The organism is Aeromicrobium sp. HA, assembly GCF_027171405.1.
GTDB lineage: Bacteria > Actinomycetota > Actinomycetes > Propionibacteriales > Nocardioidaceae > Aeromicrobium > Aeromicrobium tamlense.
Window position 1 is genome coordinate 115,343 of record NZ_CP114372.1, and the last position, 108,799, is coordinate 224,141.

Genomic DNA, 108,799 nt, shown 5'->3' on the forward strand with positions numbered 1-108,799 from the left:
ATGCTGGTGAAGAACCCGCGCCGATACTTCGAGTGATCCTCCCACTCGAGAGCGCAGGGCCCCGGTGCGAACCACCGGGGCCCTGCTGCGTCGAGGGAGTCCGGAGTCACGTCCTCACGATGGGGGTCCGTGCGGCGCCGGCTGTTAGGCTCGACAGGTGGACGCGCCGTTCGAGCGCAGTCCGGCCCGACGACGTTGCGCGGAGAATCGCGCCCCTGGCAAGCGGGCACCTCCACTGATTGAGACCCCTTGACCCAGATCGACCGCGGCGTTTCGCTGCCCACCTTCGACGACCTCTCCCTCCCCGACGGCCTCGTGCGCAAGCTCGCGCAGCAGGAGATCGTCAACCCCAGCCCCATCCAGCAGGCCGTCATCCCGGCCGCCCTCGAGGGCCGCAACGTCCTCGGCCGTGCCCGCACCGGCTCGGGCAAGACGCTCGCGTTCGGCCTGCCCGTGCTGGCCCGCCTCGCCGGCGGCACCAGCCGCCCCAAGGCGCCGCGCGCGCTGATCCTGCTGCCCACCCGCGAGCTCGCGATCCAGGTGCACACCGCCCTGCTGCCGCTCGCGCAGAAGATGGGTCTCAAGCACACCACCGTCTACGGCGGCGTGCCGATCAACAAGCAGATCAACACCCTCAAGGGCTCGATCGACCTCGTCATCGCGACGCCCGGCCGCCTCACCGACCTGCTCGACCGTCGCTGCCTCACGCTCGACGGCATCGAGATCACGGTGCTCGACGAGGCCGACCACCTGTGCGACCTCGGCTTCTTCAAGCCGATCGACGCCCTGCTCTCGCGCACCCCGAAGCACAGCCAGCGGCTGCTGCTGTCGGCCACGCTCGACGGCGACGTCGACAAGCTCGTCCGCCGCCACCTGCCCGACCACGCGCTGTTCGAGGTCGACCAGGTCGAGGAAAAGGTCGAGACGATGGAGCACCACGTGCTCGTCACCGAGCCGACCGAGAAGACCCGCACGGCCTACGAGCTGCTGAGCGCCAACCCGCGCAGCATCGTCTTCACCCGCACCCGCCGCGGCGCCACGCGCCTGGCGAAGCAGCTGACCCAGAAGGGCGTCACGGCCGTCGACATGCACGGCGACCTCTCGCAGCGTCACCGCGAGCGCAACCTCGCGCAGTTCACGCGCGGCGACGCCACCGTGATCGTCGCGACCGACGTGGCCGCCCGCGGCATCCACGTCGACGGCATCGGCCTGGTCGTCCACTACGACGCCCCCGCCGAGCACAAGGCGTACCTGCACCGCTCGGGCCGCACGGCGCGCGCCGGCGAGTCGGGCTCGGTCGTCACGATGACCACCCCCGACGCGCTCAAGGACGTCATGGTCCTGCAGCGCAAGGCCGGCGTCACCGCCCGCCACCACCAGGCCGGGTCGGCCCCCTCGCCGATGACTGCGGAGTCGCTCGCGACCTCGGGCACCGAGGCGCCCGAGCTGCCCGCCGACAACCGCTCGCGCGGCGGCTCGGCTCCGGCCCGCGGCGGTCGTGGCGGCCAGGGCCGTGGTGGCCAGAGTCGTGGTGGCCAGGGCGGTCGCCCGCAGGGCAACCGGAACCGCAACCGCCGCAGCGGCTCGCGCCCCCCGGCTCGCAGCAACTGACCGCCGCCTCCCGAGATGTGCTCCAATCTCCACCTTTCAGACCCGTTGAAAGGTCGAAAAAGGAGCACATCTCGGGACGCGCGGTGACCCTCAGACGGGGGCGACCTCCGCGAGGTGGCGCTCCAGCACGTCGTTGACGGCCTCGGGGTTCTCGAGGGCGTGCACGTGCCCGGTGTTCTCCATGACGACCAGCTCGGCATGGGGGACCCCGGCGACGATCTGCTCGGACTTCTCCGGCGGGTAGGTCGCGTCCTCGGTGCCGGCGACCACGACGAGCGGCACCCGGATCTTGCCGAGCTCGTCCAGCACGCCCGGTCGGTGCGCGATGTTCCACGCGGCGTCGGCGTACTCGGGTCCGCGGCTCAGCAGCAGCTCGCGGACGCCCTTCAGCACCTCGGCGCGGGACGGATCGGTCAGCGTGGTGGTGCCCATCATGAACTGCAGGACGCCCTCGAGCACCGGCTCCATGCCGTGCGCGGCGAGCACCTCGATCAGCGCGTCCATCTGGTCGGCCTGCTCCTCGACGTCGGCCGACGTGCCCATGACGACGACCGATCGGACGAGGTCGCCGTGGCGGGCGGCCAGCCGCAGGCCGATGAACCCGCCCATGGAGTTGCCGACGAACACGACGGGCTCGAGGTCGAGCGCCTCGATGAGCGCCACGACGTCGGCCGTGTGGGTGTCGTAGTCGAGCTGCTCCCGCGGTGCGCGAGCGCTGCGACCCTGGCCGCGGTGGTCGTAGCGGACCACGCGGTACCGGTCGGAGAACCGGTCGGCCTGGGCCTGGAACATCCGCGCGTCGAAGAACATCGAGGCGCTCATCAGCAGGGCCGGCGCATCGCGCGGCCCCTCGTCCTCGTAGTAGAGCGTGGTGCCGTTGACGTCGATCGTGGGCATGGGGGACTCCCGTCGTAACTGAAGGTGAACTCACCTTAGCGACATGTGGGCTGGATCACACTCACCTCTTGACAGGCTCGGGGACCCTCGCGCATGGTGGGTCCACCAACTATGTGCACTACCTGTGCATATACCTTGGATCGGCCCGTCATCGGGGGGCAAGCCGATGTGTTTGGACGAGCTCGTCCCAGCGGTTCGATCCAGACCGTCGAAGGAGACGAGCATGAAACTGTCCAGACTGATCGCGATGGCGTTCGCCGGCGCGGCCCTCACCGCAGGCACGGCGATCCGGCCGGTCGTCGCGGCCGAGAACCCGTACGAGCGCGGGCCGGCCCCGACCAACAGCAGCATCGAGGCGACCCGCGGTCCGTACGCCGTGAGCACCAAGACGATCTCGTCGCTGTCCGCGCGTGGCTTCGGGGGAGGCACGATCTACTACCCGACGTCCACGGCCGACGGCACGTTCGGCGTGGTGGCGATCTCGCCCGGCTACACGGCGGCGCAGTCGACGATCCAGTGGCTCGGCCCGCGCATCGCGTCGCAGGGCTTCGTGGTCATCACGATCGACACCAACACGCGACTCGACCAGCCGGGCTCGCGCGGCACGCAGCTGCTCGCGGCGCTCGACCAGACGATCGCCGACACCACGGTGCGCTCGCGCATCGACGCTTCGCGCCAGGCCGTGGTCGGTCACTCGATGGGCGGCGGCGGCACGCTCGAGGCCGCCAAGTCCCGGCGCTCGATCGAGGCCACGGTCGGCCTGACGCCCTGGAACCTCGACAAGACGTGGCCCGAGGTCGAGGCGGCGTCGCTGGAGATCGGTGCCCAGAACGACACGGTCGCGCCCCCCGGCTCGCACGCGATCCCGTTCTACAACTCGCTGACGAACGCCGAGCGGCGCGCGTACCTGGAGCTGCGTGGCGCCAGCCACTTCGCCCCGAACACCAGCAACACGACGATCGCGAAGTACACGATCGCCTGGCTCAAGCGGTACGTCGACGACGACACCCGCTACGAGCAGTTCATCAGCCCGGGCCCGAGCCCGTCGCTGACCAACGGGATCTCGGACTACCGGATCCAGTGAGCACGGGGCGTCGGGGCCGGACTGGGGGGACGGCCCCGACGCCACTCAATTTTTAGAACGCGCTCAACCGTTCTCCTCTCGCGAACGGTTCGACGCGTTCCAGAAGTGCGCCGGGGCGGTGGGTAGGGTGGCGCGATGCCCACCCGCCTCGCCACCGACGCCGATCTGCCGACCCTCGCCTCCGTCCTCGGCGAGGCTTTCGCCGACTACCCGTGGACCCGCTGGACCCTCCCGGGTGACGGGCGGCTCGCGCGGCTGACCGAGATCCAGGGCGTGTACCTCGCCCACGCGGCCGCCCACGGCGGACGCGTCTGGACGACGCCGGAACTCGACGCCGTGGCCGTGCTCATCCCGACTTCGCTGCCGGACCCGTCACCCGAGGTCGGGGAGCGGATCGTCGCCCTGCACGGCGACGGCTGGCAGCGTCTCGTCGACCACGAGGTCGCGATCGGTCCACGGCGTCCCGAGGCGGACTGGCTGCTCGCCACCGTCGGCGTCGACCCGGCGCAGCAGGGCCGCGGACTGGGCACGACGGTCCTCGAGGCGGCGCTGGCCGACCTCGGCGATGCCCGCGTCCTGCTGGAGACCTCATCGGAGGCGAACGTGCGTCTCTACGAGCGACTCGGGTTCCGCGTCGTCGAGCAGGTCGAGAGCGCCGGCCCCGACGTCTGGATCATGCTCCGCTGACGCCTTCAGGAGTTCCGCAGCATGTCGATCAGCTCGGACTTCCTCTTGCCGGAGTAGCCGGTGAGGCCGATCTCCTTGGCGCGCTGGCGCAGGTCGGCGACGGTCCAGTCCTCGTAGGCGGGTGACGACCCACCGCGCTTGCCGACGGTCTTCTTGCCGTCGCGGGCCGCGGCGTTCGAGATGCGCGCCGCCTTCGACTTCGAGGCGCCGTCGTCGCGCAGCTCCTCGTACAGGTCGGGGTTCTTGATGCTCGACGGGGTCTTCTTCTTCGGTGCCATGGGATCTCCTCTCGATCCCACGACACCACGACCCGCGGCTCCCCGCGACCGGACGGTCAGTGCTCGAGCAGGGCGCGGGCGAGCGCGCCCACTTGCTCGTGCTCGATGAGGAAGCCGTCATGGCCGTGCGGCGAGTGCACCACGGCGAGCGGCTCGGCGGTGGGGATGAGGTCGGCCAGCTCCTGCTGCTGGTACGGCGGGTAGAGCCGGTCGGAGTCGATCGCGGCGACGACCGTGCGCGCCGTGACCCGGCCGAGCGCGGACTCGAGACCGCCGCGGCCGCGGCCCACGTCGTGGCTGTTCATCGCATCGCCGAGCGCGATGTACGACCACGCGTCGAAGCGCTTCACCAGCTTGTCGCCGTGGTGCTGCAGGTAGGACTGCACCGCGAACCGCCCGTCGGACTGCACCTCGCGACCGAACCGCTCGGCCAGCTCGGCCTCGCTGCGGTAGGTCGTGTGCGCGATGCGGCGGGCCAGCTCGAGACCGGCCTCGGGCCCGGCGGCCCGGATGATGTCCGCCTGCGTCGAGGTCCAGGCGATCTGCTCGGCCGAGGCGTAGGCCGACGAGGCGAGCAGGAACAGCCGCTCGACGCGCTCGGGGTGCGTGACCGCCCACTCGACCGCGCGCATGCCGCCGGCGGACCCGCCGATCACCGCGTGCCAGCGGTCGATGCCGAGGTGCTCGGTGAGCATCAGCTCGGCCGCGACCTGGTCGCGGACGGTGATCGCGGGGAACCGGTTGCCCCACACGCGTCCGTCGGGTCCGGGCGAGGCCGGACCCGTGGTGCCCTTGCAGCCGCCGAGGATGTTGGCGGCCACGACGAAGAAGCGGTCGGTGTCGATGCCGAGTCCGGGGCCGACGACCTGGTTCCACCACCCGTCGGGTCCGGCGACGATCGAGTCGCCGGTGAGGGCGTGGAGGACGAGGACCGCGTTGTCGCCGGTGAACTCGCCCCACGTGTCGTACGCGACCTCCAGACGCGGGAGGACCTCACCCCCTTCGAGGGTGAGGTCTCCCAGCGGCTGGATCGTGGTCACTTGGCGGCTCGGAACCCGGCGTCCAGGTCGGCGAGGATGTCGTCGATGCCCTCGAGGCCGACGGCCAGGCGGACCAGACCGGGGGTGACGCCGGTGGCGGCGTGCTCCTCGGGCGTGCCCTGCGAGTGCGTGGTGCTGGCCGGGTGGATGGCCAGCGAGCGCACGTCGCCGATGTTGGCCACGTGGCTGAACAGCTCGAGGGCGTCGATGAAGCGACGGCCGGCGTCGACGCCGCCGGGCAGCTCGAACGTCAGCACCGCGCCGGAGCCACGGGGCGTGTACTTGTCGGCGAGCCCCTTGTAGGGGTTGCCGTCGAGCGAGGCCCAGGTGACCTTCGCGACGTCCTCGCGCGCCTGGAGCCACTCGGCCACCTTGCGGGTGTTCTCGATGTGGCGCTCCACGCGCAGGCTCAGGGTCTCGATGCCCTGGGCGATGAGGAAGGCGTTGAACGGCGAGACGGCCGGGCCGACGTTGCGCAGGTACTGCACGCGCAGCTTGGCGATGAACGCCGCCGGGCCGAGGGCCTCGGTGAAGACGAGACCGTGGTAGCTCGCGTCGGGCGTGTTGAAGCCCGGGTACTTGTCGCCGTGGGCGGCGTAGTCGAACGTGCCGCCGTCGATGACGACGCCGGCGATCGCGGTGCCGTGGCCGCCGATGTACTTCGTGGCCGAGTGGATCACCGTGTCGGCGCCGTGCTTGAGCGGGTTCAGCAGGTACGGCGTGGCGACGGTGTTGTCGACGATGAACGGGACGCCGACCTCCTTCGCGACGGCGCTGATGGCCTCGAGGTCGAGGATGTCGCCCTTGGGGTTGCCGATGGTCTCGCCGAAGAACGCCTTCGTGTTCTCGCGGGCGGCCGCGCGCCAGGCCTCGGGGTTGTTGTTGTCCTCGACGAAGCTGACCTCGATGCCGAGCTTCGGGAACGTGTGGCGCAGCAGCGAGTCGGTGCCGCCGTAGAGGCTGGCGGACGCGACGATGTGGTCGCCGGCCTCGGCCACGTTGGTGAGCGCGCCGGTGGTGGCGGCCTGGCCCGAGGCCACGAGCAGCGCGCCGACGCCGCCCTCGAGGGCCGCGAGGCGCTGCTCGACGACGTCCTGCGTCGGGTTCATGATGCGGGTGTAGATGTTGCCGGGCTCCGCGAGGCCGAACAGGTCGGCGGCGTGCTGCGTGTCGCGGAACTGGTACGAGGTGGTCTGGTAGATCGGCAGTGCGCGCGCACCCGTGGCGGGGTCGGGCGTCTGGCCGGCGTGGATCTGCTTGGTCTCGAACGACCAGTGCTCGCTCATGGATGCTCCTTCGACGTCGGGTGTCAGCCCGAGCCTGTCACCGTTCGGCGGGTCCTTCCGGGAGTCTCACCATGCGAGAGCGGGTCTCAGGACATGTCGAACGGCTGCGCGGTGGACTCGAGCACCGAGAGCCACAGGTCGCCGTCGGGGTTCACGTTCTGCGTGTTCTTCACGACCACCGAGATCGGCACGTGCGCGAACCGGTGGCGCGGACGCCCGATCACCATGTCGGTGCGGCCGGCCATCGCCGCGTGCACGGCGGCCTGCGCGAGGCGCGTGCAGTAGACCGAGTCGGCGGGGTCGGCCGGCACCGAGCGGATCATGTAGCCGGGGTCGAAGTAGCGCAGGGTCAGCGGCTCGTCGTGGTCCTTGAAGTCGCGCGCGATCTGGGCGCGCAGGAAGCCGGCGAAGTCGCCGAGCACGGTGTTGCCGCTCGCGTCGGTGCGGCGGCTGGCGGGGATCAGGTCCTGCCCGGCGCCCTCGGCCAGCACGATCACGGCGCTGCCGCGCTCCTTCACGCGCTTGCGCAGCGTGGCGAGCAGGCCGTTCTCGCCCTGGAGGTTGAACGGCACCTCGGGGATCAGCACGAAGTCAGCGTCGTGGTTGGCCAGCGCGGCGTAGCAGGCGATGAAGCCGGCGGCGCGGCCCATGACCTTGACGACGCCGACGCCGCCGATGGCCGCCTCGACCTCGACGCGCGCGCCCTTGATCGACTCGGCCGCCTTCGCGTAGGCGGTCTGGAAGCCGAAGCTCGTGCCGATGAGCGGGATGTCGTTGTCGATCGTCTTCGGCACGCCGACCACCGCGATCGGCAGGTTGCGCTCGAGCGCCTCCTCGGCGATGGCGTGCGCGCCACGCATCGAGCCGTCGCCTCCGATGACGAAGAGGATGTCGATCTCGCGGTGCACGAGATTGTCGACGATCTGCGGGACGCTCTGGCCGCCTCGGGAGGAGCCCAGCACCGTGCCGCCGCGGTCGGTGATCGTCTCGACGAACGAGGGGGTCAGGGTGATCGGGTCGGGCGACTTGCCGGGAACGAGGCCCGCGTAGCCGTTCTTGAACCCGGTGATGTCGGTGACGCCGTAGTGCTCGAACAGCTCCAGCACGATGGCGCGGATGACGTCGTTGAGGCCGGGGCACAGGCCGCCGCACGTCACGATGCCGACCTTCGTCTTCTTCGGGTCGAAGAAGAGCTTGCGGCGCGGACCGCCGGGCTCGAACGAGGGGACCTCGTCGAGCGGGATGCCGCCGCGGGCCTGCAGCAGCGAGATCGTGTCGTCGATGAGGACCCGGTCGGTCTCGGCGACGTAGTAGGCGTTCGTGCTCCGGGCCGCGACGTAGTCGGCCAGCGGCGAGTCGTACGTGCACTCGCCGAGGGTGCGGACCTGCAGTTCCTCGAGCGTCACCACGGTGACAGGCTATCGGAGCCGAGGATCTGCGATCGGCACGCGGATGTCCACCCGGTCGTTAAACTCGGGACGTGGACACGCAGGCCGGTTCCCGATCCGGACGCGGGCGCCGCCGCCCGATGCGGGCGGTGCACACCGCGGCGGTCCTGCACGACAGCCCCACGCCCCTGGCCCGCATGGTCGGTCGCGGCGCGCGGATGACCGTGAAGCCCCTGCTGAGGATGGCTCCGGTCGACGTCCGCACCATCCGACGCATCCAGCGGTTCTCCGAGGTCGTGAACCGCGGCGCGTCCGAGGACATCGCCGTCGAGGTGTGTGAGATCGGCGGCGTCCCGGGCGAGGTGATGACGCCCGGCGACGGGCCCACCACGGGACTGCACCTGCTCTACCTGCACGGAGGCGGCTTCTTCACCGGCAGCGTCCACTCCTACCGCTCGATGCTCGAGGAGATCGTGCGGGCCACCGGCGGCACCATCTACGCGATCGACTACCGCCAGCTGCCCGATGCCGGGATCGCCGAGTCGGTGCAGGACGCGATCGCCGCCTACGCCGGCGTGCTCGACCGGGCGCCCGACGCCTCGAAGGTGGTCGTCGCGGGCGACTCCGCCGGCGGCTACCTGACGATGAAGGTCGCCGAGCTGGCCACGCGCCGGGGCCTGCCCGCACCGGCCGCGCTCATCGCGTTCTCGCCGCTGCTCAGCCTCGAGCCCGACCGCCAGGACAAGAACGTCATGCGCGTCGACAAGGTGCGGGAGGCCGTGCTGCCGATCGCGCGCGTCGCGGCGCTGCGTCGGCTCTGGCTGCCCGAGGACGGCGCCGCGATCGAGGGCTTCGCCGATCCGCTCCACGCGAGCGCCTACATCCACTCGCCCACGCAGCTGGTGGCCGTCGAGGACGAGTTCCTGCGACCCGAGGTCGAGGCGCTCGCGCTGCTGCTCGACGACAAGGGCGTCGAGGTCGACGTGCACCTGTGGCGCGGGCAGCTGCACGCCTTCCCGATCATGGCCGGGCACCTGCCCGACGCCGACCTCGCGATCGAGCTCGCCGCCGAGTTCGCCCTCACGCACATCGGCGAGCCCCCGGCCGTCGAGGTCGAGGACCTCGACGCCCAGCCCGAGACCCTCGAGGGCGAGATGGCCTGACGGTTTCCCCGGTTAACCGGGGAAACTGTCACTTCGCGAGGTTCGCGAACCTCGCGAAGTGACAGGAAACCTCCGTCAGTGAGTGGCGGTCAGCCGACCACCTTCACCTTGATCACGTGCAGCTTGCCGTTCTGCGTGTAGCCGAGGTTCCACGAGCGGGTGCGGCTCGTCGTCATCGACATCTTCACGCCGAGGGCCCAGCGGTCCTTCCCGGCCTTCTTGAACGGGACCGAGCCGCGGTGCGGCTTGCCGGGCGCCGGCGTCGCGTAGACGTAGCGGGCCTTCGAGCCGCGGACGACGATCGTGTAGGTCTCGCCGTGGCGGACCTGGTAGACGCCGTTCTTCAGCTTCGCGCCCTCGATCTTGTAGCCCGCGAGGCGGTACGCGACGCGCTTCGTGCGGACGTTGCCCGCGACGTCGGTGGCCTTGGCGGTGACGACGACCCGGCTGCCGCTGCGCTTCGTGGTGATCTTGCAGGTCTTCACGCTCGAGAGCGAGTCCTTCGCCGAGCAGGTCGGCTTCGGTGCGTCGAAGTAGCTGCGACCGGACTTCACGCCGCGGATGCCGACGCGGGGCTTGCTGCGGTCGATCTTCACCGCGGCGGTGACGGTGGCGATGCCGCCGTCGGCCGTGTGGATCGTGCGGGTGACGGTGCTGGAGCCCTGACGCGAGACCTTGACCGGCTTCGGGCACGCGGTGGTCAGCTCGGCGCCCTTGGCGTCGCAGCCGAACGAGATCGTGACCGGGTGGCGGTACCAGCCGCCGCTCGACTTCTGCGACGAGATGACGCGAGCCGTGAGCGCGGGGTTGCTGCGCGAGGTCGAGCCCGACGAGGCGGTGAACTCGGTGCTGCCGGCGTACGCGGCGGAGACGGCGTGCGAGCCGTCGGTCGGTACGGTGTGCGCGAGCTTCGCGGTGCCGTGGTCGAGGGCGGCGGCGCCGACCTTCCTGCCGTCGACGAAGAACGTGACCTCGCCGGTGGGCGTGCCCGCGCCGGGAGCGACGGGCGCGACCGTGGCGGACAGCTCACGCGGCTTCACCGAGACCTTCGTGGTCGTGCCGGCGGCCGAGACGGTGACCGTATCGCTGTCGCTGCTGCTGCCGTACTGGTAGTTCGCCTCGGGCCACCAGGTCGCGTCGACCTGGTGCGTGCCGACGCCGAGATCGAGCGCCGTGGACGCGCGGCCGGCCTCGTCGTAGGCGACGTGGTCGACGATGTCGCCGTCCACACGGAACTGGACGACGCCGCCGGCGTCGCCGAGGGAGCCCTCGGTGCCCAGCTGCGCGGTGGCCGTCGTGCCCTGGCCGGTCACCGGGTTCGCCGGCTCGAACGAGAGGTCGAGCGAGGTCTCGAAGGCGTCGACCTGGACGTCCTGCTCGACCGGATCGGCCGCGAGGAAGCCGGTGGCGGCCGCCTGGTCGGCGACGATCGTGCAGGTGCCGGCGCGGTGGAACGTCACGGTCGAGCCCTCGATCGTGCACTCGTCCCGCGTCGAGGACGAGAAGGTCACGGGGTTGCCGGACTCGCCACCGGTCGCGGTGACCTCGTACGTGTCACCGGGGTGCACGGTCTCCGGTGCGGTGGACGTGAAGGTGATGGTCTGCTCGGCGTCCGGCGGCGTGACCGGGCCGGAGCAGGCCTCGCCGAGGCGCAGCGTCAGCGCGGTGGGCACCGACGGCCGCATGCCGTTCGCCGCAAGGGCGAGGTCGGGGGTCATCAGGAAGTGGCCGCGGAACTCCCCGTACAGGAAGTGCGTCAGTGGCACGACGGTGCTGTCGGGGCGGACGTAGACGGTGGAGAGAGTCTTCGTCGCGGGGTCGATCGACCAGACCGCGGTCTGCCGGCGGTTCACCGAGGGCGAGCCGGCGGCTACGGGAGCACCCAGCACACCAAACGCCCACTCGTACCGGCCGCCCATCGGAGCCGCGGAGTAGTTGTCGTCGACTCCCAGCACCTGGGAGCCGTCCTGCAGGGAGAGATCCTGCTGCGTCCCGGCGGGAATGGAGAAGCGGTGGGCCGACTCCGGGTCGGTGGAGACCGCTGCGGCACCGGCGACACCCTGCCCGTCGTACGCGCCCGCACAGCCGACGATCGTGTCGCCGGAGATGAGCTGCAGTCGGCCGCTGTAGGTCTCGGGGGCCGCGTGGGCCGTGGCGGGGAGGAGGGCCACCGCGGCGGCGAGGCCGACGGCCGCGCTGGTCGCGATGGAGGTGACGCGTCGATACATGGGGTTCGCTCTCGCATGGGGACACGGAGCGCTCCACCCCGCGTGAGCGACACTAGGTTTCACGTCCGTCACACACGGGCTTTTGCTTCACAACCGTCACAAGTGACTAGGTGAGCGGTTCGCTCGGGTCCGCAAAAACCAACAGGCTTGACTGTAAATGCACGGTCCAGCATGCTGGGCCGGTGACCGAGAGCCCGACGAGGACGCCCCAGCCCGAGCGCACGCGGCTCATGCGGCAGCGCCTCCTCGAGGCCACGATCGACTCGCTCGTGGAGGTCGGCTGGGCCGGAACCTCCACCACCGTGGTCAGCCAGCGCGCGGGCGTCAGCCGCGGCGCTCAGCTGCACCACTTCCCCAGCAAGCAGGACCTGGTGGTCGCGGCCGTGGAGTACCTCGCCGAGCGTCGCCGCGAGGAGCTCGCGGTCGACATCGACGCCCTGCCCGAGGAGGGCCGCACGCGCGCGGTGCTGGACCTGCTCGTGAGCCAGTACACGTCGCCGGTCTTCCTCGCCGCGCTGGAGCTCTGGGTGGCGGCGCGCACCGACTCCGACCTGCTGGCCAAGGTCGCCCCGTTCGAGCGCCGCGTGGGCCGCGAGATCCACGCCCACGCCGTGACCCTCCTCGAGGTGGACGAGTCGCGCGGACGCAACCGCCAGCTCGTGCAGGCCACCCTCGACCTGCTGCGCGGCCTCGGCCTCGCGGCCACCCTCACCGACGACTCCGCACGCCGGGCCTCGATCCTCGACGCCTGGGCCGACACCCTCGACCGGGAGCTGGAACGATGAACAAGCTGGACGCCGTCCTCGACGACCTCGCCGCCGAGTCGGCCCAGCTGGACGGCTGGGTCGCCGGACTGACCCCCGACCAGTGGGGCACCGTCACCACCCCGGAGGGCTGGACCGTCGCCCACCAGGTCGCGCACCTGCACTGGACCGACGTCACCTCCACGTACGCCATCAGCGACAAGGAGGCGTTCGACGCGCTGATCGTGGCGGCGCTGGAGAACCCCGAGGGCTACGTCGACGAGGCGACCGACGAGCTCGCGCAGGAGCCGCCCGAGTCGCTGCTGCCGGCGTGGCGCCAAGGTCGCACGAACCTCGTGGAGGCGCTCCAGTCCGTGCCCGAGGGCAACAGGATCCCGTGGTTCGGTCCGCCGATGAGCCCCGTGTCGATGGCGACCGCCCGCTTGATGGAGACCTGGGCGCACGGGCACGACGTCGCCGAGGCGCTCGACATCTCGGTGCCGCGCACCGACCGCGCCAAGCACGTGTGCCACATCGGCGTGCGCACCTTCGGGTTCACGCACCAGGTGCGTGGCGAGGAGGTGCCTGCCGTCGAGGTGCGCGTCGAGCTGACCGCCCCGTCGGGCGAGCTGTGGACGTGGGGTCCCGAGGACGCCGCCGAGCGCGTCATCGGTGACGGCTGGGACTTCGCGCTGCTCGCCACGCGCCGCCGCCACCGCTCCGACGTCGACGTCACCGCCACCGGCCCCGCCGCCGACCACTGGCTCGACATCGTCCAGGCCTTCGCCGGCCTCCCCGGCAACGACCCCAAGCCGCTCGCCGACCGCTGACGGTTTCCCCGGTTAACCGGGGAAACTGTCACTTAACGGGGTTCGCAAACCCCGTTAAGTGACAGGAAACCTCGTTCAGTCGAGGGGCGAGACGCGCAGGAGGGCCTTCGTGGTGCGGCGGTCGGCCATGTCGGCGTAGGCCTGCGCGACGTCGGCGAGGTCGTACTGCCGGTCGAAGACCACGCCCGGGCGCAGGGTGCCGGCGAGGACCTCGGGCAGGAGCTCGTCCAGCAGGGCGCGGGCCGGGGCGCCGCCGGCGCGCAGGCCGAGATTCTTCGCGAACAGCTGGCGCGGGTGGAAGTCGTCGCCGTGCGGGATGCCGACCATGCCGATCTGGCCGCCGACGCGGGCGGCGTCGATCGCGGTCGCGAGGCTCTCGGACGTGCCCACGCACTCGAGGACGTGCGCCGGTCCGCCGTCGCGCGAGCGCAGCTGCCACACGGCCTCCTCGCCGCGGACCTCGATCACGTCGTCCGCGCCGAGCAGCCGCGCGAGGCGCTGGCGGTCGGGGTTCCGCGACAGGATCGTCACGTGCCGCGCGCCCTCGCGACGGCAGGCGGCGACCGCGCACAGGCCCACTGCCCCGTCGCCGATCACGACCGCGTCGGCGCCGGGTACGACACCCGCACATCGCGCCGCGTGCACACCGGTCGCCATCACGTCGGTGAGCGCCAGCAGGTGGGGGAGCAGCTCCTCGGTCACCGGAGCGTCCACGCGCACGAGCGTCCCGTCGGCGAGCGGCACCCGCACGAGCTCGCCCTGGCCCCCGTCGAGAGGCCGGCCCGCGTCGTCGAAAGCACCCCAGTACCCGCCGTGCGCGCAGTTCGAGGTGAACCCCTCGCGGCACGCCGAGCACGTGTTGTCGCCGAACGTGAACGCCGAGAGCACGAAGTCGCCCGGCACCAGCGCCACGGCGGATCCGGCGGACACGACCCGCCCGACGAACTCGTGGCCCATGCGGCGAGGCTCGTCGAAGGAGTTGTCGCCGCGGAACCACCAGAGGTCCGAGCCGCACACGGCGGCCGCGACGACCTCGACGACGGCGTCGGTGGGCTCGAGGACGACGGGTCGGGCCGCTGCTCGAGGCCGACCCGGCCGGGTGCTGTCAGGACGGTGGCGCGCACCGTGAACCCTGTTTCGTCTGCTATGGTCCGATGTATACAAAAAAGTATCAGATGGAGGTCGAGTCAATGCGCGTGTTCTCAGGTCCCGAGGAGCTCCAGGCGGCGGTCGGTGAGGAGATCGGCGTCAGCGAGTGGCTCGAGATCACGCAGGAGCGCGTGAACCTCTTCGCCGACGCGACCGGGGACCACCAGTGGATCCACACCGATCCCGAGGCCGCGGCCGAGGGCCCGTTCGGCACGACGATCGCGCACGGCTACCTGACGCTCAGCCTCATGGTCCCGTTCATGCTCGAGGTCTACCGCGTCGAGAACCGCAAGCACGCGGTCAACTACGGCCTCAACAAGGTCCGCTTCACCTCGCCCGTCCCCGTGGGCTCGCGCCTGCGCGGCCGCCTCACGCTGGCGAACGCCGAGGAGGTCAAGGGCGGCGGGCTCCAGCTGACCTGGGCCGCAACGATCGAGCGCGAGGGCGAGGACCGTCCGGCCTGCATCGCCGAGAACATCACCCGCGTCTACTTCTGAGCGTGGGCACCCCCGCGGCCCCGCGCTCGACCTGGCAGCTGCTGGCCGACCGCCGGTTCGGCCCCTTCGTGCTGGGCAAGGGTCTGGCGTTCACCGGCGTGTGGATCCACCACGTCGTCACGGCGGTGCTGGCGTGGCAGCTCACCCACTCGGCGGTGTGGGTGGCCGCCGTCAGCGTCGTCCACTTCATCCCGCAGGTCGTCCTGGCCCCGGTGATCGGGCCGCTGTCCGACCGCTCGAGCCGAGGCCGCCTCGTGGCCTACGGCCGCCTGTTCTGCATCGCCGGCACCGGAGGCCTCGGCCTGTGTCTCTCGCTCGTGGGCGCCGAGGGCACCGGGATCGCGGGCGTCCTGATCTTCTCGCTGATCGCGGGCATCGGCTTCGCCGTGAGCGGCCCGGCCATGCAGGCGATGGTGTCCGACCTCGTCCACCCGAACGAGGTGGGCCGCGCGGTCGCGATCGACTCCGTCCCCACGATGTTCGGCCGCGCCGCGGGCCCGGCAATCGGCGCCCTCCTGGCGGCGGCGTTCGGGCCGGCGGCCGCCCTGGGCGTGGCGGCCAGCGGCCACGTGGTCTTCGGCGTCATCTCGGTCCTCATCGCGCGCGGCGACAAGCCCATCGCCGCGACGAGCGAGGGCGGCAGCTTCCGCGCCGGCCTGGGCTACATCCGCCGCAACCCCGTGGTCGCGATGCTGCTGCTCGGCGTCACCGCGGTCGGCCTCGGCGCCGATCCCGTGGTGACCTTGGCGCCCGCGATCGCCCACGACCTCGACGCCCCTGAGGCCTTCGTCGGCTACATCGGGTCGGCGTTCGGCGTCGGCGCGCTCATCGGCAGCGGCGTCTCGACGGTCTTCAACGGCGGCCTGCGGGTGCAGCGCGCCCCCGCCATCGGCCTCACCGGTCTCGCGCTGGGCTCGCTCGCCGTGCCGTTCCTCGACTCGCCGACGGCGGTCTGCGTGGCGTTCTTCCTCGCCGGCATCGGCTTCACCGTGGCGTTCTCCGGCTGCACGGCGATGCTGCACCACGTCGTCCCCACACACATGCGCGGTCGCGTGATGTCGCTGTGGGTCATCGCGTTCATGGGCTCGCGCCCGCTCGCGTCGGTGCTCAACGGCATCGTCGCGGACACCCTCGGCCCCGATTGGGCGATGGTGATGATGGCCGTGATCGTCGGCGCCGTCGCGATCGCGTCGCTGCCGGTGGTGCTGCGCCGCCTCACCCGCGACTGAGGGGTCAGCGAGGACGCGACCAGCCGAGCCGCTGCGTGAGCAGGTGCTCGGTGCTGCCGCGGTGCTCGTCGGAGAGCTTGATGAGCGCCTCGTTGTCGCGCGCCTTGACCGCCTCGATGATCTTGTCGTGGTCCTCGTGCACGCGCAGGCGCGAGTCGGCCTGCTGGATGTAGAGGGAGCGGTAGAAGCTCGACATGTACCAGAGCCGGCGGATCTCCTCGCGGACCAGCTTGAGCGGGCTCGGCTCGAAGATGAGGAAGTGGAAGTCGAAGTTCGTCGACTGCCACTCGTCGGGGTCGGTGTTCGCGCTGAGGGTCTTGAGGTGGTCGTTGAGCCGCTTGAGCTCGTCGACGTCGACGGCCGCGAGGTCGACCGTGCGGACGACCTCGGTCTCCAGCAGGCGACGCATCAGGTAGATCTCGGCGAGGTCCTCGCCGCTGAACCGCGCGACGGTGAAGCCCGTGTTGGGCTTGTAGTCCAGGACGCCCTCGGCCTGCAGGGTCGACAGCGCCTCGCGCACGGGGATGCGGCTGACGTTGAGCTGCGCCGCGATCTCGCCCTGGTGCACCTTCTGTCCGGGCAGGAGAGTGCCGGAGATGATCATCTGCCGGATCTCGGTCAGGCAGCGCTGCACTCCCGTCGCGGTCGGGGTGGTCTTCGCCATCGGAACGGCCTCTCAGCAGGTGGGTCGGTCGGTGGTCAGTGCATTCCGAAGCGTATACATGGGTTCGGGACACCTTCCAGGAGTCAAGGATATACATTCTTGCATGTCATTACGCATTCATGGTTGAATGCGGAACGTGTGGTCCAAGCCACACCCCGAGACGTGACGGAAGGACGTCCCCCGTGCCCCATCCTGTTGCCGAAGCTCCCGCCACGGCCGCCAACACCCGCGGCCTCGACGCGCTGTTCGACCCGCGCGGCGTGGCCATCCTGGGCGCCTCGTCCGATCCGACGAAGATCGGCGGCCGTCCGCTGCGCTTCATCAAGGAGTCCGGCTACACGGGCGGCATCTACCCGATCAACCCGAAGTCCGACGAGGTGCAGGGCGTCAAGGCCTACGCCTCGATCGAGGACGTCGACGGCGTCGTCGACCTCGCCGTGATCGCCCTGCCCGCGAAGCACGTCCTGTCCTCGGTGGAGTCCTGCGGCAAGCAGGGCGTCAAGGTCGTCACGATCTTCAGCGCCGGCTTCGCCGAGATGGGCGCCGAGGGCCTCGCCCTCCAGGGCCAGGTGCTCGAGATCGCCGGCCGCTACGGCATGCGCGTGCTCGGCCCCAACTGCATCGGCAGCATGAACGCCGCCAACGGCGCCGTCGGCACCTTCGCCGCCTCCGTGGGCGTGCCGTTCGTCGTCGAGCCGCTGGCCAAGGTCGCGCTCGTCAGCCAGAGCGGCGCGATCGCCAGCGAGTGGGTCGTCAACGGCAAGCAGACCGGCCTGAACTTCGACCCGTGGCTGTCCACCGGCAACGAGGCCGACATCCAGCTGGCCGACGTGCTCGCGCACCTGGCCGCCGACGACTCGGTCGAGATCATCGCCGCCTACCTCGAGGGCTGCCGCGACGGCGAGCGCCTGCGCCAGGCCCTCGCGGTCGCGCAGGAGAACGGCAAGCCGGTCGTCGTGCTCAAGGTCGGCCGCTCCGAGGTCGGCGCCACCGCCGCCGCCTCGCACACCGCGTCCCTCGTCGGCTCGGACCAGGTCTTCGACGCGCTGTTCGACCAGTACGGCGTCATCCGGGTCGACTCCATGGCCGAGCTGTTCGACGTCTGCTACGCCCTCTCGGTGGGCAAGCTGCCGCAGGGCGACCGCCTCGGCATCCTCACCGGCTCGGGCGGCATCGGCATCATCGCCGCCGACGAGGCCGCCGAGCAGGGCCTCCAGGTGCCCACGCCGTCGCAGGCGCTGCAGGACGAGCTCAAGGCGATCTGGCCCCCGGCCGGCGTCGGCAACCCGGTCGACCTCACCGCGCAGCTGATGAACGACGAGAACCTGCTGCCGTCGTTCGTCGACGCGTGCCTCAAGGACGGCGCGTTCGACTCGATCGTCATGGGCCTGACCTACATGGGCCTGCTCGAGCCGTGGACCGACCTCGTCGTCCGTGCGCTGAAGCTGGCCCGCGAGGCGCACCCCGAGGCGCCGATCTTCGCCACCACGCTCTCGACCCCCGAGGTCAAGCGCGCCGTGGAGGAGCTGAACATCCCCGTCTTCGACGACATCACCAAGGCCGTGCAGATCATGGGCCGCGTCACGGACTACGCGCTGCGGCGCCAGCGCTTCGAGAAGTCGCGTGCCGCCGAGGCCACGCAGGCCCCGGCAGCGTCCGTCCCCGCGCTGCCCGAGGTCTTCACCGAGGTCACCGCCAAGGCGTTCATCTCCGAGGCCGGCGTGCCCGTGGCCCCCGAGGTCGTCGTGTCGTCGGCCGCCGAGGCCGCCGCGGCGCAGGAGCGCGTCGGCGGTCCCGTGGTGCTCAAGGTGGTCTCGCCCGACATCGCGCACAAGACCGAGGTCGGCGGCGTCGTCCTCGGCGTGGCCACCCCCGAGGAGGCCGCGGAGGCGCACGACCGGATCCTCGAGTCGGCCCGCCGCCACGAGCCCGACGCCCGCATCGACGGCGTGCTCGTCGCGCCGATGATCACCGACGGCATCGAGACGATCCTGGGCGTCGTCGACGACCCCACGTTCGGCCCGGTCGTCATGTTCGGGCTCGGCGGCATCTTCGTCGAGGTCCTCAAGGACGTCACCTACCGACTCGCCCCGTTCGGTCTGGAGACCGCACACGAGATGATCCGCGAGATCCGCGGCTCGGCGATGCTCGACGGCGTGCGGGGCGCGGCCCCGGCCGACGTCGACGCGCTGGCGGGCGCACTCGTCGCCCTCTCGAACGTGGCCGCGGAACACCGCAGCCGCTTCGACAGCATCGAGGTCAACCCCTTCCTCGTGCGTCCGCAGGGCCACGGCGCTGCAGCCCTCGACGCCCTCATCACCGAGCGCGTCACCCCCTGATCGCCATCCGGCGACACCTTGATCCCCCCACCCATCACAGGAGAAACACGATGAAGAAACTCAGCTTCGCAGCCCTCGCCGGCGTGCTGGCGGTGTCGATGGCCGCGTGCGGCGACTCGGCCTCCAGCGGTGACGCCGAGGACTACCCGGCCGGTGACATCACCATGGTCGTCGCGTACGCCGCCGGTGGCCCGACCGACCTCGCCGGTCGCGCCGTCGCCAAGCAGTTCGAGAAGGACCTGGGGGTCTCGGTCGTCGTGGAGAACCTCGAGGGTGCCTCCGGCGCCGTCGGCTCGGCGAAGGTCATCAACAGCAAGCCGGACGGCCTGACGCTCGGCACGACCACCGCGTCGGCCATCAGCCGCGTCCCCACCATCGAGAAGGTCGGCTTCGAGGCCGGCGACGGCACCCCGATCGGCGTCGTCACCGAGTCGCCGGGCGTCTTCTTCGTCAAGGAGGACTCGCCCTACAAGACGTTCGACGACCTCCTCGCCGACGCCAAGAAGCGTCCGGGCAAGATCACCGTCGGCGCCGCCGGCGCCCAGACCCCGCAGGCCGTCGAGCTGCTGCGCATGGGCACCGAGTACGACACCGAGTTCAAGCTCGTGCCGTTTCAGGGCGACGCCCCGGCCCTGACCGGTCTGCTCGGCGACAACGTCGACGTCATCATCCCGTCGTACAACGAGCAGGTCCGCGCCCAGCACGAGGCCGGCAAGATCCGCCCGCTCGCGGTCATGGGTCCCGACCGCAAGGAGTACCTCGGCGACACGCCCACGCTGGCCGAGTCGGGCTTCGACAAGCTGACCTACGGCATCTCGTCCTTCATCGTCATCGCGCCGAAGGACACGCCGGAGGAGATCGTCACGAAGCTCGAGGACTCCCTCGAGACCGCGCTGGAGGATCCCGCGACCCGCAAGGCCGCCGGCGAGCTCAACGTCCCCGCCGAGTTCATCGGCTCGGAGGAGCTCCAGCAGAAGATCGACGACGAGGTCAAGGACCTGACGCCGGTCCTGAAGCAGCTCTTCGGCTGATCAGCCGTGGTGGGTCCGGACCGTCCGCGGTCCGGGCCCACCGTTCCCGATTCCACCTGACAGGACCTCGACATGACCGACATGACCGAAGAGCAGGCCGCGGTGCCCGAGAGCCCTCCCGCGACCACGCGCGGCACCGGCTGGCTCGCTTCCAAGGTGCCGCTGGTGGTCGCCATCGCGATCGCGGTGGTCTTCCACCTGCAGACCAGCGAGATGGAGGTCGGCACGCTCACCGAGCCCGGCCCCGGCTACTGGCCCCGCGTGCTGATCGTCAGCATCATCGTCGTCTCGCTGCTCGGCTTCGTGATGGACATGACCGACGGCATCGAGACCTTCGAGCTGGGCGCCACGGCGCGCGTGCTCGGGGGCTTCGTGACGCTCGTCGTCTTCACGCTGATGTTCGAGCAGACCGGCTCGATCCTGGCGGGCTTCGTCTTCCTCATGCTCTGGCTCAAGGGCCTCAACGGCGAGAGCTGGCGCATGTCGCTGGCGATCGCCGTCGTCGCGCCGCTGGCCAGCTACCTGCTCTTCGTCACCGCGCTCGGCGTCCGCCTGCCCGAGGACATCGTCGCCAGCCTGTGGGGAGGTCGCTGACCCATGGACTCGCTGACCAACCTCATGTCGGGCTTCGGGGTCGTCTTCACCCCGGAGAACCTGCTCTTCGTCTTCCTCGGCGTCACGATCGGCACGATCATCGGCGTGCTGCCGGGTCTCGGTCCGACCGCCACGATCGCACTGCTGCTGCCGATCACGTACTCGATCACGCCCGAGGCCGCGATCATGATGCTCGCGGGCGTCTACTACGGCTCGATGTACGGCGGCACGATCACCTCGGTCCTGCTGCGCATCCCGGGCGAGGCCGCGAGCGCGATCACCGCGCTCGACGGCTACGAGATGACCAAGCAGGGACGCGGCGGACCAGCCCTCGGCATCGCCGCGATCGGCTCCTTCATCGGCGGCACGATCGCCATCATCGGTCTGGCGCTCATCGCCCCGGCCGTCGCCGCCGCCGCGCTGCGCTTCGGACCGCCCGAGTACGCGGCCATCACGATCCTCGGCCTGGTGCTGGTGACCTACCTCGGCACCAAGTCCACGGTGAAGAGCGTCATCGCCGCGCTGTTCGGCCTGCTGCTCGCCGCCGTCGGCCCCGACCCGATCCAGGGCACGTCGCGCTTCAGCTTCGACATGCCCGAGCTGATCTCCGGCCTCGACCTCGTCGCCATCGCGATGGGCATGTTCGGCATCGGCGAGATCATGTACAACCTCGAGAAGCGCCTCACCAGTTCGGGCACGATCGGCACGATCGACCGCATCCTGCCGACCAAGCAGGACTGGAAGGACTCGCGCGGACCGATCGCCCGCGGCACGATCCTGGGCTTCCCGATCGGCATCCTGCCCGGCGGTGGCGGCGTCATGAGCTCGCTGGCCTCGTACGCGGTGGAGAAGAAGGTCGCGAAGGACCCGAGCCGGTTCGGCAAGGGCGCCATCGAGGGCGTCGCCGGTCCCGAGACCGCGAACAACTCCTCGTCGATCTCGGCGTTCATCCCGCTGCTGACGCTGGGCCTGCCGTCCAACGCCGTCCTCGCCCTGATCCTCGGCGCGCTGATGATGCAGGACATCACGCCCGGCCCCGGCATGATCGACGAGCACCCCGAGCTGTTCTGGGGCGTCATCGCCTCGATGTTCATCGGCAACCTGATCCTGCTGGCGCTCAACCTGCCGTTCGTCGGCCTGTTCGTGCAGCTGCTGCGCGTGCGCATCGGCATCATCGGCGGCGTCGCGCTGCTGATCACGCTCATCGGCGTCTACACGATCAGCTACACGCAGTTCGACATGTGGGTCATGATCATCGCCGGCTTCGTCGGCTACCTCATGCGCAAGACCGGCTTCGAGCCCGCGCCGCTGGTGCTGGCGTTCGTGCTCGGCAGCGTCATGGAGATCGCGTTCCGCCAGTCGCTGCTGATGTCGGACGGCTCGCTGTCGATCTTCGTCACCCGCCCGATCTCGGGCACCATCATCGCCGTCGTCGCACTCGTCATCGTGACCTCGGTCGTCGGCGCCATCCGCCGTCGCCGCGGTCAGGGCAACGGGATCATCGACATGACCAAGCAGCTCGCGGAGGACTGACCCATGGACCTGAACTTCACCCCCGAACAGCAGGCGTTCCGCCGCGAGCTGCAGGACTGGTTCGCCGCGAACGGCCCGAAGGGTCGCCTCGACAGCCCGTACTCCGAGCCCGGCCTCAGCCAGCACCTGGAGTGGGAGAAGGCGCTCTTCGATGCCGGCTACGCCGCGCCGGGCTGGCCGAAGGAGGTCGGCGGCATGGGCGCCGACGCCTGGGACCAGCTGATCTACGACGAGGAGTACGCGCGATTCCGGCTGCCGGAGCGCCTCAACAAGATGGGCCTCGTGCACGGCGGTCCCACCGTCGAGGCGCACGGCACCGACGAGCAGAAGCAGCGCTTCCTGCCCGGCATCCTCAACTGCGAGGACATCTGGTGCCAGGGCTTCTCCGAGCCCGGCGCCGGCAGCGACCTGGCCGCCATCCGCACCACGGGCCGCATCAACGGCGACACGATGGTGGTCGACGGCCAGAAGATCTGGACCTCGCAGGGCATCATCGCCACCACGATGTTCGCGCTCGTGCGCACCGATCCCACCGCGAAGGGCCACAAGGGCCTGACGTTCGTCATCATCGACCTGCGCTCGCCGGGCGTGGAGATCCGCCCGCTGGGCCAGCTGCACGGCAACCCGGGCTTCGCCGAGGTGTTCTTCGAGAACGTCGAGGTGCCGGTGGAGAACGTGATCGGCGAGGTCGGCGACGGCTGGCGCGTGGCCGGCACGTCGCTCCAGCTCGAGCGCGGCACGGGCCGCGGCACGCACACGCGCCTCGAGCAGGCGCTGGTCGACCTCGCCCGCGACACGGGCGAGCGCGGCTCCGAGGGCCAGGTCGAGGAGCTCGGCCGGCTCGCGGCGTGGACCTTCGCCTACGAGCAGGCCACGTACGCGGCGACGCACGAGATCGCCACGGGCCGCACCGGCCCGGACGTCTCCAGCATCCAGAAGATGCTCTACACCCAGATCCACACGGCGGTCCACGAGCAGCACCTCGCGGTGCTCGGCGCGGACGCCGAGGTCATGACCGACCACGGTCCCGACGGCGAGATGTTCGGCATGCGTCGCAACTACTGGCACGGGCGGGGCGCCGAGATCTACGCCGGGTCCAACGAGATCCAGCGCAACATCATCTCCGAGCGGATGCTCGGACTGCCGAAGGAGCCGCGCGGATGAAGATCGCATTCGAACCCGAGCAGCAGGACCTCGCGACGTCGTTCGACCAGGCTGTGGCGGCCGAGGTCGATGTCGAGGCGCTGCGGGCGCTGTGGACCACCGAGACCGGTCGGTCGGAGAAGCTCCGCGCGACGATCGCGCAGCTCGGCCTGACCACGATCCTCGTTCCGGAGGAGTTCGAGGGCTATGGCGGCACGCTCGTCGACCTCGCCCTCGTGCTGGAGCGCGTCGGCTACCACGCGGTGCCGGACGCGCTGGTCGAGTCACTCGTCACCGCGCCGGTCGCGCTGACCGTCGCGGGCTCGCCCGAGCAGCAGGCGGCCTGGCTGCCGAGGCTGGCCGACGGCTCGGCCACGGCGACGGTCGCGCTGCGTGGACTGGCCTCGGTGCCGGACGCGCACGTCAGCGACGTGCTGATCTTCCGCGACGGCGACGAGCTCAAGCTGGTCGAGACGTCCGCGTGCGAGCTGACGCCGCTGCGTTCGATGGACCCGTCTCGCCGGCAGTTCGCGGTGACCTTGCCCGAGGGCGCGGCCCAGGTGCTGCCCGGTGGTCGCGTCGAGACCGTCCTCGCCCACGAGGCCGCGGCGTCGGCGAGCGTCCTCATCGGTCTCAGCCGCCGGATGCTCGACGAGACCGTCGCCTACGCGAAGGTGCGCGAGCAGTTCGGTCGCGTCATCGGCTCGTTCCAGGCCGTGAAGCACCAGCTGGCCGACGCGGTCGCGAACGTCGAGCTGGCCGCGTTCGCGGTGCACGCCGCCGCGGCGAAGGTGGCCGACGGTGCACCCGACGCCCCGACCGCCGCTCTGGCCGCCCGCATCGTGGCGGTCGAGGCCGAGTTCGAGGCCAACCGGGCCTCGCTCCAGCTGCACGGAGGCATCGGCTTCACGTGGGAGCACCACCTCCAGCTGTGGCTCAAGCGCGGCAAGGCGCTCGAGCAGGCCCACGGCAGCCTCACCGAGCTCACCGCGGCCCTCGGCCGCGCCACCATCGACTCCGCGAAGGCCACCGCATGAGCGACGACATCCTCCTCGAGGTCGAGGACCAGATCGCGACGATCACCCTCAACCGCCCTCACCGCAAGAACGCGCAGACGGCCGACGGCTGGGCGCTGCTCCACGACCACCTGCGCACGATCTCGTACGACGACTCGATCCGCGCCGTGGTGCTGACGGGTGCCGGCGACGCGTTCTGCGCGGGCGCGGACATCGGTGGCGGACCGGCGGCGGGCCACCCGCTGACGCGCGTGCGCAACATCAGCCGCACGCCCGAGGCCCTCTACAGCCTGAACAAGCCGACGATCGCGAAGGTCAAGGGCGCGGCTGTCGGCGCGGGCTTCAACATGGCGCTGTGCTGCGACTTCGTTGTGGCGTCGTCGACCGCGAAGTTCTCCGAGATCTTCGCCCAGCGTGGCCTGAGCCTCGACTTCGGCGGCGCCTGGCTGCTGCCGCGGCTCGCGGGTCTCCAGCAGGCGAAGCGCCTGGCGTTCCTCGCCGACTTCGTCACCCCGGAGGAGGCCAAGGAGCTCGGCCTCGTCACGTGGGTGAAGGAGCCCGAGGAGATCGACGGCTTCGTCGCCGACCTCGCCGACCGCCTCGCCGCGATGCCCCCGATCGCGATCGCCCAGAACAAGGACCTCCTGCACAACGGTGTGGTCCAGTCGTTCCGCGACGTGCTCGACAACGAGGCCCGCGCCCAGGCGATCAACTACGCCACCGACGATGCCCCGGCCGCCTTCAAGGCGTTCGCTGACAAGACCGAGGCCGAGTTCACCGGGAAGTGGTCGATCACGTGAGCGTTCCCGAGTTCGAGCAGATCACGCTGACGCTGGCCGACCGCGTCCTGGAGCTGCGCCTCAACCGGCCCGACCGGATGAACGCGTTCACGCCGGTCATGCGCACCGAGATGGTCGAGGCCCTCGACTGGGCCGAGGCGAACGACGACGTGCGCGTCGTCATCGTGACGGGGGAGGGGAGGGCGTTCTGCGCCGGTGCCGACCTCGGCGGCGCGGGTGACAAGCCGTTCTCCTACAGCGGTGACGGCATGCGCAACGACCGCTCGGACGCCGACGAGATCGCGGGCCTGCCGCGTGACGGCGGCGGCGTGGTGACGCTGCGCCTGGCCTCGTTCCCGAAGCCGGTCATCGCCGCGATCAACGGCGCCGCGATCGGCGTGGGCATCACGATGACCCTGCCGATGGACATCCGCATCGCGTCGACGAAGGCGAAGTTCGGCTTCGTGTTCGCGCGCCGCGGCATCGCCCCGGAGGCCGTCTCCAGCTGGTTCCTGCCGCGTGTCGTCGGGATCTCGCAGGCGTCGGAGTGGGCGCTGACGGGTCGTGTGTTCGAGGCCGACGAGGCGCTGCGCGGGCGGCTGGTGTCGCGTGTCGTGGAGCCCGAGGACGTGCTCCCGACCGCGCACTCCATCGCGCGCGAGATCGCCGACAACACCTCGGGCGTCGCCGTCGCGGCAACGCGCCGGATGCTGTGGTCGCAGCTGACGCAGGACGACCTGTGGGAGACCCACAAGCTGGAGACCCAGACGATCGCCGCGCTCAAGCAGGGACCCGACGCCAAGGAGGGCGTCGCGTCGTTCCTCGAGAAGCGCGACGCCGTGTTCACCGGCAGGTTGGGCACCGACCTGCCCGATGCCGTTCCCGACTGGCCGGTCCGCCCGGCCGCCGACTGAATCCCCCTCGAAGGAGCCCTCATGCTGAAGACCCGTTTCACCGAGACGTTCGGTGTCACCCATCCGATCGTCCAGGGCGGGATGCAGTGGGTGGGGCGGGCCGAACTGGCCGCCGCCGTCTCCGACGCGGGCGCGCTGGGCATCATCACCGCGCTGACGCAGCCGACCCCGGAGGCGCTGGCCGGTGAGATCGCGAAGGCGCGCGAGCTGACCGACAAGCCGTTCGGCGTGAACCTGACGATCCTCCCGTCGATCAACCCGCCGCCGTACGACGAGTACCGTCACGCGATCGCCGAGTCGGGCGTGAAGATCGTGGAGACCGCGGGCGCGAACCCCGAGCCGCACATGCCGTTCTTCAAGGACCACGGCATCAAGGTGCTCCACAAGTGCACGAGCGTCCGTCACGCGCTGCGCGCCGAGAAGGTGGGCGTCGACGGCGTCTCCATCGACGGCTTCGAGTGCGCCGGCCACCCGGGCGAGGACGACATCCCCGGGCTGGTGCTGATTCCTGCGGCCGCCGACAAGCTCTCGATCCCGATCATCGCCTCGGGCGGCATCGCGGACGAGCGCGGCCTCGTCGCGGCCCTGGCGCTGGGCGCCGACGGCGTGAACATGGGCACCCGCTTCATGAGCACGCAGGAGTCGTGGATCCACCAGAACGTCAAGGACCGCATCGTCGAGGCCACCGAGCGCGAGACCTCGCTGATCTTCCGCCCGCTGCGCAACACCGCGCGCGTGGCCCGCAACGAGATCAGCACCAAGGTCGTCTCGATGCTCGACGAGGGCGCCCAGTTCGAGGACATCCGCGAACTCGTCGCCGGTGTCCGCGGCCGCGAGGTCTACGAGTCCGGTGATCTGGATGCCGGCGTCTGGTCCGTCGGCATGGTCCAGGGCCTCATCCAGGACGTCCCCTCGGCTCGCGAGCTCGTCGAGCGCATGGTCTCCGGCGCCGAGCAGATCATCAACGGCCGCTTGGCCGGCTTCATCAACTGACGCTGCGAAACGAAGGGCCCGGCCGTCTCGGCCGGGCCCTTCGTCGTTCAACCCGTGTGCGGAGACCTGCGGAGTCGCTTAGCGCGATGACGCAGCGCCTGCGGCCGTCGGGCGTCCGAAGCGATATTGCCGAGCTCAACGCTGAGTGCCTCGGAAGGAACACCTTGTTCGAGCCACTTCATGGCGTGGGCAGGCCAGTAGTCCATCGGCCACGCCAACGCGTACCTGATGAGTTCGACAGGGTCGTATTCACGCGGGTCGCCTTCGACGAAGTCGCCCTCGAGGTCAATGATGTGTTTCAACAGGTCATCCGGCTCGGCGTGACGAGAGTCGCCGCGCTCGTCACCAGTCGTCACGGCGAACCCGCTTGTCCATGAGGATTGCCCAGGTGTACGCCGATCCCTGGCGGTCCTTGATGTCGCTCGGGCGGTCGGCGGGCATCGCGGCGGTGGCCTTCGCGAAGTTGGTGCGTGAGAGCGAGCGGTTGATCTCGCGCCCGTCCCTCGTCACTCGGAGGTAGTCGCCCGGGACTCGGTAGGTGAACGGCAGCCCGCTGGCCGTCGTGAACTCCTCGCCGGCGCAGCGCCGGATGCGCTCCCAGACCTCGATGAACTCACTCATGCCGCCAGTCTTGCTGGTCTCACGTCGACTTGTGGCCCACTCAGTCCGGGTGCTCACTTCGCAGCGGCCTTGGCCTTCTTCACGGCGGTCCGCGCCACGGCCTCGAAGTCCTGAGGCGACATGCTGCCGCCGACCTCGTACGAGGCGAGCATGACGAGAGTCCTGCCGACCCGGACGATCACCATCGGGACGTCGATGACCTGCCCGCCCGAGCTGGAGCGCAGCCTCAGCGCCACCGTGTCGTCGCCGAGCTGGGGGAAGGCCATGCTGGAGGGCTGGTACGTGATCGTCATGCCTTGGGCTGTCTCGGTGTAGGAGGGGCAGTCCGCGAGCACCTTGCGGAGCGACTTCATCTCCTTCAGGACCTCGCGCTTCGGCCGCGAGAGCACCGACTGGCTCAGGAAGGGGCCGTTCTCGCTCCGGGAGAAGTAGACGTCACTCGTGCCGGACGCCGAGATGTCGTCGTCCAAGGTCTGCGTCAGCGTCTTGCACGCCGGGTGAGCGGAGTCCCTCCGCACCTCGGACCCGCCGGCAGGGTCGGGAGCGGGGGAGACGCTCCACCCGTCGGGAAGGTCCTTCACGGTGAGCAGCGCCTTCTCGATCTGGTCCTCCGAGAGGAGCTTGCGAGGCGCCTCCTCGACGACGGTCCCGTACTTCTGCGGGTCGACGTCCGGGCTGGAGGGCCCGCACGCTGCGAGGACCAGGGCGGACGCGACGGCGACGGCGGCGAGAACGGACTTCACCCACGAGAGCCTAGGTTCGTCCTCGCCGCCTGTTCGCGGGCTCGGCTACTTCTTCGAGTACTTCACCCACGGGGTGAACGAGTTCTTGTACGGCAGGTGATCGATGCGCGCCGGCGTGTATGCGTGGTAGCCGGAGTCGTCGATGTACCCGGACTGGATGCTCCGCACGTTCACCCGGACGTACTTCGGGTGGTACAGGCAGCCCTTCTTCGGCTTGACGTGGACCACGACGATGCCGTTCTCGAGGTCGTACCGCTCACGAACCGACTTGCCGCACCTGCCGGGGAACGGATAGGTCACCCAGCTCTCCCGGTGCGCTGTGGATCCCTTGAGCGCGCGGAACCCGCCGTCACCCGGGATGCCGACCTCGTCGGCGAACTCGGCACCGGCCGACTTGTGGTTCGTGTCGAGAAGGAGGCGGAACTCGCCGACTGGGGTGGACTCCGCGTTCCAGTCGACCGGCTTCATCCTCACGGTGACGCGCACGCCCTTGGCGTTGTTGACGACCTTGACCTTGTAGAGGTCGAAGGCGCTCGACCCGCCGCCCGCGGGATCCGGCGTGGTGGCCTCCCGCGCCTGAGCGCTGGTCGCAGCACTGAGCAGGCCAACAACCAACGCGAGGGACAGAAGAATGCCGCGCCGGCGCCGACGCATCGTGCCGGGGGCGGGTTCGGTGTTCGAGGTGTGGTGACTGGGCATGACGTTCTCCATCCGTGGCGAGCCGCTGGTGTCGGCAATGAAGAGACGCCTACCCGCGATTCCGTACTCCGATTCGCAGAGGAGGTCTGGTGCGAGTGACGATGCGTTGGCGAAGTGCCCACCATCGGACTTGCTCACCATCGTGAAGGAGAAGCGCGTGACCAACCCCAGGCTGGAGGTCCTCGACCGCTACATGGAGGGCTTCCGCCGCAGCGACCACGACCTGGTGCTGAGCTGCCTGACGGACGACGTGGTGTTGCACGTGCACGGCGTCCGAACAACGCGTGGCAAGGTGGATTTCGACACCGAGATCGAGAACCCATACTTCGAGGGCCGTCCGGAGTTGACCGTCGACCGCACCTTCGAATCCGGCGACGTCTTCATCCTCACGGGCACGGGCGTCGGCCACCACAAGCAGGCTGGTCGCATCGCGTTCGTCTACAGCGACCTGTTTACGTTCCGAGGCGACCTCATCGCCGAGGTCGAGTCTTACGTCGTCCCAGTCGGCTGAGTCCGCGTCCTTGTCGTGCGAGCGGGGAAGTTCCAGAGGATGCGTCATTCCGCCCACAATGATGTAGGGCCGCTCGCGCGATTTCCCGCAGTTGGCCACCAAGTCAGCGCAACTACTCAAGTCAAGCTGGAAAGATCCAGCCGCATACGCAGTCTCGTTGCGACCGGCCAGGCAGACTTACCGCGGTCGTACGCCCAGATGCACGCAACCAGTCCGGGATGAGTGCCGATCTTCTCGGCGAAAGCCACCAGCTCCTCGCGTCCCTCGACCTTCGAGAGCTCACGTCCACGTCCGCGGAGAATCACCTTCTTTGCAAAGGTGTTCGCCTCGGTTTCCGCGCCGTCTGTGTCGTCCGACCCGTCGAGTTCGATGAGGCTCCGACGCCGAGGATGAAGGACGACATGCGCCGCCTCATGAAAGAAGCTGAACCAGACGCTGTCTTCGAACTTTCCGCGCTCAGTAAGAACGATGACTGGTCGTTCGGGACCGAGCCATCGAACGGCTGCCGAGGCGCGAGTGCCATCGAGGCTTGGGTTGAAGACAACCGCGACCCCAACGCGGGCGCATCGTTCTTGTAGGGCAGCGAAGGCCTCTCTCATGGGAAGGAGTGTGACCTCCGGCAGCTGCTCGAGCAGTTCGGTGAAAGCTGCCTTGTTGTACGGCTCAACCTCCAGGTCGTCGGCTTTGAGCTCCGCGCTCCTGAGCCAGAGAGCCGTGACATGCGGGTCGACTGTCCAGCGCTGCGATCGCCGGAATGACAGAGCTGCTTCGCCATAGACCGCGTTGTATGCGTCGGGGTCTGCGACAGCCAGGTAATTGAGAAGGTCCTCAATCTGAGTCTCGATAGACGACTTCACGTCGACGATGCTGAGCCTTTGAAGTACGGTTTTCGGGAAGTTCGCATACCAATCTCGGTGGCCTATCAGTCCGTCTCGAAGCTTGACCCGCTGCTTGTTGGACTGGTTGACCGCGTCTGCTTGCGTCAGAACGACCGCAGGGATTCCAAGGGTGCGTTCAAGGCGCAACGCAGTATCGGCGGACAGCGGGACGGCGTCTTGGATCACTTGGTTGAGATGCTTCGCCGATGTTCCGGCGCGAGCGGCAAGATCCGCTTGCGTGTAACCGCGGGCGTTGAGTTCGAATCGGATGAGGTCTCCGGGGGTGACCTGGTAGTCATGGGCTAGTGGCTGCGGGACTCGCTGGCCCGGAGCGGACTGTTTCATCAACTGGCCTCTTTCAATGGCAGGCCGACGGCCAAGATGGCGACCGAAAACACGGTGCTGAGGCTGTGTCTGGTTCCGTCGGTATGTAGGGGTTTGCCGAGCTCGTCGATGGGGCTAAGGAGCAGACCGGTCGCTGGGGTTCCGAAGTGGAATTCGGTCCGTCCTACGTTCGCGAGCTGGGTGAGTCTGGTGCCCTTGGACTTCGTCAGGTGCGCCATGTTTCCGGCGAGCTTGACGTAGGTGAGGAGGATGCGCAGATCGTGACTGACCACGCCTCCGTGGGCCGCAACCGCAGACGGCTCCAGCGCCTCAGCGACGCCGTTGCCGAGCGGGAGAACGTTCACCAGATCGCCTTTACCAATCACGTAAAGCAAAGATGTGCTTTACTTGTTCTGTAAAGCCTACCGCTGGTCGATCGTCGCCCGGCATCCGCCACACCAAAGATCGGAGGGCTAATCATGAGGGTCTACGTTCATGACGCCGAGGGGAAGCGAGTTGTCGAAGCAGACGAGGCTGCGACACTCGTAGATGTCACGGGTGCAAGCGCGGGCACCAAGATCTGGGCCGAGGACGCCGCCGAGCCGCTCGCCGCTGACGCCACTGTCCGTGTTCTCGCCGGCCGCAACGTTGCCGCGGTTCACGTCGGTAAGGGACTGATTACCGTGAGCGTCACCTACGCGGGCGCCACGAAGACCGAGACGTTCGGTCCCGGCGCGAAGATCGACAAGGTCCTGGACTGGGCTACTGGCAAGGACGGGTTCGACCTCCCGGAAGGAGACCGGCATGACCTCGTTCTGCGCCTGAAGGGCAGCACCGGCTCGCTCGACCCGGACACGCATGTCGGAACACTGGCCGGCAAGGGTGAGACGCTCGCCCTGGACCTGCTTCCCGGCGATAAGTTCGCTGGCTGAGCCGAGGCTGATGAGCGATGGAACCGCGATGAGTCCCGACGAGAATGCCTTGGTCGAAGATCTTCAATCGGACCGTTTCATGTCCGGAGTGGATCGCGGCTACTGGCGCTTGGTCGCCCGCGACGGAATCGCCGTGACGTTCGACCTGGCGGCCAAGAATGGCCGCCGGGTCGGCGTCCGGCTCGATTGCAGTAGCTACCCCGGTACTGCACCGACCGGCCAACTCTGGTCCATTCCGGACGACGGCCCCCTGCCTGTGGAGCTGTGGCCCCAAGGCGGTCGTGCGAGCGAGGTCTTCAACCCGAGTTGGAGCCCCCAGTTCGGCGGGGCGTTCTACTTCCCTTACGACCGCCGCGCGCTTGACGGACACGACGGGTGGGCTAGCGATCACCCCGGTCACGTCTGGGATCTCGACAAGACCGTGGTGGATGTCCTATACCTGCTTCGCGAAGTCTTGCGGACCGCGACCACCCCAACCATCGACTCCATTGGTGAGGAGGAGGCGTCTTGACGGCGGTGAGCAACGCGGTCGTGAACGACGCGCACGAACAGGCATCGTTCAAGATGTCGCGTAGGCGATGGAGGGACCTTCTTGGTGAGCTTCAGCGCCGAGGTGACGATCGTCGGGAGTCCGGCGCGTTCCTCCTCGCCGCAAACACCGGTGACCATGTTGAGCGGGTCGTCTACTACGACGACCTGGACGCCCGCTGCCTCACGGGAGGTATCAGCTTCTCCACGACCGGCTTCACCGAGCTTTGGCGAATCTGCGAGGAGCAGGCACTGCGCGTGGTTGCGGATGTTCACACTCATCCCAGCACCTGGGTCCAGCAGTCTGAAATCGACGCGTCGAATCCGATGATGGCGAGGGTCGGCCACGTCGCAATGATTGTGCCCTCCTATGGCCATGCCCGCAGCGTCGAGGAGTGCGGAGTGCACATCTATCTCGGCTCCTATCAGTGGATTGCGTTGCCTGCTGGCAACGTCTCGGCGGTCGTCGAGATCTACGGCTTGTTCTCGAGAGCGCAAACCAGGCACTTCTGGAACATGCTGACGCGCGTCTTCGGGAGGATGACGCCGTCATGAACGCAATCATTCCCAGCGTCGAGGAGTTGTCACGCCCGGCTAAGGCACTCATCGACAGCGGCCGGGTGACCGCGTTTGGCGACGCTGCCGACATCCTGACAGCGAACGTCCCAACAGTCATTGCGGGAGCGGAGGCAAGCTCGTACGGGTACCAGGCCGCCCTTCTTACCGCCGTCGAAACCACCGCTCGGGTCTTCGCGCAGGCACCGGTCTATCTTGCGCCGGTTGTCGCTGACGGCCCATGTCTGCTCCCAGGCCTCTCGCACCTGACTCTCGCCGAAGCGGTTGTTCAAGCTGGAGCGCACCACATGCGCGCGGATGACGCCTCTGTTGGATCGCGGCCGGTGATCGTCATTGGCACTGCCGCGACAACGGGGATCGTGAGTCTCCAGGTTACTTGGGACCACTGGGTTGCATCAGTCGGTACGACCGGAGGTCGACTCCCTGAGCGAGGCAACATGGTCCTGGCTCCAGTTGCAGCCGCAGCCTTGGCCGTGGCTGAATGCTTCAAGCGCGTCCTTGGCGTCGACGAGGCCTGCTACCGCCAACGAGGGCTGAACCTATGGCAACCCGACCAGACGAGCCCTAACTCCATCCAAGCGGGCCTCGAAGAAGAGGCGCTAGGCCCGGTGCTCCAGTTCCTGCCGAAATCCGCTTGGATGGTTGGGCTTGGGCATCTTGGCCAAGGCTACGCGTGGTGCTGGCGCCTGCTGCCTTACCTCGACCCCAGCCAGTGCGAGTTGCTCCTGCAGGACTTCGACAAGGTCAACGTCGCGAATCGTTCGACCGGCATGTTCGTTAAGCCGGAGCACTTGGGGCTCATGAAGAGCCGGGTTGTCGCGTCGGCGCTCGAGGGCGCGGGTTTCAAGACTCGGATCGTCGAGCGACGCCTCCTTCCGGAGACGCTGCGTCATCCGAATGAACCCGAGCTCGCCCTCCTCGGTGTCGACAAGCTCGAACCGCGCCGCCTCATCAGTAACATCGGGTGGGCTTTCGCGGTCGACGTGGGTCTTGGCGCCGGACCTGTCGACTTCACCGGCATCAGCATCCATACATTCCCGAGTCGTACGTCGTCGCATGACCTAGCCGCCTGGCAAGGTCATGGATCAACGAACCGTGCTGCACACGCTCAACAGCAGGACGCCTACCGAAACGCGGAGGCCGCGGGTGCTGACGGGTGCGGTCTCGTCCAGTTAGCCGAGACTGCGGTCGCGGCCCCATTCGTGGGTGTCGTGGCCGCGTGTCTGGCGCTCTCGGAGCCATTGCGAATCCTGCACGGCCAGAAGCAGCACATCACGCTCAGCTACGACGCTGGGCGCACCGCCCTGCCTCGCGGGAGCCGCGCGGCGGAGGTTCCGCGCATTGGATTCGTCGAAACTTCGCGGGAAGTTAGGACGCAGGAAGGACCTTGGCGGTCGGGTTAGACACCTCGCGGATTGGGTTGGACTCCGACCCGTCCGTCGCTTAGTTCGCCAAGTAGGCACATCTGCAATTCCCAGAAGCCAGACAGTTCGCACAGGAGAGGAGGTGACACACCATGGCGAGACGAAACGTTCACACGGTGCCCGATGGCAAGGGCGGCTGGATCAATCGCACCGAGGGCTCACAACGAGGTTTCGGTGCCGCCCCGACGAAGGCCGAGGCCCAAGCGGCCGGCCGCGAGAGCACCAAGCGCACCGGCGGCGAGCACACGATCCACAACCGAGACGGCAAGATCGCGGAGAAGAACACCTACCCGCGGTCGAGCGACCCTCGTTCATCCAAGGGCTAAGGCCGTTCGAGGGCGGGGCTCCCAACCTGAAGGAAGTCCCGCCCTTGAGGATCTCGTAAGTTGCATAAGCCTCGGCCTGATGAGCGGCCCAAGCGTCCCAGACCGTTGTTTACGCCACGCGGGGAGTGGGCCGGGCAAGCCCGCCACACGGACCGGTCCGATCGCGTCTTTCCGCCGCCAGTGACTCGTAGCGGCGACGACGAGCAAGCACACTGCGGAGCCCGGCGACCCAGTGACCAGACGATATGGAGCAACTGCCCGGAACGGCTGAGCAGTGCGAACAGTGCTTCCATCGCCAGCCTGCGCGACGTGGTCTACGCACGCCAAGCGACGAGAGGGCCTCCGGGATCGGCCGATCTGAATCTGATCTGATTGCCCTAGGCAGTCACACCTATGAAAGGCACTCCGATGGCTCTTTGGGTTGTTCGCGGGGGACGAGGCGGTTCGTACGCGCAGTGGTGTCTCGCTGAGGGCCGGGCCGCCGCAGCGTGGAACTCCGTTCCGACCCTTGTGCACGCACAGTCGCGCGATGACGTTGTCTCGCTGGTGGCTCCGACCATGCCGAACGAGTCGACGGCCAAGGTTGGCACCCTCGCGAGCCAGCTGTGGGGCCTGCGGTCGATTGAGCCAGGCGATACGGTCATTCTGCCGCTGTCGTCTTCGGGCACACTGGCGGTCGGCGTGTGCACGGGTGGTTACGAACATCTCGACGAGCACGCTCCCGCTCGCCATTCAGTGCGCGTTGACTGGCGGGCAGATGAGGTGCCCCGCGCTGCTCTTGGACAAGACCTGCTGAACTCTCTCGGGTCGCTGTTGACGGTGTTCCAACTGTCGCGGCACAACGCGGAGGCCAGGTTCGCGGAGGTGCTGCGGACCGGCGTCGATCCCGAAGCAAGCACAGACGACCCCGATGAAACACCCTCCGCCTCTGTGACGACAGCGTCCGGCGCTCTGCTTGATCCCGAACCGGTACCGACCATCGAGTCCATCCGTGACAGGGTCCGCACCCACATCCGGACTCGCTTTCGCGAGCACGACCTGACGCGTCTGGTTGCAGCTGTGCTGGCGGTCCGTGGATTTCACTGCGACATTTCGCCGCCAGGGCCTGATCAAGGCGTCGACATCCTCGCGGGGACGGGGCCGCTGGGACTTGACTCGCCCACCCTCATCGTTGAAGTGAAGTCCGGCGGCGGCGCGATCGGTGCCCCGGTCGTCCGAGGTCTCCAAGGGGCGATGTTGTCGCATCGAGCAGATCAGGGACTCCTCGTTGCTTGGGGAGGAATCACCCGAGAAGCGCGCGCCGAGATTCGTAAGGACCGGCTGACGATGCGAGTCTGGGACGCGGATGACCTTCTCGATCAGGTGCTCGACGTGTACGAGGACCTTGACGAGATCATTCGAGCCGAGATCCCGCTCAAGCGTGCCTGGGTGCTCGTAGAGAACGAATCCTAGATTGCGGGGCGCATTCAGGGCACGCTCCCTGAGACCTCGTGGTGGTGCGTCCATCCGCCGCGAAGGACGGGCGAACCGTCAGATGAGAAACACTGATATAACAAGGCCAAAGGCCAGCGAGAGCGCGACAGTTCGGACTTCTCGGGTCCGTTCGGATGCCCCGGGATAACGAGCGTCGAGCCACCGGAGGAGCCTCAAGAAACCGAAGAGGGCAACGACCAGCAAGCTGATACGCACGACGTGGTCCACGCCCGCAGTGTGACAGGCAACGGGAGGCTGGGGAGCAGAACTCGGCTCGCGGCTTCAGCTCGCCCGTGGCTCGGCGGCAGGGCCAATGCCGCGGGGTGAAACAGCCGGGTAGGACCTAGCGTCACTTGGCCGCCTTTGCGCTGCGTCGCCCTGGAACCCAACCTCGTCAGTCTCAGCTCGTTAAGTCTCGTTCGGGCTGCATTGTTCGTTCTTTCTCGCGCGGTCACAGACGAAGTTCTCCCACCTGGTTGTGGTGAGGTAGGACTCGTCATTGAAGGTGTAACTGAGCCTCACTGCGTCGATTGAATTGCCGTCGGCGTCTGCGAAGAGGACGGTCATCAGCTCTGAGAAACCGGCGGTCACATCCGGTGGGTTCTTGCACACGTCGGCAATTTCAGCACCCTTGAGAGGCTCGATGGATTGCCCCGGCTGACTGCCGAACTCGTCCTCGGGCGTTCCGACCTCGCTGAAGACGGGCGTCGCGCCGGCCTCGGCGGCCGCCTTCGAAACTCGTCGGACCACGGCCCGTACCTCGTCATTCGGGTCGCGCTGCCCGAGAAATTCGACCCTGGTCAGGGTGGCAGTCCCAGGTTCGGTCAGGCACAGTCGAAACCCGCCGAACGTGCCGTGCCAGTCGCCCTTCACTCCTGGCGGGTAGAGGCCATTGCCCCCACTGGCTAGCGACAAGTCGAGCGGCCCATCGGTCGCCGACACGTTATCGTCCGAAACTCCAATGGCCGCGCATCCGGACAGGACCGACACCACTAACGCGCCGGTCAGCGAGAGGAATCCCAGTGGGATACGCCTCCGTGCACCATCCATGTTCCAAGAGCCCCTTCAATCAACTCGAACGAGAAAACGATCCCACACAACGCGACCCCGGCCGAAAGGTTTCGAAGGCGTCAGATGGGGTTCTCACATCAGTTGTCGGTCCCGCCGCGAGAGTCGCCCAAGGAGACACTCGAGACGTGACGGCAACCCCGAACATCGAGGCTGCCGGACAGTCTGAGGTTGCGTCCTTTCGCCGCGTAGCGGGTGGCAATTCGACTCAAGCGCGGGAATTCCGAGGAAGCCACCACCTCTGCGGGCGACGCGTGGGATCGTCGCTGACGTGCGACTACCTCAAGCACTTCGAGAGGCCGATGATGCCGGAGCCATCAGTGCCCTGACGCGCTACTACGGCGGATCTACACCCGTCGAATCGTTCACAGGGGCACGATTCGACACTTGGGACAGCACCGGGTCTCGACCGGCCGACACCAACCGTTTCACGGCTGACGACCTCGTCGCGGTCACCTTCTTGTCGGTCGAGGTGCCCGCGCGAGCCGCAATCATCTTGCTTGACACGCGCGCCGAAACATTTAACTCGCTTCTTACCGCCCTCGGCCCAGATCGCGATTTGGTTGAGGAACGCAATCCGTGGCCCGCCACGTGGGTGGGCTGGACCCTCTGGAAGGAACTCACCGCGCTCCCCGGGGTCGGCCCGACGACGGCAAGCAAACTCCTCGCGCGGAAGAGGCCACGGCTCAGGCCCATCTACGACTCCGTCGTAGCTGACGTGGTGGGCTCGAATCGTCTGTGGGAGCCCCTGCGGTCACGCCTTGTCTCCGAACCTTCTCTCCACGAAAGACTCGTACGACTTCGCCAGGAGGCTGGTTTGGACGAGGCTGTGTCGGCTCTGCGCGTGTTCGACGTAATCGCGTGGATGGAAGGCAAGTTCGGACCGCCGTGACAGCCATCAGCCATTCCGGTCCACCGACGAGTAGCTCCAGGTTGCGCTCCGAATCCCTGACCGTCTTCGAGGCGAGCGATCATCGAGCGCCCTAGGTAAAGGCCCTACTTGCAGTTGACTATGGGAGGAAAGACATGCTGATCGGTGCATACGGAACGCGCTGGGACAGGCAGGTATACGAGTGGAACCGCAACGCCCGGCGACAACTACTCGGCGAGCGGGACGGCGAGGTGGTCGATTTCTCGGCTGCGCGCGGCATCTACGTCCTTCACCGCGGCCCTGAGATCTACTATGTCGGGCTCACCATCGATTACGGGCGAATGAGCGGACGACTGTCCGATCATGCCAAGCCGACCAGTAGGCACAGCAACAATTGGGACACCTTCTCTTGGTTCAGCTTCGATGGTCCTGGCGAGCGTGTTGACGCGCCCGGAATCGCAGCAGTGGACGACGACTGGGATCACTACGACCTGACGATCGCTGGCGCGGTCAAAGGTCTCGAAGCCATTCTGATCGAACTCCTGGCACCCCCGGGAAACAAGCGAGTCGAGAAGCACGGTGAGGCCGAGCGATGGGACCAGGTTCGCTCTTTCGATTGGTCAAAGTAGCGCACGCAAACGCCTATGCGAAAACGCCGACCTAGGGCGATGCGTCGCCTAAGCCGAGTCCGGCGGACGGCCGATTGGCACCTGCGTTGAGGGGGCGACGCGTAGTCGGCGTCGCCGAACTATCACCGCCGCTTCGACGATTGGACTGCGTCCTTTCGCCGCGAAGGCCGCGGCAGGACAATAAGGACCTGCGCGACGCGGATCCCGTGTGCCTCCCCTAGGCTCGGGCCGTGGAGCCAGTCCAGACCCGGGTAGAGGAAGTCGCTTCGAGCGTCACTGATCATGCGAACGCAGGCTTCGTTCGTGCGCTGATGTCAGCGGCGGACGACTTCCGGGACCGGGACTTCGAGATTGAACTCGCCGAGTTCCTGCAGTCTCGGCCGGACTTGATGGACCGTTGGGCAGCTGTCGACGGCTTCGAGAGGAAGCAGCCAGCGTTGGTGCATGCCGCGGGCCGCGCTGTCTCCGTTGCTGCCTTCATTCATCGCAGGGCTAACTACTTTGCTGCGCGTCGCGTCGAGGTGCCTAAGGGGCCCCGGTCGACCTAGACGTGTGCTTCGGGTGGTCTCATACAGCGGCTCGCTTCGCTCGCCGACACTCGACCGCCGGGAGGAAGCGCGAAGGGCCCGCGCTGAGGCGCGGGCCCTTCTGCACAACGGAACCTCAGCGGACGGGGACGCGGCCGCCGTCGACGGAGAAGGTCTGGCCGGTCATGTAGTTGCAGTCCGGGGAGGCCAGGAAGACGTAGACGCCGGCGATCTCCTCGGGCTCGGCCCAGCGGCCCATGGGGATGGACTCGAGGTACTTGTCCTTGAAGCGCTCGTCGGTGCGGATCGTCTCGGTCATCGGCGTGGACGCGGCGGGGGCGATCGCGTTCACGATGATGTTCGCCGGGGCGAGCTCCTTCGAGGCCGAGCGGGCCATGCCCAGCAGGGCGGCCTTGGCGGTGGCGTAGTTGATCTGGCCGATCGTGCCGTTGATGCCGGCGGCCGAGCTGGTCAGGATGATGTGGCCCTGCTTCAGCTCGCGCATGCCTGGCACCACGGCCTGGAGCCAGTAGAACGAGCCGTTGACGTGCGTCTGCTGCACGATGTCCCACTGCTCGTCGGTCATCTTCCACAGCATCGCCGGGCGGGTGACGCCGGCGTTGCTCACCAGGATGGTGATGGTGCCGAGCTTCTCGGCGATCTCGGCCGCGGCGGCGTTGACCGACTCGCGGCTCGCCACGTCGTTCGCCACGCCGATCGCGGTGCCACCGTTCGCGTTGATCGCGTCGGCGACCTCCTGCGCACGGGCGCCGTCGATGTCCGTGACGGCGACCTTCGCGCCCTCGGCGGCGTAGCGCTCGGCGATCGCGCGGCCGATGCCCTGGCCGGCGCCGGTGATGACCGCGACGCGGTCCTGCAGAACTCCAGTCATGAATGTGCTCCTGAGTATTAGAGAGAAAAGAGAGGTCAGAGGGTGGTGGCGTCGCCCAGCAGGGCCGTCACCTGGCTCGACAGCACGCCGCCGTTGCCGTGGACGAGGCCGACGTGCGCGTCGGCCACCTGGCGGTCGCCCGCCTCGCCGCGCAGCTGCCGGACCGCCTCGATGATGAGGAAGATCCCGTACATGCCCGGGTGCGTGTACGACAGCCCGCCGCCGTTCGTGTTCACCGGCAGCCGGCCGCCCGGCGCGATCGCGCCGCCCGACACGAACTCGCCGCCCTCGCCCTTGGCGCAGAAGCCCAGGTCCTCGAGGAACAGCAGCGTGTTGATCGTGAACGCGTCGTAGACCTCGACGACGTCGACGTCGGCCGGCGTCAGCCCGGCCAGCTCGAACGCGCGAGCGCCCGACTCCTTGGCCGCCGTGGTCGTCAGGTCGGGCGTGGTCGAGATGTTCATGTGGCGCGACGCCTCGGCCACCGACAGCACCGGCACGAGCGGCTTGCCGAGGTCGCGCGCCCGCTCGGTGGAGGTCACGATCACGGCGCCCGCGCCGTCGGTGACGAGGCAGCAGTCGCGCACCGACAGGGGAGTGGAGACCATGCGGGCGCTGAGCACCTCGTCGAGCGTGAGCTCGTCGCGCATGAACGCGGCCGGGTTCAGCTGCGCCCACTTGCGGGCGGCCACGGCGATCTCGGCGAGGTGCTCGCGCGTCGTGCCGTACTCGTGGAAGTGGCGCGCGGCCGCCAGCGCGTAGCCCGAGACGGGCATCCGCGGGCCGAACGGGTTCTCGTACGAGGGCACGAGGTTCGCGCCGGAGGTCGCGAGGCCACCGGAGTGCGAGCGCTGGTTGCTGCCGTAGGCGATCAGCGCGACCTCGGCCATGCCCGAGTTGATCGCGGCGGTCGCGTGGCGCAGGTGCGCGACGAACGAGCTGCCGCCCGTGGCGGTGGTGTCGACGTACCGCGGCGTGAGGCCCAGGTACTCGCTCAGCGTCGTCGCGGGGAACGTGAAGAAGGCGGAGTGGCAGAAGACGGCGTCGACGTCGGAGGGCTTGAGCCCGGCGTCGGCGAGCGCAGCCAGCGAGGCCTCGCCGGCGATCTGCAGGGCCGAGACGCCCGGGCCGACCTCGCCCAGTCCGGCCTCGGCGACACCGACGATCGACGTGCTGCCGCGCAGCTCCTTCTCGGTCGTGCTCATGCGGTGGCCTCCAGGCGGACGAAGGGCAGCAGCTCGCCGTCGGCGACCAGCGGGCGGATCTCGGTCTCGACGCGGTCGCCGATCTTCGCGGCCAGCGCGTCGTCACCGTCGAGGCGCGACATCATGCGGAATCCCTCGTCGAGGTCGACGACGACCACCGTGTACGGATCCACGCCGCGCGGGGAGATCGTCGTGGCGGAGTAGATGGTGCCGCGACCCTCGCTGTCGCCCCAGGCCAGCTCGGTCGATCCGCACGAGGGGCACACGGGCCGCGGCGGGAACACCGCGTGCGACTCCGAACACCGCTGGAACGCCAGTGCTCCGGCCTCGAGCCGCGACCGGAAGGTCGCGTCCAGGGATCGTGATTCCTCGATGGTCATCGGGCCTCCCGCCTTGATCTCTCGGACGTTCCGAGGGTAGCATTCACAATAGTATACATTCATGCATGAACTTCGGTACCCCACGAAAGGCGAACACGATGGCCGCTGAGGACACCCCTCCCTCAGGACCCTTCTCAGGCGTCCGCGTCCTGGACCTGACGCGTGTCGTCATGGGCCCCCTGGCCACCCAGGTACTGGCTGACCAGGGCGCCGACGTGATCCTCGTCGAGGCGCCCGGTGGCGACACCAACCGCGTGATGGGCCCCGGCCCGCACGCCGAGCTCTCGGGCATCGCACTCAACCTGCTGCGCAACAAGCGCTCGATCGACATCGACCTCAAGTCCGCCGAGGGCCGGCGCATCATCGCCGAGCTCGTCCCGCAGTGCGACGTCGTCGTCGCCACGATGCGCCCGCAGGTGCTGACGCGCCTGGGCCTCGACTACGACTCGCTCAAGCAGCTGCGCCCCGACCTCGTCTACTGCCAGGCCCAGGGCTTCCCGCTGGCCAGCGACCGCTCCGAGGAGCCCGCGTACGACGACATCATCCAGGCCGCCAGCGGCGTCGCCGACATGGTCGAGCGCGTCACCGGCACGCCCTCGCTGCTGCCCACGATCTTCGCCGACAAGGTCTGTGGCCTCGTCATGGCGCAGGCCATCAGCGCCGCCCTCTTTCACCGCGAGCGCACCGGCGAGGGCCAGCACATCGAGGTGCCGATGCAGCAGGCCACCGCGGCGTTCATGCTCGCCGAGCACGGCAGCGGCGCGATCGCCGAGCCGCCCGTGAACGACGAGGGCCGCCCCGCCTCGGGCTACCCGCGCGTGCTCTCGCCCGAGCGCCGCCCGCACCCGACCAAGGACGGGATGGTGCACCTCTTCCCCTACCTGCCGCGCCACTACGCGCAGCTGTTCGCCGAGGCCGGCGTCGCGGGAGCCGAGTCCGATCCCCGCTACGTCGACCAGCGCGCCACGCTGATCCACTCCGACTCGCTCTACCGCGACGTCCGCAAGGTCGCGCCGCAGCGCACCACCGAGGAGTGGCTGGAGTTCTGCCGCGAGGTCGGCATCCCCGCCACCCGCGTGGCGAGCCTGCAGGACCTCGTCGACGACCTCGAGATCGCGCAGCACCCCGCCGCCGGCGGCTGGCGCGTGATCCCGCAGCTCGCGAACTTCTCGCGCACGCCCGCCAGCGTGCGGCGTCCCGCGCCGCTCATCGGCGAGCACACCACCGAAGTCCTGGACGAGCTCGTCCACTCCGTCGCCGGCCGGCCGTCCGGCGCGGGGGAGTCCGACACGGTCAAGGGGCTGGCATGAGACTGACCGCGACCGAGCTGTCGCCCGCCGAGCGCGCGCTCAAGCAGGAGGTGCGCGCGTGGCTGGACGAGCGCCTGCCCGAGGGCTCGTACCCGCTGGGCCTGGGCATGGGCGGCGCCGTCGATCCCGAGTTCTCGCGCGACCTCGGCGCGCAGGGCTGGATCGGCATGTCGCTGCCGCGTGAGTACGGCGGCCACGGCCGCACCGCGGTGGACCGCCTCGTCGTGGTCGAGGAGCTGCTGGCCCGCGGCGCGCCGGTGGGCTACCACTGGATCGCCGACCGCCAGTTCGGTCCGGGCATCGCCGCCAACGGCACCGAGTGGCAGAAGGAGACGTTCCTGCCGGGCATCGCGTCGGGTGAGTACTCCTTCTCCATCGGCATGAGCGAGCCCGACTCCGGCTCCGACCTGGCGTCGGTGCGCACGCGTGCCGAGCAGGTCGACGGCGGCTGGCGCATCAACGGCACGAAGATCTGGACCACCGGCGCGTACACGGCCACGCACATCGTGGCGCTGCTGCGCACGTCGGAGGACCGCCACCGCGGCATGACGCAGTTCATCATCGACCGCCACACGCCCGGCCTGACCGTCTCGCCGATCGAGTTCATCGACGGCACCAAGGACTTCTGCGAGCTCTCGTTCGTCGACGTCTTCGTGCCCGACGACCGCCGCCTCGGCGAGGTCGGCGCGGGCTGGTCGCAGAACACCGGCGAGCTCGCGCTCGAGCGCGGCGGCGTCGACCGCTGGATGAGTGTCATGGCGCTGCTCGACCGCTGGGTGCGCCAGGAGGCGCAGCGTCCGGGCGGCCACGCGGCCGAGCTCGGCGCGCTCACCGCCCGCGCCTGGGCGTTCCGCGGCATGTCGCTCGCCGTCGCGCGCATGGTCGACGCCGGGCAGTACCCCGTCACCGAGGCCGCGCTCATCAAGGAGATGGCGACGCGCTTCGAGCAGGACTGCACCGACCTGATGGTGCGCCGATGGGGCCGCACGCCGCGCCCCGACTCGGACGATCCGTACGAGCGCCTGCTCGCGACGGCCGTCCAGGTCGCGCCGGCCTGGACCATCCGCGGCGGCACGAACGAGATCCTCCGCTCGGTCATCTCCAAGGGAATGAGGAAGAACGCATGACGCACGAAGTCGACCCCGATCTGCGGGACATGCTGGAGGACTTCTTCGCCACCGAGGTGACCCCCGTGGTCGTCGAGGAGGCCGAGCGCGCCGGGACGTACGCCGCCGACATGTGGAAGAAGGCCGAGTCGCTCGACCTGCCGTGGATCGGCATCGACGAGGAGTGCGGAGGCGCCGGCGGTTCGCTGGCCGACCTCGTGACGCTCGTCGCCGAGGCTGCACGCCGGGCCACCCCCGCGCCGTTCGTCGAGCACCACCTCGCCGCGTGGCTCGTGGCGCAGGCCGGCCTCGATCGCATCGAGGGTCCGCTGACCGTGTCCGGTCTGACCGAGACGGTCGAGGTCTCGGGCGCCCGCCTGACCGCGACCCTCCCCGAGGTCGCGTTCGCCGGCGACGCCTCCGCCGTCGTGGTGCTCGCGAAGTCCGAGGGCGCCGACGTCGTGGCCGTGCTGCGTCCCGCCGACGCCACTCTCGAGCCGCACGCCGACATCGACGGCACGCCGGTCCCCACCGTCGTCGCCTCGGACGCGCCCGTCGTGGTCGCGCCGCTGTCGGTGACCGCCGAGGACGTGCGCCGTCGCGCCCTCCTGCTGCGCAGCGCCGTGCTCGCCGGCCTCACCCGCGCGATGTTCGAGCTCACGCAGTCCTACACCGCCGAGCGCCACCAGTTCGGCAAGCCCGTCGGCTCGTTCCAGTCGGTGCAGCTGCACGTCGTCACGCTGGCGCAGGCCGCCGAGATGTCGCAGGTCTGCGTCGACCGCGCCGCCGGCGCGCTGGCCATCGGCGGCGGCGAGTTCGAGGTGCTGGCCACAGCCGCCGTCACCGCGCAGAACGCCGTGCAGGGCGCCCGCTCGGCGCACCAGGCGCACGGCGCGATCGGCATGACGCGTGAGTACGCCCTGCAGTTCCTCACCCGCCGTGTCCAGACGTGGCGCCAGCGCTGGCAGTCGCAGACCGACGTCGAGGACGCCGTCGCGGGCTGGGCGCTCGAGGCCCCGTCCCTCTCCGGGCTGATCGCCCGCCACCGTGAAGAAGGAGTCGTCGCATGACCGACGCCGTGAACGTCATCCGCCAGGGCCACATCGCGATCCTGGAGGTGAACCGGCCGCCGACGAACTACTTCGACGTCGAGGTGCTGACCTTCCTCGCCGACACCGGTATCGCGCTGGCCGAGGAGGGCGTGCGCGCGATCGTGCTGGGCTCCGCGGGCAAGCACTTCTGCGCCGGTGCCAACTTCGCCGAGGGCGACATGGCCGAGGCGCGCGTGGAGTCCTCGCGACGCATCTACGCCGCCGCCGCCCGCATGTTCACCATCCCGATCCCCGTGGTCGCCGCCGTGCAGGGGTCCGCCGTCGGCGGCGGCCTCGGGCTGGCGTGCGCGGCCGACTTCCGCGTGGCCGCCGACTCGAGCCGCCTCCACGCGAACTTCTCCGCCCTCGGCTTCCACCAGGGCTTCGGCCTGAGCGTGTCGCTGCCGCGCATCGTCGGCGAGCAGCAGGCCTCGCGGCTGCTGCTGACCTCGGCCCGCCTGACCGGCACCGAGGCGTTCGAGATCGGCCTCGTCGACGAGCTCGTCGAGCCGGACCAGATCCGCGACGCCGCGATCGCGCTGGCGGACACCATCGCCAGCCGGGCGCCGCTCGCGGTAGCGTCCATGCGCAAGACCCTGCGTGGGTCGCTCGCCGACGACGTGGCCCAGATCCTGGACCACGAGATCAGCGAGCAGACGTGGCTGTGGCGGACCGAGGACTGCGCCGAAGGCATCAGTGCGAACCTCGAGCGCCGCGACGCCGTGTTCACCGGCCGTTGATCGTCCCCCCGAACGACGAGGAGCAGAAGTGAAGATTCGTGGCGCCGTCCTGGAGTCCATCGGGGCTCCCAGCCCGTTCGACCAGTCCCGCCCGCTGCAGGTGGCCGAGCTCGACCTCGCCGAGCCCGGGCCCACCGAGGTGCTGGTGCGGGTCGAGGCCGCCGGGGTGTGCCACTCCGACCTCTCCGTCGTCGACGGCAAGCGACCGCGTCCCGTGCCGATGCTGCTCGGCCACGAGGCCGCCGGTCGGATCGAGCAGGTGGGCGCCGAGGTCACGGACCTCGCGGTCGGCCAGCGCGTCATCATGACCTTCCTCCCGCGCTGCGGCGAGTGCGCCGGCTGCGCCACCGACGGCATGGCGCCGTGCGTGCCCGGCTCGGTGGCCAATGGCGGCGGTGAGCTGCTCGCCGGTGGCAGCCGGCTGAGCCGCGACGGCTCGCCCGTCACGCACCACCTCGGCGTCTCGGGCTTCGCCACGCACGCCGTGGTCGACCACCGCTCGCTCGTCCCCGTCGAGGACGACGTGCCGCCGAACGTGGCGGCCGTCCTCGGCTGCGCGGTGCTCACCGGCGGCGGCGCCGTCATCAACGTCGCGCAGCCGAGGCCGGGCCAGACCGTGGCGGTCGTGGGCCTCGGCGGCGTCGGCCTCGCGGCCGCGCTGACCGCGCTGTCCTACGAGGGCGTGCGCGTCGTCGGCATCGACCCGCTCGGCCACAAGCGCGCGGCCGCGCTCCAGGCCGGCGTCCACGAGGCGCTGACCCCCGACGAGGCAGCTGAGAAGGGCTTCAAGGCCGACGCCGTCATCGAGGCCGTCGGCAGCGGCCGCGTGTTCGCCTCGGCAATCGCGCTCACCGCCCCGGGCGGCAAGACGATCACCGTGGGCCTGCCCGCGCCCGACGACACGATCGAGCTGTCGCCGCTGGCGCTCGTCGCCGAGGGCAAGACGCTCGTCGGCAGCTACCTCGGCTCGGCCGTGCCGAAGCGCGACATCCCCGTCTTCGTCGACATGTGGCGCGCCGGCCAGCTGCCGCTGGAGCACCTCGTCAGCTCGACGATCGCGCTCGACGACATCAACCGCGCCATGGACGACCTCGCCGACGGGTCCGAGCTGCGCCAGATCATCGACTTCACCCAGGAGTGACCGTGAGCGTCGCCGAGTTCATCGACTCCCTGCTCGCCGGCCGCACGGCCGACCTCTACCTCGACGGCCGCTGGACCCCCGCGTCCGGCGGCGCCACGTTCGCGGTCGAGGACCCTGCCACGGGCAAGGTCATCACCGAGGTCGCCGAGGGCACCGCCGCCGACGGCCAGGCCGCCCTCGCCGCCGCCGACGCCGCCCAGGCCGCGTGGGGTGCCACCACCCCGCGCGAGCGCGCCGACATCCTGCGCGGCGCGTTCGACCTCATCACCGCGCACGCCGACGACTTCGCCCGGCTGATCACCGCCGAGATGGGCAAGTCGCTCGCGGAGGCGCGCGGCGAGGTCGCGTACGGCGCCGAGTTCCTGCGCTGGTTCTCCGAGGAGGCCGTGCGCATCGACGGTCGCTACGGCACGCTGCCGTCGGGCAAGCTGCAGATGATGGTCGACCGCCGTCCGGTGGGTCCGTCGCTGCTCATCACGCCGTGGAACTTCCCGCTCGCGATGGCCACCCGCAAGCTCGGTCCCGCGCTCGCGGCCGGCTGCACCACGATCGTGAAGCCCGCCGAGCTGACGCCCCTCACGACCCTCGCCGTGGCGAAGGTCTTCGAGGAGGTCGGCGTCCCGGCCGGCGTCATCAACGTGCTGACCACCACCGATCCTGCCGCCACGACGGGCCCGCTGCTGTCGGACCTGCGACTGCGCAAGCTCTCGTTCACGGGCTCCACGCCGGTGGGCAAGGCGCTGCTGGCGCAGGCCGCCGAGGGCGTGCTGCGCTGCTCGATGGAGCTCGGCGGCAGCGCGCCGTTCATCGTGTTCGAGGACGCCGACCTGGACGCGGCCGTCGAGGGCGCGATCGCGGCCAAGACCCGCAACATCGGCGAGGCCTGCACGGCGGCCAACCGCTTCCTCGTCCACCGCGACGTGCACGACGAGTTCGTCGAGAGGTTCGCCGCGCGCATGGGTGCGTTGAGGGTGGGCGCCGGCGACGAGCCGTCGACCGACCTCGGCCCGCTGATCGACGACCGCAGCCGCGTGCGCGTGCACGGCCTCGTGACCGACGCGGTGCAGCGCGGCGCGCGGGTCGTGGTGGGCGGCGAGCTGCCCGACGGCCCCGGCCACTTCTACCCGGCCACGGTGCTGGCGGGCGTCTCCGCCGAGGCGCGGGTCGTCACCGAGGAGATCTTCGGCCCGGTCGCGCCGGTGCAGGTGTTCTCCGACGAGGACGAGGCCGTCGCGCTGGCGAACTCCACCGAGTACGGACTCGTGGGCTACGTCTACACGCCCGACCTCGACCGCCTCATGCGCGTCGCGCCGCGGCTCCAGTTCGGCATGCTCGGCGTGAACGCCGGCGTCGTGTCCGACCCGGCCGCGCCGTTCGGCGGCGTGAAGCACTCGGGCCTCGGTCGCGAGGGCGGACGCGAGGGCATCGACGAGTACCTCGAGTACCAGTACGTGGGCATCGCCCGCTGAGTCACGAGGTCGCGACCACGGCCGAGAGCGCGGCCAGCACGGCGCAGGTCGGCGTCATCACGAGCCGCTCCGGCCTGCTGCGCGAGATCGCGTTCATGAGGATGCCGAGCACGAAGTAGCCCGTGACGACCCACGCGGCGATCTCCACCACGCGGTCGGACAGGCCGATCGAGATCGCGCCCGCGCGGGCGAGCAGGATCGCGCCGATCGCGGCGTAGAGCACGACGGACACCGCGCTGCCGATGCGCAGGCGCGTCGGCAGGACCTCGTGCTGACCACCCCACGCGAACCGACCGATCGGCGCACCCAGCGCCAGGGCCACCTGGAACACCGCGAGCGCCGCCAGGACCACGCAGGCCGCTGCCGCGGCGGTCGTCACCATGGCGCGAGCCTAGAGGGTGACGGTTTCCCCGGTTAACCGGGGAAACTGTCACTTCACGAGGTTCGCAACCCTCGTGAAGTGACAGGAAACCTCGTGAAGTCGCGAGGTTGGTCAGGCGGAGGGCTTGACGGTGAGGACCTCGCAGGGCGCCTCGAGCAGGAGGCGCTGCGCGATGCTGCCCATGAGCAGCTTGCCCACGGGGGAGCGGCGGCGGAGGCCGAGGACGAGGAGCTCGGCGTCGTGGGCGTCGACCGACTGCAGCACGCCGGTGACGACGTCGTCCTCCTGGACCTGAGCGGCCGTCGCTTCGACGCCGGCCTCGCGGGCGCGGGCGACGATCTTCTCCAGGTCCTCCGAGGGAGTGGCCGTCGACTCGACGAGGGCACCGCCGCGGACGACGTTCAGCACGACGAGCGGCACCTGTCGCAGCTCTGCCTGGCGGATCGCCACGGGAACGGCTGCCTCACCCTGCGGGGTCGGGGTGTAGGAGAGGAGGACGGTCATGGGGCACCTTTCGCGATACGTATACCCAAGTGTATGCATCGCGCTGGGTCACGGGCAAAGGCACTTACAATCAGGCTTGACTGTTTCTATGTGAGGCACGACACTGGTCGGGTGCGCACCCTTCGTGTCGGCAACTGCTCCGGCTTCTACGGCGATCGCTTCTCGGCGATGCGAGAGATGCTGGAGGGCGGCGAGCTCGACTACCTGACCGGCGACTACCTGGCCGAGCTGACGATGCTGATCCTCGGCCGCGACCGGATGAAGAGCCCCGACCTCGGCTACGCGAAGACCTTCCTCAAGCAGCTCACCGAGAACCTCGCCCTCGCGCAGGAGCAGGGCGTGAGGATCGTCGCGAACGCGGGCGGCCTGAACCCCGCCGGCCTCGCCGCCGCGATTCGTGACGTCGCCGCCGAGCAGGGCCTCGAGGTCGCGGTGGCCCACGTCGAGGGCGACGACCTGCTCGCGCGATCGGCCGAGCTCGGCTTCGGCGACGCGCTCACCGCCAACGCCTACCTCGGTGCGTTCGGCATCGCCGAGGCCCTGAAGGCCGGAGCCGACATCGTCGTCACGGGGCGCGTCACCGACGCCTCCGTCGTGGTCGGGCCGGCGATCGCCGAGCTCGGCTGGGGCCGCGAGGACTTCGACCGCCTCGCCGGTGCCGTCGTCGCCGGGCACGTCATCGAGTGCGGCGCGCAGGCCACGGGCGGCAACTTCAGCGGCTTCCGCGACATCGACACCAGCCGGCCGCTCGGCTTCCCGATCGCCGAGATCGGTGAGGACGGCGGCGTCGTCATCACGAAGCACGCGAACACCGGGGGAGCGGTCACGGTCGACACCGTCACGGCGCAGCTCGTCTACGAGATCCAGGACCAGCACTACCTGAACCCCGACGTCGTCGTCGACCTGACCAGCATCGAGCTCGCTCCCGACGGCGACGACCGCGTGCGGATCTCGGGTGTCCGCGGCGGCGCGCCCCCGGCGACCACGAAGGTCTGCCTCAACGCGTTCGGCGGCTTCCGCAACAGCGTCGAGTTCGTGCTGACCGGACTCGACATCGAGGACAAGGCCGCGTGGGTGAAGGCGCAGATCGAGGCCGCGCTCACCGACCCGCCGGCCGAGCTGGTCTGGGACCTCGCCCGCACCGACAAGACCGATCCCGCGTCCCAGCCCGAGGCCGCCGCGATGCTGCGCTGCCACGTGAAGGACGCCGACCAGGACAAGGTCGGCCGCGCGTTCAGCGGCGCCGCGGTCGAGGTCGCGCTGGCCTCGTACCCGGGCTTCACGATGACCGCGCCGCCCGGACGCGGCGCGCCCTACGGCATCTACCGCGCTGCCTACGTGCCGCAGGCCGAGGTCCCGCACGTCGTCGTCCACGCCGACGGCTCCCGCGCCGACGTCGCGCCGCCCTCCGTCACCGCCGCCCCCGACGACTACTTGTGGAACGATCTGAACGCTTCTGGGCGCGAGAGCGGTGCAACGCGCTCCAAAAGTGGAGAGGGGGCCCGGGCGCCACTCGGCCGCCTCGTGCACGCCCGGTCGGGCGACAAGGGCGGCAACGCGAACGTCGGCGTGTGGATCCCGTCGACGCACCCGCGCCGCGACGAGGCCTACGCCTGGCTCGCGGGCTTCCTCACCGAGGACCGCCTCCGCGAGCTCCTCCCGGAAACAGCTGACCTGGAGATCGAGGTCCACCCACTGCCGAACCTGGCCGGCCTGAACGTCGTCCTGCACGGCCTGCTCGGCGAGGGCGTCGCCTCGTCGACTCGCTTCGACCCGCAGGCCAAGGCGCTCGGCGAGTGGCTGCGCGCCCGCGTCGTCACCATCCCGGAGGAGCTGCTCGCATGAACGCCTGGAACACCCCCGAGCGCGACGCGCTCCGCACCGCCGTGGAGGACTTCACGCGCGCCGAGATCGTGCCGCACCTCGCGCAGTGGGAGGACGACGGCGAGCTCCCGCGCGACCTGCACCGCACGACCGCGAGGGCCGGCTTCCTCGCGATCGGCTTCCCCGAAGAGGTCGGCGGCGACGGCGGCGACATGATCGACTCCTGCATCGCCACCGAGGCGATCATGTCCGCGGGCGGCTCCACCGGCCTGCAGGCGAGTCTCTTCACGCACTCGATCGCGACGCCGCACATCATCGACTCGGGCAACACCGATCTGATCGACCGCTACGTCCGGCCCACGCTCGCCGGCGAGATGATCGGCTCGCTCGGCGTCACCGAGCCCGGTGGCGGCTCCGACGTCGCGGGCATCCGCACGAGGGCCGTGCGCGACGGCGACCACTTCGTCGTCAACGGCGCCAAGACGTTCATCACGAGCGGCGTCCGCGCCGACTTCGTCACCACCGCCGTCCGCACCGGCGGTGAGGGACACGGCGGCATCAGCCTGCTCGTCATCGAGAAGGGCACGCCCGGGTTCACCGTGGGCCGCAGCCTGCGCAAGATGGGCTGGCACTGCTCGGACACCGCCGAGCTCTCCTTCGAGGACGTCCGCGTGCCGGCGGAGAACCTCGTCGGCGACGAGAACGCCGGCTTCTACTACATCGCGCAGCAGTTCGTGGGTGAGCGGATCAACCTCGCCACGCAGGCGTACGCGACCGCGCAGCGCGCGCTCGACCTCGCCGTCGCCTACGCGAAGGAGCGCGAGACCTTCGGCAAGCCGCTCATCGCGCGGCAGGTGATCCGCCACAAGCTGGTCGAGATGCACTCGCGCACCGCCGCCGCCCGCGCGCTGACGTGTGGGGTCGTCGAGCGGGCGGTCGACACCTCGAAGTCCGACCCGACCCTGATCCTCGACGCCGTCGTGGCCAAGAATGAGGCCGTCGCCTGCGTCGAGCTCGTGGTGCACGAGGCCGTCCAGATCTTCGGCGGCATGGGCTACATGCGCGAGTCCGAGATCGACCGCCACTACCGCGACGCGCGGATCCTGGGCATCGGTGGCGGCGCCACCGAGGTCATGAAGGACCTCGCCGCGAAGCTGCTGGGGTACTGACGTGTTCGTCCAGCGCCCGCCCGCCGCCCACTTCTGGAACGCGTTGCACGCTCTAGCGCCGCGAAAGCGTGCAAACCGTTCCACAAGTGGAGAGGGGTGGGCGACGTGAGCCCGGCCGAGGTCCGCGGGGAGCGGATGGCGCGGCAGCGACTGATCGGGGAGCCGTTCCCCGACCTCGTGTCGTGCGTCGGCACGCTCGGCGCGGTGCAGTTCCAGGAGTTCGAGGACTCGCTGTGGTCGCTCGCGCGTCGCACCCACGACCGCCCTGCGCGCGACGCGATCGCGGCCGAGATCGCCGAGGGCCGTCTCGTCCGCCACCACGTGCTGCGCCCGACCTGGCACGTCGTCCGGATCGAGGACCTCGGCTGGATGCTCGACCTGACCGCCGACCGCATCCGCGCGCAGTCGCGGCCGCAGATGCGCGCCACCGGTGTGCTCGACGACCGCGACCGGCTGGTCGGCCTCGTCGGCGAGATCGTCGAGTCGGCCGAGGGGCCGCTGACACGCAAGGAGATCGGCGCGGCCCTCGCCGAGCGTGGCGTCGAGCTCAAGGGCCAGGCACTCGGACACATCACCGTCAGCGCCGAGCTCGACAAGGTCGTCACCACGGGCCCGCGCCGCGGCAGCTGGGACACGTTCGTCCCCTTCGCCTCGCGCATCCCGACGGTCGAGCTCGACCGCGAGGAGGCGCTGGTCCGCCTCGCGACGATGTACCTCGCCGGCCACGCGCCCGCCACTGCCCGCGACTTCGCGTGGTGGGCAGGCCTCACCCTCACCGACGCGAAGCGCGCGTTCGAGCAGGTCGAGGTCGACGAGGTCGCCCCGACGACCTCCGACGGCACGGCGTTCATCCTCAGCCTCTTCGACGAGCTCGTGATCGCCTACCAGGACCGCTCGCACTACGAGGTCCCGATCGCGGGCGGCGGCACGATCGACGTGTGGGGCGGCAACCTCGTCCTGCTCGACGGCGTGGTCGCCGCGACGTGGCGCAGCCTCAAGCCCAAGCGCAAGGACGGCAACGGCCTCTTCGAGATCACCCCCGTGCGGGCCCTGACCCGCGCCGACCGCGACCGCATCGACGCCGATGCGCTCGCCTTCATCGACCACCTCGACATCCCTGTCGACCTGCAGTGGAAGGACCCCGCATGAGCAGTGTCAGGACCGCCGTCGACCCGACGACGGCCGCCTACCGGGAGAACCGGGAGGCCGCCCTCGAGCGCGTGGCCGACCTCGGGGAGCAGCACGCCAAGGCGCTGGCCGGTGGCGGCGAGAAGTACGTCGCGCGACACCACCAGCGGGGCAAGCTCACCGCGCGCGAGCGGATCGAGCTGCTCGTCGACCAGGACTCCCCGTTCCTCGAGCTCGGCGCGCTGGCCGGCTGGGGCACCGACTTCACCGTGGGCGGCTCGATCATCACCGGCATCGGCGTCGTCGAGGGCGTCGAGTGCATGATCATCGCGAACGACCCCACCGTGAAGGGCGGCTCGTCGAACCCCGTCACGGTCAAGAAGGGCTTCCGCGCCGCGCAGATCGCCGCGGAGAACCGGCTGCCGACGATCAACCTCGTCGAGTCCGGTGGCGCCGACCTGCCCACGCAGAAGGACATCTTCATCCCCGGCGGCGCCAGCTTCCGCAACATCACGAACGCCAGCGAGGACCGCCGCCCGACGGTGGCCCTCGTCTTCGGCAACTCCACCGCCGGCGGCGCCTACGTGCCCGGCATGAGCGACTACGTCGTCATGGTCGACGGCGGCGCGAAGGTGTTCCTCGGCGGCCCGCCGCTGGTGAAGATGGCCACCGGCGAGGAGTCCGACGACGAGTCGCTCGGTGGCGCGCAGATGCACGCGAAGCAGTCCGGCCTGGCCGACTACCTCGCCGTGGACGAGCGCGACGCGATCCGCCTCGGTCGCCAGATCATCCGCCGCATCAACTGGCGCAAGGCCGGCCCCGTGCCGGCCTCGGTCTACGCCGAGCCCGTGCTCGACCCCGAGGAGCTGCTGGGCATCGTGCCCACCGACCTGAAGGTGCCGTTCGACCCCCGCGAGGTCATCGCGCGCCTCGTCGACGGCAGTGAGTTCGACGAGTTCAAGCCGCTCTACGGCCAGAGCCTGGTCACCGGCTTCGCGCAGCTGCACGGCTACCCGATCGGCATCCTGGCCAACGCCCAGGGCGTGCTGTTCAGCCAGGAGGCGCAGAAGGCCGCGCAGTTCATCCAGCTGGCCAACCAGACCGACACGCCGCTGCTGTTCCTGCACAACACCACGGGCTACATGGTCGGCGCGGAGTACGAGCAGGGCGGCATCATCAAGCACGGCGCGCAGATGATCAACGCGGTCTCGAACAGCAAGGTCCCGCACATCTCGATCGTGATGGGCGCGTCGTACGGCGCCGGCCACTACGGCATGAGCGGACGCGCGTACGACCCGCGGTTCATGTTCAGCTGGACCGGCGCGAAGTCGGCCGTGATGGGCCCGGCGCAGCTGGCCGGCGTGATGGAGATCGTCGCGCGGCAGTCGGCCGAGTCGAAGGGCCAGGTGTTCGACGCCGAGGGGTTCCAGGGCATCAAGGACCTCGTCGAGGCGCAGATCGAGGAGCAGTCGCTCGCGTACTTCACGAGCGGCCTGGGCTACGACGACGGCGTCATCGACCCGCGCGACACCCGCACGATCCTCGGCATCTGCCTGTCCGCGATCGCCAACGCGCCCGTCGAGGGCGCGCGGGGCTACGGGGTGTTCCGCCTGTGAGACGAACGATGAGGCCTTTGGCCCCGATCCAGTACCCGAATGCATCATCGTTCGTTCCGTCCCCGTCAGGAGGCCCCCGTTGAGCACGATTCGCAAGGTCCTGGTCGCCAACCGTGGCGAGATCGCGCGGCGCGTGTTCCGCACGTGTCGTGAGCTCGGGATCGAGACCGTCGCGGTCTTCTCGGACGCCGACGCCGGCATGCCGTTCGTGGCCGAGGCTGACGTCGCGGTGCGACTGCCGGGCAGCGCACCGTCGGACACGTACCTGCGCGGCGACCTCGTCATCGAGGCCGCGCGCCGCAGCGGTGCCGACGCGATCCACCCCGGCTACGGCTTCCTGTCGGAGAACGCCGACTTCGCCCGCGACGTCGAGGCCGCCGGCCTGACCTGGATCGGCCCGAGCCCGGAGTCCATCGACCAGATGGGCAGCAAGATCCGCGCGAAGGAGATCATGGCCGCCGCGGACGTCCCGATCCTCTCGGTCGACGTCGACGCGGTGTCCGAGTCCGACCTGCCGCTGCTGGTCAAGGCCAGCGCCGGCGGCGGAGGCCGCGGCATGCGCGTCGTCGAGCGGCTCGAGGACCTTCCCGACGAGCTCGAGAAGGCCAGGGCCGAGGCCGCGTCGGCGTTCGGCGACGGCACCGTGTTCGTCGAGCCCTACCTGCCGCGAGCCCGCCACGTGGAGGTCCAGGTCCTGGCCGACACGCACGGCACCGTCTGGGCCGTGGGCGACCGCGACTGCTCGATCCAGCGCCGCCACCAGAAGGTCGTGGAGGAGGCGCCCGCGCCGAACCTCTCCGAGACGGCGCGCACCACGCTGCACGCCGCCGCCCGCCAGGCCGCCGAGGCCGTGGCCTACCGCGGCGCCGGCACGGTCGAGTTCCTCGTCGACGGCGACCGCGTGTTCTTCCTCGAGATGAACACCCGCCTGCAGGTGGAGCACCCCGTCACCGAGGAGGTGCACGGCATCGACCTCGTCGCCGCGCAGATCGCGATCGCCGAGGGCCAGCCGCTCACGGGCGAGGTCTCCGCACCGCGGGGCCACGCGATCGAGGTTCGCCTCTACGCCGAGGACCCCGCCGACGACTGGTCTCCGCAGACCGGCACGATCCGCGCGTTCGAGCTCCCCGACTCGGTCCGCGTGGACTCGGCCGTCGAGGTCGGCAGCGTCGTGGGCATCCACTACGACGCGATGATCGCGAAGGTCATCGCGCACGGTCCCGACCGCGGTACGGCGCTGCGCACCCTCGTCGACGCGCTGCGCCGCTCGCGCGTCCACGGCGTGACCACGAACGCGGCGGCGCTGCGCCAGATCCTCGAGGCGAAGCAGGTGCGCGAGGCCGACCTGTGGACCTCGATGCTGGAGGAGAACGCCGACGAATGGTTCGGCGACGAGGCCGGCGACCCGCTGGTCCCCGTCGCGGCCGCGCTGGCCGAGGCGAGCCTCGCGGCGACCTCGGCGCGGGTGCTCAGCCGCATCCCGGCCGGGTTCCGCAACGTGCCGAGCCAGCCGCTCACGCGCGAGTACGAGGGCCACCCGGCCGTCGCCTACGGCAGCCGGCAGGGACGACTCGCGGTCGACGGGGCCACGGTCGTCTCGATCGAGACCGGTGACGCGAGCGCCGAGGTGCTGCTGGAGGTCGACGGCGTGACCCGCCGCTACCTCGTGGCGGTGACCGACGGCCACGTGGACGTCGATGGCCCGGAGGGCTCGACGAGCCTCACGCCGGTGCCGCGCTTCGTCGACCCGGCCGACGTGGTGGCCGAGGGCTCGCTGCTGGCGCCGATGCCGGCGGCGGTCACCGCGGTCAAGGTCGCCGACGGCGATCGCGTCGCGAAGGGCGACCCCGTGGTCGTCCTCGAGGCGATGAAGATGCAGCACACCATCTCGGCGCCCTCCGACGGCGTCGTCAGCGGCCTGGCCGTGAGCGTCGGTCAGCAGGTCGAGGCCGGAGCGGTCCTCGCCGTCATCGAGGAGGAAACGGCATGAGCAACTTCACGGAGTCCGAGGAGCGGCGCGAGCTGCGCAAGGCCGTCGCGGCCCTGGGCGCCAAGTACGGCGAGCACTACTTCTACGAGGCCGCGAAGGAGGGCCGCAAGACCACCGAGCTGTGGTCGGAGGCCGGCAAGCTCGGCTACCTCGGCGTCTCGATCCCCGAGGAGTTCGGCGGCGGCGGTGGCGACATCGGTGACCTCGCCGCGGTCTGCGAGGAGCTGGCGATCGCCGGCTGCCCGCTGCTGCTCATGGTGGTCTCGCCCGCGATCGTCGGCACGGTCATCGCCCAGTACGGCACGCAGGAGCAGAAGCAGCGCTGGCTGCCGGGCCTGGCCGACGGCACCGAGACCTACGCCTTCAGCATCACCGAGCCGGATGCCGGGTCGAACTCGCACAACCTCGTCACGACGGCGACGAAGACCGAGGACGGCGGCTGGGTCCTCAAGGGCGGCAAGACGTACATCTCGGGCGTCGACGAGGCCAGCCACGTGCTGGTCGTCGGCCGCACCGCCGACGCCAAGAGCGGCAAGCTCAAGCCGGCGCTGTTCATGGTCCCGACCGACTCCGACGGCTTCGACGCCCAGGAGATCGACATGGGCCTGACCAGCCCCGAGAAGCAGTTCACGCTGTTCTTCGACGACATCCGGCTGCCCGCGGACGCGCTCGTCGGCAGCGAGGACGCCGGCCTCGAGCAGCTGTTCGCCGGGCTGAACCCCGAGCGGATCATGGCGGCGTCGATGGGCACCGGCACGGCGCGCTGGGCGCTGAACAAGGCCGTCGCCTACGCCAAGGACCGCGACGTGTGGGGGCGTCCGATCGGCGCGCACCAGGCGATCGCGCACCCGCTGGCGCAGCTGCACATCGACATCGAGATGACCCGCCTGCTCACCCAGAAGGCCGCCGCGCTCTACGCTGCCGGGGATCTGATGGGCGCCGGCGAGGCCGCCAACATGGCCAAGGTCGCCGCCGGCGACGCCGCGGCCAAGGCGGTCGACACCGCGATCCAGACGCACGGCGGCAACGGTCTGGCCAACGAGTACGGTCTCGTCCAGGCGCTCGCGTCCTCGCGGCTGTCGAACATCGCGCCGGTCAGCAAGCAGATGGCCCTCAACTTCGTCGCCCAGTTCTCACTGGGCCTGCCGAAGTCCTACTGACTGCTCGCCCCACCTCCACGAACGGAGCACCATGACCGAACTCGTCCACCTCGACGTCGCGGACGGCGTCGCGACGATCACGCTCGACAGCGAGCACAACCGCAACGCCCTGAGCCGCCAGCTGGTCACCGAGCTGGGGGCGCACCTCGACAGCGCGGAGTCCGACGCCGACGCGAAGGTGATCGTGCTGCGCTCGGCGCATCGCGTCTTCTGCTCGGGAGCCGACCTGTCCGAGGCCACCGAGGGCTCGATGCAGGAGGGGGCGAGCACCTTGATCGGCCTCCAGCGCCGCATCGCCACGAGCGTCAAGCCCGTGGTCGTCGTGCTGGGCGGCCCGGTGCGCGCGGGCGGCCTCGGACTCGTCGGGGCGGCCGACATCGTGCTGGCCACGCGGTCGGTGACCTTCGCCCTGACCGAGGTCCGACTCGCGCTCGCCCCCGCGGTGATCAGCCTGTCGCTGCTGCCGCGGCTGAGCCCGCGGGCCGCCTCCGACCTCTTCCTCACCGGCCGCACCTTCGACGCCGCCGAGGCGGCCGAGATCGGCCTCGTCACGCGGGTCGTCGAGGACGACGCACTCGACGCCGGTCTGCAGGCGGTCCTGGACGACCTCGGCCAGGGCTACCCGCAGGGCTTCCGCGAGACGAAGGCGCTGCTCAACCACGACCTCGTCGAGCGGATCGACCGCCTCGGCGACCGGCTGGCCGAGCAGTCGGCGCGCCTCTTCGGCAGCGATGAGGCGCGCGAGGCGATGCTCGCGTTCCTGTCCCGCAAGCGCTGACCCGGAACGACGAACGCCCCCTCCCGGCCGGGAGGGGGCGTTCGTCGTGGGTGGCTCACGGAGCCATGGGCGAATCCTCCGGCACGGCGGACAGCGCGTTCACCGAGCAGCGGACCTGAGGCGCGACGAACGAGACGCGCCCCGCGGCGTCACCGTGACCGAACGCGATCATCGGGCGCTTCGTGATGGCGTAGCTCGCGGCCTTCGGGGCGGCACCGGCGGGCGCGGCGGTGCGGAACTCCTGGGCCTCCTCGCTTTCGCTGGTCGGGATCGAGATCACGAGCAGCTCGCCGGCCTCCGCGTCGGGGGCGCCGACCGAGCCCCGGAGCGTCGTGCACTTCCCGGCGGTGTTGAAGTAGATGCCCGAGCCCGAGAACGTGAGCGCCTTCGGGTAGGTCTTGCCGGCGATGGTGACGGGGCCGTTCTCGACGGGGCCCGCCTTCTCGCTCGGCTGCGTGGTCAGGTCCAACCAGCGGTAGCCGACGTAGCCGCGGCGCGAGCTGGAGCCCGCCCTGGCCTTCGTGGACTTGGGCGCGACGACGCGCACGTACTGCTGTCCGGCGGTCAGCACCCGGACGCGGGCGGAGTAGGTGCGCTTCGTGCTGGTGCGGACCTTGGCGACGGTCTTCCAGGCGCCGGTGCCGACCTTGCGCTGCACGAGCAGCTTCTTCCGGGCGGCCTTCGGGCCGGCGACCTTGCCGGTGACCTTGATGGTGGTGCCGACGGTCGGGGCGGTCGTGTTGATCGCGATGGCGACCTTGTAGGTGGGCTTGGGGGCGGCCTGGGCCGCGGTGGGGGCGAGAGCGAGGACCAGTCCGGTCGTCGCGGCGAGGGCGATGGCGCGCATGCGCATGCGGTTCTTCCTTACGTCGTGGAGAGATGCAGCGACGACAGCGTAGGGCCGTGACGCGTGTGGCTGAGGGGAAATGGGAGAACTCACGGGCCCTAGGCGTAGTCACATGGGATGACATGCGATCGTTCCCGTCTCCTCCGTCCGAAATGGGACATACGTTGCAGAAGTGATTTCCCGCCCCACGCGTCCCATGTCTCCCGCGCGCCGCGCCGGACGTCCGCTCGCCGCCGTGCTCGCCCTCGTCATCGCGCTGGCCGGCCTCGTGTCGGTCGCCGCGCCCGCGCAGGCCGCGGAAGAGGCCACCTACGTCCGGACGTTCGCCGCAGCCGGATCGGGCGAGGGGGCGACGGGCTCGTCCTACGCCCTGGCCCAGGACGCCGACGGTCGGGTCTACACCGCTGAGCTCTCGGCTGGCGTGGTCAAGGTCTACAGCGCCGAGGGAGAGTTCCTGCGGACGATCGGACAGGGCCACCTCAGCTCGGCCTACGGTGCGGCGGTGGACGCCGCCGGCAACGTCCACGTCACGGAGTCGGGCGGCCGGATCAGCACGTTCGACCCGAACGGGACCCTGATCTCGAGCTTCCGCGTCGACGCGTCGATCCCGTTCCAGATCGCCGCGTCAGGAGGTCACCTGTTCGTCACCGACGTCGACACGGGCCGCGTCCTCAAGCTGACGCCCCAGGGCGAGCAGGTCGGCACGTGGGAGAACGTCGGCGGACCCGGCCAGCGTGCCAGCGCCTTCGGCATCGCGGCGCGTGACGGCTACGTCTACGTCGCCGACCTCCATGGTGGGGCGATTCGCAAGTACGACACGAACGGCACGCACGTCGCCGACTTCACCCAGGTCTCCGGCCGGGCGATGGCGGGCCCCTATGGAGTCTCCGTCGACTCGGCGGGCCGGATCGCCGTCGCCGAGCTCTACGGCCCCGGTGCCGCGGTCCTCGACCCGCAGGGTCGGACCCTCGTCGCGTGGGGCTCGCGCGGGACCGGGGCCGGCCAGTTCCAGCAGCCCACGGGGATCTCGCTCGACGACACCGGCCGCGTCTACGTGGCCGACTTCCAGCGCAACATCCAGCAGTTCGAGCTGGAGCCGACCTTCAAGGCGTTCACCCCGACGATCCAGGGCTCGGGCCGCGCCGGGGACGAGCTGAGCGTGACGGCGTCGACCTCGCCCGAGCCCGCCTCGTGGACGTACGCGTGGACGGTCGGCGGCAGCGACGAGGTGCGCTCAAGGGCGACGACGTTCACCCCGACCCTGGCCGATGTCGGCGAGTTCGTCACGGTGACCGTCACGGCGAAGGGAGTGGACGGCGAGCCCGCCGACCGCTCCGGCGTGGCGCAGCAGCAGGTCCTGCCGGCCCTCATGGCGGCCGGCGCGACCCTCACGGACTCGACCCCGACCACGCCGCCCACGTCCGGTGACGTGCTCACGGTCGTGCCCGACGAGTCGAGGATCCCCGAGGGCGGCCGACGGGTCCAGACCCGGTGGGGCCACCTGGACGACGAGCAGGAGTGCGTGACGCGCGACGACTTCGACGGCTCGGTCACGTACGACGTGAGCAACGCCGACGCGGGACGGACGATCTGCGTCAGCCTGATGTACCTCGCCACCGGCTACGACACGCTCGTGGTGGGCGCCGCGGCGTCCGACCTCGCGGTGGGCGCCTTCACCGCCCCGACGCCGATGACCGACGTCCAGGAGCCTCGGGTCGGCGAGACCGTCACCGCCACGGTGGACCTCGACGACGCGCCCGAGGGCGCCGAGGTCACCGCCTGGCAGTGGGGCCTGGTCGACGGCGAGGACTGCGCCGCGATCGAGGGCGCGGACGAGGCCGCCTTCACCCCGGAGGTCGCCGAGTTCGAGAAGTCGCTGTGCGTGACCGTCACGGTGAGCGCACCGCACCACGCCGATGCCACGACCACCCACGCGGTCGGCGAGGTCGGCGCCGGCGACTTCGCGGAGTCGCCCGCCGTCTCGATCCAGGGCTGGGTCGAGGCCGGCGTCGAGACCACGGCCACCGTCACGGGCGGCGATCCGGCGGACGCCGAGCGGGCGTACCAGTGGAACCTCGACGGCGAGCCGATCGACGGCGCGACGCAGGCCGCCTTCACGCCGAAGGGCGCGCACCGCGGTCATGAGCTGTCGGTGACCGTGACGTCCTCCGCGCGCGGCTTCGTGGACGACGTGACGACCTCCGACGCGGTGGAGGTGGGCGTGGGCACGCTGCGCGTCCCGAGCCCGCAGCCCAGCAGCGACCGCCCCCGCGTGGGCGAGCCGATCTCGCTGCCGATCGACCTCTCGGAGGCTCCGGAGGAGGCCGCTGCGCACTGGCAGTGGGGCGTGGCCGCGGACGAGGACTGTGTCGCCATCTCGGGTGCGACGTCAGCCTCGTTCACGCCCACGGCCGACCTCGTCGGCAAGACCCTGTGCGTCGAGGCCGGCGTCACGGCCGAGGGCTACGAGCCTCTCGCCGGGGTCTTCGTCCTCCCGCACTCCGTGGTCCGCGGCACGCTGCCGGCGATGCGGGCGGTCCTCAGCACGAGGACCCCGAAGGTCGGCACGACGCTCACCGCGCCCCTGATGAGCGGGACCCTGCCGAAGGGTGCGACGACCACGACGACGTGGGGCCTCGCGCAGGCCGGCAAGGAGTGCCGCCCCGTCACGAAGGCCGGCTCCTACCGGGTGACGTCGACGATGGCCGGTCGCGAGGTCTGCGTGCGCGTCTCGGTGACGGCGCCGGGCTACGTCGAGTGGTCGACCACGCTGCGGACCCACCGGGTCACGGAGGCGGCGAAGGCCTCCACGTCGCGCAAGGTCGTCCGCGACCGCGAGGTGTTCACCGTCCGGGCCCAGGGTCTGGCGCCGGGCCAGCGCTACCGGATCTCGCTGCGCCACCAGATGGTGACCGGCAAGGCCGACTCGCACGGTCGCGTCGTCCGCAAGGTCCGCTACGGCAAGGGCCTGAAGTCGGCGCAGCGCACGATCCTCGTGCGCGGCTTCGAGGGCGGCAAGGTCACCTACCTGAAGCGGATCCGGGTGACCCACCGCGTGCGATGACGCGTGACGCGCCCGCGGACGCCGGCCGACCCCCGTTTGGCGGTCGGCGTCCGCGCGGCGCTTGCGTCGGTCCCGAGTGGCCGACGCCTCCCATGAGCGCGCCACCCGCGCGCTGATACGTCCCCTTCGGAGAACGTGGCGTCCGCGGCGCGGCGGTGCGTCCACACGGCTGGTCCGCGGTGCCTAGAATGGAGAGTTCCCCCACGCCACCGAAGGACGTCGATGAGCAACCCCTCTCCCGATGAACGCGAGCTCGCGCACGAGCAGGCGTACGTCGACACCGTCTACGAGCGCCTGGAGGAGTCCACCAAGGTGGCCCGGTCGCTCGTCGCCGAGGGGATGGCGCGCGGCCACATCGGCCACGAGGGCGGCCTGGTCGAGCGCGACGCGATGGTCTACCAGGCCTCGCGCCGGCTGAGCGCCCTGCACGCGGCCCACGACGGCCTGGTGTTCGGCCGCCTCGACCTGGACGGCGGTGAGGCCCGCTACATCGGCCGCATCGGCGTGCGCGACGCCGACCGCGAGATCATCCTCGTCGACTGGCGCGCCCCGGCGGCCTCGGTGTTCTACCAGGCCACGGCGCAGGACCCGGCCGGCGTCGTCCGCCGGCGCGTGCTGCGCTGCCGCGGCGACCGCGTGATCGGCATCGAGGACGAGCTGCTCGACGCCGACGCCGCGCCCGACGACATGGTCGTGATCGGCGAGGGCGCGCTGCTGGCCAGCCTCAGCCGCGCCCGCGACAGCTCGATGCACTCGGTCGTCGCCACGATCCAGAAGGAGCAGGACGAGGCGATCCGCGCGCCCTCCCGCGGCGCCGTGATCATCGGCGGCGGCCCCGGCACCGGCAAGACGGTCGTGGCGCTGCACCGCGCGGCCTACCTGCTCTACACCGACCGGCGCCGGTTCGAGTCCGGCGGCGTGCTCGTCGTCGGCCCGTCCGGCGTCTTCATGAACTACATCGAGCGCGTGCTGCCCAGCCTCGGCGAGACCAGCGTGGTGCTGCGCTCGATCGGCGAGGTCGTCGACGGCATCCGCGCCACCGAGCACGCCTCGCCCGAGGCCGCCGCGCTGCTCGGCGCGAGCCAGATGGCCACCGCGCTCGCACGCATCGCCAAGGCCCCGCAGCCCGGCTCGCCCCAGCGGCTCGACCTGTTCTACCGCGACGACCGGCTCGTGCTGGAGGCCTCCGACCTCGCGCGCATCCGCAAGCGCGTCCTCTCGAACGGCCTGCCCAACACCACCCTGTCCTCCGCGCGCGAGGAGCTCGTGAAGGCGCTGTGGGACAAGGTCACCGGCGACCGTGCGCTCGACCGCGGCGAGGAGGCGTTCGGCGACCAACTCGACGGCGACGAGGCCTTCGAGGACTTCGTCGAGGCGTGGTGGCCCGAGCTCGACCCGGTCGACGTGTGGCGCACCGTGCCCTCGCGTCTGGGCGAGGTCGCCTCCGACCTGTTCACCTCGTTCGAGCAGCAGGTGCTGCGCCGCGAGTGGGCCGACGAGCCCACGATCGAGGACATCCCGCTCATCGACGAGCTGCGCCACCTGCTGGGCGAGGCGCCCGTGCGCACCGAGGACGACTGGGCGTCGCCGAAGCAGCTGATGAGCTTCGAGCAGCGCGAGCGCGAGGACCGCATCCAGGCCACCGGCAGCATCGACGACGAGGGCTTCGCCCACGTGCTGGTCGACGAGGCGCAGGACCTGTCGCCCATGCAGTGGCGGATGCTCGGCCACCGCGGCCGCACCGCCAGCTGGACGATCGTCGGCGACGAGGCGCAGTCCTCGTGGCCCGTCCCCGCCGAGTCCGCGGCCGCCCGCGACGAGGCCCTCGGCACGCTCGCCGTCCACCGCTTCCGGCTGTCGACGAACTACCGCAACTCCGCCGAGATCTACGAGTTCGCCGCGCAGGTCGCCCGCCACGCGATCGCCCACCCCGACCTCGCCGACGCGGTCCGCCGCACGGGCCTCGACCCCCGTCACGAGGTCGTCGCCCCGGACGAGCTGCTCGACCGCGCGGTCGCCGAGACCACCGCGATGCTGGGCCAGGTCGACGGCACGGTCGCGGTCGTCGCGCCCTCGGGCCGCCTCGACCGGCTGCGCGCCGTGATGCCGCAGGACGAGCGCCTGCGCGTGCTCGACCCGCTCGACACGAAGGGCCTCGAGTTCGACGGCGTCGTGCTGGTCGACGCCGACGGCGTGGTCACCGAGGCCGCCGCCGGCTGGCGCACCCTCTACGTCGTGCTCACGCGCGCCACCCAGCGCCTCGTCACGGTCGGCACCAGCCGCACGTGGCTCGATCGGGTGGCCGAGTGAACCGGATCGTCGCGGGTCTGGCCCTGCTGGGCGTCGGCCTCGCGGTGGCGGTGCCGGTCACGGCCGCCACGTTCGTCGACACCGAGCGCACCGTCACGATCGGCGCCCACAACGCCACCGCGCGTCCCACGTTCGACGGGCACGTCACGATCGTCGCCGGGCCCCTGCTGCCCGAGCTGCGGATGCCGTCCGACGCGCTGCTGGGCATCGGCGCCCAGGTGGTCCTGCGCGACAGCCCCGACACCGACCTCGAGCGCGTCCTGGCGCAGGACGCGGCGATCGCCAGCCAGCCCGAGGGCGAGATCGCGGCGATGACCTCGGAGATCACCGAGATGGGCCTGGCGGCGCTCCAGCGCGGCCTGGCCGCCGGCGTCATCGCGATGGTCGTCGTGGGCGTCGGCTGGGTGGCCGTCGGGCCGCGCCGCCGCCGCGAGCTGCGCGACCAGTGGCCACCCGAGCCGCGCACCGCCCTCGTCGGCGGCGTGCTCGCGATCGTGGTGCTCGGCGCCGTCATGGCCTACGCGCCCGACCCCAGCACGAAGCGCGAGGTCGCGTGGGTGCCGATCCGGCAGGAGTTCCCCGAGCTGCCCGACGAGGCGCGGCTCGCCCACGTGGAGATCTCGCGCGGCGCCGCCACCGCCACCAGCAAGGCCATCGTCCAGGGTGCGCTCGACACCTACGAGGAGTCGCTGGCGTTCTACTCCTCGCTCGCCGAGAAGGCCAAGGACGTTCCCGTCCGGGCTCCCGCGTCGGGCCAGACCACCGCACTCGTCGTCACCGATCGTCACGACAACATCGGCATGGACCCCGTCGCCCGCGAGGTGGCCCGCGCCGCCGGCGCGTCGTTCGTCATCGACATGGGCGACGACACGTCCAACGGCGCCTCGTGGGAGGCGTTCAGCATCAAGTCGCTGCGCCAGACCTTCGAGGACCTGCCGATCCTCGCCGTCGCGGGCAACCACGACACCGGCAAGTACATCCTGCGCGAGATGGAGCGCAACGACTTCCTCGTGTTCGACGGCGAGCCCACCGACGTCGAGGGCATCCGCATGATCGGCGAGAGCGACCCGCGCAGCTCGGGCCTGACCGCCGGCTACAACGGGAACGAGGGCGACAACATCGCCGCGATCACCGAGCAGAGCGAGAAGCTGGCCGAGGCCGCGTGCGAGGACGGCGAGGTGTCGCTCATGGTCACGCACAGCGCCGCGTCGGCCAAGCGCACCGTGCAGGAGGGCTGCGTCGACCTCGCCATCAGCGGGCACCTGCACCGCCAGGTCGGCCCCACCAGCACCGAGGGCCCGCAGGGCACCTCCACCGAGGTGTCGATCGGCTCCACGGGCGGCGCGGTCTACGCGTTCGCGCTCGGCACCAAGCTGCGCCGCGACGCGCAGGTGGCCGTGCTGACCTTCGAGGCCGGCCGCGTCGTCGGCCTGCAGATCGTCACCTTCAAGCCCGGCGCCGTCATCGACGTCGGCGACTACACGACCCTCCCGGTCCCCGTCGCCGACTGACTCCGGTGTTGCCCCGGCCACTCGATCGCCGGGGCACGCCCGGGGCCCGCTACGCTGTGCGCATGTCGACGACCAGCACCTGGTGGCCCCTCCGCTGAGGAGGACTGTCGACGTACCCACGCCCAGACCCCCACATGGCGGTCTGGGCGTCGTTCGTCCGACCGCGGGAAGAAGACCACGATGACGAAAGAGCTCCTCGACGACGTGCTGGCCCAGCCGGCGTTCGCGCTGATCCGCGGGCGCGAGGCCGATCGCGTCACGCTCCTGGGCGGCCCGCGCACCGACATCGAGCGGCTGGCCGACATCCCGCTCGCCGAGGGCCCCGGCCCCGCCTGGGACCACCTCGTCGTCGTCCCGTTCGCCCAGGTCGCCGAGCGCGGCTTCGAGGCCCACCAGGACGGCACGCCGCTGTCGGTGATCGAGGCACGCTCGAACCACGACGTCGCCCTCGACGACCTGCTCGAGGTGCTGCCGAACGGCGCGATCGACCTGGCCGACCGCGGGGGATTCGAGACCTCCGACGAGGAGTACGCGGCGATGGTGCGCCGCATCATCGACGACGAGATCGGCCAGGGCGAGGGCGCGAACCTCGTCATCGGCCGCCGCTACCGAGCGACCGTGTCCGACTGGGACCACGCCAAGGCGCTCACGGTCTTCCGGCGCCTGCTGGAGCGCGAGCGGGGAGCCTTCTGGACCTTCTGCATCTTCACCGGCGACCGCTACCTGATCGGCGCGAGCCCCGAGCGGCACGTCAGCCTCGACGACGGCCAGCTGCGGATGAACCCGATCAGCGGCACGTTCCGCATGCGCGGCCTGGAGACGCACGCCGACCGCAAGCGCGAGCTGCTGAAGTTCCTGTCCGACGAGAAGGAGATCTACGAGCTCTTCATGGTCGTCGACGAGGAGCTCAAGATGATGTGCGACCTGTGCCACGAGGGCGGCCTCGTGCTGGGGCCGTACCTCAAGCCGATGAGCCACCTCGTGCACACCGAGTACCTGCTGGCCGGCCGCACCGACCGCGACCCGCGCGACATCCTGCGCGACTCGATGTTCGCCGCCACCGTCACGGGCAGCCCGGTGGAGAACGCCTGCCGCCTCATCAAGCAGTACGAGCCGCAGGGCCGCGGCTACTACGCCAGCGTGGCCGCGCTGGTGGGCCGTGACGAGAACGGCACGGCCCGGCTCGACGCCCCCATCCTCATCCGCACGGCCGACGTCGACCTCGACGGCAACCTCACGGTCACGGCGGGCGCCACGCTCGTGCGCGACTCCGACGCGGACTACGAGACGAACGAGACGTGGGCCAAGGCCTCGGGCGTGCTGAGCGCGTTCGGCCTGGTCGAGGCCGCGCCCGAGCCCGTGGAGGGCTTCGACGCGTTCACGCGCGAGGACGACGTGCTCATCGCGCTCGGCTCGCGCAACCAGCGACTCAGCCAGTTCTGGCTCAGCGACCAGTCGGGCACGGCGCCCACACCCGCGCTCGAGGGCAAGCGGGTCGTGGTGCTCGACGGCGAGGACGACTTCGTCAACATGCTGTCGCACGTCTTCGGCGTGATGGGCATGACCACCGACGTGGTCCGCCACGACGAGTGGACCGAGGAGGCGCTCGACGGGCACGACCTCGTCGTGATCGGTCCCGGTCCGGGCGACCCGCGCGACGGCGACGACGCGAAGATCGCCGTGCTGCGCCGGGCCACCCGCCGCCTGCTCGAGCGGGAGCAGCCGTTCCTGTCGATCTGCCTGGGCCACCAGACGCTGTGCCACGAGCTCGGGCTCGACCTGGACTACAAGGACATCGTCTTCCAGGGCACGCAGAGCGCGCTGCCGGTGCTGGACCGCACCGAGACCGTGGGCTTCTACAACACGTTCGTCGGCCGCGTCCCGGAGTCGGGCCTGCCCGAGGGGGTCACGGTGCAGACGGACCCGGCCACCGGTGACATCCACCTGGTGGCCGGGCCTCACTACCGCGGGATCCAGTTCCACGCCGAGTCGGTGCTCACGCAGAACGGCTACGCCATCCTGCGCGACCTCACCGCGGCGCTGCTGGGCTGAGCGTCACTCCTGGGCGCGGGCGGCGGCTCCGCCGTCGCTGCCCAGCTCGACCTCGATCTCCTGGGTCTTGTCGCCCCGCAGCACGGTCAGCTCGATCGTGTCGCCGGGCTTGTAGCCGCGCACCGTGGCGACCAGCGCCTGGTTGTCGGAGACCGGGTTGCCGTCGACCTTGGTGACGATGTCGCCGGCCTTCAGGCCCGCCTTGTCGCCGGCGCCGCCCGAGCTGACCTCGCCGATCTCGGCGCCGATCGTCGTGACCTGGTCGTCGCCGGTGGCGCTGCGCACCTGGACGCCGATCTGGGCGTGCTCCACGGTGTCGCCGTCGAGGATCTGCGTGGCCACGTTGTTGACCAGGTTGATCGGGATCGCGAAGCCCAGGCCGACCGAGCCGTTGCCCTGGCCGCCGGTGTTGATGGCCGAGTTGATGCCGATGACCTGGCCCTCGAGGTTGACCAGCGGGCCACCCGAGTTGCCCGGGTTGATCGCGGCGTCGGTCTGGATCGCGGGGAACGTCGTGCTGGGGCCGTCGGCGCTCTGGTCGCCGGGGGAGACCGGACGGTTGAGGGCCGAGACGATGCCGGTGGTGACCGTGGACTCGAGGCCGAACGGGGAGCCGATCGCCACGACGGTCTGGCCGACCTTGACCTGCTTGGAGTCGCCCAGCGTGGCGGCGGGCAGGTCGCTGACGCCCTCGGCCTTGATGACCGCGACGTCGGTGGCCACGTCGCGGCCGACGATCTCGGCCTTCGCGATGCGGCCGTCGTTGAAGGCGACGGTGATCGAACCGCCGTCCGCGGCGGCCTCGACGACGTGGTTGTTCGTCAGGATGCTGCCGTCCTTGCTGATGACCACGCCGGTGCCGGTGCCGGACTCGCCGCCACCCGTGACGTTGATCTTCACCGTGGCGGGCAGGACGGCGTCGGCGACCGCCGAGACGTCGCTCTGCGCTCCGGACGAGGAGGCCGGGCGGTCCAGCGACGTGCCGGTGACGCTCGTCGAGGTGCTGGAGTCGTCCTGCATCGCGTCGTAGAGCGCGGCGCCGCCGGCGGCGGACGCGCCGGCCAGCAGGATGACGCCGGTGGCGGCGGCCACGAGGCGGCCGGCGCGGCGCTTCTTGCGCGGCTGGGGCTCGGGGGAGGCCACGGGGTAGCCGAAGGCGGCCGGGCCGCCGGGTCCGCCCGGGCCGGTGGGGCCGTTCGGGTCGGCGGGGGCGTCGGCGAAGGTGCGGGTGGGCTCGTTCACCGACACGGTCGGCTCGTGGTCGTCCGTGGTCGCCCACGGATCGACGGGGCGCTCGTCGGCGCGAGGCTCCTCAACGCGGGTCTCCTCAACGCGGGTCTCCTCGGCACGGGGCTCGGAGAAGGGCCAACCGGTCTCGGCCTGCTGCGCGGGCTGCTGCGGCTCCTGCGGCGCCGTCGGGGGCACGTAGGGGCGGTCGGCGTACGGATCACGCTGGTCTGTCATGGTTCAACCTTCCCGCGAGGACCTGAGAGTTGCTTGTGAACGTGCTGGGCGCCACCTTCAAACTCCGCGCTCCGAAACCCTGGCTGAGCGGTGAGCTGTCAACCCTTCCCGCGCGCTGGCGGTGCGTCGTCAACCGTACCGAGGTCCCTATCGGTTGAGGACTCACCGCTCCCGGGGTCACGCCTCGTCCGGAGGGATCCGGAACGTGAACGTGGCGCCCTCGCCGGGGACGGAGGTGACGCTCACGGTGCCGCCGTGGCGGTCGGCCGCGCGTCGCACGATCGCCAGGCCGAGGCCCGAGCCGGGCAGCGTGCGCGCCTCGGTGGAGCGGTAGAAGCGGTCGAACACGCGCGGCTGGTCCTCCGGCGCGATGCCCGGGCCCTCGTCGGCCACGGTGACGGTGCCGTGGCTCAGCCGCACCCGCACGGTGCCGTCCGGCGGGCTCCACTTCACGGCGTTGTCGAGCAGGTTCGTGACCGCGCGCTCGAGCAGCTGGCTGTCGCCGACGACCCACGTGGGCTCGAGCAGCACGTCGAACGTGGCGCTCGCGGCGCGCAGCTCGACACGGTCGATCGCCCGTCGCACCACGTCGGCCAGGTCGAGCGGCTCGGGGTCGCGGTGCAGGGGCTCGTCGCGGGCCAGCTCGGTGAGGTCGCTGACGAGCGTGGAGAGCTCGTCGAGCTGGGCGCCCACGTCGTCGATGAGCTCGCGGTAGGCGGTGGCGTCGAGCCGGCGCTCGGGCTGGCTGCTGGCCTGGCGGAGCAGGTCGATGTTGGTGCGCAAGCTGGTCAGCGGCGTGCGCAGCTCGTGGCCCGCGTCGGCGATGAGCTGGCGCTCGCGGCGTTGCGTGGCGTCGAGGGCCAGCAGCATGGCGTTGAACGAGCGGGTCAGCCGGGCCAGCTCGTCCTCCTTGCCGGGGACGTCGATCGGGGTGAGCTCCTGCGTCTCGGCGACGCGCTCGATGGCGCTGGTCAGGCGGCGCACGGGCCGCAGGCCGTTGCTGGCGACGGCCCAGCCCGCGACACCGGCCAGGATCATGCCGGACAGCGTGGACAGCACCAGCACGACCGTGAGCCGCTCGAGCGCGCGCCGCGTGGACTCCATGGACTGCGCCAGCATGAACGCCTGCCCGGGACCGGCCTGGACCGCGACGACGCGGTACGTGACGCCGTCGACGTGTGCCGTGCGGGCCGAGGTCTCGGCGATGCCGAGCGCCACCTCGCGCTCGCGGTTGTCGTAGGGGAACGCGTCCTCGGAGTGCACGAGGAACTCGCCGCCGCCGCTCTTGATCGTCAGCAGCTGGATGCCGGCGATGGCCAGGATGTTCGCCTCGTCGACCGTGAGGTTCTGCGGCGTGTAGCCGGCCTTCACGGCCTGGTTGGCGCGCTTGATCATCGAGTCGTCGAGCGCGCCGACGACCTCCTGGCGCACGAGGACGAAGATGCTGATGCTGATGATCGTCAGGACCGTGGCGACGGCCGCGGTGGTCAGCAGGGCGACGCGGCCGGCGAGCGAGAGTCGCTTCGTGATCGGCTCCAGCAGCGTGTGGGCGCGTGCATGGACCCGGTCGAGGATGGTCACGGGGGCGTCTCCCGCAGCACGTACCCGACGCCGCGGACGGTGTGCAGCAGCCGCGACTCACCCTCGGCCTCGAGCTTGCGCCGGACGTAGCCGACGTAGACCTCCAGCGAGTTGGCGGTGGTGGGGAAGTCGAAGCCCCACACCTCCTCGAGGATGAACGAGCGCTCCAGCACGCGCTTGGGCCGCTGCATGAACAGCTCCAGCAGCGCGAACTCGGTGCGGGTGAGCGAGATCGAGCGCTCGCCGCGGCGCACCTCGCGGGTGTTCGGGTCGAGCGTGAGGTCGGCGAAGGTGAGCGCCGGCTCGTCGTCGAGGTCGTCGCGCGCGCGGCCGCCACGGCGCAGCAGGGCGCGCACGCGGGCGAGCAGCTCCTCGAGCGCGAACGGCTTGGTCAGGTAGTCGTCGGCGCCCGCGTCGAGGCCGTCCACGCGGTCGCTCACGGCGTCGCGCGCCGTGAGGACGAGGATCGGCACGTCGTTGCCGGCGGCGCGCAGCGCCTTGGTGGCGTCGAGCCCGCCCAGGCGCGGCATCATCACGTCCATCACGATCGCGTCGGGGCCCGACTGGGCGACCTTCGCGAGGGCCTCGGCGCCGTCGCCGGCGACCTCGACCGTGTAGCCGTTGAACTCCAGGGACCGACGCAGCGAGTCGCGCACCGCGCGGTCGTCGTCGACGACGAGGATCCTCATGCCGTCACGCCCGGCCGTCGAGCAGGCTCTGGGCGGCAGCCGCGGCTCGCGCCCCGTAGGCGCCGCCGAACATCACGGCGTGCACGAGAAGGGGGTGCAGCTGGTGCAGCGGGACGCGGTCCATCCAGCCGTCCTGCAGGGGAGCGGCCTCGTGGTAAGCGTCGAGGATCCGCTGCAGGTGAGGCGCGCCGAACAGCGAGAGCATCGCGAGGTCGGTCTCGCGGTGGCCGCCGTGGACGGCCGGGTCGACCAGGTGGACGCCGTCGGACGACCACACGAGGTTGCCCGACCAGAGGTCGCCGTGCAGCAGCGCCGGGGGCTCGGGATCGGCGGTGAGCGACGGCAGCCGCTTCATCGCCTTCTCGATCACGGCGGCCTGCTCGAGCGACAGCGAGCCACGGTCGGCGGCGGCCTTCACGTAGGGCATGACGCGGCGGCCGGCGTAGAACTCCTCCCACGTCGGGGAAGGGCGGTTGGGCAGCGGGGCCAGACCGATCCAGCCGTCGTGGTCGGCGCCGAAGCCGCCCACGCCGGAGGAGTGCGTCGCGGCCAGGTTGCGCCCGAGCGACTCGGCGAGGTCGACCGAGGGCTTCGTGGGCTCGATCCAGGCCAGGATGATGCACTCGTCGTCGGCCGCGAGGACCTCGGGCACGGGGGCGCCACCGGCGGTGCGCAGCCGGCGCAGGCCCTCGGCCTCGGTGGTGAAGAACCCCGCGGGAGCTTGGGGGCGGGTCTTGATGACGGCGCTGCGCCCGTCGGTGAGTCGCAGTCGCGTCGTGGTGCAGATGTCGCCGCCGGCCACCGAGGTCGTCGACACCACGGCGACCTCCAGCAGCTGCTCGGCCAACGCCGCGGTTCCCGCCATTCGTGCCATGCCCTGAACTTACCGCCCGGTGACCAGTGCGGAGCCCTCAGCGGTCAGGGACGCGGGGATGGCGCGAACGCGTGGAACAGCAGGTGGTCCTGCCAGCGTCCGGCGATCCTCAGGTACTCGGGCGCGACGGCGAACGGGGCGAACCCGGCCCGTCGCAGGACCGTCTGGGAGGCCACGTTGTGCAGGAGGGTCCCGGCCTCCAGGCGGTGCAGACCCAGCGCCGTGAAGGCGTGGTCGACCGCTTCACGAGCGGCGCGGGTGGCCAGGCCGTGGCCGTTCAGGTCCTCGCGCACCCAGTAGCCCACCGACGCCGACTGGAAGGCCCCGCGGACGACGTTGTTGAGCGTGAGCCGTCCCGCGATCTCTCCGCCGGCTCCCAGGATCACGAACGGGACCATCCGGTCGGCCGCGTGCTCGTCGAGCATGCGCTCGATGGCGGCGCGCTGGCTGTCGGACTCGAAGAACTCGTCCTCGCGGACGGGCTCCCAGGGCGCGAGGAACTCCCGGTTCTCCACGTAGACCGCGGCGAGCTCGTCGGCGTCGTCCGGCGTGACCAGCCGCAGGCAGGGCGTGGTCACGCGGTGTCGGCGAGGTGACGGACGATCTCGCGCGTGGTGCGCTCGACCATCGCGAGGACCTCGTCGAAGCCCTCGGGTCCGCCGTACCAGGGATCTGGCACCTCGGCGTCGGGCGAGTCGGCCTCGGGGTCGAAGGATCGGTACATCCGCACCTTCGTGCGGTGGTCGTCCGAGGCCGCGAGGGCCAGCACGTCGGCGTGGTTCGAGGAGTCCATCACGAGGATGAGGTCCTGCTCGTCGAACCAGTCGGCGGTGAACGTGCGGGCGCGGTGGCGCGAGGCGTCGTAGCCGGCCGCTGTGAGGGTGGCGGCGGCGCGCTCGTCCATCGGCTGTCCCACGTGCCAGTCGCCGGTGCCCGAGGAGGACACCTCGACGTCGTCGACGCCGGCCTCGGCGAGCTGGTGCTCCAGCACGACGTCGGCCATGGGGGAACGGCAGATGTTGCCCAGGCAGACCAGGGCGACGCGGCGCGGCATCAGTCGACGATCGCCGACAGGATCGACTGGCAGACCGAGATGACGATGGCGGCCAGGAACGCCCACCAGAAGCCGTCGACGGCGAACTCCACGCCGAACGCCGAGGTGATCCACTCGGTCAGCAGCAGGAGCAGCGCGTTGATGACGACGAGCAGCAGGCCGAGCGTCAGCACGATGAACGGCAGCGTGAGCAGCTTGACGATCTGGCCGACGAACAGGTGCACGAGCGTGAACACCAGGCCCACGATCACGAGCGCCAGGACGCGGTTGACGGTGGTCTCGTCGGCGTCGCCGATCGTCATGTGGCTGCCGAGCAGGAGGGCTGCGAGGGCGAGCGCGACGCTGCTGACGAACCAGGAGGACAGGAAGCGTTCCATGCGTCTCACCCTAGAGGGGTGGAGGCAGTTCCTCCGCCGGGACATGGCGCGCCGTCTGCGCGAGCACGATGCCGGACACCACCGCGAGGACCCCGATCGTCTGCAGCAGGTCGAGCGTCTCGGAGAACCAGAGCCACCCGACGATCACCGCGACGACGGGCTCGAGCATGGCCGTCACCGACGCCTTCGAGCTCGAGAGGTGGCGCAGCGACGCGAGGTAGAGGAAGAACGGCAGCACGGTGCCGCACACGACGACGAAGACCATCGCGGCCCATGCGGGAATCGTGAACTCGGAGAGGCGGCCGAGCATCGAGGCGTCGTGAGCGAGGGCGCTCGAGCCCTCCCAGCCGCCCAGCAGGTTCATGACGATCGCGCCGACGCCGAACGACCAGACCACGGTGCGCAGCGCGGTCAGCGGCTCGGCCGAGGTGGCGGTCAGCTCCTCGCCGATGAGGAAGTAGGCGGCGAAGCAGACGGCGGCCGCGAGCGCCACCAGCACGCCGATCCCGTCGAGGCTCAGCCCGTCCCAGACACGGCCGACGAGCGCGAGTCCCACGAGGGCCAGCCCGATGGCCGGCCACACGCGCGGGTGCACGGGCTCGCGGCGGACGAACCTCACCCAGAGCACCACCAGCACGGGTGCGAGGTACTCCAGCAGCAGCGCCACGCCGATCGGCAGTCGCATGATCGCGACGTTGTAGGTCCACTGCACGAACGCGACGCCCACGACGCCGAGCGCGACGATCAGCAGCAGGTCGCGGCCACGCGGCGGACGCAGGGCCGAGCGGTCGAACGCCACCGCGAGCACGAGGAACGTCAGGAACGCGAAGGTGACGCGGATCGTCGTGTACGTCGAGGTCGGCAGGCCCGCCTCCATCGGGATGCGGGTGACGCCGGCGTTGATGCCGAAGAACACCGCCGCGGTGACGACGAGCGCGAACCCGAGGCGCACGTGGGGCTGGGACACCGGACGATTCTCGCACCGGCCGGGCGGTCGGTGGGGGCGACCCGGCGGTCGTAAGGTCATGCCATGACCGACCCCCGACCCCGCCAGGTCCTGGCCGCCATCCCGGCCTACCGCCCGGGCCGTCCGGCCCTCGACGAGAGCCACAAGCTCTCGAGCAACGAGAACCCGTTCCCCCCGCTGCCCGGTGTCGTCGAGCGCGCCGCCGCGGGGCTCGCGCGGATGAACCGCTACCCCGATCCCGGCGTGACCGCGCTGGGCGAGGCGCTCGCCGAGCGCCACGGGCTGTCGACCGACCACTTCGCGTTCGGCACCGGGTCGGTCTCGGTGCTGTTCGGCCTGCTCGACGCGTGGTGCGGGCCGGGCGACGAGGTCGTCTACCCGTGGCGCTCGTTCGAGGCCTACCCGATCGCGGTGGACCTGCCCGGCGCCACCTCGGTGCGGGTGCCGCTGACCGCCGACCACCGCCACGACCTGCCGGCGATGGCCGACGCGATCACCGAGCGCACGAAGGTCGTGCTGGTCTGCACCCCGAACAACCCGACGGGCCCGGTCGTCACCGAGGCCGAGTTCGAGGAGTTCATGGCGCGCGTGCCGACCACCGTGCTGGTGGTCGTCGACGAGGCGTACGTGGAGTTCGTGCGCGACCCCGACGCGCTCGCGGGCGCCGCCGCGCTGGCGCGCCACGCGAACGTCGTCGTGCTGCGGACGTTCTCGAAGGCGTACGGACTCGCGGGCCTGCGGATCGGCTACTCGACGGCCCACCCCGCGATCACCGAGGCGATCCGCAAGGCGCTGCCGCCGTTCGGCGTCACCGACATCGCGCAGGCGGCGGCGCTGGCCTCCCTCGAGGCGCAGGCCGAGCTGGAGGAGCGCGTCGAGGCGGTCGTCGCCGAGCGCACTCGCGTGTTCGACGCGCTGCGCGAGCAGGGCTGGGACGTGCCGTCGAGCCACGCCAACTTCGTGTGGCTGCCGCTCGGCGAGCGCTCGGCCGAGTTCGCCGAGCACGCCCACCCGATCTCGGTGCGCCCCTTCCCCGAGGGCGTCCGCGTCACCATCGGCACGCCCGAGATCAACGACGCCTTCCTCGCTCGCGCCGCCGCCTTCCGGCGCTGACGACCCCGCCGGTTTCCCCGGTTAACCGGGGAAACTGTCACTTCACGAGGTTCGCGAACCTCGCGAAGTGACAGGAAACCTCGTTCGGTCGCCCGCCGGGGGCACCGCCGCACCTGCTAGCCTCGGATCAGATGTGATGCCTGTCACATCGACGGCCGCGCGCTCACCACCATCGAGCGTTGGCCGTGTCATGAGGGCGGTGATCCCGCCCCCGGCAAGGAGGCAGTCATGGGCCTACCCATCTCCCAGACCCTGGCGCCAGACGGAGAGCTCGTCGCGGCGCACGACTTCACCCCCGAGGACCTGCGCGGGTTCCACCGAGACCTCGTGCTCGCCCGGCGCATCGACTCCGAGGCGTTCGCCCTGCAGCGGCACGGCGAGCTGGGGCTGTGGGCCCCGATGCTCGGCCAGGAGGCCGCCCAGATCGGCAGCGGCCGCGCCCTCGCGCCGAACGACTTCGTCTTCCCGTCCTACCGCGAGCACGCCGTCGCGTGGTGCCGCGGACTCGACCCGGCGCTGCTGCTCGGCCTCTTCCGCGGCACGAGCCTGGGCGGCTGGGACCCCGCCCAGTACGGCTACGCGCTGCCGGCGATCATCATCGGCGCCCAGACGCTGCACGCCGTCGGCTACGGCATCGGCCTCACGCTCGAGGGCAAGGAGGACGCGGTCGTCACGTACTTCGGCGACGGCGCCACCAGTCAGGGCGACACGAACGAGGCCTTCGCCTGGGCCGCGTCGTACCACGCGCCGGTCGTCTTCTTCTGCCAGAACAACCACTACGCGATCAGCATCCCGCTGGAGCGCCAGACCCGCGTGCCGATCGCGCAGCGCGCCGCGGGCTTCGGCTTCGAGGGCGTCCGGGTGGACGGCAACGACGTGCTCGCGGTGCACCAGGTCACCTCCGAGGCGCTGGCGAAGGCGCGCTCGGGCGGCGGGCCCACCCTCATCGAGGCGGTCACCTACCGGATGGGCGCGCACACCACGTCGGACGACCCCAGCCGCTACCGCGACCCGCACGAGGCCGACGCGTGGGCCGAGCGCGACCCGCTGCTGCGGCTCCGGACCCTGCTCGAGCGGACCGATCCCGGCTTCGCCGAGTTCGACGCCCGGGTGCAGGCCGAGGCCGACGAGCTCGGCGCCCACCTGCGCGACGTCTGCCGCAACCTGCCCGATCCCGATCTCGCGGAGCTCTTCGAGCACGTGTACGCCGACCTGCCACCGGAGCTGGTGGCCCAGCGCGAGGAGGTGCGGTCATGGAGCTGAGCATCGGCAAGGCCCTCAACGCGGGCCTGCGAGCAGCGATGGACGACGACGCGAAGGTCGTCCTGATGGGCGAGGACATCGGCCGGCTCGGCGGCGTCTTCCGCGTCACCGACGGCCTGCAGAAGGACTTCGGCGACCAGCGGGTGATGGACACGCCGCTGGCCGAGTCCGCCATCGTCGGCGCCGCGGTCGGCATGGCCTACCGCGGCTTCCGTCCGGTCGTGGAGATCCAGTTCGACGGGTTCGTCTACCCGGCCTACGACCAGATCGTGAACCAGGTGGCGCGGCTCCGGTTCCGCAGCGAGGGCGCCGTGAAGGTGCCGCTCGTCATCCGGATCCCCTACGGCGGCGGGATCGGCGCGGTCGAGCACCACTCCGAGAGCCCCGAGGCGCAGTTCGTCATGACGCCGGGACTCACGGTGGTGACGCCGTCGAACGCGCACGACGCCTTCTGGATGATGCGCCAGGCGATCGCGTCGGACGACCCGGTGATCTTCCTGGAGCCGAAGCAGCGCTACTGGGACACCGGCGAGGTCGGCGACGAGGCCGGCATCGGCCTGCACCAGAGCCGCGTCGCCCGCGAGGGCTCCGACGTCACGGTCGTGGGCTATGGCCCTGTCGTGAAGACGTGCCTGTCCGCGGCCGACGAGGCCGAGGCGTCGCTCGAGGTCATCGACCTGCGCTCGCTCTCGCCGCTGGACCTGGGTCCGGTGATGGAGTCGGTCAAGCGCACGGGTCGCGTCGTCGTGGTGCACGAGGCCGCGCGCACGCTCGGCCTCGGTGCCGAGCTGGCCACGCGGATCACGCAGGAGTGCTTCTACTCGCTGGAGGCCCCGGTGCAGCGCGTCACGGGCTACGACATGCCCTACCCGCCCTGCCGGGTCGAGCACGACCACCTGCCCAGCGTCGAGCGGATCCTCGACGCCGTCGACGTCACGGGGGAGTTCTGATGAGCACGCTCACGTCCGGAGAGTTCCGCCTGCCCGACGTCGGCGAGGGCCTCACCGAGGCCGAGATCGTCACGTGGCACGTCAAGGTCGGCGACGAGGTCGCGGTCAACGCGCCGCTCGTCGACATCGAGACGGCGAAGTCGATCGTCGAGCTGCCCAGTCCGTTCGCGGGCCGGGTCGAGGAGCTGCTGGTCTCCGAGGGCCAGACCGTCTCGGTCGGCACGCCGATCGTGCGGATCGGGTCGGGTGAGGCCACCGCCACGCCCGTCGCGGAGGAGCCCGTCGAGGCGCCCGCACCGGAGGAGAAGAGGCTCGAGGTCCTCGTCGGCTACGGTCCGAGCACGGGTCGCCGCCGCCGGCGGAACCGCGCCACGCCTGCGGCCGAGAGCGCCCCGCGCGCCTCGGTGCGCGTGCTGGCCAAGCCGCCGGTGCGCAAGCTCGCGAAGGACCTCGGCGTCGACCTGACCCAGGTGCCGTCCAGCGGTGCGGTCGTCACGCGTGCGGAGGTCGAGGCGTTCGCCCGCGGCCACGGCGCCGACGCCGTCACCGCGGCTCCGGTCTCGGGGGTGCGGCGGGCGACGGCCGAGGCGATGATCGCCTCGGTCGCCGTCCCCCAGGCCACCGAGTGGGTCACGGTCGACGTGTCGGCCTCGGTCGACCTCGTCGAGCGGCTCAAGCGCGACCGGCGGTTCGAGGGCGTCCGGGTCACCACGACACTGCTGACGGCCCGCGCGGTCTGCCTCGCCCTGCGTCGCACACCCGACCTCCACGCCCGGTGGAACGAGTCCACGATCGAGCACCCCGCCTCGGTGGGGCTCGGCATCGCGGCGGCCACCGAGCGGGGGCTCGTGGTGCCGGTCGTGCGCGAGGCCGACGGCCTGGCGCTGCCCGACCTCGGTCGCGCGATCGACGAGCTCGTCGCCACCGCGCGCGCCGGGCGGATCCAGCCCGACCAGATGGCCGGCGGCACGTTCACGCTGACGAACATCGGCGTCTTCGGGATCGACGGCGGCACGCCGATCCTGCCGCCGGGACAGTCGGGGATCCTCGCGCTCGGCCAGATCGCGAAGCGGCCGTGGGTCGTGGGCGACGAGGTCGTCCCGCGCTGGGTCACGACGCTCGCGGTCACGTTCGACCACCGCGTCGCCGACGGCGAGCAGGCCTCGCGCTTCCTCGCCGACGTCGCCGCGATCCTCGAGGACCCGGGCCTGGCGCTGGCCTTCTGAAGCACTGGTCCTCTGAAGCGCTGGGCGTGACGTTCGCGGGGTGAAAGGCGCGAATCGACCCCCGAAACGTCACGCCCAGCGCTGCAGGCGCACACTGGATCGGTGAGCGTCCAGGACCGACACCATCCGGGCGCCTACACCGTCTGGCTGATCGGGCTGGCCGCCTACCTGCTCGCGGTCTTCCACCGCTCCTCGCTGGCCGTCGCCGGCCTCGTCGCCTCCGAGCGCTTCGACATCGGCGCCGCGCAGCTCTCGGCGTTCGTGATGCTGCAGCTGCTGGTCTACGCGGGCATGCAGATCCCGGTGGGGCTCGCGGTCGACCGCTTCGGCCCACGCGCCGTGATGCTCGCGGGCGCGGTGCTCCTCACGCTGTCGCAGACGGCGTTCGCGTTCGCCGAGTCCTACCCGACCGCGCTCGTGGCCCGGTTCTTCGTCGGCATGGGCGACGCGATGACCTTCGTGTGCCTGCTGCGCCTCGTGACCTCGTGGTTCTCGCCACGCCAGATCCCGCAGATCACGCTGATGACCGGCCCGATCGGGCAGCTGGGCGCGATCATCGCCGCGGTGCCGATGACCTGGGCCCTCAGCACGTTCGGCTGGACGCGGGCGTACCTCCTGGCCGCCTCGTTCGGCCTGATCATCACGCTCGCGGTGCTGCTGCGCGTGCGCGACGAGCCGCACTCGCGCTCGGTGCGCGGGCCGGCGTTGTCGTGGACGAACATCCGGCGGTCGCTGGCCGACTCGTGGGAGCACCCCGGCACCCGGCTCGGGTTCTGGATGCACTTCGTCACGCAGTTCAGCTCGACCGTGCTCGGTCTGCTGTGGGGCTACCCGTTCTTCGTCGAGGGCGAGCACACCTCGGAGAACTTCGCGGGCACGCTGCTGACCGTGATGGTCGTCGCCGTCATGTTCGCCGGACCCGTGCTCGGCCGCTTCATCGCGAGCCATCCGTGGCACCGGTCCACCCTCGTCATGGGCATCGTCCTGGCGATCATGGCCGCGTGGACGGCGGTCCTCGCGTGGCCCGGCGACGCGCCCCGCTGGATGCTCGTCGTGCTGGTGATCGCGGTGGGCGTCGGTGGACCCGCCGCCATGATCGGCTTCGACCTCGTGCGCACCTCGAACCCGGTGGACCGGCTCTCCGCCGCGACCGGGATCGTCAACCAGGCGGGATTCCTGGCCAGCCTGGTCACCGTGGTCGCGGTGGGCGTGATCCTCGACCACACGGACCAGAACTACAAGGCCGCCATGAGCTTCCAGTACGTCCTGTGGGGACTCGGGCTCGTGCAGGTGTGGCGCTACCGGGTGAAGACCCGCGCCCGCCTGGTCCGCGACGACCCCGAGCGCTGGGCCCGCCACGCCGGCCTCGGCTGACCTGCCCCTTGCCGAGATGTGCTTCGATTTCGACCTTTCAAGACGGTTGAAAGGTCGAAATCGGAGCACATCTCGGAGGGGCGGACGGCTAGGCGACCTCGAAGACGACGCCGGTGGCGGACTCGCTGGCCGCCCACACCTCGGCGGCGAGGCGGGGGTCGCGTGCCGCGGAGGTCATCCCCACGGTCTTCGGTCGTCCGCGGGTCTGACGCAGGCGCGCGGGGCCGACGTACTCGCCGCCGGTGAAGGTCGGATCGGTCGCGGCGCGCAGCGACGGCCACGCCCCGGCTCGCGACGACTGGCTGAAGGCACCGGCGAGGTGGTGCATCGCCGACCCGGTGGTCTTCGTCAGGTTCGTCGACGTCAGACCCGGGTGCGCGCCGACCGAGACCAGACCGAGGCCGACGGCCTTCACCCGCCGGTCGAGCTCCTTCATGAACAGCAGGTTGGCCAGCTTCGACTCGGCGTAGGACCGCCAGCGGCTGTAGCGGCGCGGGTCGCCGTTCGGCTCCAGCGACCGCAGGTCGATGCCCTTCGTGGAGGCGTGCGCCAGCGACGACACGGTCACCACCCGCGTGGCGCCCTCACGCAGCAGCGGCCACAGCGTGGCGGTCCACGCGAAGTGCCCGAGGTGGTTGGTGGCGATCTGCAGCTCGAAGCCGTCCATCGTCTGCGTGTACGGCGGCACCATGACGCCGGCGTTGTTCACCAGCACGTCGAAGCGCTCGCCGGCGTCGACCAGCCCCTGCGCCGCGGCGATCGTGCCCGGCACGTCGGCCAGGTCGAGCGTCACCACCTCGACGTCGCCGCCGAGGTCGGCCACGGTGGCGGCCGCCTTCCGGTCGTCCCGCGCCGTGATCGTGACGTCAGCGCCGTGACGCAGCAGCTCGCGTGCGGTCTCGGTGCCGATGCCGCTCGTGGCGCCCGTGACGAGCACGCGTCTGCCGGTCAGGTCGCCGATGTCCTCGGTGCTCCAGGTCATGGCCCCGAGTGTGCCCGAAGGTGCCCCAGTCAGCGCGGCAGCACCGCGAACCACGGCACGGACCAGCCGCCGAGCCGGAGGGTCGCGGTGGCGAACGCGTCGCGGTCGACCCGCGCGAGGCGGCCCGCGCTCGGCTCGAAGACGTGCGCCGCGCCGTCACGGGCGGACACGGCCAGCACGACGTGCGCCGGACGGACCTCGTCGCCCACGTAGAGCGGCACGGTGTGGCCGGCCTCGACGGCCGCCAGGACCAGGTCGAAGGCGGAGGCCAGGTCGTCGGGGTCGAGGGTGCGCGCCTCGTAGGAGTGGCCGGGGAGTCCCGAGCCGCCCTCGCCGGTCATCTGGCGGGCGGCGCCCCACGGCGAGGTGCCGACGACGCGCAGCCACGGCCACTGGAGGTCGCCGTCGTGGTCGCGCAGGCCGGAGACGCGGCGGTGCATCCGCACGACCTCCGCGGGCCAGCGCTCGGCGAATGGCGTGGCGTCGGTGGCACCGCTGCGGACGTCGTGGCCCGTGGTCAGCCAGAGCGCGTAGGCCTCGTCGTGCAGCATCCGCGACACGACGAGCGACGCCGCGCCGCACGACGTGTCGTTGGGCTGGCGGAAGTCGCGCGGATGGCTCGTGGGATCCAGGGCGCGGCGATCGGCGGGGGTCAGCTGCTCGATGCGCTCGCGAAGTCGCTGCGCGACCTCGGGGGCGAGGACGGGGGCCGCCGCGAACCTTCGCGGTGTGCGAGGACTGCGCTGGAGCCGGGCGAGGCCGCGTCGCGCCAGGCGGACCAGCCGCGCGACGGGGACTGCCGGCCCGGGACGCATCAGGTGGTGACGGCCATGGCGCCCAGGACGCGCTCGGCCAGCTCCCGGTCGCCGTCGATCTCGACCTCGACCCCGTCGGGGTCGCGGCGACCTGCCGCGAGGATCGCGAACGCCTCGGTGTCCATCCGCACGGTGGCGGTGGGCTCGGCGTCGGTGCGGCGGGCACGACCGTCGTCGCCCACGCCGATCGTGGAGTCCAGCGGGACCGGGCCGGTGACGACCCAGCGCACCACGCTGCCCACGGGCGCCCCGGCCTTGCGGCCCAGGACGTACGGCAGCGCGGCGGCGAACGTGCCCACGGTGACCTGCGCGCCGAGCGCGTCGAGGCCTCCGGGCAGTCCCACGGCGCGACGAATGTCCTGCTCGTGCGACCACAGGTCGATCACCCGGTTGCGCAGCGCGACGTCCCACGTCCACTCGACGCCGGCCGGGGTGTTCATGGCGGCGGCCTGCGGGTCGGGCAGCTCCTCGAGGGTCTTCGCGCGCCGGGCGACGAGGTCGGCCAGGTCGGCGCGCAGCTGCTCCACCGGCATGTCGCGCAGGGCGGCGACGCCAGCGTTCGTGTAGTCGGCCGGGACGCTGCCGCCGCCGATCACGTCGGTCTCGCCCTCGACCATCACGCGCTCGAGGTGGACCAGGTGCGCGAGCACGTCCTTCGCGGTCCAGCCGGGCAGGTCGGTGGGGACGTCCCAGTCGGCCGGCTCGAGCGCGAGCACGGCGGCGGCGGACTGCCGCCAGGCGGCGACGTAGAGGCTGAGGTCAGTCATGGGCGAGGATCCTGCGGGTGCGTGCGGTCAGGGTGGCACCGGCCAGCCCCAGTCCCGCGATGAGCCCGGTCCAGGCGATCGCCCGGCCCGTCCCGACGCGGCTCTCGAGGTCCACCAGGGCGGTCCCGTAGCGAGCGGTGTCGGTCTGCTTGTCGTCGGGACGGCACACGATGCGCGTCTCGTCGGGGGCGTCGGACAGGACGCCGATGAGGTGCCAGCGGCTGCCGTCGCTGTCGACCACGATGTCCACCGTGGCCGGCGGCACCGGGGTGCGCTCCTTGCCGTTGCGGGCCACGCACGAGATCGCGCGCTCGGGCTGCGGCAGGTCGGTGAGGACGGCGAGGTCGTCGGACCCGTTCGCCTGGATGGGCTGGCCCACGGGGACGACCTCCGCCTCGCGCAGCGGGTCCCACGCGGACGCGGCGAAGGCCGTGCCGGCGATCCACGCCAGCGCGGCGAGCAGGCCCGCTACGAGGTACCAGCGTCGTCGGGTCAGCTCCACCCGCCCAGCCTAGAGGGACTCACGCGCGGCGCCGGTCACCCCGCGCGCCCTCCCCCTCTCCACTTTTGGAACGAGTTGCACCGTTCGCGCGCCGGAAAGCGTGCATCGCGTTCCAAGAGTGGGGAAAGGGGTGGCGGAGGAGGCTGGCTCAGAAGGCCGCTTCGTCGAGCTCCATGACGTCGAGGTCGACGGTCTCGGCCATCGCACGCTCGGCCGCGAGGCGGGGCAGGACCGTCTTGGCGAAGAAGGACGCCGCGGCGACCTTGCCCTCGTAGAACGACTTGTCCGCGCCCGAGGCGCCGGCGTCGAGCTTGGCCTGCGCCACCTCGGCGCCGCGCAGCAGCAGCCACGACACGACCAGGTCGCCGAGCACGTACACGAGGCGCGTGGTATTCAGCGCGACCTTGTAGACGTTGCGGATGTCGCCGTTCTCGTCGGCCGGGTTCGAGGCCATGAGGTCGGTGAACATCGCGGTGATGACCGCGGTGGTGTCGTCGAGGCCCTGGGCGAGCAGGTCGCGCTCGACCTTGAGGCGACCGTTGCCGGCCTCGTTGTCGATGAAGGACTTGATCTGCTCGGACAGGTAGCCCAGCGCGCGGCCCTGATCCTTCACGATCTTGCGGAAGAACAGGTCCTGGCCCTGGATCGCCGTCGTGCCCTCGTAGAGGGTGTCGATCTTGGCGTCGCGGACGTACTGCTCGAGCGGGTACTCCTGCAGGAAGCCCGAGCCGCCGAACGTCTGCAGCGACTCGGTGCCCAGCAGGACCCACGACCGCTCGGAGCCGTAGCCCTTGACGATCGGCAGCAGCAGGTCGTTGACCGCGGCGGCCAGGCTCGCGTCCTCGCCCGACTCCTTCTTGATCTGGACCTCGTCCTGGAACGTGGCCGTGTAGAGCATGAGCGAGCGCAGGCCCTCGGCGAACGCCTTCTGCGTGAGCAGTGAGCGGCGGACGTCGGGGTGGTGCGTGATCGTGACGCGCGGGGCGTCCTTGGCGGGGTTCGTCAGGTCGGCACCCTGGACACGCTCCTTGGCGTACTCGAGCGCGTTGAGGTAGCCGGTCGACAGCGTCGCGATCGCCTTCGAGCCGACCATCATGCGGGCGTTCTCGATGACGCGGAACATCTGGTTGATGCCGTCGTGCACCTCGCCGAGCAGCCAGCCGGTGGCCTGGCCGCCGAGCTGCGGGTCGCCGAAGGTGACCTCGCACGTGGCCGAGACCTTGATGCCCATCTTCTTCTCGACGTTGGTGACGTAGACGCCGTTGCGCTCGCCCGTCAGCTCGCCGGTCTCGTGGTCGAAGTGGTGCTCGGGCACGAGGAAGAGCGACAGGCCCTTGGTGCCCGGGCCGCCGACGCCCTCGACGCCGACGGGGCGCGCGAGCACGAGGTGCATCGTGTTCTCGCCGAGGTCGCTCACGGCGGAGGTGATGAAGCGCTTGACGCCCTCGATGCGCCACGAGCCGTCCTCGTTGGGGAAGGCCTTGGTGCGGCCGGCGCCGACGTCGGAGCCGGCGTCGGGCTCGGTGAGGACCATCGTGGTCAGCCACTTGCGGTCGATCATGATCTGCGCGATCTTCTGGTCGCGCTCGGTGCCGTTCTCCCACACGACGCGGCTGAAGGCCGGGCCGGCGCCGTACATCCAGATGGCGGGGTTGGAGCCGAGCACGAACTCGCCCATCGCCCACACGAGGGACGAGGGGGCGGGCTGGCCGCCGAGCTCGGTGGGCAGCTGGAGGCGCCACCACTCGGCGTCGATCCACTTCTGGTAGCTCTCCTTGAACGCCGGGTTCTGCGTCATGGTGTGCGTGGCGGGATCGAAGACCGGCGGGTTGCGGTCGGCATCGACGAAGGACGCGGCGAGGTCCTCACGCGCGAGGCGCTCGACCTCGGAGAGGATGCTCTTCGCCGTGTCGACGTCGACCTCGTCGAAGGGGCCGGTGCCGAGGATCGACTGACGATCGAACAGCTCGAAGAGGTTGAACTCGACGTCGCGCAGGTTGCTCTTGTAGTGGCTCATGGGCCGTGGGACCTCCGGGAAAGGGGACTGCCAGTGTTACTGGCCGGTTCTACTGGTCAGTAACTACATAGTAGCCCGCTGTCACGCGCAGGCAAAAGGTGTTCGGTGAAAAGAGAAACGACCCGTCTCCGCGGGGGAGTCGGGTCGCTTTCGGAAGGGTGCGTCAGGCGCGACGCGCGGGGACGCGCTGCAGGCCGTCGGTGGCCACGAGGTACGCGGTGTGGACCGTGCCGGCGACGAGGGCCAGGGCGCCGGAGAGGGCGAGGAAGGTCATGGTGCAGCTCCTTTCGTTTCCTCCATCGTGGACTCTTCAATTGTCAAGCACAATCCAACGAAACTATGCCTAACGTGTAGTTTGTCTACATGGATCCTCGACGCCTTGGAATGTTGCGGGAACTGGCCGAACGGGGCACCGTCGGCGCCGTCGCGGACGAGATGAACGTCACACCCTCGGCGGTGTCGCAGCAGCTCAAGCTGCTCGAGGCCGAGGCGGGCGTGCCGCTCCTCGAGCCCGCCGGGCGCGGGGTCCGGCTGACCGCGGCGGGACGCGCGCTGGCCGAGACCGCGACCGAGGTGGCGGTCGCCCTGGAGCGCGCCGAGGCCAGGTGGCGCGAGTACCTCGGAGGGCCGGCGGGCGACGTCACGCTCACGGTCTTCCCCACCGGCGGCGAGATGCTGCTGCCGGGACTGCTGTCGCGCGTCACGGCCGAGCCCGCGGTGAACCTCATCTGCACCGACCGCGACCCCACGCTGCGGTTCGACGTGCTCGACATGGTGGCCCAGTTCGACGTCGTCGTGGCCGACTCGCCGGCCGCCACCGAGGAGTGGCACGAGCGCGGCCTCCAGCTGGTCTCGCTCATGCGCGAGCCCCTCGACGTGGCGCTGCCCGAGCACCACCGCCTGGCCTCCAAGGCGAGCCTCTCGCCCAAGGACGTGGTGGGCGAGACGTGGATCGGCGCGCCGCACGGCTACCCCTACGACCGCGTGCTGCAGCAGCTCGTCGCGGTCACGGGCGAGTCCGTGCGCATCGCGCAGCGCTTCGACGACAACGGCGTGGTCGAGGCGGTCGTCGCTGCGGGTCACGGCATCGCGATCCTGCCGCGCTTCACCACCCGGACGCGCGACAACGGACTCGTGACTCGGCCCCTCGTCGGGATCCGCGCCCGGCGCGAGATCACGGCCGTCCTGCGACCCGACCGCTTCGAGCGGCCGAGCGTGCGGTTCTGCGTGCAGGCGCTGCGCGAGGAGGCTCGCGCGGTGGCCGATCGCCACGGCGCGCCCTGATTCCGCTTGCGTCCCCTCGACGAGGCCATACGCTGAGCCCACTCACACGCGCCGGCAGCGAGTCGGTCGCGTCATTCGATCGGGGGATCAGATGAGCTCAGCCATGCACGCCGCCAGCCGCCGGCGTCGTCGACTCTGGCCGGCCGGCCTCGCTACCGCCGTGGTGCTCGCCGCGGGTGCGCCGGCCTTCGCGGCCTCGCTCACCGGCACCGAGGGACCGGACTGGTTCGACGGCACGAACGAGGCCGACACGATCCAGCTGCTCGGCGGCGACGACCACACGGCCGCGCTCGGCGGCGACGACATCGTCTACGGGGGATCGGGCAGCGACACGCTCATCGGCGACGCCGACAGCAACGCCGTGATCGGGGGCGTCGACCGGCTCTACGGCGGCGACGGGAATGACGCCCTGCTCGGCAGCGGCGGGGACGACCGGCTCTTCGGCGAGGGTGGGAACGACAGCCTCGGGGGCGAGCACGGCAACGACCAGCTCCTCGGCGGGGCGGGCGACGACTGGATGCGCGGCGACGCCGGCAACGACAGCCTCAGCGGCGGGGACGGTCAGGACATCCTCCAGGGATGGGACGGTGACGACAGCTCGCACGGCGAGGCGGGTGCCGACGAGCTCTACGGAGCCCTCGGGAACGACACGCTCACGGGCGGCACCGAGAATGATCGACTCGACGGCGGCGACGGCGACGACTGGCTCGACGGTGACGAGGGTGCCGACTGGCTCTACGGCGGGGTCGGACACGACCTGCTGAAGGGCGGCTCGGGCGACGACATCGTCGACGGTGGACCGGGGAACGACACCCTGTCCGGCGACGTCGGCGTGGACACGATCCGCGGCGACGAGGGCAACGACGGGATCGGGGTCAGCGACTCCGACCAGGCCTACGGCGGCCCGGGTGACGACACGTTCACGATCAGCCAGGTGGCGCGCGGCGCCCGGGTGGACTGCGGCGACGGGTACGACGTCGTGACGTTCATGACCTACAAGGGGCTCGTGGGCACGGCCACCGTCGACGCGTCCTGCGAGAAGGTCACCTGGAAGGCGCTCAAGGGCGACACGTCGTACCCCTGGCCTCCCGGCCCCGGCGACAGCTGAGGCTCAGGCCAACGCGTCGAGCAGCAGCCAGGCCGCGACGGCCGTGATCGCCACGAGGTAGATCCGGTCGAAGCGGCGCTCGGGCATGCGGTCGAGCACGCGACTGCCCACCCAGGTGCCGGCGATCACGCCGACGATGCCGGCCGCGGCCGCCGGCGCCTGGGCGGCGGGCAGCAGCCCGATCGACCCGAACAGCACGAGCTTCGCCAGGTGCCCGGCCACCTGGGACGCGGCGAACGTGCCGACGAAGCCGAGGCGGTCACGGGTGCCCGCGCGGAAGAACGGCGCGGCGAGCGGACCGGTGGCGCCGACCACGGGGTTGAGCGCGCCGAGGACGCCGCCCATCGCGATCCAGCCGCCCGAGCTGAGGGCGGGCAGCGGCCTCGAGAGCCACACGGGCAGCCAGGTCGCGGCCAGGACGGTGACGGCGATCGCGATCTGCAGCACCGCGTCGGGCGCCTGGCGGGCCAGGCTGAGGGTCAGCAGTCCGGCGGGCAGGAGCAGCATCGAGGTGCGCCAGACGATGCGCCAGTCGACGTCGCGCCGGCGGACGATCGTGCGGGAGCCGTTCGAGACCACCTGGATCGCCGCGTGCAGCGGGATCGCGACGAGCGGGTCGAGGAACGCGACGAGCACCGCGAGCAGGACGATGCCGCCACCGAAGCCCAGGACCGCGGTGAGCGCCGACGTCGCGAACGCGCACGCCGCGACGAGCAGCACCAGAGCGGGGTCCACCCGCCCATGTCTACAGGGTCAGGCGCCGGGGTCGAACGTCTCCTTGGACAGCTCGGCGTCGGGATCGCGCTGGAGCACCCGCATGACGTGGTAGATCACGATCGCGGCGACCGAGCCCAGCGTGATGCCGGCGACGGAGACGTCTCCGCTGGTGAGCGTGAGGTTGCCGATGCCGATGATCAGGGCGGCCGCGGCCGTGTACATGTTCACGGGGTTGGCGAAGTCGACCCGGTTGTCCATCCAGATCCGCACGCCGATCAGGCCGATGAGGCCGTAGAGCGCGACGGTGACGCCGCCGATGACCCCCTCGGGGATCGTCATGAGCAGGGCACCGAACTTCGGGGAGAGGCTCAGCAGCATCGCGACGACGCCAGCGACCACGTAGGCCGCGGTGGAGAAGACGCGCGTCGCGGTCATGACGCCGATGTTCTCGCCGTACGTGGTGGTGGCCGAGCCGCCGAAGCCGCCCGCCAGCGTGGTGGCGAGGCCGTCGGCGATGAGCGCGCGGCCGGACTCGTCGTTGATGGCGGGACGGCCGGTGAGGTGGGCGACGCTGCGCACGTGGCCGACGTTCTCGGCGACGAGCGCGAGCACGATCGGCAGGAACATCGGCAGCACCGACCAGTCGGCGGTCGGGGTGTGGAAGTCGGGGAGGCCGAACCAGGCCGCCTTCTCGACGTTGCCGAAGTCGAGCTGACCGCTGATGGCCGCGGCCGCGTATCCGACGACCATGCCGAACAGGATCGACAGGCGGGCGGCGAACCCGCGCAGCACCACCGCCGACAGGCAGATCACGGCGAGCGTCAGCGTGGCCAGCCACGGGGCGACCGCGTAGTTGGTGGTGGCCGCGCCCGCCAGGGCGAAGCCGATCAGGGCGACGATCGCGCCGGTGACGACCGGGGGCATGAGCGCATCGAGCCACCTGGAGCCGGTGGCCTGGACGACGAAGCCGATGATCGCCAGCAGGACGCCGGTGCACATGATGCCGAACAGCGCGGCGCCCATGTCGCCGTCGGCGACGAGCGCCTGGACCGGGGCGATGAAGGCGAACGAGGAGCCGAGGTAGCTGGGCAGCCTGCCGCGGGTGATCGCCAGGAACAGCAGGGTGCCGAAGCCCGAGAAGAACAGCGTGGTCGTGGGCGGCATGCCCGTGAGGATCGGGACGAGGAAGGTCGCGCCGAACATCGCGACCACGTGCTGCGCGCCGAAGCCCAGCGTGCGCGGCCACGAGAGCCGCTCCTCGGGCATGACGATCGCGTCGGGCTTCACGTTCTGGCCGTCACCGTGCAGGGTCCACATGGAACCTGACCTTCTCACGGGCCGGTGACGGCCGTCGCGCGGGTCAGCGGGAGGCGAACTTGGCCGCGAACGCGGCGAACTCCTCGCTGCTGAGCGACTCGGCCTGCGCCCAGGACTCGAAGTTGAGCGACTCGTGCAGGTCGGACCGTGCGGCGACGCCCACCGACTTCTTGATGTCGGCCATCAGCTTGGGGTTGCGCTTCGCCCACGTGGCGGCCAGCTCGGCGGCGCGGGCCTTCGGATCGTCGGCGATCTCCTGGGCGATGCCCAGGCGCAGCGCGGTGTCGGCCTTGATGATGTCGCCGTTGAAGAGGGCGGCCGCGGTGTTCGCCGAGCCGATGCGCTGGGTGAGCATCCACGTGCAGCCGCCGCCGGGGTGCAGGCCGATCTTGCTGAAGGTGGGGCCGAAGCCGCCCTCGGGCCCGGCGATGATGACGTCGCAGGCGAGTGCGATGTTGAGTCCGGCGCCCACGGCAGCGCCCTGGACGGCCGCGACGGTGGGGATCGTGAGGTTCCGGATGCCCAGGAACGAGGCGTAGACGTTCATCAGGTGCTCGCGCAGCACGTCGGCGGGACGACTGGTGTCGCCGAAGAGGCTCTCGAGGTTCGCGCCCGAGCAGAAGGCCTTGCCAGCGCCGGTGACGACCAGTGCACGGGCCTCCTCGTCGGCGGCGACCGACTCGACGGCGGCGCGCAGCTCCTCCAGCAGCGGCCAGTCGAGGGCGTTGAGGCGCTCGGGGGCGTTCAGCGTGATCGTGCGGACGGAGTCTTCGCGCGTGAGCTCGACGAGTGTCATGCGGATCACCCTACGATCAGCCCATGACCGAACGGACCCTGCCGGTGGTGCCTGGCGTCGAGCACCGGTGGATCGACGTCGACGGCGTGAGCCTGCACGTGGCCGAGGCGGGGGAGGCGCACCGCTCGGCCGACCGCCCACCCTCGTGCTGCTGCACGGGTGGCCGCAGCACTGGTTCTGCTGGCGACACGTGATGCCGGCGCTGGCCGAGACGCACCACGTGATCGCGCTCGACCTGCGCGGTGCCGGCTGGAGCGACGTCCCCGAGGGCACCGAGGCCTACGACAAGCGCGTCATCGCCGACGAGGTCGCCCGAGCGATCGAGGTGCTGGGCCTCGACCGGCCGGTGCTGGTCGGGCACGACTGGGGTGCGTGGACCTCGCTCCTCGTCGCGAGCCGTCACCAGGGTGTGGTGCGCGGTGTCGTCGCGGCGGCGATCGTGGCGCCGTGGGAGGACGTGCCCTGGTACCAGATGTGGCGCTTCGCCTACCAGCCGATCGCGGGCGGTCCCGGCGGTGCGCTCCTGCACCGCCGCGCCGGGCAGGTGCTGCTGAAGACGATCTTCCGCGCGGGTGCGTCGCGGCGGTTCCGCTGGGAGCGCGGCGTCCGCGAGGAGTACCTGGCGCGGTTCCGTGACCCGGCGCGGGCCCGGGCCGGGCAGTCGATGTACCGGGCCTTCCTGCTCAAGGAGATCCCGCAGCTGGGCCGCGGCTACGCCCGCCGGGTCGACGACGTGCCGCTCCTCTTCCTCCCGGGCACCGGCGACCTCGTCCTCGCGCCCGCGCTCGTGCGCCGCGCCGAGGGCCCGCCGAACGTGACCGTCACCGAGATCTCGGGCACGGGCCACTGGATCCCCGAGGAGCGCCCCGCCGAGCTCGTCGGCCACGTGCGCGACTTCCTGCGCCAGCTCTGACGAACGATGAGGCATTGAGCCCCGCTCCGGTACCCGAATGCACCATCGTGGTCTGAGTCGTTACGATCGGGGCACACCGCCGGTGTAGCTCAATGGCAGAGCGCTTGCTTCCCAAGCAAGATACGCGGGTTCGATTCCCGTCACCGGCTCCACGGCATAGCAATGAAAAACGATGGTCACGGCGTCACGGTACACATCCCGTACACAAATCGGCGTAGAATGTAACCGTGCCGAAGCCCCAGAAGATCACCCGCCTCGACGGCAGTGTGCGCTGGAAGGTCCGTTTCCGGGACGGGCACAAGAACGCATCTGAGACGTTCATCGAACAGCGCAAGGCCAAGGACTTCTGCAAGTTGGTAGACGCGCTCGGCGGTACGAGAGCCCGCGCGGTCATCAATGAGCACCAGCGCGAGAACGTCATCACCATGCCGCTGAGCGAACTCCTCGACCGCTGGTTCGAGTGGAAGTCCGCCCGGCAGTCCGACGGAAGACCCCTGCGCGTCGAGTCGCCCTACACGCTGGTCCGGTACGAGCAGATCATCCGACTGCACATCAAGCCGCACCTCGGTCACCTCCAGGTGAACCTCGTGAACCAGAACGACGTCCAAGAGTGGGTCGACTGGCTTGCGTCCGAGCGGTCACGGAAGACCGTGGCCGACGCACACTCACTGCTCCACGCCGTCTACACGTGGGCAGGCTCCAAGTCGCGTCAGCTCGCGATCGTCGACCCGTGCGCCGAAACCGAGTTGCCCAAGAAGGGCAAGCGCGTCGTGAAGGGCATCAAGCCGAACGAGTGGAAGATCCTCCACGCCGCGGCTCTCGAGGTCGACACCGACGCGGCCGACCTGCTCTCGTTCCTCGTCTACACCGGCTGGCGCTGGTCCGAGTCCGTCGCAATCCGATGCATGGATGTCGACGACATGGGCCCCGACGGCGTTTGGGTCAACATGGGCCGCGTCCTGCGTCGAGTCGACGGCTCGCGGTTCGAGTTCGCCGACGACAACGCCAAGAGCCAGGCCGGCGTCCGACGCGTGAAGTTGGGCGGTGACGCCGCAGCGATGGTCCGTCGACGGATGGCCGGCCGCAAGCCAACTGACCTGCTGCTGACGAACTCGCGGGGGAGTGGCTGGCACTACTCGCAGTTCCACTCCGACGTGTGGACGTTCAGCAGGCTCAAGACCGACGGACCACGCACCCGCGAACGGATCCTCCAGGCCGCGCACCGGCTTGGGCTCGATCGCGCAGCCGAGGTCAAGTTGCACTGGCTGCGCCACACGCACGCCGCGCTCATGGTCATGCAGGGCGAATCCCTGGCCGCCGTGCAGAAGCGGCTCGGGCACGAGAGCATCCAGACCACGATCGGCACGTACGGCTCGATGGTGACCGACGTCAGCGACGCCGGCCTCGACGCGCTCGACAGGCTGCTCAGTGGAGGTGCGCTAGCCGTTGGCGCAGGTACGCCCGCTCTGCCGGATGCAGGGTCTCCAGCCGCGTCTTGAGGAGGTCCACGTCGACCCACAGCTCGTCGGCGGCCTCCTCGGCGCAGTGAGCCCACGCGAGCGTCTCCCCGAGCTTCTGCAGGTCGATCAGCTCGCGGGCCGCGGCGATCTCGCAGGCGGCTTCCTCGCGCTCTCGCCACGCCGCCCACACGCGACCGCGTGCGTGGTGCTCGAGCTCGTGCTGGACCACCGACCGACGCTCAGCCTGGGTCATGCCGCGGCGCAGGCTGAGCGTCAGGGTGTCGTGGTTGAAGTGGCCCTTCGCGCCCCCGTCATGCCAGACGAGGGTGACCTCGGGCAGGGAGCGCAAGGTGCGCCACGGGTGCGGTAGGTGCATAGGCACCTGACCGTAATCAGGCGCTCCGACAGATCAGTCCTCGTCGGGGTCGAAGCCGGACACAGAGCCGCCATGCTTCTCTGACTGGTTCGGGCCGGGCTGGTCGCGGCCGTGTTCGCGGACCGCCGCATCCACCTCGGTCGTCGCAGCCTCGAGATACCGATTGGAACGGCGCGCCGCGAGATCGTCCGGAGTCGACTCGGCGCGGGCGGGCAAGCCGTACTGCGCTCGGACTTCGTTCTCGATTTCGAGTACTTCCGAACGCGGGAGGCGCTCCATTGAGTCGATGGCGAAACGCTCTAGCTCACTGAGCGGACGCCCGAGAGCCTCAGCGCGTCGTTCCGCTTCGATTTCGAAGGCACGACTCGTCGCAATGCGGATGGCCTTGTGCTTCAGCCACCCCTCCAGTGTGGTCTTGGCAACTTCGAGTTCGGCGGTCGCGCGATCAACGGCCTCGACGGAGGCTGCGATCTTCTCCTCGAGCCAGGCCGGACTTTGGTCGCTTGCCGACTCTCGCGAGTCGTCGGTGTCGACATCATCGCTATTGGTCACGGGCGCCGGTGCGTCGAGTTCGCCAAGGGCAATCAGTCGGTACGTGCCCTTCTCCCAGCCGAGAGCCTCCTCGATCCTCGCCTGAGTCTTTGACTGGATCGTCCGACTGAAGTCGAGCATGTCGGAAATCGTTCCGTAGTCGAGTCCGGTCGTGGCGGCGAGATCGGCTTTCGTCCAGTCTCGCTCTCGCATCGCAGCGGCGACGGCGTTCGTAGCGCGCCGCTGACCTGTGTTCTGTGGCATGGACCCTGTCCTTCTGTCGGTTCGTCATGCCGAAAAGATTTCGGAAAACCTAGGGAACATCAACTGGCCTGATTCTGTACAACCGGGAACTCAAGCGGGAATACCGCCGTGTAACTACATCCATGTCGCTGGCTCTGACCTGCGGAAACATGAAATTCGGGCTCGTTTCCGTGTTTCCTCTTGTGCTGTTCCCTAAAGTTCCCTATCGTCTTCCCCATGAGCAGGAACAAACTGGAAGCCCATGAGGAAGCCGAGCGGCGCCGCGTCGGCGCCACGATCCGCCAGTACCGCGAGATGCGTGGTTACAAGCCCGATCAGTTCGCCAGCGAGGTGGGCATCAGCCGCCCGTACCTCGCGAACATCGAGGCCGGCCGAAAGCCGCTGACTCAGGTTCTCCTGGCGCGCGTCGCCAGCGCGCTCGAGGTTGAGCAGATCGCGATCATTCGCGAGGGCTACTTCGCGGAGACGGCATGAAGCCGACGTACACCGTGGCCGAGCTCGCAGCCCGCTACGGACTCGATCAGGCGAGCGTCATCCGTCGCTGCCGCGGTGATCGTCCGTGGCCCCACCTGCGACCGAACGCCCGCAAGGCGACGACGTGGCGCTTCACCGAGGCCGACGTCGAGGCCATTGACGATCTGATGCACCACGGGGGAGTGCTCGTGGATTCCTGGGGCCGCGAAGTCAGGAGCGCCTGATGCTCTACCAGTTCCTGCCCCGCCTGACGGACGACGAGTACTCCTCGCTCGAGGCGTCCATCCGTGAGCACGGCATCCAGGTGCCGATCCTGGTCGACGAGAACAAGTCGATCATCGACGGCCACCACCGTCACGAGATCGCCGAGCGCCTGGGCATCGAGTGCCCGCGCAGGTTCGCGATCGACCTCAGTGACGAGCAGAAGCGCACGCTTGCCCTGTCGCTGAACGTGGACCGCCGGCACCTGACTCGCGACCAGCGCCGCCAGCTCATCACCGCGTCAGTCATGGCCGACCCTCAACTGTCGAATCGGCAGCACGCCGAGCGGACGGGCGCCAGCGACAAGACCGTCGGAGCCGTCCGGACCGAACTGGAACGGCGTGCGGAAATTCCGCACGTCTCCGAGAGGCGAGACTCGGCGGGCCGCACGCAGCCGGCCGCGAAACCGGTCCGCATTCCCTCCATTCCTCGCGCGAGTGAGCGCGCAGAGGCGGACGCTCCGACGTCCGAGTCGCAGGCGTCGAGCGGCGAGGCGACTGACCTCCCGCCCGCCGCTCCGCCTGCGATGAACGACCCCTCACCCGAGGTCACCGAGTGGTTGGCCGGCAGCCAGGAGCTGCAGGACAAGCAGTACATGCAGGAGTTCCGCAAGGCGCTGGGACGGTCCGGGCAGTACCGGCAGTTCGACGCCGAGCGGATCGCTCGACTCGCCCCCGAGGCAGACATCAAGTCGCTCGAGAACGAAGCCCGTAACACGGCGGAGTTCCTCGAGCGAATTCGCCGCGGTCGCACCGGACTGCGCGTCATCAACGGAGGTCGGTAATGAAGACGAACCACTGGTCCGATCAGGACCGCCAGGAACTGGAAGCCCTGCGCAAGGAAGCGTGGAGCCACTCGACCAAGCAAGCCGAACGCAACGAGAAGTACGTCGAGCTCCTTCTCGACGCCGTCCAGGCTCATCGCAAGTGGGCGCGCGAAGTGCTCGACACCCTCTGCCTGTCCGGCGGTGGGTCGGACCTGAAGAACTGGCGCAAGCGCACGGCGCAGGTGATGGTCGCCCACGACGGTCGCCTGCTGAGCAAGCCTCGCGTCCTGGGCACCATCCGCACGGACGCCAACGGGAAGACCTACTCCGAGCAGACGCTGTTCGACCTGTTCACGTGGGACGAGATCGACAAGAAGCGCGAGACGTACCGCAAGCAGGTCGGCGCGTACGACACGAACATCGCACTGCTCGATCGCCTCGCTCAGCTCCGCGAACTGGCCCCGGGCGCGAGCACGCCGGCCGAGGCGTGCCGACGCATCGGCACCACCCTCGACGAGTGGCTCGGGACTGAAGCCGCATGAGCCGCCATCTGATGTCCGCCGAGACCTTCGAGAAGAAGAAGGACCAGCTGATCGAATCGGCGATCCGCGAGCAGCTCTACCTGCACTTCGCCACGGAGGTGACTGAGGGCCGTGTCGTCTGGAACCCCGAGACGGACGAGTTCATCGCCAGCGAGAAGGCATCCGCGGAACACGTCGCCGAGTCGGCCGCGGCCCTGGCCCGCCTCATGAAGCACCTCGATCAGTCGTCGGGCCGCACCCCCTAGTCCGCCGGGCGGCTGTCCCCCCGCAGTCGCCCGGCACCCCAGCCACTTGCCGCCGGAAGCAATGGGGAGCGGCGGCAGGCACCAACCACCACACGAAGAGGAACCACCACCATGAGCACACCGTCGACAGCCGACCTCGCGCCACTAGGTCGCACGTTCGTCCTGACCTGGCTCGAGGACAGCATCAAGAAGGACGGCAAGGCGACGGCGGACGATCTGGCCGCTGCCCTCAGGTCCGCGTCGTCGCCCGAGCATGCGTCGTTCTGCATGAAGGGCGGCGAGGACGCATGAGCACGCCGAGCATCCCGCAGCGGCTGGCCGAACTGGAGGCCGACCTGCGACGTCGCAGCGATCTGGTCGATGCACTGATGTCCGAGAAGCTGCACCACGCGGTGATCGTGGCGGATCAGGATGCGGCTGGTGGCGTGGACGAGTTGTCCCGCGCCGACTACCTCGCCGCTCGTGAGCGGTGGGAGGTCGCGACTCGTGACTTCGAGGTCGCGCAGGCAGAGGCCGCGGTCGACCGGTCGCTGGAGACGGTGCGCGCCGAACTGGCGTCCCGTCGAGCGCATCCGTCGCGGCTGAAGCTCATCCCCGGCGGGCAGATCGGAGCGGACTCATGAGCGCCAGCCTGACGTGTGACAACTGCGGCACGTCCCTAATCCTCGACCACAACGGCACCGAGGCTGAGAGTGGCGAGGACGCGGCGTGGATCGAACTCCGGACCCGGACGTACAAGACGCGCTGGGATGCCTGCACGCTCACCTGTGCGATCGGACTGCTCGACCATGGCCCGATTCGCGAGGTAGTCGAGTCGGAGTTGCAGAGCATCGTCGACATTGCTCGCGCCGTCCGCGGCGAGGGCGAATTGGACAATGGCGGAGCGGACTCATGAGCCGCTTCCTGATCCCCGTGTCCCTCGCCGCGTTCTGCGTCTCCGGCGTCATCGCCGCCGAGACCATCGAGCCCGGCATCACCTTCCTGACCATCCAAGGCGCCGCGCACACGATCCGGCTGCTGTGGGAGTCGTTCGCGTGGGTGTCGCCGCTGGTCCTTCTCGGCTGGATCTGCGTGAAGTACGGCGTCTACGTCGGGCGCCGCGACCAGGTCCAGGAGACCGCCGCCGAGAACGCACGCAACAAGAACGTCAGTGCTGAACGCGTCCTCATCCTCGGCAAGCACACCGGCGGGAGGGACTGCTGATGAGCGCGCCGACCACCGACGTGTTCGTGCCGTCCACTGACGAGTCGGTCGCGGTCTGGGCTGAGCAGTTCAACGAGGTCACCGTCATCGCCGAGCAGCCGACAGGTGGTGCGTCGTGATCTACCCGCACTGCAAGCACTGCTGCTGGGGCGACGAGGTTCACCCGGACGACGCGCCCGGTCACGACACCCCCTGCTGGACCGGCTGCGAGGGAGCCACGCCAGCCGAACTCGACCTGTTCGAGGAGGTCGCCTGATGGCCCGCCGTGATGCCCGCCGAGGCCCCTGCCACGCCCACGACAAAGCCGAGTGCTGCGGCCGAGACATCTGCTCGGACTGCGACATCCCCGACCACTGCCCCACCCATGACCAGGAGAACGCCGCATGAGCCACTACGAACACCGCAAGTGCCCGACGCCCGGCTGCCCCGGTGACCCCAACTTCGCCCCGCCATGGGGTTACCACGGCCGTGACTGCCACCGCACGCGTATTCCGGCACGCCTTGTCGACTGGCTGGTCGTTGGCCTCGTATTCGCCGCAACTCTCGTGACCCTTGCCCTGGGCGCTCTAGCAATTGTCGTGGAAGGGAACACGCCATGAGCGCCCCCTACTACCAGGACGACTCGGTGACGCTCTACCACGGCGACTGCATGGAGGTCCTGGGTGAGCTAACGAGCGGCCGAGCCGAATCGGCAGCTCACGTGGTCGTCACGAGTCCGCCGTACAACATGGGCCTGACGCCCGGCGGCAATGGGCGCGGAATGTACCGGCCCGGCGCGAACAACAAGGGCGGTCGCTTCCGCGAAGGCTACGGAGACGGTGACCACGACGACGCCATGCCACAGCCGGAATACGACGCGTGGCAGCGCGAGGTGCTGGGACTTCTCTGGGAGCTCATCCCCGACGACGGCGCGATCTTCTACAACCACCGCGTTCGAGTCGAGCACGGGCGAGCCCGCCTGCCGCTCGGCATGGACTTCGGCCCTGCCGTGCTTCGCCAGATCATCACCTGGGATCGAGGAACGGGCATTGGCGTAACCGGCCGTCACTTCTGTGCCGTGGCCGAGTGGATCATGCTTCTCGCTCGTCCCGAGTTCAAACTCCGTGACCACAGCGCGTCAGGCATGGGTGATGTCTGGCGTCTCGGAATGGAACGCGACCGTTCTCATCCGGCTTCGTTCCCGGCATCACTTCCTGCCAGAGCACTGGACGCTTCGGCCGCACGATCGGCTCTCGATCCGTTTGCAGGTTCGGGCACGACCTTAGTGGCAGCGAAGGCTCTCGGGATTCCATCGATCGGGATCGAGAAATCGGAGCGGTATTGCGAGATGGCCGCCAAGCGCCTCGCGCAAGACGCTCTCGACTTCGGAGGTGTCGCATGACCTGCCGACCAATCACTGAGGACGACAAGTGCCAGCACGGCATCCCGATCGAGTCGGTGGACATGCACCACTGCCCGCACGACGGGTTCACGTGCGTTCCCTGCGGAAACCCCGACTGCCATCGCGTGGAGGCGAAGTACAGGCGCGACACGTTCCTGGGCGTGAAGTGGTTCAGCCGTTGCTCGCTGTGTGGCGAGAAGGGGCCGGACGAGGTCAGCAAGGACGAGGCGCTGGCGTGGGAGCAGATGCACCACGAGGCGGTGGCGAAGTGAGTGCCGACGCGACGATGAGCCGGCTGTCCAAGTACCGCGATTTCGGAATGACCGCGAAGGTCGTCACTGCGCGGAAATTGCACTACTGCGACATCAATGACAACTACCCCGGGATCTGCGAGCGCACAATCGAGCCCGGCGCGCAGTACATCCGCTCGGTGATGTTCCCGAACCATGACGCCTCGGGATATGACACCCCCGTTGCCTATGCCGTATGCGCCACCTGCGCCGAGGGCTACACCGGCCTCGACGATCTCGCCGACGCCATCCGTGACGGCGGTTCTCGATGAACGCCGCCGACCTCACCGCCGCGCACGTAGGCCGCCAAGCCGTCATCCGCATGGGTCGTGACCGAGTCGCGGGATGGATCGCCACCGTCCAGCACGACCGCAGCGGCACCTCCGTCGTCATCCAGCCGAACCCGGACACCCATCACGTCTGGCACGACTGCCGCCTCAGCCACGACGACCAGATCGAACTCAAGGAGCCGAAGCCATGACCGACGCCACCACTCACCACTCCGAGTGCCTCGACTGTGAGGCGAAGTTCGCCGACAAGAACGAGGCCGACGTTCACATGCGGGAGACGTTCGATGCTGCGCCGGTCGGCGCTGACGGATGGAGCCGCTCCGGACACCGAACCCGAGTCGTCAACCCGACACCCGAGGAGCGAGCGGAGATCAAGGCCCGATCGACCGTCTCGTGGGCCGTCTCTGACGCCGTCGACGGCGCCATCGACTCGCTGATTCGCAAGGTCGATCGTGGCGACATCACGGCCGAGGAAGTCCGCCACCACCTGCGCTCCTACTCCGACTTCATCGACGCATGGGATGAGGCGCAGGAATGAGCCTCCATATCCTCGACAATCTCGAGCAAGGTTCGCCGGAGTGGCACGATGCCCGCCGAGGCATGGTTACCGCGTCCGTCATCAGCCGACTCCTCACCGTCAGCGCGCCCGGAGCGACCGCCTACGACTGCCCCGAATGCGACGCAGCGGCCGGCACCCCGTGCGTCAGCCTCGCCCGCACCGAACCGCAGCCGATCAAGACCCCGCACCGGGGACGTGTCGAGCTCGCCGCCCACAACGCACCTTCCGCGCCACCCGTCATCGAGGTCGCCGACAACGACACCTCCCGCGGCCTCACCCTGACGCTCGTCGCTGAGCGACTCAGCGGCATGACCGAGGACACGCACATGACCTCGGACATGTGGCGCGGTGTCGAGGCCGAACCGCACGCGAGGGACGCCTACAGCGAGCACCACAAGCCCGCCACCGAGGTCGGCTTCATGATCCGCGACGACTGGGGCTTCCAGATCGGCTTCTCGCCAGACGGGCTCGTGGGCGACGACGGCTTCATCGAGATCAAGGCACCCCGCGCCAAGACCCACGTACTCACCGTCATCGAAGGCCGCATCCCCGAGCCGTACATGGCGCAGATCCAGGCCGGCCTCCTGGTCTCCGGGCGCGCGTGGTGCGACTACATCCCGTTCGTCGGAGGGATGCCGCTGTGGACCAAGCGCGTCCACCCTGACCCGGCGTGGCACGACGCGATCGTCGCTGCCGTCCGCGCCTTCGAGACCAACGCCGCCGAACTCACAGAGGCGTACCTGCAAGCAACGACGGGACTGCCCGTCACTGAACGAATCGAACCCCCACTGGAAATGGTGATCTGACATGAACATCAAGGAAGCACGAGCGGCAATCGAAGCGATCCTCGCAGCGATCCCCGACGAGGAATTTCCGGACTTCGACAAGGTCGAGGTTCGCAAGGACGGCACCGAAGTCGTCGTTTGGTGGGGAGGTCGCGGACAGCACCTTGGCAGTGCCAAGAGCAACGGCGTGCGCAATCCACTCAACTACCGGACCTCCGCCTCATGGAACGCCATCGAGGGCGAGATGACCTACCGCGCCGATCGCCGCTACCTCGAGAACGGCGACACGATCGAAGGCATCCGACTCGGTCGCAAGACGGTCGAGGTCTGACATGGACATCACGCAGAGCATCGCCCCGAAAAGCGATCAGCTGAACTACGAGGACGTGGCGCTCACGGGGCCCGTCACGGTGACCGTCGCCAAGGTCACCGCCGGCAACGCCGAGCAGCCTGTCCACATCCACCTCGAGGAGTTCCCTGGCCGACCGTTCAAGCCGTCCAAGACGTCGCGGCGAACCATCGTCGCTGGCTGGGGGCCCGAGACGTCCGTGTACGTCGGGCGCCGCATGACCCTGTTCGGTGACCCCACCGTGAAGTGGGCGGGGAAGGCGGTCGGAGGCATCAGAGTTTCGCATCTGAGCCACATCGAGAAGCCGATCACGCTGGCCCTCACCGAGACGCGTGGGCAGCGCAAGACGCACACCGTCCAGCCGCTCCCCGACGCCCCCGCACCCCAGCAGGCGTCTCCTGAGCCGACTGCCGAACAGGTGGCCGCGTGCACGAGCGTCGATGACCTGCGGGCGATGTGGAACGTGTCCGGTCCTGAGCGTCGTGCCCAGATCGAGGCGCGCCGCGACGAGATCACGGGCGGCGGTGAGCAGGCATGACCGCGCGGTTCCTGGTCCGACGTGACGCGACCCCTGAGGAGATCGCAGCGAGTCCTCTCGGCCGGGTGATCACCGAGGCGCACAGGTCCGACGCGCTGGTCGTCTACGGCGATGGCTACCCGGCGCACAACGGTGGCTGGTGGCAGCCGCTGTCGTGGAATCCCGCCAACGTCCGCGTGGCTGGCGAGCGGGCGGGGGTGACGTCGTGAAGGGCTACGACATGTCCGAGCACTGGCGCCTGGTTGGCATCGACGGCTGCCCTCGCATCTCGGGCACGTTCTGGGTCACCCGGCCCGAGACGGACGAGGACACGATCTGGGTCAAGTCGGTCGACGTCACAGTGTGGAGCGAGGGCCGTCACCACGGTCGCATTCTCTACAGCGGCGACCTGGCGGCGAGCGTCAAGGGAGGCGTCGTCGACCTCAGGCGCCACATGCTCCGCGCCGACAAGTTAGCCGACGTCGAAGAGGTCTGGGACGACATGTTGGCCGTCATCGCGGCAGTCGCAGCCGAGGTCCGGCCATGACCTACCCACGTCGCCCCGACCGCCTCAACGACAACGTCGACCACCGGACCGACGCCCGATCCGACGGCGACTACTACCCCGACGAGAACGACCAACCCACCCCACAAGAACTCGCAGAGATGGAGGCGGACGGATGGTGAGCGAACGACCACGCAGCCGCTGCACCCAGTGCAACGAGTGGCACCGCGGCAAGAACGACATCTGCCGCAACCGCCGCGTCCGCAACAAGGCCGACCAGATCACCGGGGAACTCGCCCTCACTGGAGGCCGCTGGGTCCGGCGCGGGATGACCGTCGTCTACGTGCTCGACGAGCCCACCAAGGTCCACCGGCCGCGCGCAGCCGCCCCCCGATGCGACGACTGCCGCTTCGTCCTTCGACGCGACGGCACCTGCTACCAGTGCGAGTCCCACGTGCGCCCCATCGTCTTCCCAGGCCGGCCTATCTGCGGCTGCGGATGCCTCCTCGCGCACCCCGGCGAAGCGTGCCCGAACTGCGCCGCCATGAGCGTCAGGAGCGCCGCCTGATGTGGTTCAAGGTCGACGACAAGTTCGCGATGCACCCCAAGGCGATGGCGGCCGGGAACGCTGCTCTCGGGCTCTGGGTGAGAGCTGGCTCGTGGTCCGCTGCACACCTCACTGACGGTCGGATTCCGGCCGAACTTCTGGGTGCGCTCGGCGGAAATCAGGCCGCAGCGAACCGCCTCGTGAAGGCGAAGTTGTGGGAGGTCGAGCCGGGCGGATACCAGTTCCGCGACTGGTCCGACTACCAGCCGATCGCCGAAGACGTGAAGGCCGCCGAGGCAGCCGAAAAGGACGGCGGTTCCTGGGGAAATCACGTCCGCTGGCACACCCGCAAGAACGTCTACAACGACCACTGCAAGCACTGCCGCGCCGGACAGGAGGCCACGGCATGAGCATCGCCACCCCGATCGGGAACCCGATCACGTTCCCGACATCGGGGGCGACTCGCCCCCGAATCCCCCGACCCGAACCGACCCGAACCGACCCTCTTAAGTCCTTGGTTGACGCTCTCGTCAAGGTGCGAAGCACCTTGGCTGAGAGCGCATGGATCCCTAGCCCTAATCGTCTAGTTGGTACGCGTGCGCGAGCTCGGACGGAGGTCTAGCGATGCTCACGAAACTCCAGGCCGAGCGGATCGCTGGCGCGATCCAGCTCTTGCAGCCCAACTGGACCATCCCGCAACTCATGGGCGTCATGGCCGACCCCCGCATCAAGAACCGACCGCCGGCCGACATCGCCTCCTGCCTCGCGTTCCTCGCCACCGACGGCGAGACCAAGCAGCCCACCCGAGCGTTCGAGCCCGGCATCTGGTGGTCGACCGCGACCGTCCGCACCGAGCAGCAGGGACCGACCTACCGCCACGCCGACCCTCGCGACTGCGGCGTCTGCAACAAGCCCGAGTCGGAGTGCTTGAAGGACGGCCACGACTACACGCCCGTGTTCGTCCGTCGTGACGACCGTGCGACCCCGGATCTGATCGCGCGTGTTCGTCAGGCGGCGATCGACAACCACCAGCCGTTGAAGCGGCTCGACGAGAAGGAGAACACCGATGAGTGAGTACACGCCGGACGACGAGGACATGCGCGCCTGCTACGTGCATCACTGCCAGATCACCCACGGCCTCACTGAGACCGCCGCGTGGGCCGAGTTCCATCGCTGGCTCACCCAGCACGACGCCGAGGTGAAGGCGCAGGCGCTGCGGGAGTTCGCCTCGGACCTCGAAGCAACCATCGATGACGTGGTGAGGCTCGATGCCAGCCGAGGCAACGACGTCGCGCTGACGTACATCAACTGCACGCAGATGGACACGGCGATGGCACGCGAACACGCCGACAGCATCCACCCCACCACCAAGGAGTCCTGATGTCCAGCACCGACGACCGTCACGGCGACGAGCAGACCGACACCCGTCTCGCTGCCGAGTACGCGAAGAACCACCCAAAGCCGGCCGTGAAGGAGGAGCAGAAGTGAGCAACCACCAGAGCGACGCACGCAAGAGAGCAGCCGAGAAGGCGCAGGAGTTCATCACGTCGGCAGCTCAGGCATACGACGTCGCGGCCGACCAGCCACCCACCCTGCCCGACACGTCCACGTGGGTGCGTCGTGCGCCAGGTGACGTGATCGAAGCCGGGACGCCGTACATCTACCGCAGTGACGTGGACGGAGCACTCACTCACTACCCATCTGGCCGTGGGTCGCGCTACAGCATCGACGCCGACATGCCGGGCTCCTACTGGACCCCGCCGCCTGCCCCGTCCGAGCCCTGGTCCTCGATCTCCACCGACCGCGACAAGCCGACCCTGGCGCGGGTGACGTGGGACGACGGATCGTCGTTCACCGGGAACCTTCACGTGGACGGCAAGATCATCCGCGACGACCTGACGCAGAGCATGGGCTTGGCCAGCGAGATCGAGTCCGTCGATCTTCTGCACACGCACAACCCCGAGACGCACGTGCCGGTCGAGCGGGCGCTGATCGAGCGCGTGCTCAACGGTGGCGACACGGCTCAGCGCCTCAGGGCGGATGGTCTGTTCGGGATCGCGAGCGCCGTTGCTGCCCTCGCCTCCCTCGCGTCTGACGAGTCGAGCGCCTCGGACGGGGGACGGTCGTGAGCGCGGCGTACGTGCGCCAGCGGTACGGCGTGGACTTCAAGCGCGGCGATCGGGTCGTCCTCTGTGCTGGTACTCCGAGTGAGCGGCGAGGCGTCGTGGTGTCGTTCCCTGGCCAGTACGTCGGCGTCCGATTCGACGACCGGAAGCACACCGAACGCTGTCACCCGACGTGGAACCTGACGCCCGAGTCCGAGGATCCCCGATGAGCGCCCGCGATTGGCAGCCGGGGGACCGTGCGTACGTCGAGGTCGAAGTGCTGCGGGATTGTGGCGACGGCGATGCGTTCGTCGAGCTGGAGGCGGCCGGAGGGTTCTACGTTCCCGCCGCCGACCTGCTCCCGGCCCCGCAGGCGGACGAGGGTGCGATCGAGCGGGTCGCCGACCTGCTGAGGTCGTGGGGCGTGCGGTCGAGGCACGGCGAATGGACGGATGCCGAGGCGCAGCGGAGCGCGGCGCGTGAGGTGATCCGCCTCCTCGCGTCTCCTGTGCAGCCCGGACGCAGCGAAGCCGAGTGCGGTTGCGCGGATGACGACCCGTGCCTCTGTGACCCAGATCGCCTCAACCCTCCCGCGAGGTACACGGTCCGGTCCAGTGCGCAGGTATCCATCGCCGCCGCAACCGGTGACGTGCCCTTCCCTCCCGCCGACACCACCGACACCGAAGGGACGGATTGACGTGACTGAGCCGACGTTCGCCCCCATCGACCACCCCCGCCGCACCCACGACCAGGAGGCACGCTCATGACCAGTGTCGAATCAATGAGAACCATTTTCACGGACTACATCGACCCGTTTCCGTTCGTCGAGGTTGGCGACGCAGGCGGCGAATTCTGGGGCTACGGACACCAGGACGCGCAGACGTTCGTTACCGAGATTGCTCGCTACGACCGCGAGTGCGGTTCTTCGTGGGGCCCCGAGGGCTACGACCCGTCTCACGTCGAGCACCTGTGGGCCGTCGAGTTCGAACAGCTCGACGGATGGACATGGGAGATCGAACCCGAAGGCACCGAAAATGCCTTCCCGATCACGAGGTACATCCAGTGACTCGCCGCGCCGCCGACGACACCACGGGGGCGGGTGACGACGAGTGAGTCACTACCACCGCAAGTGCCCGACGCCCGGCTGCCCCGGTGATCCCAATTTCACCCCGCCGTGGGGTCACCACGGGCGCGACTGCCACCGCACGCGCATTCCCGCACGCCTCGTCGACTGGTTGATCGCCGCTCTCCTCGTCGTCACATTCACCACATCGGTCGTACTCGGCCTCTGGAACATCCTGGAAGGAATCGCGTCATGAGCGTCGAAGAACCCGCCTGGAAGCCCGGAGATGAAGCACTCATCCGGGTCCGCGTCGAGTCGGTCCAATCCAGCCGAAGAGTCGGAGGAGGCGTCGTGGGCCCCGAGGAGTGGTCCGCGGCGGTGATTCCTGTCAATGGCCCCGGATACGAGACCTTCGTCCCAGTGGGAGAACTTCTCGTGCCCGGACGCAGCGAAGCCGAGACGCTGCGGGAGTGCATGGCGTCGGCGGTCCGCGAAGGACTCGCTCGCGCTGGCGTCTCGCAGGCCGATGCCGCCGCCTACCTGAACGTCTCGCAGAAGCACCTGAGCCAGATGCTCACGGGCAAGGTCGACGGCTCGCTGTCGATGTGGCAGAGACTCCTCGAGTTCGTCGACGTGGACGCTGGCCTGCTGGTTGACGGCCGGCCGGTCACGGAGGCCACGACCGAGTGGGGCTTGATGACTGAGGTCGGCGCCGTGTCCTGGTTCCGCAAGCGGGAACACGCCTTGGACTGGTTCGAACCCGGATACTCGCTCGTCTGTCGTCGCGTTGGGCCGGTGACCCCCGCCGACACCACCGACACCGAAGGGACGGATTGACGTGACTGAGCCGACGTTCGCCCCCATCGACCACCCCCGCCGCACCCACGACCAGGAGGCACGCTCATGACCAGTGTCGAATCAATGAGAACCATTTTCACGGACTACATCGACCCGTTTCCGTTCGTCGAGGTTGGCGACGCAGGCGGCGAATTCTGGGGCTACGGACACCAGGACGCGCAGACGTTCGTTACCGAGATTGCTCGCTACGACCGCGAGTGCGGTTCTTCGTGGGGCCCCGAGGGCTACGACCCGTCTCACGTCGAGCACCTGTGGGCCGTCGAGTTCGAACAGCTCGACGGATGGACATGGGAGATCGAACCCGAAGGCACCGAAAATGCCTTCCCGATCACGAGGTACATCCAGTGACTCGCCGCGCCGCCG

General features: G+C 69.9%; 126 protein-coding genes and 1 tRNA gene (1 of these 127 only partly in view). 87 read left to right on the forward strand and 40 right to left on the reverse strand.

Annotated features, from left to right (window positions below):
- Together O3S82_RS00470 and O3S82_RS00475 are read left to right on the forward strand one after the other, a co-directional pair.
- Positions 1–36, forward strand: partial view of a phosphotriesterase family protein gene (locus O3S82_RS00470; RefSeq protein WP_179427072.1) — the final stretch only. 924 nt of this gene lie to the left of the window's left edge; only the last 36 of its 960 coding nucleotides appear in the window; its start codon lies beyond the left edge, outside the window; its stop codon occupies positions 34–36.
- 213 nt (positions 37–249) lie between these two features.
- Positions 250–1,611, forward strand: coding sequence for a DEAD/DEAH box helicase (locus tag O3S82_RS00475; RefSeq protein WP_269304670.1), 1,362 nt, complete (start codon positions 250–252; stop codon positions 1,609–1,611).
- Positions 1,612–1,701: 90 nt separating this feature from the next.
- Here O3S82_RS00475 and O3S82_RS00480 read toward each other — a convergent pair whose 3' ends face one another.
- A complete protein-coding gene (locus O3S82_RS00480; protein WP_179427071.1) occupies positions 1,702–2,508 on the reverse strand; it encodes an alpha/beta fold hydrolase in 807 nt (268 codons plus the stop codon).
- A 223-nt stretch (positions 2,509–2,731) separates the two neighbouring features.
- Between O3S82_RS00480 and O3S82_RS00485 the strand changes: the two genes are divergently transcribed.
- Positions 2,732–3,592 carry a poly(ethylene terephthalate) hydrolase family protein gene (locus O3S82_RS00485; protein ID WP_269304672.1) on the forward strand — a complete coding sequence of 287 codons (861 nt, stop codon included), beginning with the start codon at positions 2,732–2,734 and terminating at the stop codon, positions 3,590–3,592.
- A 135-nt stretch (positions 3,593–3,727) separates the two neighbouring features.
- Positions 3,728–4,279 (forward strand): GNAT family N-acetyltransferase, encoded by a 552-nt coding sequence (locus O3S82_RS00490; protein ID WP_269304674.1) that lies wholly within the window; start codon positions 3,728–3,730, stop codon positions 4,277–4,279.
- A gap of 5 nt (positions 4,280–4,284) precedes the next feature.
- Here the strand turns inward: O3S82_RS00490 and O3S82_RS00495 are convergent, their stop codons facing one another.
- The 4 genes from O3S82_RS00495 to O3S82_RS00510 all read right to left on the reverse strand — a co-directional run bounded on the left by O3S82_RS00495 (position 4,285) and on the right by O3S82_RS00510 (position 8,292).
- Positions 4,285–4,557 (reverse strand): DUF7218 family protein, encoded by a 273-nt coding sequence (locus O3S82_RS00495; protein WP_269304676.1) that lies wholly within the window; start codon positions 4,555–4,557, stop codon positions 4,285–4,287.
- A gap of 56 nt (positions 4,558–4,613) precedes the next feature.
- Complete coding sequence (metX, locus tag O3S82_RS00500) at positions 4,614–5,597, reverse strand: homoserine O-acetyltransferase MetX (RefSeq protein WP_269304678.1); 984 nt, start codon at positions 5,595–5,597, stop codon at positions 4,614–4,616.
- Complete coding sequence (locus O3S82_RS00505; protein ID WP_269304680.1) at positions 5,594–6,883, reverse strand: bifunctional o-acetylhomoserine/o-acetylserine sulfhydrylase; 1,290 nt, start codon at positions 6,881–6,883, stop codon at positions 5,594–5,596. Before O3S82_RS00505 ends, metX begins: the two co-directional genes overlap by 4 nt.
- 86 nt (positions 6,884–6,969) lie before the next feature.
- Complete coding sequence (locus O3S82_RS00510) at positions 6,970–8,292, reverse strand: ATP-dependent 6-phosphofructokinase (protein WP_179427060.1); 1,323 nt, start codon at positions 8,290–8,292, stop codon at positions 6,970–6,972.
- Positions 8,293–8,363: 71 nt separating this feature from the next.
- Here O3S82_RS00510 and O3S82_RS00515 point away from each other — a divergent pair, with 71 nt between their 5' ends.
- Positions 8,364–9,434, forward strand: a complete 1,071-nt coding sequence (locus O3S82_RS00515) for an alpha/beta hydrolase (protein WP_269304682.1) — start codon at positions 8,364–8,366, stop codon at positions 9,432–9,434.
- 89 nt (positions 9,435–9,523) lie between these two features.
- Here O3S82_RS00515 and O3S82_RS00520 read toward each other — a convergent pair whose 3' ends face one another.
- Positions 9,524–11,662, reverse strand: a complete 2,139-nt coding sequence (locus tag O3S82_RS00520; protein ID WP_269304685.1) for an Ig-like domain-containing protein — start codon at positions 11,660–11,662, stop codon at positions 9,524–9,526.
- 182 nt (positions 11,663–11,844) lie between these two features.
- On the opposite strand from O3S82_RS00520, the gene O3S82_RS00525 reads away from it, so the two are divergent.
- Positions 11,845–12,447, forward strand: coding sequence for a TetR/AcrR family transcriptional regulator (locus O3S82_RS00525; protein ID WP_179427054.1), 603 nt, complete (start codon positions 11,845–11,847; stop codon positions 12,445–12,447).
- The gene (locus O3S82_RS00530) at positions 12,444–13,235 is read left to right on the forward strand and encodes a TIGR03084 family metal-binding protein (protein WP_179427052.1); all 792 of its coding nucleotides are present in this window, start codon (positions 12,444–12,446) and stop codon (positions 13,233–13,235) included. The genes O3S82_RS00525 and O3S82_RS00530 overlap by 4 nt, the downstream gene beginning before the upstream one ends.
- Positions 13,236–13,310: 75 nt before the next feature.
- Here the strand turns inward: O3S82_RS00530 and O3S82_RS00535 are convergent, their stop codons facing one another.
- Complete coding sequence (locus tag O3S82_RS00535) at positions 13,311–14,252, reverse strand: zinc-binding dehydrogenase (RefSeq protein WP_269304688.1); 942 nt, start codon at positions 14,250–14,252, stop codon at positions 13,311–13,313.
- Between the two features lie 158 nt (positions 14,253–14,410).
- On the opposite strand from O3S82_RS00535, the gene O3S82_RS00540 reads away from it, so the two are divergent.
- Positions 14,411–14,881: a MaoC family dehydratase gene (locus tag O3S82_RS00540; protein ID WP_269304689.1), complete on the forward strand. Its 471-nt coding sequence runs from the start codon at positions 14,411–14,413 to the stop codon at positions 14,879–14,881.
- Positions 14,882–14,883: 2 nt separating this feature from the next.
- Positions 14,884–16,110, forward strand: a complete 1,227-nt coding sequence (locus O3S82_RS00545; RefSeq protein ID WP_269304691.1) for an MFS transporter — start codon at positions 14,884–14,886, stop codon at positions 16,108–16,110.
- 4 nt (positions 16,111–16,114) lie between these two features.
- Here the strand turns inward: O3S82_RS00545 and O3S82_RS00550 are convergent, their stop codons facing one another.
- The gene (locus O3S82_RS00550) at positions 16,115–16,774 is read right to left on the reverse strand and encodes a GntR family transcriptional regulator (protein WP_179427046.1); all 660 of its coding nucleotides are present in this window, start codon (positions 16,772–16,774) and stop codon (positions 16,115–16,117) included.
- Positions 16,775–16,956: 182 nt separating this feature from the next.
- Between O3S82_RS00550 and O3S82_RS00555 the strand changes: the two genes are divergently transcribed.
- The 9 genes from O3S82_RS00555 to O3S82_RS00595 all read left to right on the forward strand — a co-directional run bounded on the left by O3S82_RS00555 (position 16,957) and on the right by O3S82_RS00595 (position 27,116).
- The gene (locus O3S82_RS00555; protein WP_269304694.1) at positions 16,957–19,113 is read left to right on the forward strand and encodes an acetate--CoA ligase family protein; all 2,157 of its coding nucleotides are present in this window, start codon (positions 16,957–16,959) and stop codon (positions 19,111–19,113) included.
- 50 nt (positions 19,114–19,163) lie between these two features.
- Positions 19,164–20,144: a Bug family tripartite tricarboxylate transporter substrate binding protein gene (locus tag O3S82_RS00560; protein ID WP_269304696.1), complete on the forward strand. Its 981-nt coding sequence runs from the start codon at positions 19,164–19,166 to the stop codon at positions 20,142–20,144.
- Positions 20,145–20,216: 72 nt separating this feature from the next.
- A complete protein-coding gene (locus O3S82_RS00565) occupies positions 20,217–20,738 on the forward strand; it encodes a tripartite tricarboxylate transporter TctB family protein (protein ID WP_269304698.1) in 522 nt (173 codons plus the stop codon).
- A gap of 3 nt (positions 20,739–20,741) precedes the next feature.
- On the forward strand, positions 20,742–22,271 hold the full coding sequence (locus tag O3S82_RS00570) for a tripartite tricarboxylate transporter permease (protein WP_179427038.1): 1,530 nt from the start codon (positions 20,742–20,744) through the stop codon (positions 22,269–22,271).
- A gap of 3 nt (positions 22,272–22,274) precedes the next feature.
- The gene (locus O3S82_RS00575) at positions 22,275–23,435 is read left to right on the forward strand and encodes an acyl-CoA dehydrogenase family protein (protein WP_269304701.1); all 1,161 of its coding nucleotides are present in this window, start codon (positions 22,275–22,277) and stop codon (positions 23,433–23,435) included.
- The gene (locus O3S82_RS00580; protein WP_269304703.1) at positions 23,432–24,451 is read left to right on the forward strand and encodes an acyl-CoA dehydrogenase family protein; all 1,020 of its coding nucleotides are present in this window, start codon (positions 23,432–23,434) and stop codon (positions 24,449–24,451) included. Before O3S82_RS00575 ends, O3S82_RS00580 begins: the two co-directional genes overlap by 4 nt.
- Complete coding sequence (locus tag O3S82_RS00585) at positions 24,448–25,230, forward strand: enoyl-CoA hydratase/isomerase family protein (protein WP_269304705.1); 783 nt, start codon at positions 24,448–24,450, stop codon at positions 25,228–25,230. Before O3S82_RS00580 ends, O3S82_RS00585 begins: the two co-directional genes overlap by 4 nt.
- Positions 25,227–26,123 (forward strand): enoyl-CoA hydratase-related protein, encoded by an 897-nt coding sequence (locus O3S82_RS00590; protein ID WP_269304707.1) that lies wholly within the window; start codon positions 25,227–25,229, stop codon positions 26,121–26,123. Before O3S82_RS00585 ends, O3S82_RS00590 begins: the two co-directional genes overlap by 4 nt.
- Positions 26,124–26,144: 21 nt before the next feature.
- The gene (locus O3S82_RS00595) at positions 26,145–27,116 is read left to right on the forward strand and encodes an NAD(P)H-dependent flavin oxidoreductase (RefSeq protein WP_269304709.1); all 972 of its coding nucleotides are present in this window, start codon (positions 26,145–26,147) and stop codon (positions 27,114–27,116) included.
- A gap of 47 nt (positions 27,117–27,163) precedes the next feature.
- On the opposite strand, the gene O3S82_RS00600 is transcribed toward O3S82_RS00595, so the two are convergent.
- The 4 genes from O3S82_RS00600 to O3S82_RS00615 are packed head-to-tail and all read right to left on the reverse strand — an operon-like array spanning position 27,164 to position 29,179.
- On the reverse strand, positions 27,164–27,472 hold the full coding sequence (locus O3S82_RS00600) for a hypothetical protein (protein ID WP_269304711.1): 309 nt from the start codon (positions 27,470–27,472) through the stop codon (positions 27,164–27,166).
- Positions 27,459–27,737 carry a hypothetical protein gene (locus O3S82_RS00605; RefSeq protein WP_269304713.1) on the reverse strand — a complete coding sequence of 93 codons (279 nt, stop codon included), beginning with the start codon at positions 27,735–27,737 and terminating at the stop codon, positions 27,459–27,461. Before O3S82_RS00605 ends, O3S82_RS00600 begins: the two co-directional genes overlap by 14 nt.
- A gap of 53 nt (positions 27,738–27,790) precedes the next feature.
- Positions 27,791–28,480, reverse strand: a complete 690-nt coding sequence (locus O3S82_RS00610) for a hypothetical protein (RefSeq protein WP_269304715.1) — start codon at positions 28,478–28,480, stop codon at positions 27,791–27,793.
- Positions 28,481–28,525: 45 nt separating this feature from the next.
- Complete coding sequence (locus tag O3S82_RS00615; protein WP_269304717.1) at positions 28,526–29,179, reverse strand: hypothetical protein; 654 nt, start codon at positions 29,177–29,179, stop codon at positions 28,526–28,528.
- Here O3S82_RS00615 and O3S82_RS00620 point away from each other — a divergent pair.
- Positions 29,178–29,690 (forward strand): nuclear transport factor 2 family protein, encoded by a 513-nt coding sequence (locus tag O3S82_RS00620; protein WP_269304718.1) that lies wholly within the window; start codon positions 29,178–29,180, stop codon positions 29,688–29,690. The two genes, O3S82_RS00615 and O3S82_RS00620, sit on opposite strands and share 2 nt — an antisense overlap.
- 116 nt (positions 29,691–29,806) lie before the next feature.
- Here O3S82_RS00620 and O3S82_RS00625 read toward each other — a convergent pair whose 3' ends face one another.
- Together O3S82_RS00625 and O3S82_RS00630 are read right to left on the reverse strand one after the other, a co-directional pair.
- Positions 29,807–30,913, reverse strand: coding sequence for an XRE family transcriptional regulator (locus O3S82_RS00625; protein WP_269304720.1), 1,107 nt, complete (start codon positions 30,911–30,913; stop codon positions 29,807–29,809).
- Positions 30,913–31,257 carry a hypothetical protein gene (locus tag O3S82_RS00630; RefSeq protein WP_269304723.1) on the reverse strand — a complete coding sequence of 115 codons (345 nt, stop codon included), beginning with the start codon at positions 31,255–31,257 and terminating at the stop codon, positions 30,913–30,915. The genes O3S82_RS00625 and O3S82_RS00630 overlap by 1 nt, the downstream gene beginning before the upstream one ends.
- A 114-nt stretch (positions 31,258–31,371) precedes the next feature.
- Between O3S82_RS00630 and O3S82_RS00635 the strand changes: the two genes are divergently transcribed.
- The 6 genes from O3S82_RS00635 (at position 31,372) to O3S82_RS00660 (ending at position 36,130) form a co-directional block, all read left to right on the forward strand.
- A complete protein-coding gene (locus O3S82_RS00635) occupies positions 31,372–31,824 on the forward strand; it encodes a hypothetical protein (protein ID WP_269304724.1) in 453 nt (150 codons plus the stop codon).
- A 28-nt stretch (positions 31,825–31,852) separates the two neighbouring features.
- A complete protein-coding gene (locus tag O3S82_RS00640) occupies positions 31,853–32,335 on the forward strand; it encodes a DUF7665 family protein (RefSeq protein WP_269304725.1) in 483 nt (160 codons plus the stop codon).
- Positions 32,332–32,907: a hypothetical protein gene (locus tag O3S82_RS00645; RefSeq protein WP_269304726.1), complete on the forward strand. Its 576-nt coding sequence runs from the start codon at positions 32,332–32,334 to the stop codon at positions 32,905–32,907. Before O3S82_RS00640 ends, O3S82_RS00645 begins: the two co-directional genes overlap by 4 nt.
- On the forward strand, positions 32,904–34,331 hold the full coding sequence (locus tag O3S82_RS00650) for a hypothetical protein (protein WP_269304728.1): 1,428 nt from the start codon (positions 32,904–32,906) through the stop codon (positions 34,329–34,331). Before O3S82_RS00645 ends, O3S82_RS00650 begins: the two co-directional genes overlap by 4 nt.
- A gap of 137 nt (positions 34,332–34,468) precedes the next feature.
- A complete protein-coding gene (locus O3S82_RS00655; protein ID WP_269304730.1) occupies positions 34,469–34,678 on the forward strand; it encodes a DUF2188 domain-containing protein in 210 nt (69 codons plus the stop codon).
- Between the two features lie 558 nt (positions 34,679–35,236).
- Positions 35,237–36,130: a restriction endonuclease gene (locus O3S82_RS00660; protein ID WP_269304732.1), complete on the forward strand. Its 894-nt coding sequence runs from the start codon at positions 35,237–35,239 to the stop codon at positions 36,128–36,130.
- Positions 36,131–36,208: 78 nt separating this feature from the next.
- Here the strand turns inward: O3S82_RS00660 and O3S82_RS00665 are convergent, their stop codons facing one another.
- Positions 36,209–36,379, reverse strand: coding sequence for a hypothetical protein (locus tag O3S82_RS00665; RefSeq protein WP_269304734.1), 171 nt, complete (start codon positions 36,377–36,379; stop codon positions 36,209–36,211).
- A 180-nt stretch (positions 36,380–36,559) separates the two neighbouring features.
- Positions 36,560–37,201 (reverse strand): hypothetical protein, encoded by a 642-nt coding sequence (locus O3S82_RS00670; protein ID WP_269304735.1) that lies wholly within the window; start codon positions 37,199–37,201, stop codon positions 36,560–36,562.
- 289 nt (positions 37,202–37,490) lie between these two features.
- Here O3S82_RS00670 and O3S82_RS17315 point away from each other — a divergent pair, with 289 nt between their 5' ends.
- The 3 genes from O3S82_RS17315 (at position 37,491) to O3S82_RS00680 (ending at position 39,267) form a co-directional block, all read left to right on the forward strand.
- A complete protein-coding gene (locus O3S82_RS17315; RefSeq protein ID WP_442864672.1) occupies positions 37,491–38,111 on the forward strand; it encodes a DUF6308 family protein in 621 nt (206 codons plus the stop codon).
- A gap of 134 nt (positions 38,112–38,245) precedes the next feature.
- A complete protein-coding gene (locus O3S82_RS00675; protein WP_269304738.1) occupies positions 38,246–38,719 on the forward strand; it encodes a hypothetical protein in 474 nt (157 codons plus the stop codon).
- Positions 38,720–38,949: 230 nt separating this feature from the next.
- Positions 38,950–39,267: a hypothetical protein gene (locus O3S82_RS00680; protein ID WP_269304740.1), complete on the forward strand. Its 318-nt coding sequence runs from the start codon at positions 38,950–38,952 to the stop codon at positions 39,265–39,267.
- Positions 39,268–39,382: 115 nt separating this feature from the next.
- Here the strand turns inward: O3S82_RS00680 and O3S82_RS00685 are convergent, their stop codons facing one another.
- The 3 genes from O3S82_RS00685 to O3S82_RS00695 are packed head-to-tail and all read right to left on the reverse strand — an operon-like array spanning position 39,383 to position 41,723.
- Positions 39,383–40,138, reverse strand: a complete 756-nt coding sequence (locus O3S82_RS00685; RefSeq protein WP_269304742.1) for an SDR family NAD(P)-dependent oxidoreductase — start codon at positions 40,136–40,138, stop codon at positions 39,383–39,385.
- Between the two features lie 35 nt (positions 40,139–40,173).
- On the reverse strand, positions 40,174–41,343 hold the full coding sequence (locus tag O3S82_RS00690; RefSeq protein ID WP_269304744.1) for an acetyl-CoA acetyltransferase: 1,170 nt from the start codon (positions 41,341–41,343) through the stop codon (positions 40,174–40,176).
- Positions 41,340–41,723 carry a Zn-ribbon domain-containing OB-fold protein gene (locus O3S82_RS00695; protein WP_269304746.1) on the reverse strand — a complete coding sequence of 128 codons (384 nt, stop codon included), beginning with the start codon at positions 41,721–41,723 and terminating at the stop codon, positions 41,340–41,342. The genes O3S82_RS00690 and O3S82_RS00695 overlap by 4 nt, the downstream gene beginning before the upstream one ends.
- 98 nt (positions 41,724–41,821) lie before the next feature.
- On the opposite strand from O3S82_RS00695, the gene O3S82_RS00700 reads away from it, so the two are divergent.
- From O3S82_RS00700 to O3S82_RS00725, 6 genes are read left to right on the forward strand one after another with little or no spacing between them, the layout of a single operon-like run.
- Positions 41,822–43,033, forward strand: coding sequence for a CaiB/BaiF CoA transferase family protein (locus O3S82_RS00700; RefSeq protein ID WP_269304749.1), 1,212 nt, complete (start codon positions 41,822–41,824; stop codon positions 43,031–43,033).
- A complete protein-coding gene (locus O3S82_RS00705; protein ID WP_269304750.1) occupies positions 43,030–44,160 on the forward strand; it encodes an acyl-CoA dehydrogenase family protein in 1,131 nt (376 codons plus the stop codon). The genes O3S82_RS00700 and O3S82_RS00705 overlap by 4 nt, the downstream gene beginning before the upstream one ends.
- Positions 44,157–45,209 (forward strand): acyl-CoA dehydrogenase family protein, encoded by a 1,053-nt coding sequence (locus O3S82_RS00710; protein ID WP_269304752.1) that lies wholly within the window; start codon positions 44,157–44,159, stop codon positions 45,207–45,209. The genes O3S82_RS00705 and O3S82_RS00710 overlap by 4 nt, the downstream gene beginning before the upstream one ends.
- Positions 45,206–45,970, forward strand: coding sequence for an enoyl-CoA hydratase/isomerase family protein (locus tag O3S82_RS00715; RefSeq protein WP_269304754.1), 765 nt, complete (start codon positions 45,206–45,208; stop codon positions 45,968–45,970). Before O3S82_RS00710 ends, O3S82_RS00715 begins: the two co-directional genes overlap by 4 nt.
- Before the next feature lie 28 nt (positions 45,971–45,998).
- Positions 45,999–47,111 (forward strand): alcohol dehydrogenase catalytic domain-containing protein, encoded by a 1,113-nt coding sequence (locus O3S82_RS00720; protein WP_269304756.1) that lies wholly within the window; start codon positions 45,999–46,001, stop codon positions 47,109–47,111.
- A 2-nt stretch (positions 47,112–47,113) separates the two neighbouring features.
- Positions 47,114–48,580 carry an NAD-dependent succinate-semialdehyde dehydrogenase gene (locus O3S82_RS00725; protein ID WP_269304758.1) on the forward strand — a complete coding sequence of 489 codons (1,467 nt, stop codon included), beginning with the start codon at positions 47,114–47,116 and terminating at the stop codon, positions 48,578–48,580.
- 1 nt (position 48,581) lies between these two features.
- On the opposite strand, the gene O3S82_RS00730 is transcribed toward O3S82_RS00725, so the two are convergent.
- Both O3S82_RS00730 and O3S82_RS00735 read right to left on the reverse strand, forming a co-directional pair.
- Complete coding sequence (locus O3S82_RS00730; protein WP_269304760.1) at positions 48,582–48,962, reverse strand: hypothetical protein; 381 nt, start codon at positions 48,960–48,962, stop codon at positions 48,582–48,584.
- 111 nt (positions 48,963–49,073) lie between these two features.
- Complete coding sequence (locus tag O3S82_RS00735; protein ID WP_269304762.1) at positions 49,074–49,466, reverse strand: universal stress protein; 393 nt, start codon at positions 49,464–49,466, stop codon at positions 49,074–49,076.
- 111 nt (positions 49,467–49,577) lie between these two features.
- Between O3S82_RS00735 and O3S82_RS00740 the strand changes: the two genes are divergently transcribed.
- From O3S82_RS00740 to O3S82_RS00770, 7 genes are all read left to right on the forward strand, one after another.
- Positions 49,578–51,311 (forward strand): acyclic terpene utilization AtuA family protein, encoded by a 1,734-nt coding sequence (locus tag O3S82_RS00740; protein WP_269304764.1) that lies wholly within the window; start codon positions 49,578–49,580, stop codon positions 51,309–51,311.
- Positions 51,308–52,459: an acyl-CoA dehydrogenase family protein gene (locus O3S82_RS00745; protein WP_269304767.1), complete on the forward strand. Its 1,152-nt coding sequence runs from the start codon at positions 51,308–51,310 to the stop codon at positions 52,457–52,459. The genes O3S82_RS00740 and O3S82_RS00745 overlap by 4 nt, the downstream gene beginning before the upstream one ends.
- A 105-nt stretch (positions 52,460–52,564) precedes the next feature.
- Positions 52,565–53,608, forward strand: coding sequence for a winged helix DNA-binding domain-containing protein (locus O3S82_RS00750; protein WP_269304769.1), 1,044 nt, complete (start codon positions 52,565–52,567; stop codon positions 53,606–53,608).
- A complete protein-coding gene (locus tag O3S82_RS00755; protein WP_179426966.1) occupies positions 53,605–55,203 on the forward strand; it encodes an acyl-CoA carboxylase subunit beta in 1,599 nt (532 codons plus the stop codon). Before O3S82_RS00750 ends, O3S82_RS00755 begins: the two co-directional genes overlap by 4 nt.
- 79 nt (positions 55,204–55,282) lie before the next feature.
- Positions 55,283–57,193, forward strand: a complete 1,911-nt coding sequence (locus tag O3S82_RS00760; RefSeq protein WP_269304772.1) for an ATP-binding protein — start codon at positions 55,283–55,285, stop codon at positions 57,191–57,193.
- A complete protein-coding gene (locus O3S82_RS00765) occupies positions 57,190–58,353 on the forward strand; it encodes an acyl-CoA dehydrogenase family protein (RefSeq protein WP_269304775.1) in 1,164 nt (387 codons plus the stop codon). Before O3S82_RS00760 ends, O3S82_RS00765 begins: the two co-directional genes overlap by 4 nt.
- 31 nt (positions 58,354–58,384) lie before the next feature.
- Positions 58,385–59,131 (forward strand): enoyl-CoA hydratase-related protein, encoded by a 747-nt coding sequence (locus O3S82_RS00770; protein WP_269304777.1) that lies wholly within the window; start codon positions 58,385–58,387, stop codon positions 59,129–59,131.
- A 55-nt stretch (positions 59,132–59,186) separates the two neighbouring features.
- On the opposite strand, the gene O3S82_RS00775 is transcribed toward O3S82_RS00770, so the two are convergent.
- Positions 59,187–59,984 carry a hypothetical protein gene (locus O3S82_RS00775; protein ID WP_269304780.1) on the reverse strand — a complete coding sequence of 266 codons (798 nt, stop codon included), beginning with the start codon at positions 59,982–59,984 and terminating at the stop codon, positions 59,187–59,189.
- Positions 59,985–60,174: 190 nt separating this feature from the next.
- On the opposite strand from O3S82_RS00775, the gene O3S82_RS00780 reads away from it, so the two are divergent.
- From O3S82_RS00780 to O3S82_RS00795, 4 genes are all read left to right on the forward strand, one after another.
- Entirely contained in the window at positions 60,175–63,042 is a 2,868-nt protein-coding gene (locus tag O3S82_RS00780; protein ID WP_269304782.1) for a hypothetical protein, read from the forward strand.
- A gap of 222 nt (positions 63,043–63,264) precedes the next feature.
- Positions 63,265–65,352, forward strand: coding sequence for a HelD family protein (locus O3S82_RS00785; RefSeq protein ID WP_269304784.1), 2,088 nt, complete (start codon positions 63,265–63,267; stop codon positions 65,350–65,352).
- Positions 65,349–66,863: a metallophosphoesterase family protein gene (locus tag O3S82_RS00790; protein ID WP_269304786.1), complete on the forward strand. Its 1,515-nt coding sequence runs from the start codon at positions 65,349–65,351 to the stop codon at positions 66,861–66,863. The genes O3S82_RS00785 and O3S82_RS00790 overlap by 4 nt, the downstream gene beginning before the upstream one ends.
- A 180-nt stretch (positions 66,864–67,043) precedes the next feature.
- Positions 67,044–68,915, forward strand: coding sequence for an anthranilate synthase family protein (locus O3S82_RS00795; protein WP_269304788.1), 1,872 nt, complete (start codon positions 67,044–67,046; stop codon positions 68,913–68,915).
- 3 nt (positions 68,916–68,918) lie between these two features.
- Here the strand turns inward: O3S82_RS00795 and O3S82_RS00800 are convergent, their stop codons facing one another.
- From O3S82_RS00800 to O3S82_RS00835, 8 genes are all read right to left on the reverse strand, one after another.
- On the reverse strand, positions 68,919–70,379 hold the full coding sequence (locus O3S82_RS00800) for a S1C family serine protease (protein ID WP_269304790.1): 1,461 nt from the start codon (positions 70,377–70,379) through the stop codon (positions 68,919–68,921).
- A 177-nt stretch (positions 70,380–70,556) separates the two neighbouring features.
- Complete coding sequence (locus O3S82_RS00805) at positions 70,557–71,960, reverse strand: sensor histidine kinase (RefSeq protein WP_269304792.1); 1,404 nt, start codon at positions 71,958–71,960, stop codon at positions 70,557–70,559.
- On the reverse strand, positions 71,957–72,649 hold the full coding sequence (locus tag O3S82_RS00810; protein WP_179426947.1) for a response regulator transcription factor: 693 nt from the start codon (positions 72,647–72,649) through the stop codon (positions 71,957–71,959). The genes O3S82_RS00805 and O3S82_RS00810 overlap by 4 nt, the downstream gene beginning before the upstream one ends.
- A gap of 4 nt (positions 72,650–72,653) precedes the next feature.
- Positions 72,654–73,523, reverse strand: coding sequence for a fructosamine kinase family protein (locus O3S82_RS00815; protein WP_179426945.1), 870 nt, complete (start codon positions 73,521–73,523; stop codon positions 72,654–72,656).
- Positions 73,524–73,567: 44 nt separating this feature from the next.
- A complete protein-coding gene (locus tag O3S82_RS00820) occupies positions 73,568–74,101 on the reverse strand; it encodes a GNAT family N-acetyltransferase (protein WP_269304796.1) in 534 nt (177 codons plus the stop codon).
- Positions 74,098–74,577 carry a low molecular weight protein-tyrosine-phosphatase gene (locus O3S82_RS00825; RefSeq protein ID WP_269304798.1) on the reverse strand — a complete coding sequence of 160 codons (480 nt, stop codon included), beginning with the start codon at positions 74,575–74,577 and terminating at the stop codon, positions 74,098–74,100. The genes O3S82_RS00820 and O3S82_RS00825 overlap by 4 nt, the downstream gene beginning before the upstream one ends.
- Positions 74,577–74,954 (reverse strand): phage holin family protein, encoded by a 378-nt coding sequence (locus O3S82_RS00830; protein WP_179426941.1) that lies wholly within the window; start codon positions 74,952–74,954, stop codon positions 74,577–74,579. Before O3S82_RS00830 ends, O3S82_RS00825 begins: the two co-directional genes overlap by 1 nt.
- Before the next feature lie 10 nt (positions 74,955–74,964).
- On the reverse strand, positions 74,965–75,921 hold the full coding sequence (locus O3S82_RS00835; RefSeq protein ID WP_179426939.1) for an EamA family transporter: 957 nt from the start codon (positions 75,919–75,921) through the stop codon (positions 74,965–74,967).
- Between the two features lie 63 nt (positions 75,922–75,984).
- Here O3S82_RS00835 and hisC point away from each other — a divergent pair, with 63 nt between their 5' ends.
- From hisC to O3S82_RS00860, 5 genes are all read left to right on the forward strand, one after another.
- Complete coding sequence (hisC, locus tag O3S82_RS00840) at positions 75,985–77,034, forward strand: histidinol-phosphate transaminase (protein ID WP_269304802.1); 1,050 nt, start codon at positions 75,985–75,987, stop codon at positions 77,032–77,034.
- Positions 77,035–77,262: 228 nt separating this feature from the next.
- Complete coding sequence (pdhA, locus tag O3S82_RS00845) at positions 77,263–78,297, forward strand: pyruvate dehydrogenase (acetyl-transferring) E1 component subunit alpha (RefSeq protein WP_179426935.1); 1,035 nt, start codon at positions 77,263–77,265, stop codon at positions 78,295–78,297.
- Complete coding sequence (locus tag O3S82_RS00850; protein ID WP_269304805.1) at positions 78,288–79,247, forward strand: alpha-ketoacid dehydrogenase subunit beta; 960 nt, start codon at positions 78,288–78,290, stop codon at positions 79,245–79,247. The genes pdhA and O3S82_RS00850 overlap by 10 nt, the downstream gene beginning before the upstream one ends.
- Positions 79,247–80,473, forward strand: a complete 1,227-nt coding sequence (locus O3S82_RS00855) for a dihydrolipoamide acetyltransferase family protein (protein WP_269304806.1) — start codon at positions 79,247–79,249, stop codon at positions 80,471–80,473. Before O3S82_RS00850 ends, O3S82_RS00855 begins: the two co-directional genes overlap by 1 nt.
- A 102-nt stretch (positions 80,474–80,575) precedes the next feature.
- The gene (locus tag O3S82_RS00860; RefSeq protein ID WP_179426929.1) at positions 80,576–81,847 is read left to right on the forward strand and encodes an MFS transporter; all 1,272 of its coding nucleotides are present in this window, start codon (positions 80,576–80,578) and stop codon (positions 81,845–81,847) included.
- An 88-nt stretch (positions 81,848–81,935) separates the two neighbouring features.
- On the opposite strand, the gene O3S82_RS00865 is transcribed toward O3S82_RS00860, so the two are convergent.
- The 5 genes from O3S82_RS00865 to O3S82_RS00885 all read right to left on the reverse strand — a co-directional run bounded on the left by O3S82_RS00865 (position 81,936) and on the right by O3S82_RS00885 (position 86,930).
- Complete coding sequence (locus tag O3S82_RS00865; protein WP_269304809.1) at positions 81,936–82,829, reverse strand: oxidoreductase; 894 nt, start codon at positions 82,827–82,829, stop codon at positions 81,936–81,938.
- Positions 82,830–82,858: 29 nt separating this feature from the next.
- On the reverse strand, positions 82,859–83,644 hold the full coding sequence (locus O3S82_RS00870; protein ID WP_269304811.1) for a hypothetical protein: 786 nt from the start codon (positions 83,642–83,644) through the stop codon (positions 82,859–82,861).
- Complete coding sequence (locus O3S82_RS00875; protein WP_269304813.1) at positions 83,644–84,411, reverse strand: maleylpyruvate isomerase family mycothiol-dependent enzyme; 768 nt, start codon at positions 84,409–84,411, stop codon at positions 83,644–83,646. The genes O3S82_RS00870 and O3S82_RS00875 overlap by 1 nt, the downstream gene beginning before the upstream one ends.
- A complete protein-coding gene (locus O3S82_RS00880) occupies positions 84,404–84,913 on the reverse strand; it encodes a hypothetical protein (protein WP_179426921.1) in 510 nt (169 codons plus the stop codon). Before O3S82_RS00880 ends, O3S82_RS00875 begins: the two co-directional genes overlap by 8 nt.
- A gap of 148 nt (positions 84,914–85,061) precedes the next feature.
- The gene (locus O3S82_RS00885) at positions 85,062–86,930 is read right to left on the reverse strand and encodes an acyl-CoA dehydrogenase (RefSeq protein WP_269304816.1); all 1,869 of its coding nucleotides are present in this window, start codon (positions 86,928–86,930) and stop codon (positions 85,062–85,064) included.
- Positions 86,931–87,293: 363 nt separating this feature from the next.
- Between O3S82_RS00885 and O3S82_RS00890 the strand changes: the two genes are divergently transcribed.
- Positions 87,294–88,214 (forward strand): LysR family transcriptional regulator, encoded by a 921-nt coding sequence (locus O3S82_RS00890; protein ID WP_179426917.1) that lies wholly within the window; start codon positions 87,294–87,296, stop codon positions 88,212–88,214.
- A 91-nt stretch (positions 88,215–88,305) separates the two neighbouring features.
- On the forward strand, positions 88,306–89,322 hold the full coding sequence (locus tag O3S82_RS00895; protein WP_269304817.1) for a calcium-binding protein: 1,017 nt from the start codon (positions 88,306–88,308) through the stop codon (positions 89,320–89,322).
- Between the two features lie 3 nt (positions 89,323–89,325).
- Here the strand turns inward: O3S82_RS00895 and O3S82_RS00900 are convergent, their stop codons facing one another.
- From O3S82_RS00900 to O3S82_RS00910, 3 genes are read right to left on the reverse strand one after another with little or no spacing between them, the layout of a single operon-like run.
- On the reverse strand, positions 89,326–90,057 hold the full coding sequence (locus tag O3S82_RS00900; RefSeq protein WP_269304818.1) for a sulfite exporter TauE/SafE family protein: 732 nt from the start codon (positions 90,055–90,057) through the stop codon (positions 89,326–89,328).
- Positions 90,058–90,075: 18 nt separating this feature from the next.
- Entirely contained in the window at positions 90,076–91,356 is a 1,281-nt protein-coding gene (locus O3S82_RS00905) for a uracil-xanthine permease family protein (protein ID WP_179426911.1), read from the reverse strand.
- 43 nt (positions 91,357–91,399) lie between these two features.
- Entirely contained in the window at positions 91,400–92,152 is a 753-nt protein-coding gene (locus tag O3S82_RS00910; protein ID WP_179426909.1) for an enoyl-CoA hydratase, read from the reverse strand.
- A 23-nt stretch (positions 92,153–92,175) separates the two neighbouring features.
- Here O3S82_RS00910 and O3S82_RS00915 point away from each other — a divergent pair, with 23 nt between their 5' ends.
- The 4 genes from O3S82_RS00915 (at position 92,176) to O3S82_RS00930 (ending at position 94,564) form a co-directional block, all read left to right on the forward strand.
- Entirely contained in the window at positions 92,176–92,346 is a 171-nt protein-coding gene (locus O3S82_RS00915) for a hypothetical protein (protein WP_269304820.1), read from the forward strand.
- On the forward strand, positions 92,346–93,065 hold the full coding sequence (locus O3S82_RS00920) for an alpha/beta fold hydrolase (protein WP_269304822.1): 720 nt from the start codon (positions 92,346–92,348) through the stop codon (positions 93,063–93,065). Before O3S82_RS00915 ends, O3S82_RS00920 begins: the two co-directional genes overlap by 1 nt.
- A gap of 78 nt (positions 93,066–93,143) precedes the next feature.
- Positions 93,144–93,217: transfer RNA gene (locus O3S82_RS00925), tRNA-Gly, on the forward strand.
- Positions 93,218–93,292: 75 nt separating this feature from the next.
- Positions 93,293–94,564, forward strand: coding sequence for a tyrosine-type recombinase/integrase (locus O3S82_RS00930; RefSeq protein WP_269304824.1), 1,272 nt, complete (start codon positions 93,293–93,295; stop codon positions 94,562–94,564).
- Here O3S82_RS00930 and O3S82_RS00935 read toward each other — a convergent pair.
- Both O3S82_RS00935 and O3S82_RS00940 read right to left on the reverse strand, forming a co-directional pair.
- Entirely contained in the window at positions 94,491–94,901 is a 411-nt protein-coding gene (locus tag O3S82_RS00935; RefSeq protein WP_269304826.1) for a hypothetical protein, read from the reverse strand. The two genes, O3S82_RS00930 and O3S82_RS00935, sit on opposite strands and share 74 nt — an antisense overlap.
- A gap of 33 nt (positions 94,902–94,934) precedes the next feature.
- The gene (locus O3S82_RS00940) at positions 94,935–95,696 is read right to left on the reverse strand and encodes a hypothetical protein (protein WP_269304828.1); all 762 of its coding nucleotides are present in this window, start codon (positions 95,694–95,696) and stop codon (positions 94,935–94,937) included.
- Positions 95,697–95,912: 216 nt separating this feature from the next.
- Between O3S82_RS00940 and O3S82_RS00945 the strand changes: the two genes are divergently transcribed.
- From O3S82_RS00945 to O3S82_RS01095, 31 genes are all read left to right on the forward strand, one after another.
- Positions 95,913–96,170 carry a helix-turn-helix domain-containing protein gene (locus O3S82_RS00945; RefSeq protein ID WP_269304830.1) on the forward strand — a complete coding sequence of 86 codons (258 nt, stop codon included), beginning with the start codon at positions 95,913–95,915 and terminating at the stop codon, positions 96,168–96,170.
- Complete coding sequence (locus tag O3S82_RS00950) at positions 96,167–96,394, forward strand: hypothetical protein (protein ID WP_269304832.1); 228 nt, start codon at positions 96,167–96,169, stop codon at positions 96,392–96,394. Before O3S82_RS00945 ends, O3S82_RS00950 begins: the two co-directional genes overlap by 4 nt.
- Complete coding sequence (locus tag O3S82_RS00955; RefSeq protein ID WP_269304835.1) at positions 96,394–97,215, forward strand: ParB N-terminal domain-containing protein; 822 nt, start codon at positions 96,394–96,396, stop codon at positions 97,213–97,215. Before O3S82_RS00950 ends, O3S82_RS00955 begins: the two co-directional genes overlap by 1 nt.
- Positions 97,215–97,739 (forward strand): hypothetical protein, encoded by a 525-nt coding sequence (locus O3S82_RS00960; RefSeq protein WP_269304837.1) that lies wholly within the window; start codon positions 97,215–97,217, stop codon positions 97,737–97,739. Before O3S82_RS00955 ends, O3S82_RS00960 begins: the two co-directional genes overlap by 1 nt.
- Positions 97,736–97,984, forward strand: coding sequence for a hypothetical protein (locus O3S82_RS00965; protein ID WP_269304838.1), 249 nt, complete (start codon positions 97,736–97,738; stop codon positions 97,982–97,984). The genes O3S82_RS00960 and O3S82_RS00965 overlap by 4 nt, the downstream gene beginning before the upstream one ends.
- A gap of 111 nt (positions 97,985–98,095) precedes the next feature.
- Complete coding sequence (locus O3S82_RS00970) at positions 98,096–98,275, forward strand: hypothetical protein (protein ID WP_269304840.1); 180 nt, start codon at positions 98,096–98,098, stop codon at positions 98,273–98,275.
- Positions 98,272–98,607, forward strand: coding sequence for a hypothetical protein (locus O3S82_RS00975; RefSeq protein WP_269304842.1), 336 nt, complete (start codon positions 98,272–98,274; stop codon positions 98,605–98,607). Before O3S82_RS00970 ends, O3S82_RS00975 begins: the two co-directional genes overlap by 4 nt.
- Entirely contained in the window at positions 98,604–98,879 is a 276-nt protein-coding gene (locus tag O3S82_RS00980; protein ID WP_269304844.1) for a hypothetical protein, read from the forward strand. Before O3S82_RS00975 ends, O3S82_RS00980 begins: the two co-directional genes overlap by 4 nt.
- Positions 98,876–99,187 carry a hypothetical protein gene (locus O3S82_RS00985; RefSeq protein WP_269304845.1) on the forward strand — a complete coding sequence of 104 codons (312 nt, stop codon included), beginning with the start codon at positions 98,876–98,878 and terminating at the stop codon, positions 99,185–99,187. Before O3S82_RS00980 ends, O3S82_RS00985 begins: the two co-directional genes overlap by 4 nt.
- Positions 99,188–99,302: 115 nt before the next feature.
- Positions 99,303–99,443, forward strand: coding sequence for a hypothetical protein (locus O3S82_RS00990; RefSeq protein ID WP_269304846.1), 141 nt, complete (start codon positions 99,303–99,305; stop codon positions 99,441–99,443).
- Between the two features lie 339 nt (positions 99,444–99,782).
- Entirely contained in the window at positions 99,783–100,568 is a 786-nt protein-coding gene (locus O3S82_RS00995) for a DNA-methyltransferase (RefSeq protein WP_331283482.1), read from the forward strand.
- Positions 100,565–100,840 carry a hypothetical protein gene (locus O3S82_RS01000; protein ID WP_269304848.1) on the forward strand — a complete coding sequence of 92 codons (276 nt, stop codon included), beginning with the start codon at positions 100,565–100,567 and terminating at the stop codon, positions 100,838–100,840. The genes O3S82_RS00995 and O3S82_RS01000 overlap by 4 nt, the downstream gene beginning before the upstream one ends.
- Positions 100,837–101,130 carry a hypothetical protein gene (locus tag O3S82_RS01005; protein WP_269304850.1) on the forward strand — a complete coding sequence of 98 codons (294 nt, stop codon included), beginning with the start codon at positions 100,837–100,839 and terminating at the stop codon, positions 101,128–101,130. Before O3S82_RS01000 ends, O3S82_RS01005 begins: the two co-directional genes overlap by 4 nt.
- A complete protein-coding gene (locus O3S82_RS01010; RefSeq protein ID WP_269304852.1) occupies positions 101,127–101,339 on the forward strand; it encodes a hypothetical protein in 213 nt (70 codons plus the stop codon). Before O3S82_RS01005 ends, O3S82_RS01010 begins: the two co-directional genes overlap by 4 nt.
- Positions 101,336–101,686, forward strand: coding sequence for a hypothetical protein (locus O3S82_RS01015; protein ID WP_269304854.1), 351 nt, complete (start codon positions 101,336–101,338; stop codon positions 101,684–101,686). The genes O3S82_RS01010 and O3S82_RS01015 overlap by 4 nt, the downstream gene beginning before the upstream one ends.
- 62 nt (positions 101,687–101,748) lie before the next feature.
- Positions 101,749–102,513, forward strand: a complete 765-nt coding sequence (locus tag O3S82_RS01020) for a YqaJ viral recombinase family protein (RefSeq protein ID WP_269304856.1) — start codon at positions 101,749–101,751, stop codon at positions 102,511–102,513.
- A 1-nt stretch (position 102,514) separates the two neighbouring features.
- Positions 102,515–102,823, forward strand: a complete 309-nt coding sequence (locus tag O3S82_RS01025; RefSeq protein ID WP_269304858.1) for a hypothetical protein — start codon at positions 102,515–102,517, stop codon at positions 102,821–102,823.
- Position 102,824: 1 nt separating this feature from the next.
- Positions 102,825–103,379 carry a hypothetical protein gene (locus tag O3S82_RS01030; RefSeq protein ID WP_269304860.1) on the forward strand — a complete coding sequence of 185 codons (555 nt, stop codon included), beginning with the start codon at positions 102,825–102,827 and terminating at the stop codon, positions 103,377–103,379.
- Positions 103,376–103,588 carry a hypothetical protein gene (locus tag O3S82_RS01035; RefSeq protein WP_269304862.1) on the forward strand — a complete coding sequence of 71 codons (213 nt, stop codon included), beginning with the start codon at positions 103,376–103,378 and terminating at the stop codon, positions 103,586–103,588. The genes O3S82_RS01030 and O3S82_RS01035 overlap by 4 nt, the downstream gene beginning before the upstream one ends.
- Positions 103,585–103,905: a hypothetical protein gene (locus O3S82_RS01040; protein WP_269304864.1), complete on the forward strand. Its 321-nt coding sequence runs from the start codon at positions 103,585–103,587 to the stop codon at positions 103,903–103,905. Before O3S82_RS01035 ends, O3S82_RS01040 begins: the two co-directional genes overlap by 4 nt.
- On the forward strand, positions 103,902–104,045 hold the full coding sequence (locus tag O3S82_RS01045; RefSeq protein ID WP_269304865.1) for a hypothetical protein: 144 nt from the start codon (positions 103,902–103,904) through the stop codon (positions 104,043–104,045). The genes O3S82_RS01040 and O3S82_RS01045 overlap by 4 nt, the downstream gene beginning before the upstream one ends.
- Positions 104,042–104,431 (forward strand): hypothetical protein, encoded by a 390-nt coding sequence (locus O3S82_RS01050; RefSeq protein WP_269304866.1) that lies wholly within the window; start codon positions 104,042–104,044, stop codon positions 104,429–104,431. Before O3S82_RS01045 ends, O3S82_RS01050 begins: the two co-directional genes overlap by 4 nt.
- Positions 104,389–104,820: a hypothetical protein gene (locus O3S82_RS01055; RefSeq protein WP_269304868.1), complete on the forward strand. Its 432-nt coding sequence runs from the start codon at positions 104,389–104,391 to the stop codon at positions 104,818–104,820. Before O3S82_RS01050 ends, O3S82_RS01055 begins: the two co-directional genes overlap by 43 nt.
- Positions 104,821–105,034: 214 nt before the next feature.
- Complete coding sequence (locus O3S82_RS01060; protein WP_269304871.1) at positions 105,035–105,484, forward strand: hypothetical protein; 450 nt, start codon at positions 105,035–105,037, stop codon at positions 105,482–105,484.
- Positions 105,477–105,791, forward strand: a complete 315-nt coding sequence (locus O3S82_RS01065; RefSeq protein WP_269304873.1) for a hypothetical protein — start codon at positions 105,477–105,479, stop codon at positions 105,789–105,791. Before O3S82_RS01060 ends, O3S82_RS01065 begins: the two co-directional genes overlap by 8 nt.
- A gap of 103 nt (positions 105,792–105,894) precedes the next feature.
- Positions 105,895–106,539: a hypothetical protein gene (locus O3S82_RS01070; RefSeq protein ID WP_269304875.1), complete on the forward strand. Its 645-nt coding sequence runs from the start codon at positions 105,895–105,897 to the stop codon at positions 106,537–106,539.
- A gap of 202 nt (positions 106,540–106,741) precedes the next feature.
- On the forward strand, positions 106,742–107,212 hold the full coding sequence (locus tag O3S82_RS01075) for a hypothetical protein (RefSeq protein WP_269304877.1): 471 nt from the start codon (positions 106,742–106,744) through the stop codon (positions 107,210–107,212).
- 66 nt (positions 107,213–107,278) lie between these two features.
- Positions 107,279–107,581, forward strand: coding sequence for a hypothetical protein (locus O3S82_RS01080; RefSeq protein ID WP_269304879.1), 303 nt, complete (start codon positions 107,279–107,281; stop codon positions 107,579–107,581).
- A 43-nt stretch (positions 107,582–107,624) separates the two neighbouring features.
- Positions 107,625–107,834 (forward strand): hypothetical protein, encoded by a 210-nt coding sequence (locus O3S82_RS01085; protein WP_269304881.1) that lies wholly within the window; start codon positions 107,625–107,627, stop codon positions 107,832–107,834.
- Positions 107,831–108,415, forward strand: a complete 585-nt coding sequence (locus tag O3S82_RS01090) for a helix-turn-helix domain-containing protein (RefSeq protein ID WP_269304884.1) — start codon at positions 107,831–107,833, stop codon at positions 108,413–108,415. The genes O3S82_RS01085 and O3S82_RS01090 overlap by 4 nt, the downstream gene beginning before the upstream one ends.
- Positions 108,416–108,481: 66 nt before the next feature.
- Complete coding sequence (locus O3S82_RS01095) at positions 108,482–108,784, forward strand: hypothetical protein (RefSeq protein WP_269304879.1); 303 nt, start codon at positions 108,482–108,484, stop codon at positions 108,782–108,784.
- The last annotated feature ends 15 nt before the right edge of the window (positions 108,785–108,799 follow it).

What these genes read in the sequence shown, in the direction of transcription:
- O3S82_RS00480 (WP_179427071.1), bottom strand. Translation starts at nt 2,508, where the DNA reads ATGCCCACGATCGACGTCAACGGCACCACGCTCTACTACGAGGACGAG.
- O3S82_RS00485 (WP_269304672.1), top strand. Translation starts at nt 2,732, where the DNA reads ATGAAACTGTCCAGACTGATCGCGATGGCGTTCGCCGGCGCGGCCCTC.
- O3S82_RS00490 (WP_269304674.1), top strand. Translation starts at nt 3,728, where the DNA reads ATGCCCACCCGCCTCGCCACCGACGCCGATCTGCCGACCCTCGCCTCC.
- O3S82_RS00495 (WP_269304676.1), bottom strand. Translation starts at nt 4,557, where the DNA reads ATGGCACCGAAGAAGAAGACCCCGTCGAGCATCAAGAACCCCGACCTG.
- O3S82_RS00505 (WP_269304680.1), bottom strand. Translation starts at nt 6,883, where the DNA reads ATGAGCGAGCACTGGTCGTTCGAGACCAAGCAGATCCACGCCGGCCAG.
- O3S82_RS00520 (WP_269304685.1), bottom strand. Translation starts at nt 11,662, where the DNA reads ATGTATCGACGCGTCACCTCCATCGCGACCAGCGCGGCCGTCGGCCTC.
- O3S82_RS00530 (WP_179427052.1), top strand. Translation starts at nt 12,444, where the DNA reads ATGAACAAGCTGGACGCCGTCCTCGACGACCTCGCCGCCGAGTCGGCC.
- O3S82_RS00540 (WP_269304689.1), top strand. Translation starts at nt 14,411, where the DNA reads ATGGAGGTCGAGTCAATGCGCGTGTTCTCAGGTCCCGAGGAGCTCCAG.
- O3S82_RS00550 (WP_179427046.1), bottom strand. Translation starts at nt 16,774, where the DNA reads ATGGCGAAGACCACCCCGACCGCGACGGGAGTGCAGCGCTGCCTGACC.
- O3S82_RS00560 (WP_269304696.1), top strand. Translation starts at nt 19,164, where the DNA reads ATGAAGAAACTCAGCTTCGCAGCCCTCGCCGGCGTGCTGGCGGTGTCG.
- O3S82_RS00565 (WP_269304698.1), top strand. Translation starts at nt 20,217, where the DNA reads ATGACCGACATGACCGAAGAGCAGGCCGCGGTGCCCGAGAGCCCTCCC.
- O3S82_RS00570 (WP_179427038.1), top strand. Translation starts at nt 20,742, where the DNA reads ATGGACTCGCTGACCAACCTCATGTCGGGCTTCGGGGTCGTCTTCACC.
- O3S82_RS00575 (WP_269304701.1), top strand. Translation starts at nt 22,275, where the DNA reads ATGGACCTGAACTTCACCCCCGAACAGCAGGCGTTCCGCCGCGAGCTG.
- O3S82_RS00580 (WP_269304703.1), top strand. Translation starts at nt 23,432, where the DNA reads ATGAAGATCGCATTCGAACCCGAGCAGCAGGACCTCGCGACGTCGTTC.
- O3S82_RS00585 (WP_269304705.1), top strand. Translation starts at nt 24,448, where the DNA reads ATGAGCGACGACATCCTCCTCGAGGTCGAGGACCAGATCGCGACGATC.
- O3S82_RS00595 (WP_269304709.1), top strand. Translation starts at nt 26,145, where the DNA reads ATGCTGAAGACCCGTTTCACCGAGACGTTCGGTGTCACCCATCCGATC.
- O3S82_RS00605 (WP_269304713.1), bottom strand. Translation starts at nt 27,737, where the DNA reads ATGAGTGAGTTCATCGAGGTCTGGGAGCGCATCCGGCGCTGCGCCGGC.
- O3S82_RS00620 (WP_269304718.1), top strand. Translation starts at nt 29,178, where the DNA reads ATGACGTTCTCCATCCGTGGCGAGCCGCTGGTGTCGGCAATGAAGAGA.
- O3S82_RS00615 (WP_269304717.1), bottom strand. Translation starts at nt 29,179, where the DNA reads ATGCCCAGTCACCACACCTCGAACACCGAACCCGCCCCCGGCACGATG.
- O3S82_RS00625 (WP_269304720.1), bottom strand. Translation starts at nt 30,913, where the DNA reads ATGAAACAGTCCGCTCCGGGCCAGCGAGTCCCGCAGCCACTAGCCCAT.
- O3S82_RS00635 (WP_269304724.1), top strand. Translation starts at nt 31,372, where the DNA reads ATGAGGGTCTACGTTCATGACGCCGAGGGGAAGCGAGTTGTCGAAGCA.
- O3S82_RS00640 (WP_269304725.1), top strand. Translation starts at nt 31,853, where the DNA reads ATGAGTCCCGACGAGAATGCCTTGGTCGAAGATCTTCAATCGGACCGT.
- O3S82_RS00650 (WP_269304728.1), top strand. Translation starts at nt 32,904, where the DNA reads ATGAACGCAATCATTCCCAGCGTCGAGGAGTTGTCACGCCCGGCTAAG.
- O3S82_RS00660 (WP_269304732.1), top strand. Translation starts at nt 35,237, where the DNA reads ATGCCGAACGAGTCGACGGCCAAGGTTGGCACCCTCGCGAGCCAGCTG.
- O3S82_RS00670 (WP_269304735.1), bottom strand. Translation starts at nt 37,201, where the DNA reads ATGGATGGTGCACGGAGGCGTATCCCACTGGGATTCCTCTCGCTGACC.
- O3S82_RS00675 (WP_269304738.1), top strand. Translation starts at nt 38,246, where the DNA reads ATGCTGATCGGTGCATACGGAACGCGCTGGGACAGGCAGGTATACGAG.
- O3S82_RS00685 (WP_269304742.1), bottom strand. Translation starts at nt 40,138, where the DNA reads ATGACTGGAGTTCTGCAGGACCGCGTCGCGGTCATCACCGGCGCCGGC.
- O3S82_RS00690 (WP_269304744.1), bottom strand. Translation starts at nt 41,343, where the DNA reads ATGAGCACGACCGAGAAGGAGCTGCGCGGCAGCACGTCGATCGTCGGT.
- O3S82_RS00695 (WP_269304746.1), bottom strand. Translation starts at nt 41,723, where the DNA reads ATGACCATCGAGGAATCACGATCCCTGGACGCGACCTTCCGGTCGCGG.
- O3S82_RS00700 (WP_269304749.1), top strand. Translation starts at nt 41,822, where the DNA reads ATGGCCGCTGAGGACACCCCTCCCTCAGGACCCTTCTCAGGCGTCCGC.
- O3S82_RS00705 (WP_269304750.1), top strand. Translation starts at nt 43,030, where the DNA reads ATGAGACTGACCGCGACCGAGCTGTCGCCCGCCGAGCGCGCGCTCAAG.
- O3S82_RS00710 (WP_269304752.1), top strand. Translation starts at nt 44,157, where the DNA reads ATGACGCACGAAGTCGACCCCGATCTGCGGGACATGCTGGAGGACTTC.
- O3S82_RS00715 (WP_269304754.1), top strand. Translation starts at nt 45,206, where the DNA reads ATGACCGACGCCGTGAACGTCATCCGCCAGGGCCACATCGCGATCCTG.
- O3S82_RS00730 (WP_269304760.1), bottom strand. Translation starts at nt 48,962, where the DNA reads ATGGTGACGACCGCCGCGGCAGCGGCCTGCGTGGTCCTGGCGGCGCTC.
- O3S82_RS00735 (WP_269304762.1), bottom strand. Translation starts at nt 49,466, where the DNA reads ATGACCGTCCTCCTCTCCTACACCCCGACCCCGCAGGGTGAGGCAGCC.
- O3S82_RS00745 (WP_269304767.1), top strand. Translation starts at nt 51,308, where the DNA reads ATGAACGCCTGGAACACCCCCGAGCGCGACGCGCTCCGCACCGCCGTG.
- O3S82_RS00755 (WP_179426966.1), top strand. Translation starts at nt 53,605, where the DNA reads ATGAGCAGTGTCAGGACCGCCGTCGACCCGACGACGGCCGCCTACCGG.
- O3S82_RS00765 (WP_269304775.1), top strand. Translation starts at nt 57,190, where the DNA reads ATGAGCAACTTCACGGAGTCCGAGGAGCGGCGCGAGCTGCGCAAGGCC.
- O3S82_RS00770 (WP_269304777.1), top strand. Translation starts at nt 58,385, where the DNA reads ATGACCGAACTCGTCCACCTCGACGTCGCGGACGGCGTCGCGACGATC.
- O3S82_RS00775 (WP_269304780.1), bottom strand. Translation starts at nt 59,984, where the DNA reads ATGCGCATGCGCGCCATCGCCCTCGCCGCGACGACCGGACTGGTCCTC.
- O3S82_RS00780 (WP_269304782.1), top strand. Translation starts at nt 60,175, where the DNA reads ATGTCTCCCGCGCGCCGCGCCGGACGTCCGCTCGCCGCCGTGCTCGCC.
- O3S82_RS00785 (WP_269304784.1), top strand. Translation starts at nt 63,265, where the DNA reads ATGAGCAACCCCTCTCCCGATGAACGCGAGCTCGCGCACGAGCAGGCG.
- O3S82_RS00795 (WP_269304788.1), top strand. Translation starts at nt 67,044, where the DNA reads ATGACGAAAGAGCTCCTCGACGACGTGCTGGCCCAGCCGGCGTTCGCG.
- O3S82_RS00800 (WP_269304790.1), bottom strand. Translation starts at nt 70,379, where the DNA reads ATGACAGACCAGCGTGATCCGTACGCCGACCGCCCCTACGTGCCCCCG.
- O3S82_RS00810 (WP_179426947.1), bottom strand. Translation starts at nt 72,649, where the DNA reads ATGAGGATCCTCGTCGTCGACGACGACCGCGCGGTGCGCGACTCGCTG.
- O3S82_RS00815 (WP_179426945.1), bottom strand. Translation starts at nt 73,523, where the DNA reads ATGGCACGAATGGCGGGAACCGCGGCGTTGGCCGAGCAGCTGCTGGAG.
- O3S82_RS00825 (WP_269304798.1), bottom strand. Translation starts at nt 74,577, where the DNA reads ATGCCGCGCCGCGTCGCCCTGGTCTGCCTGGGCAACATCTGCCGTTCC.
- O3S82_RS00830 (WP_179426941.1), bottom strand. Translation starts at nt 74,954, where the DNA reads ATGGAACGCTTCCTGTCCTCCTGGTTCGTCAGCAGCGTCGCGCTCGCC.
- hisC (WP_269304802.1), top strand. Translation starts at nt 75,985, where the DNA reads ATGACCGACCCCCGACCCCGCCAGGTCCTGGCCGCCATCCCGGCCTAC.
- pdhA (WP_179426935.1), top strand. Translation starts at nt 77,263, where the DNA reads ATGGGCCTACCCATCTCCCAGACCCTGGCGCCAGACGGAGAGCTCGTC.
- O3S82_RS00850 (WP_269304805.1), top strand. Translation starts at nt 78,288, where the DNA reads ATGGAGCTGAGCATCGGCAAGGCCCTCAACGCGGGCCTGCGAGCAGCG.
- O3S82_RS00855 (WP_269304806.1), top strand. Translation starts at nt 79,247, where the DNA reads ATGAGCACGCTCACGTCCGGAGAGTTCCGCCTGCCCGACGTCGGCGAG.
- O3S82_RS00865 (WP_269304809.1), bottom strand. Translation starts at nt 82,829, where the DNA reads ATGACCTGGAGCACCGAGGACATCGGCGACCTGACCGGCAGACGCGTG.
- O3S82_RS00870 (WP_269304811.1), bottom strand. Translation starts at nt 83,644, where the DNA reads ATGCGTCCCGGGCCGGCAGTCCCCGTCGCGCGGCTGGTCCGCCTGGCG.
- O3S82_RS00875 (WP_269304813.1), bottom strand. Translation starts at nt 84,411, where the DNA reads ATGACTGACCTCAGCCTCTACGTCGCCGCCTGGCGGCAGTCCGCCGCC.
- O3S82_RS00885 (WP_269304816.1), bottom strand. Translation starts at nt 86,930, where the DNA reads ATGAGCCACTACAAGAGCAACCTGCGCGACGTCGAGTTCAACCTCTTC.
- O3S82_RS00890 (WP_179426917.1), top strand. Translation starts at nt 87,294, where the DNA reads ATGGATCCTCGACGCCTTGGAATGTTGCGGGAACTGGCCGAACGGGGC.
- O3S82_RS00895 (WP_269304817.1), top strand. Translation starts at nt 88,306, where the DNA reads ATGAGCTCAGCCATGCACGCCGCCAGCCGCCGGCGTCGTCGACTCTGG.
- O3S82_RS00905 (WP_179426911.1), bottom strand. Translation starts at nt 91,356, where the DNA reads ATGTGGACCCTGCACGGTGACGGCCAGAACGTGAAGCCCGACGCGATC.
- O3S82_RS00910 (WP_179426909.1), bottom strand. Translation starts at nt 92,152, where the DNA reads ATGACACTCGTCGAGCTCACGCGCGAAGACTCCGTCCGCACGATCACG.
- O3S82_RS00915 (WP_269304820.1), top strand. Translation starts at nt 92,176, where the DNA reads ATGACCGAACGGACCCTGCCGGTGGTGCCTGGCGTCGAGCACCGGTGG.
- O3S82_RS00920 (WP_269304822.1), top strand. Translation starts at nt 92,346, where the DNA reads ATGCCGGCGCTGGCCGAGACGCACCACGTGATCGCGCTCGACCTGCGC.
- O3S82_RS00935 (WP_269304826.1), bottom strand. Translation starts at nt 94,901, where the DNA reads ATGCACCTACCGCACCCGTGGCGCACCTTGCGCTCCCTGCCCGAGGTC.
- O3S82_RS00940 (WP_269304828.1), bottom strand. Translation starts at nt 95,696, where the DNA reads ATGCCACAGAACACAGGTCAGCGGCGCGCTACGAACGCCGTCGCCGCT.
- O3S82_RS00945 (WP_269304830.1), top strand. Translation starts at nt 95,913, where the DNA reads ATGAGCAGGAACAAACTGGAAGCCCATGAGGAAGCCGAGCGGCGCCGC.
- O3S82_RS00950 (WP_269304832.1), top strand. Translation starts at nt 96,167, where the DNA reads ATGAAGCCGACGTACACCGTGGCCGAGCTCGCAGCCCGCTACGGACTC.
- O3S82_RS00955 (WP_269304835.1), top strand. Translation starts at nt 96,394, where the DNA reads ATGCTCTACCAGTTCCTGCCCCGCCTGACGGACGACGAGTACTCCTCG.
- O3S82_RS00960 (WP_269304837.1), top strand. Translation starts at nt 97,215, where the DNA reads ATGAAGACGAACCACTGGTCCGATCAGGACCGCCAGGAACTGGAAGCC.
- O3S82_RS00965 (WP_269304838.1), top strand. Translation starts at nt 97,736, where the DNA reads ATGAGCCGCCATCTGATGTCCGCCGAGACCTTCGAGAAGAAGAAGGAC.
- O3S82_RS00970 (WP_269304840.1), top strand. Translation starts at nt 98,096, where the DNA reads ATGAGCACACCGTCGACAGCCGACCTCGCGCCACTAGGTCGCACGTTC.
- O3S82_RS00975 (WP_269304842.1), top strand. Translation starts at nt 98,272, where the DNA reads ATGAGCACGCCGAGCATCCCGCAGCGGCTGGCCGAACTGGAGGCCGAC.
- O3S82_RS00980 (WP_269304844.1), top strand. Translation starts at nt 98,604, where the DNA reads ATGAGCGCCAGCCTGACGTGTGACAACTGCGGCACGTCCCTAATCCTC.
- O3S82_RS00985 (WP_269304845.1), top strand. Translation starts at nt 98,876, where the DNA reads ATGAGCCGCTTCCTGATCCCCGTGTCCCTCGCCGCGTTCTGCGTCTCC.
- O3S82_RS00995 (WP_331283482.1), top strand. Translation starts at nt 99,783, where the DNA reads ATGAGCGCCCCCTACTACCAGGACGACTCGGTGACGCTCTACCACGGC.
- O3S82_RS01000 (WP_269304848.1), top strand. Translation starts at nt 100,565, where the DNA reads ATGACCTGCCGACCAATCACTGAGGACGACAAGTGCCAGCACGGCATC.
- O3S82_RS01010 (WP_269304852.1), top strand. Translation starts at nt 101,127, where the DNA reads ATGAACGCCGCCGACCTCACCGCCGCGCACGTAGGCCGCCAAGCCGTC.
- O3S82_RS01015 (WP_269304854.1), top strand. Translation starts at nt 101,336, where the DNA reads ATGACCGACGCCACCACTCACCACTCCGAGTGCCTCGACTGTGAGGCG.
- O3S82_RS01020 (WP_269304856.1), top strand. Translation starts at nt 101,749, where the DNA reads ATGGTTACCGCGTCCGTCATCAGCCGACTCCTCACCGTCAGCGCGCCC.
- O3S82_RS01025 (WP_269304858.1), top strand. Translation starts at nt 102,515, where the DNA reads ATGAACATCAAGGAAGCACGAGCGGCAATCGAAGCGATCCTCGCAGCG.
- O3S82_RS01030 (WP_269304860.1), top strand. Translation starts at nt 102,825, where the DNA reads ATGGACATCACGCAGAGCATCGCCCCGAAAAGCGATCAGCTGAACTAC.
- O3S82_RS01035 (WP_269304862.1), top strand. Translation starts at nt 103,376, where the DNA reads ATGACCGCGCGGTTCCTGGTCCGACGTGACGCGACCCCTGAGGAGATC.
- O3S82_RS01045 (WP_269304865.1), top strand. Translation starts at nt 103,902, where the DNA reads ATGACCTACCCACGTCGCCCCGACCGCCTCAACGACAACGTCGACCAC.
- O3S82_RS01060 (WP_269304871.1), top strand. Translation starts at nt 105,035, where the DNA reads ATGCTCACGAAACTCCAGGCCGAGCGGATCGCTGGCGCGATCCAGCTC.
- O3S82_RS01065 (WP_269304873.1), top strand. Translation starts at nt 105,477, where the DNA reads ATGAGTGAGTACACGCCGGACGACGAGGACATGCGCGCCTGCTACGTG.
- O3S82_RS01075 (WP_269304877.1), top strand. Translation starts at nt 106,742, where the DNA reads ATGAGCGCCCGCGATTGGCAGCCGGGGGACCGTGCGTACGTCGAGGTC.
- O3S82_RS01080 (WP_269304879.1), top strand. Translation starts at nt 107,279, where the DNA reads ATGACCAGTGTCGAATCAATGAGAACCATTTTCACGGACTACATCGAC.
- O3S82_RS01090 (WP_269304884.1), top strand. Translation starts at nt 107,831, where the DNA reads ATGAGCGTCGAAGAACCCGCCTGGAAGCCCGGAGATGAAGCACTCATC.
- O3S82_RS01095 (WP_269304879.1), top strand. Translation starts at nt 108,482, where the DNA reads ATGACCAGTGTCGAATCAATGAGAACCATTTTCACGGACTACATCGAC.